This is a genomic window from Nocardia sp. NPDC056000 (assembly GCF_042269265.1).
Taxonomy (GTDB): Bacteria; Actinomycetota; Actinomycetes; order Mycobacteriales; family Mycobacteriaceae; genus Nocardia.
Genome location: NZ_JBHJXS010000004.1, coordinates 1 through 109665 on the forward strand (window position 1 = coordinate 1; position 109665 = coordinate 109665).

General features: G+C 65.7%; 122 protein-coding genes (1 of these 122 only partly in view). 64 read left to right on the plus strand and 58 right to left on the minus strand.

Features of this window, described 5'->3' with window-relative positions:
• Positions 1-46 precede the first annotated feature (46 nt).
• The 3 genes from ACFC4D_RS11930 to ACFC4D_RS11940 form a co-directional block, all read right to left on the minus strand.
• Complete coding sequence (locus tag ACFC4D_RS11930) at positions 47-202, minus strand: DUF6131 family protein (protein ID WP_364648067.1); 156 nt, start codon at positions 200-202, stop codon at positions 47-49.
• Between the two features lie 181 nt (positions 203-383).
• Positions 384-680, minus strand: a complete 297-nt coding sequence (locus ACFC4D_RS11935; RefSeq protein ID WP_376062728.1) for a DUF427 domain-containing protein — start codon at positions 678-680, stop codon at positions 384-386.
• A gap of 35 nt (positions 681-715) precedes the next feature.
• Positions 716-1375 (minus strand): TetR/AcrR family transcriptional regulator, encoded by a 660-nt coding sequence (locus tag ACFC4D_RS11940; RefSeq protein WP_375959615.1) that lies wholly within the window; start codon positions 1373-1375, stop codon positions 716-718.
• A 90-nt stretch (positions 1376-1465) separates the two neighbouring features.
• Here ACFC4D_RS11940 and ACFC4D_RS11945 point away from each other — a divergent pair, with 90 nt between their 5' ends.
• Positions 1466-2968: an MFS transporter gene (locus ACFC4D_RS11945; protein ID WP_376062729.1), complete on the plus strand. Its 1503-nt coding sequence runs from the start codon at positions 1466-1468 to the stop codon at positions 2966-2968.
• A gap of 95 nt (positions 2969-3063) precedes the next feature.
• Here ACFC4D_RS11945 and ACFC4D_RS11950 read toward each other — a convergent pair whose 3' ends face one another.
• Complete coding sequence (locus ACFC4D_RS11950) at positions 3064-3792, minus strand: GAF and ANTAR domain-containing protein (RefSeq protein ID WP_376062730.1); 729 nt, start codon at positions 3790-3792, stop codon at positions 3064-3066.
• A gap of 307 nt (positions 3793-4099) precedes the next feature.
• Here ACFC4D_RS11950 and ACFC4D_RS11955 point away from each other — a divergent pair, with 307 nt between their 5' ends.
• On the plus strand, positions 4100-4561 hold the full coding sequence (locus tag ACFC4D_RS11955) for an SRPBCC family protein (protein WP_364648034.1): 462 nt from the start codon (positions 4100-4102) through the stop codon (positions 4559-4561).
• A 26-nt stretch (positions 4562-4587) separates the two neighbouring features.
• Entirely contained in the window at positions 4588-5040 is a 453-nt protein-coding gene (locus ACFC4D_RS11960) for an SRPBCC family protein (RefSeq protein ID WP_376062731.1), read from the plus strand.
• 59 nt (positions 5041-5099) lie between these two features.
• Here ACFC4D_RS11960 and ACFC4D_RS11965 read toward each other — a convergent pair whose 3' ends face one another.
• Positions 5100-5255: a DUF6131 family protein gene (locus ACFC4D_RS11965; protein ID WP_364648028.1), complete on the minus strand. Its 156-nt coding sequence runs from the start codon at positions 5253-5255 to the stop codon at positions 5100-5102.
• A gap of 227 nt (positions 5256-5482) precedes the next feature.
• Between ACFC4D_RS11965 and ACFC4D_RS11970 the strand changes: the two genes are divergently transcribed.
• Both ACFC4D_RS11970 and ACFC4D_RS11975 read left to right on the plus strand, forming a co-directional pair.
• Positions 5483-5884: a hypothetical protein gene (locus ACFC4D_RS11970; protein WP_376062732.1), complete on the plus strand. Its 402-nt coding sequence runs from the start codon at positions 5483-5485 to the stop codon at positions 5882-5884.
• Positions 5885-5989: 105 nt separating this feature from the next.
• Positions 5990-6832 carry a SigB/SigF/SigG family RNA polymerase sigma factor gene (locus tag ACFC4D_RS11975; RefSeq protein WP_376062733.1) on the plus strand — a complete coding sequence of 281 codons (843 nt, stop codon included), beginning with the start codon at positions 5990-5992 and terminating at the stop codon, positions 6830-6832.
• Positions 6833-6874: 42 nt separating this feature from the next.
• Here the strand turns inward: ACFC4D_RS11975 and ACFC4D_RS11980 are convergent, their stop codons facing one another.
• The 9 genes from ACFC4D_RS11980 to ACFC4D_RS12020 form a co-directional block, all read right to left on the minus strand.
• On the minus strand, positions 6875-7219 hold the full coding sequence (locus ACFC4D_RS11980) for an STAS domain-containing protein (protein WP_375959605.1): 345 nt from the start codon (positions 7217-7219) through the stop codon (positions 6875-6877).
• 50 nt (positions 7220-7269) lie between these two features.
• Positions 7270-7764: an ATP-binding protein gene (locus tag ACFC4D_RS11985; RefSeq protein WP_376062734.1), complete on the minus strand. Its 495-nt coding sequence runs from the start codon at positions 7762-7764 to the stop codon at positions 7270-7272.
• Positions 7765-7881: 117 nt separating this feature from the next.
• Positions 7882-8829 carry an anti-sigma factor RsbA family regulatory protein gene (locus ACFC4D_RS11990; RefSeq protein WP_376062735.1) on the minus strand — a complete coding sequence of 316 codons (948 nt, stop codon included), beginning with the start codon at positions 8827-8829 and terminating at the stop codon, positions 7882-7884.
• Positions 8829-9140: an STAS domain-containing protein gene (locus ACFC4D_RS11995; RefSeq protein ID WP_375959599.1), complete on the minus strand. Its 312-nt coding sequence runs from the start codon at positions 9138-9140 to the stop codon at positions 8829-8831. Before ACFC4D_RS11995 ends, ACFC4D_RS11990 begins: the two co-directional genes overlap by 1 nt.
• Positions 9141-9458: 318 nt before the next feature.
• A complete protein-coding gene (locus ACFC4D_RS12000) occupies positions 9459-9719 on the minus strand; it encodes a DUF4235 domain-containing protein (protein ID WP_364648008.1) in 261 nt (86 codons plus the stop codon).
• Positions 9716-10108: a DUF3618 domain-containing protein gene (locus tag ACFC4D_RS12005; protein ID WP_376062736.1), complete on the minus strand. Its 393-nt coding sequence runs from the start codon at positions 10106-10108 to the stop codon at positions 9716-9718. Before ACFC4D_RS12005 ends, ACFC4D_RS12000 begins: the two co-directional genes overlap by 4 nt.
• 112 nt (positions 10109-10220) lie before the next feature.
• A complete protein-coding gene (locus tag ACFC4D_RS12010; RefSeq protein ID WP_376062737.1) occupies positions 10221-10628 on the minus strand; it encodes a hypothetical protein in 408 nt (135 codons plus the stop codon).
• Between the two features lie 26 nt (positions 10629-10654).
• Positions 10655-10810 carry a DUF6131 family protein gene (locus ACFC4D_RS12015; RefSeq protein ID WP_375959595.1) on the minus strand — a complete coding sequence of 52 codons (156 nt, stop codon included), beginning with the start codon at positions 10808-10810 and terminating at the stop codon, positions 10655-10657.
• A gap of 147 nt (positions 10811-10957) precedes the next feature.
• Positions 10958-11818 carry a helix-turn-helix transcriptional regulator gene (locus ACFC4D_RS12020; protein WP_376062738.1) on the minus strand — a complete coding sequence of 287 codons (861 nt, stop codon included), beginning with the start codon at positions 11816-11818 and terminating at the stop codon, positions 10958-10960.
• A gap of 102 nt (positions 11819-11920) precedes the next feature.
• Between ACFC4D_RS12020 and ACFC4D_RS12025 the strand changes: the two genes are divergently transcribed.
• Both ACFC4D_RS12025 and ACFC4D_RS12030 read left to right on the plus strand, forming a co-directional pair.
• Positions 11921-12640: an SDR family oxidoreductase gene (locus tag ACFC4D_RS12025; RefSeq protein ID WP_376062739.1), complete on the plus strand. Its 720-nt coding sequence runs from the start codon at positions 11921-11923 to the stop codon at positions 12638-12640.
• Positions 12641-12720: 80 nt separating this feature from the next.
• Positions 12721-13125 (plus strand): hypothetical protein, encoded by a 405-nt coding sequence (locus ACFC4D_RS12030; RefSeq protein WP_376062740.1) that lies wholly within the window; start codon positions 12721-12723, stop codon positions 13123-13125.
• A gap of 12 nt (positions 13126-13137) precedes the next feature.
• On the opposite strand, the gene ACFC4D_RS12035 is transcribed toward ACFC4D_RS12030, so the two are convergent.
• On the minus strand, positions 13138-13986 hold the full coding sequence (locus ACFC4D_RS12035; RefSeq protein WP_376063650.1) for a helix-turn-helix transcriptional regulator: 849 nt from the start codon (positions 13984-13986) through the stop codon (positions 13138-13140).
• A gap of 136 nt (positions 13987-14122) precedes the next feature.
• On the opposite strand from ACFC4D_RS12035, the gene ACFC4D_RS12040 reads away from it, so the two are divergent.
• The 19 genes from ACFC4D_RS12040 to ACFC4D_RS12130 all read left to right on the plus strand — a co-directional run bounded on the left by ACFC4D_RS12040 (position 14123) and on the right by ACFC4D_RS12130 (position 31479).
• Entirely contained in the window at positions 14123-14893 is a 771-nt protein-coding gene (locus tag ACFC4D_RS12040) for an alpha/beta fold hydrolase (RefSeq protein WP_376062741.1), read from the plus strand.
• 185 nt (positions 14894-15078) lie between these two features.
• A complete protein-coding gene (locus tag ACFC4D_RS12045) occupies positions 15079-16062 on the plus strand; it encodes an alpha/beta hydrolase (RefSeq protein WP_376062742.1) in 984 nt (327 codons plus the stop codon).
• A gap of 70 nt (positions 16063-16132) precedes the next feature.
• Positions 16133-16507 (plus strand): hydrogenase maturation nickel metallochaperone HypA, encoded by a 375-nt coding sequence (locus ACFC4D_RS12050; protein ID WP_376062743.1) that lies wholly within the window; start codon positions 16133-16135, stop codon positions 16505-16507.
• Positions 16465-17271, plus strand: coding sequence for a hydrogenase nickel incorporation protein HypB (gene hypB, locus ACFC4D_RS12055; RefSeq protein ID WP_376062744.1), 807 nt, complete (start codon positions 16465-16467; stop codon positions 17269-17271). The genes ACFC4D_RS12050 and hypB overlap by 43 nt, the downstream gene beginning before the upstream one ends.
• A gap of 132 nt (positions 17272-17403) precedes the next feature.
• Positions 17404-18459, plus strand: coding sequence for a hydrogenase expression protein HypE (locus ACFC4D_RS12060; RefSeq protein ID WP_375959579.1), 1056 nt, complete (start codon positions 17404-17406; stop codon positions 18457-18459).
• A 10-nt stretch (positions 18460-18469) separates the two neighbouring features.
• On the plus strand, positions 18470-20266 hold the full coding sequence (locus ACFC4D_RS12065; RefSeq protein ID WP_376062745.1) for a nickel-dependent hydrogenase large subunit: 1797 nt from the start codon (positions 18470-18472) through the stop codon (positions 20264-20266).
• 29 nt (positions 20267-20295) lie between these two features.
• Entirely contained in the window at positions 20296-21210 is a 915-nt protein-coding gene (locus tag ACFC4D_RS12070; RefSeq protein ID WP_376062746.1) for a NifU family protein, read from the plus strand.
• The gene (locus tag ACFC4D_RS12075) at positions 21207-21839 is read left to right on the plus strand and encodes a DUF5947 family protein (protein ID WP_376062747.1); all 633 of its coding nucleotides are present in this window, start codon (positions 21207-21209) and stop codon (positions 21837-21839) included. The genes ACFC4D_RS12070 and ACFC4D_RS12075 overlap by 4 nt, the downstream gene beginning before the upstream one ends.
• Positions 21839-22486, plus strand: a complete 648-nt coding sequence (locus ACFC4D_RS12080) for a DUF6084 family protein (RefSeq protein ID WP_376062748.1) — start codon at positions 21839-21841, stop codon at positions 22484-22486. The genes ACFC4D_RS12075 and ACFC4D_RS12080 overlap by 1 nt, the downstream gene beginning before the upstream one ends.
• Positions 22483-23808, plus strand: coding sequence for a hypothetical protein (locus ACFC4D_RS12085; protein ID WP_376062749.1), 1326 nt, complete (start codon positions 22483-22485; stop codon positions 23806-23808). The genes ACFC4D_RS12080 and ACFC4D_RS12085 overlap by 4 nt, the downstream gene beginning before the upstream one ends.
• Before the next feature lie 15 nt (positions 23809-23823).
• Positions 23824-23943, plus strand: coding sequence for a DUF6893 family small protein (locus ACFC4D_RS12090; protein WP_375959567.1), 120 nt, complete (start codon positions 23824-23826; stop codon positions 23941-23943).
• Position 23944: 1 nt separating this feature from the next.
• On the plus strand, positions 23945-24421 hold the full coding sequence (locus ACFC4D_RS12095) for a hydrogenase maturation protease (protein ID WP_376062750.1): 477 nt from the start codon (positions 23945-23947) through the stop codon (positions 24419-24421).
• A gap of 3 nt (positions 24422-24424) precedes the next feature.
• Positions 24425-24667, plus strand: coding sequence for a HypC/HybG/HupF family hydrogenase formation chaperone (locus ACFC4D_RS12100; protein ID WP_375959563.1), 243 nt, complete (start codon positions 24425-24427; stop codon positions 24665-24667).
• Positions 24664-27084: a carbamoyltransferase HypF gene (gene hypF, locus ACFC4D_RS12105; RefSeq protein WP_376062751.1), complete on the plus strand. Its 2421-nt coding sequence runs from the start codon at positions 24664-24666 to the stop codon at positions 27082-27084. Before ACFC4D_RS12100 ends, hypF begins: the two co-directional genes overlap by 4 nt.
• Before the next feature lie 18 nt (positions 27085-27102).
• The gene (locus tag ACFC4D_RS12110; RefSeq protein ID WP_376062752.1) at positions 27103-27438 is read left to right on the plus strand and encodes a HypC/HybG/HupF family hydrogenase formation chaperone; all 336 of its coding nucleotides are present in this window, start codon (positions 27103-27105) and stop codon (positions 27436-27438) included.
• The gene (hypD, locus tag ACFC4D_RS12115; RefSeq protein WP_376062753.1) at positions 27435-28547 is read left to right on the plus strand and encodes a hydrogenase formation protein HypD; all 1113 of its coding nucleotides are present in this window, start codon (positions 27435-27437) and stop codon (positions 28545-28547) included. The genes ACFC4D_RS12110 and hypD overlap by 4 nt, the downstream gene beginning before the upstream one ends.
• A gap of 10 nt (positions 28548-28557) precedes the next feature.
• A complete protein-coding gene (hypE, locus tag ACFC4D_RS12120; protein WP_376062754.1) occupies positions 28558-29625 on the plus strand; it encodes a hydrogenase expression/formation protein HypE in 1068 nt (355 codons plus the stop codon).
• A gap of 70 nt (positions 29626-29695) precedes the next feature.
• Positions 29696-30724, plus strand: a complete 1029-nt coding sequence (locus ACFC4D_RS12125; RefSeq protein ID WP_376063652.1) for a HoxN/HupN/NixA family nickel/cobalt transporter — start codon at positions 29696-29698, stop codon at positions 30722-30724.
• A gap of 5 nt (positions 30725-30729) precedes the next feature.
• Complete coding sequence (locus ACFC4D_RS12130) at positions 30730-31479, plus strand: DUF6390 family protein (protein ID WP_376062755.1); 750 nt, start codon at positions 30730-30732, stop codon at positions 31477-31479.
• 9 nt (positions 31480-31488) lie between these two features.
• On the opposite strand, the gene ACFC4D_RS12135 is transcribed toward ACFC4D_RS12130, so the two are convergent.
• From ACFC4D_RS12135 to ACFC4D_RS12145, 3 genes are read right to left on the minus strand one after another with little or no spacing between them, the layout of a single operon-like run.
• Positions 31489-32337: an alpha/beta hydrolase gene (locus ACFC4D_RS12135; protein WP_376062756.1), complete on the minus strand. Its 849-nt coding sequence runs from the start codon at positions 32335-32337 to the stop codon at positions 31489-31491.
• Positions 32338-32339: 2 nt separating this feature from the next.
• Positions 32340-33158 carry an alpha/beta fold hydrolase gene (locus ACFC4D_RS12140; RefSeq protein ID WP_376062757.1) on the minus strand — a complete coding sequence of 273 codons (819 nt, stop codon included), beginning with the start codon at positions 33156-33158 and terminating at the stop codon, positions 32340-32342.
• A 43-nt stretch (positions 33159-33201) separates the two neighbouring features.
• Entirely contained in the window at positions 33202-34368 is a 1167-nt protein-coding gene (locus tag ACFC4D_RS12145) for an FAD-dependent oxidoreductase (protein ID WP_376062758.1), read from the minus strand.
• 202 nt (positions 34369-34570) lie between these two features.
• On the opposite strand from ACFC4D_RS12145, the gene ACFC4D_RS12150 reads away from it, so the two are divergent.
• The 8 genes from ACFC4D_RS12150 to ACFC4D_RS12185 are packed head-to-tail and all read left to right on the plus strand — an operon-like array spanning position 34571 to position 41549.
• Positions 34571-36046: a 2-hydroxymuconic semialdehyde dehydrogenase gene (locus ACFC4D_RS12150; protein ID WP_376062759.1), complete on the plus strand. Its 1476-nt coding sequence runs from the start codon at positions 34571-34573 to the stop codon at positions 36044-36046.
• A complete protein-coding gene (locus ACFC4D_RS12155) occupies positions 36043-36855 on the plus strand; it encodes a 2-keto-4-pentenoate hydratase (protein ID WP_376062760.1) in 813 nt (270 codons plus the stop codon). Before ACFC4D_RS12150 ends, ACFC4D_RS12155 begins: the two co-directional genes overlap by 4 nt.
• Positions 36852-37796, plus strand: a complete 945-nt coding sequence (locus ACFC4D_RS12160) for an acetaldehyde dehydrogenase (acetylating) (protein ID WP_376062761.1) — start codon at positions 36852-36854, stop codon at positions 37794-37796. The genes ACFC4D_RS12155 and ACFC4D_RS12160 overlap by 4 nt, the downstream gene beginning before the upstream one ends.
• A complete protein-coding gene (dmpG, locus tag ACFC4D_RS12165; protein WP_376062762.1) occupies positions 37781-38812 on the plus strand; it encodes a 4-hydroxy-2-oxovalerate aldolase in 1032 nt (343 codons plus the stop codon). The genes ACFC4D_RS12160 and dmpG overlap by 16 nt, the downstream gene beginning before the upstream one ends.
• A complete protein-coding gene (locus ACFC4D_RS12170; protein ID WP_376062763.1) occupies positions 38809-39579 on the plus strand; it encodes a 2-keto-4-pentenoate hydratase in 771 nt (256 codons plus the stop codon). Before dmpG ends, ACFC4D_RS12170 begins: the two co-directional genes overlap by 4 nt.
• A complete protein-coding gene (locus ACFC4D_RS12175; RefSeq protein ID WP_376062764.1) occupies positions 39579-40046 on the plus strand; it encodes a RidA family protein in 468 nt (155 codons plus the stop codon). Before ACFC4D_RS12170 ends, ACFC4D_RS12175 begins: the two co-directional genes overlap by 1 nt.
• Positions 40030-40551 carry a 3-hydroxyanthranilate 3,4-dioxygenase gene (locus tag ACFC4D_RS12180; RefSeq protein WP_376062765.1) on the plus strand — a complete coding sequence of 174 codons (522 nt, stop codon included), beginning with the start codon at positions 40030-40032 and terminating at the stop codon, positions 40549-40551. The genes ACFC4D_RS12175 and ACFC4D_RS12180 overlap by 17 nt, the downstream gene beginning before the upstream one ends.
• Before the next feature lie 2 nt (positions 40552-40553).
• Positions 40554-41549, plus strand: coding sequence for an amidohydrolase family protein (locus tag ACFC4D_RS12185; protein ID WP_376062766.1), 996 nt, complete (start codon positions 40554-40556; stop codon positions 41547-41549).
• A 91-nt stretch (positions 41550-41640) separates the two neighbouring features.
• Here the strand turns inward: ACFC4D_RS12185 and ACFC4D_RS12190 are convergent, their stop codons facing one another.
• The 5 genes from ACFC4D_RS12190 to ACFC4D_RS12210 are packed head-to-tail and all read right to left on the minus strand — an operon-like array spanning position 41641 to position 47121.
• On the minus strand, positions 41641-43092 hold the full coding sequence (locus ACFC4D_RS12190; protein ID WP_376062767.1) for an amidohydrolase family protein: 1452 nt from the start codon (positions 43090-43092) through the stop codon (positions 41641-41643).
• 4 nt (positions 43093-43096) lie between these two features.
• Complete coding sequence (locus tag ACFC4D_RS12195; RefSeq protein ID WP_376062768.1) at positions 43097-44263, minus strand: NAD(P)/FAD-dependent oxidoreductase; 1167 nt, start codon at positions 44261-44263, stop codon at positions 43097-43099.
• Entirely contained in the window at positions 44260-44457 is a 198-nt protein-coding gene (locus ACFC4D_RS12200; protein WP_376062769.1) for a ferredoxin, read from the minus strand. Before ACFC4D_RS12200 ends, ACFC4D_RS12195 begins: the two co-directional genes overlap by 4 nt.
• Before the next feature lie 22 nt (positions 44458-44479).
• Complete coding sequence (locus tag ACFC4D_RS12205) at positions 44480-45670, minus strand: cytochrome P450 (protein WP_376062770.1); 1191 nt, start codon at positions 45668-45670, stop codon at positions 44480-44482.
• An 8-nt stretch (positions 45671-45678) separates the two neighbouring features.
• Entirely contained in the window at positions 45679-47121 is a 1443-nt protein-coding gene (locus tag ACFC4D_RS12210; protein ID WP_376062771.1) for an amidohydrolase family protein, read from the minus strand.
• Positions 47122-47355: 234 nt separating this feature from the next.
• Between ACFC4D_RS12210 and ACFC4D_RS12215 the strand changes: the two genes are divergently transcribed.
• Both ACFC4D_RS12215 and ACFC4D_RS12220 read left to right on the plus strand, forming a co-directional pair.
• Entirely contained in the window at positions 47356-48291 is a 936-nt protein-coding gene (locus tag ACFC4D_RS12215; RefSeq protein WP_376063653.1) for a LysR substrate-binding domain-containing protein, read from the plus strand.
• A 115-nt stretch (positions 48292-48406) separates the two neighbouring features.
• Positions 48407-49375, plus strand: a complete 969-nt coding sequence (locus ACFC4D_RS12220; protein WP_376062772.1) for a TIGR00341 family protein — start codon at positions 48407-48409, stop codon at positions 49373-49375.
• A gap of 7 nt (positions 49376-49382) precedes the next feature.
• Here ACFC4D_RS12220 and ACFC4D_RS12225 read toward each other — a convergent pair whose 3' ends face one another.
• Positions 49383-50624, minus strand: coding sequence for an alkyl sulfatase C-terminal domain-containing protein (locus tag ACFC4D_RS12225; RefSeq protein WP_376062773.1), 1242 nt, complete (start codon positions 50622-50624; stop codon positions 49383-49385).
• A 172-nt stretch (positions 50625-50796) separates the two neighbouring features.
• Here ACFC4D_RS12225 and ACFC4D_RS12230 point away from each other — a divergent pair, with 172 nt between their 5' ends.
• On the plus strand, positions 50797-51348 hold the full coding sequence (locus ACFC4D_RS12230; protein ID WP_376062774.1) for a MarR family winged helix-turn-helix transcriptional regulator: 552 nt from the start codon (positions 50797-50799) through the stop codon (positions 51346-51348).
• Positions 51349-51360: 12 nt separating this feature from the next.
• Here ACFC4D_RS12230 and ACFC4D_RS12235 read toward each other — a convergent pair whose 3' ends face one another.
• From ACFC4D_RS12235 to ACFC4D_RS12250, 4 genes are all read right to left on the minus strand, one after another.
• Positions 51361-52611 (minus strand): RNA polymerase sigma factor, encoded by a 1251-nt coding sequence (locus ACFC4D_RS12235; RefSeq protein ID WP_376062775.1) that lies wholly within the window; start codon positions 52609-52611, stop codon positions 51361-51363.
• A gap of 3 nt (positions 52612-52614) precedes the next feature.
• Positions 52615-52956, minus strand: coding sequence for a YciI family protein (locus ACFC4D_RS12240; protein ID WP_376062776.1), 342 nt, complete (start codon positions 52954-52956; stop codon positions 52615-52617).
• 142 nt (positions 52957-53098) lie between these two features.
• Entirely contained in the window at positions 53099-53707 is a 609-nt protein-coding gene (locus ACFC4D_RS12245; RefSeq protein WP_376062777.1) for a TetR/AcrR family transcriptional regulator, read from the minus strand.
• A gap of 37 nt (positions 53708-53744) precedes the next feature.
• Positions 53745-55529 carry an amidohydrolase family protein gene (locus ACFC4D_RS12250; protein WP_376062778.1) on the minus strand — a complete coding sequence of 595 codons (1785 nt, stop codon included), beginning with the start codon at positions 55527-55529 and terminating at the stop codon, positions 53745-53747.
• 226 nt (positions 55530-55755) lie between these two features.
• Between ACFC4D_RS12250 and ACFC4D_RS12255 the strand changes: the two genes are divergently transcribed.
• Positions 55756-57798 carry a CocE/NonD family hydrolase gene (locus tag ACFC4D_RS12255; protein ID WP_376062779.1) on the plus strand — a complete coding sequence of 681 codons (2043 nt, stop codon included), beginning with the start codon at positions 55756-55758 and terminating at the stop codon, positions 57796-57798.
• A gap of 82 nt (positions 57799-57880) precedes the next feature.
• Here ACFC4D_RS12255 and ACFC4D_RS12260 read toward each other — a convergent pair whose 3' ends face one another.
• From ACFC4D_RS12260 to ACFC4D_RS12270, 3 genes are all read right to left on the minus strand, one after another.
• Positions 57881-58894 (minus strand): alpha/beta fold hydrolase, encoded by a 1014-nt coding sequence (locus tag ACFC4D_RS12260; RefSeq protein ID WP_376062780.1) that lies wholly within the window; start codon positions 58892-58894, stop codon positions 57881-57883.
• A 265-nt stretch (positions 58895-59159) separates the two neighbouring features.
• Positions 59160-60467: a serine hydrolase domain-containing protein gene (locus tag ACFC4D_RS12265; RefSeq protein ID WP_376062781.1), complete on the minus strand. Its 1308-nt coding sequence runs from the start codon at positions 60465-60467 to the stop codon at positions 59160-59162.
• Positions 60468-60585: 118 nt separating this feature from the next.
• Positions 60586-61782, minus strand: coding sequence for an MFS transporter (locus tag ACFC4D_RS12270; protein ID WP_376062782.1), 1197 nt, complete (start codon positions 61780-61782; stop codon positions 60586-60588).
• A 105-nt stretch (positions 61783-61887) separates the two neighbouring features.
• Here ACFC4D_RS12270 and ACFC4D_RS12275 point away from each other — a divergent pair, with 105 nt between their 5' ends.
• Positions 61888-62226, plus strand: a complete 339-nt coding sequence (locus ACFC4D_RS12275; protein ID WP_376062783.1) for an ArsR/SmtB family transcription factor — start codon at positions 61888-61890, stop codon at positions 62224-62226.
• 25 nt (positions 62227-62251) lie between these two features.
• Here ACFC4D_RS12275 and ACFC4D_RS12280 read toward each other — a convergent pair whose 3' ends face one another.
• Together ACFC4D_RS12280 and ACFC4D_RS12285 are read right to left on the minus strand one after the other, a co-directional pair.
• The gene (locus ACFC4D_RS12280) at positions 62252-62881 is read right to left on the minus strand and encodes a TetR/AcrR family transcriptional regulator (RefSeq protein ID WP_376062784.1); all 630 of its coding nucleotides are present in this window, start codon (positions 62879-62881) and stop codon (positions 62252-62254) included.
• A complete protein-coding gene (locus tag ACFC4D_RS12285; RefSeq protein WP_376062785.1) occupies positions 62878-63513 on the minus strand; it encodes a TetR/AcrR family transcriptional regulator in 636 nt (211 codons plus the stop codon). Before ACFC4D_RS12285 ends, ACFC4D_RS12280 begins: the two co-directional genes overlap by 4 nt.
• A 198-nt stretch (positions 63514-63711) precedes the next feature.
• On the opposite strand from ACFC4D_RS12285, the gene ACFC4D_RS12290 reads away from it, so the two are divergent.
• Together ACFC4D_RS12290 and ACFC4D_RS12295 are read left to right on the plus strand one after the other, a co-directional pair.
• The gene (locus ACFC4D_RS12290) at positions 63712-64512 is read left to right on the plus strand and encodes an SDR family NAD(P)-dependent oxidoreductase (protein WP_376062786.1); all 801 of its coding nucleotides are present in this window, start codon (positions 63712-63714) and stop codon (positions 64510-64512) included.
• Between the two features lie 2 nt (positions 64513-64514).
• A complete protein-coding gene (locus tag ACFC4D_RS12295; protein WP_376062787.1) occupies positions 64515-66005 on the plus strand; it encodes a flavin-containing monooxygenase in 1491 nt (496 codons plus the stop codon).
• A gap of 68 nt (positions 66006-66073) precedes the next feature.
• Here the strand turns inward: ACFC4D_RS12295 and ACFC4D_RS12300 are convergent, their stop codons facing one another.
• On the minus strand, positions 66074-66484 hold the full coding sequence (locus tag ACFC4D_RS12300) for a hypothetical protein (protein WP_376062788.1): 411 nt from the start codon (positions 66482-66484) through the stop codon (positions 66074-66076).
• Positions 66485-66883: 399 nt separating this feature from the next.
• On the minus strand, positions 66884-67468 hold the full coding sequence (locus tag ACFC4D_RS12305) for an MspA family porin (protein ID WP_376062789.1): 585 nt from the start codon (positions 67466-67468) through the stop codon (positions 66884-66886).
• Between the two features lie 301 nt (positions 67469-67769).
• Between ACFC4D_RS12305 and ACFC4D_RS12310 the strand changes: the two genes are divergently transcribed.
• Positions 67770-68441 (plus strand): chitin binding peritrophin-A domain-containing protein, encoded by a 672-nt coding sequence (locus ACFC4D_RS12310; RefSeq protein WP_376062790.1) that lies wholly within the window; start codon positions 67770-67772, stop codon positions 68439-68441.
• A gap of 13 nt (positions 68442-68454) precedes the next feature.
• On the opposite strand, the gene ACFC4D_RS12315 is transcribed toward ACFC4D_RS12310, so the two are convergent.
• Positions 68455-69462, minus strand: coding sequence for a MauE/DoxX family redox-associated membrane protein (locus ACFC4D_RS12315; protein ID WP_376062791.1), 1008 nt, complete (start codon positions 69460-69462; stop codon positions 68455-68457).
• Positions 69463-69542: 80 nt separating this feature from the next.
• Here ACFC4D_RS12315 and ACFC4D_RS12320 point away from each other — a divergent pair, with 80 nt between their 5' ends.
• On the plus strand, positions 69543-69683 hold the full coding sequence (locus ACFC4D_RS12320) for a hypothetical protein (protein WP_375959525.1): 141 nt from the start codon (positions 69543-69545) through the stop codon (positions 69681-69683).
• Positions 69684-69688: 5 nt separating this feature from the next.
• On the opposite strand, the gene ACFC4D_RS12325 is transcribed toward ACFC4D_RS12320, so the two are convergent.
• Positions 69689-70087 carry a hypothetical protein gene (locus ACFC4D_RS12325; protein ID WP_376062792.1) on the minus strand — a complete coding sequence of 133 codons (399 nt, stop codon included), beginning with the start codon at positions 70085-70087 and terminating at the stop codon, positions 69689-69691.
• Between the two features lie 30 nt (positions 70088-70117).
• On the opposite strand from ACFC4D_RS12325, the gene ACFC4D_RS12330 reads away from it, so the two are divergent.
• Positions 70118-70297, plus strand: a complete 180-nt coding sequence (locus tag ACFC4D_RS12330; RefSeq protein ID WP_376062793.1) for an NUDIX domain-containing protein — start codon at positions 70118-70120, stop codon at positions 70295-70297.
• Between the two features lie 26 nt (positions 70298-70323).
• On the opposite strand, the gene ACFC4D_RS12335 is transcribed toward ACFC4D_RS12330, so the two are convergent.
• The 5 genes from ACFC4D_RS12335 to ACFC4D_RS12355 all read right to left on the minus strand — a co-directional run bounded on the left by ACFC4D_RS12335 (position 70324) and on the right by ACFC4D_RS12355 (position 75274).
• Positions 70324-70941 (minus strand): hypothetical protein, encoded by a 618-nt coding sequence (locus tag ACFC4D_RS12335; RefSeq protein ID WP_376062794.1) that lies wholly within the window; start codon positions 70939-70941, stop codon positions 70324-70326.
• 216 nt (positions 70942-71157) lie between these two features.
• Positions 71158-72777, minus strand: a complete 1620-nt coding sequence (locus ACFC4D_RS12340) for a tannase/feruloyl esterase family alpha/beta hydrolase (RefSeq protein ID WP_376062795.1) — start codon at positions 72775-72777, stop codon at positions 71158-71160.
• A 96-nt stretch (positions 72778-72873) separates the two neighbouring features.
• The gene (locus tag ACFC4D_RS12345; protein ID WP_376062796.1) at positions 72874-73029 is read right to left on the minus strand and encodes a hypothetical protein; all 156 of its coding nucleotides are present in this window, start codon (positions 73027-73029) and stop codon (positions 72874-72876) included.
• 117 nt (positions 73030-73146) lie between these two features.
• The gene (locus ACFC4D_RS12350; protein ID WP_376062797.1) at positions 73147-74658 is read right to left on the minus strand and encodes a GMC family oxidoreductase; all 1512 of its coding nucleotides are present in this window, start codon (positions 74656-74658) and stop codon (positions 73147-73149) included.
• A 46-nt stretch (positions 74659-74704) separates the two neighbouring features.
• A complete protein-coding gene (locus ACFC4D_RS12355; RefSeq protein ID WP_376062798.1) occupies positions 74705-75274 on the minus strand; it encodes a DUF308 domain-containing protein in 570 nt (189 codons plus the stop codon).
• Positions 75275-75462: 188 nt separating this feature from the next.
• Between ACFC4D_RS12355 and ACFC4D_RS12360 the strand changes: the two genes are divergently transcribed.
• From ACFC4D_RS12360 to ACFC4D_RS12380, 5 genes are all read left to right on the plus strand, one after another.
• Positions 75463-76314: an alpha/beta fold hydrolase gene (locus ACFC4D_RS12360; RefSeq protein WP_376062799.1), complete on the plus strand. Its 852-nt coding sequence runs from the start codon at positions 75463-75465 to the stop codon at positions 76312-76314.
• Positions 76315-76355: 41 nt separating this feature from the next.
• Positions 76356-76796 carry a VOC family protein gene (locus tag ACFC4D_RS12365; protein ID WP_376062800.1) on the plus strand — a complete coding sequence of 147 codons (441 nt, stop codon included), beginning with the start codon at positions 76356-76358 and terminating at the stop codon, positions 76794-76796.
• 23 nt (positions 76797-76819) lie between these two features.
• The gene (locus tag ACFC4D_RS12370) at positions 76820-78301 is read left to right on the plus strand and encodes a dihydrolipoyl dehydrogenase family protein (protein ID WP_376062801.1); all 1482 of its coding nucleotides are present in this window, start codon (positions 76820-76822) and stop codon (positions 78299-78301) included.
• A gap of 5 nt (positions 78302-78306) precedes the next feature.
• Positions 78307-79257, plus strand: coding sequence for an alpha/beta fold hydrolase (locus ACFC4D_RS12375; protein WP_376062802.1), 951 nt, complete (start codon positions 78307-78309; stop codon positions 79255-79257).
• Positions 79258-79549: 292 nt separating this feature from the next.
• The gene (locus tag ACFC4D_RS12380; RefSeq protein ID WP_376062803.1) at positions 79550-79768 is read left to right on the plus strand and encodes a DUF397 domain-containing protein; all 219 of its coding nucleotides are present in this window, start codon (positions 79550-79552) and stop codon (positions 79766-79768) included.
• 90 nt (positions 79769-79858) lie between these two features.
• Here ACFC4D_RS12380 and ACFC4D_RS12385 read toward each other — a convergent pair whose 3' ends face one another.
• Positions 79859-80770 carry a helix-turn-helix domain-containing protein gene (locus tag ACFC4D_RS12385; protein WP_376062804.1) on the minus strand — a complete coding sequence of 304 codons (912 nt, stop codon included), beginning with the start codon at positions 80768-80770 and terminating at the stop codon, positions 79859-79861.
• A 356-nt stretch (positions 80771-81126) separates the two neighbouring features.
• Between ACFC4D_RS12385 and ACFC4D_RS12390 the strand changes: the two genes are divergently transcribed.
• Positions 81127-81894 (plus strand): hypothetical protein, encoded by a 768-nt coding sequence (locus tag ACFC4D_RS12390; protein ID WP_376062805.1) that lies wholly within the window; start codon positions 81127-81129, stop codon positions 81892-81894.
• A 31-nt stretch (positions 81895-81925) separates the two neighbouring features.
• A complete protein-coding gene (locus ACFC4D_RS12395; RefSeq protein WP_376062806.1) occupies positions 81926-82513 on the plus strand; it encodes a hypothetical protein in 588 nt (195 codons plus the stop codon).
• A 37-nt stretch (positions 82514-82550) separates the two neighbouring features.
• Here the strand turns inward: ACFC4D_RS12395 and ACFC4D_RS12400 are convergent, their stop codons facing one another.
• Both ACFC4D_RS12400 and ACFC4D_RS12405 read right to left on the minus strand, forming a co-directional pair.
• Positions 82551-82946, minus strand: coding sequence for an NUDIX domain-containing protein (locus ACFC4D_RS12400; protein ID WP_376062807.1), 396 nt, complete (start codon positions 82944-82946; stop codon positions 82551-82553).
• A gap of 174 nt (positions 82947-83120) precedes the next feature.
• Positions 83121-84296 carry an FG-GAP repeat domain-containing protein gene (locus tag ACFC4D_RS12405; RefSeq protein WP_376062808.1) on the minus strand — a complete coding sequence of 392 codons (1176 nt, stop codon included), beginning with the start codon at positions 84294-84296 and terminating at the stop codon, positions 83121-83123.
• Positions 84297-84455: 159 nt separating this feature from the next.
• Between ACFC4D_RS12405 and ACFC4D_RS12410 the strand changes: the two genes are divergently transcribed.
• Positions 84456-84899: a MarR family winged helix-turn-helix transcriptional regulator gene (locus tag ACFC4D_RS12410; protein WP_376062809.1), complete on the plus strand. Its 444-nt coding sequence runs from the start codon at positions 84456-84458 to the stop codon at positions 84897-84899.
• Here the strand turns inward: ACFC4D_RS12410 and ACFC4D_RS12415 are convergent.
• Together ACFC4D_RS12415 and ACFC4D_RS12420 are read right to left on the minus strand one after the other, a co-directional pair.
• Positions 84829-86424 carry an MDR family MFS transporter gene (locus ACFC4D_RS12415; RefSeq protein WP_376062810.1) on the minus strand — a complete coding sequence of 532 codons (1596 nt, stop codon included), beginning with the start codon at positions 86422-86424 and terminating at the stop codon, positions 84829-84831. The genes ACFC4D_RS12410 and ACFC4D_RS12415 overlap by 71 nt on opposite strands.
• Positions 86421-87341, minus strand: coding sequence for an NAD(P)H-binding protein (locus tag ACFC4D_RS12420; protein ID WP_376062811.1), 921 nt, complete (start codon positions 87339-87341; stop codon positions 86421-86423). Before ACFC4D_RS12420 ends, ACFC4D_RS12415 begins: the two co-directional genes overlap by 4 nt.
• Before the next feature lie 279 nt (positions 87342-87620).
• Between ACFC4D_RS12420 and ACFC4D_RS12425 the strand changes: the two genes are divergently transcribed.
• Positions 87621-89099, plus strand: coding sequence for an ABC1 kinase family protein (locus ACFC4D_RS12425; protein WP_376062812.1), 1479 nt, complete (start codon positions 87621-87623; stop codon positions 89097-89099).
• On the opposite strand, the gene ACFC4D_RS12430 is transcribed toward ACFC4D_RS12425, so the two are convergent.
• Positions 89050-89823, minus strand: a complete 774-nt coding sequence (locus ACFC4D_RS12430; RefSeq protein WP_376062813.1) for a GntR family transcriptional regulator — start codon at positions 89821-89823, stop codon at positions 89050-89052. The genes ACFC4D_RS12425 and ACFC4D_RS12430 overlap by 50 nt on opposite strands.
• 89 nt (positions 89824-89912) lie before the next feature.
• Here ACFC4D_RS12430 and ACFC4D_RS12435 point away from each other — a divergent pair, with 89 nt between their 5' ends.
• A complete protein-coding gene (locus tag ACFC4D_RS12435) occupies positions 89913-91289 on the plus strand; it encodes an ABC1 kinase family protein (protein WP_376062814.1) in 1377 nt (458 codons plus the stop codon).
• Between the two features lie 5 nt (positions 91290-91294).
• Here the strand turns inward: ACFC4D_RS12435 and ACFC4D_RS12440 are convergent, their stop codons facing one another.
• The 3 genes from ACFC4D_RS12440 to ACFC4D_RS12450 form a co-directional block, all read right to left on the minus strand.
• Positions 91295-93256, minus strand: a complete 1962-nt coding sequence (locus tag ACFC4D_RS12440) for a CocE/NonD family hydrolase (RefSeq protein ID WP_376062815.1) — start codon at positions 93254-93256, stop codon at positions 91295-91297.
• A 73-nt stretch (positions 93257-93329) separates the two neighbouring features.
• Complete coding sequence (locus ACFC4D_RS12445) at positions 93330-94226, minus strand: SDR family NAD(P)-dependent oxidoreductase (RefSeq protein WP_376062816.1); 897 nt, start codon at positions 94224-94226, stop codon at positions 93330-93332.
• Positions 94223-95776, minus strand: coding sequence for a flavin-containing monooxygenase (locus ACFC4D_RS12450; RefSeq protein ID WP_376062817.1), 1554 nt, complete (start codon positions 95774-95776; stop codon positions 94223-94225). The genes ACFC4D_RS12445 and ACFC4D_RS12450 overlap by 4 nt, the downstream gene beginning before the upstream one ends.
• A 207-nt stretch (positions 95777-95983) precedes the next feature.
• Between ACFC4D_RS12450 and ACFC4D_RS12455 the strand changes: the two genes are divergently transcribed.
• From ACFC4D_RS12455 to ACFC4D_RS12475, 5 genes are all read left to right on the plus strand, one after another.
• The gene (locus ACFC4D_RS12455) at positions 95984-96907 is read left to right on the plus strand and encodes an SDR family NAD(P)-dependent oxidoreductase (protein ID WP_376062818.1); all 924 of its coding nucleotides are present in this window, start codon (positions 95984-95986) and stop codon (positions 96905-96907) included.
• A gap of 8 nt (positions 96908-96915) precedes the next feature.
• Positions 96916-97890 carry an SDR family NAD(P)-dependent oxidoreductase gene (locus ACFC4D_RS12460; RefSeq protein WP_376062819.1) on the plus strand — a complete coding sequence of 325 codons (975 nt, stop codon included), beginning with the start codon at positions 96916-96918 and terminating at the stop codon, positions 97888-97890.
• A 19-nt stretch (positions 97891-97909) separates the two neighbouring features.
• Positions 97910-98911 (plus strand): alpha/beta hydrolase fold domain-containing protein, encoded by a 1002-nt coding sequence (locus tag ACFC4D_RS12465; RefSeq protein WP_376062820.1) that lies wholly within the window; start codon positions 97910-97912, stop codon positions 98909-98911.
• An 11-nt stretch (positions 98912-98922) separates the two neighbouring features.
• On the plus strand, positions 98923-99204 hold the full coding sequence (locus ACFC4D_RS12470; RefSeq protein WP_375959458.1) for a hypothetical protein: 282 nt from the start codon (positions 98923-98925) through the stop codon (positions 99202-99204).
• A 150-nt stretch (positions 99205-99354) separates the two neighbouring features.
• Positions 99355-100296, plus strand: a complete 942-nt coding sequence (locus ACFC4D_RS12475) for an SMP-30/gluconolactonase/LRE family protein (RefSeq protein ID WP_376062821.1) — start codon at positions 99355-99357, stop codon at positions 100294-100296.
• Here the strand turns inward: ACFC4D_RS12475 and ACFC4D_RS12480 are convergent.
• Both ACFC4D_RS12480 and ACFC4D_RS12485 read right to left on the minus strand, forming a co-directional pair.
• A complete protein-coding gene (locus ACFC4D_RS12480) occupies positions 100291-100749 on the minus strand; it encodes a pyridoxamine 5'-phosphate oxidase family protein (protein WP_376062822.1) in 459 nt (152 codons plus the stop codon). The two genes, ACFC4D_RS12475 and ACFC4D_RS12480, sit on opposite strands and share 6 nt — an antisense overlap.
• Positions 100750-100827: 78 nt before the next feature.
• The gene (locus tag ACFC4D_RS12485) at positions 100828-101325 is read right to left on the minus strand and encodes a MarR family winged helix-turn-helix transcriptional regulator (RefSeq protein WP_376062823.1); all 498 of its coding nucleotides are present in this window, start codon (positions 101323-101325) and stop codon (positions 100828-100830) included.
• Between the two features lie 87 nt (positions 101326-101412).
• On the opposite strand from ACFC4D_RS12485, the gene ACFC4D_RS12490 reads away from it, so the two are divergent.
• A complete protein-coding gene (locus ACFC4D_RS12490; RefSeq protein ID WP_376062824.1) occupies positions 101413-101784 on the plus strand; it encodes a VOC family protein in 372 nt (123 codons plus the stop codon).
• Between the two features lie 193 nt (positions 101785-101977).
• On the opposite strand, the gene ACFC4D_RS12495 is transcribed toward ACFC4D_RS12490, so the two are convergent.
• The 4 genes from ACFC4D_RS12495 to ACFC4D_RS12510 form a co-directional block, all read right to left on the minus strand.
• Positions 101978-102727, minus strand: a complete 750-nt coding sequence (locus tag ACFC4D_RS12495; RefSeq protein ID WP_375957022.1) for a histidine phosphatase family protein — start codon at positions 102725-102727, stop codon at positions 101978-101980.
• A gap of 182 nt (positions 102728-102909) precedes the next feature.
• On the minus strand, positions 102910-104229 hold the full coding sequence (locus ACFC4D_RS12500; protein WP_376062825.1) for a hypothetical protein: 1320 nt from the start codon (positions 104227-104229) through the stop codon (positions 102910-102912).
• A 294-nt stretch (positions 104230-104523) separates the two neighbouring features.
• Entirely contained in the window at positions 104524-105165 is a 642-nt protein-coding gene (locus ACFC4D_RS12505) for a DUF3558 family protein (RefSeq protein ID WP_376062826.1), read from the minus strand.
• A gap of 45 nt (positions 105166-105210) precedes the next feature.
• Entirely contained in the window at positions 105211-105420 is a 210-nt protein-coding gene (locus tag ACFC4D_RS12510) for a hypothetical protein (RefSeq protein WP_376062827.1), read from the minus strand.
• A gap of 117 nt (positions 105421-105537) precedes the next feature.
• Here ACFC4D_RS12510 and ACFC4D_RS12515 point away from each other — a divergent pair, with 117 nt between their 5' ends.
• Positions 105538-106425, plus strand: a complete 888-nt coding sequence (locus ACFC4D_RS12515; protein WP_376062828.1) for a LysR family transcriptional regulator — start codon at positions 105538-105540, stop codon at positions 106423-106425.
• Positions 106426-106453: 28 nt separating this feature from the next.
• On the opposite strand, the gene ACFC4D_RS12520 is transcribed toward ACFC4D_RS12515, so the two are convergent.
• Positions 106454-106939 carry a GNAT family N-acetyltransferase gene (locus ACFC4D_RS12520; protein WP_376062829.1) on the minus strand — a complete coding sequence of 162 codons (486 nt, stop codon included), beginning with the start codon at positions 106937-106939 and terminating at the stop codon, positions 106454-106456.
• A 377-nt stretch (positions 106940-107316) separates the two neighbouring features.
• On the opposite strand from ACFC4D_RS12520, the gene ACFC4D_RS12525 reads away from it, so the two are divergent.
• The 3 genes from ACFC4D_RS12525 to ACFC4D_RS12535 all read left to right on the plus strand — a co-directional run.
• Positions 107317-107862 (plus strand): MSMEG_0572/Sll0783 family nitrogen starvation response protein, encoded by a 546-nt coding sequence (locus ACFC4D_RS12525; RefSeq protein ID WP_375957038.1) that lies wholly within the window; start codon positions 107317-107319, stop codon positions 107860-107862.
• A gap of 7 nt (positions 107863-107869) precedes the next feature.
• Positions 107870-108928 (plus strand): MSMEG_0568 family radical SAM protein, encoded by a 1059-nt coding sequence (locus tag ACFC4D_RS12530; RefSeq protein ID WP_376062830.1) that lies wholly within the window; start codon positions 107870-107872, stop codon positions 108926-108928.
• A gap of 277 nt (positions 108929-109205) precedes the next feature.
• Positions 109206-109665 carry the 5' portion of an MSMEG_0567/sll0787 family protein gene (locus tag ACFC4D_RS12535; RefSeq protein ID WP_376062831.1) on the plus strand. It continues 881 nt past the right edge of the window, so 460 of the gene's 1341 nt are visible here — the first part of the coding sequence; the start codon lies at positions 109206-109208; its stop codon lies off the right edge, out of view.

The window sequence follows — 109665 nt, forward strand, 5'->3', positions numbered from 1 at the left end:
GCGTGAGCAGCGGTGCTGCTCACGGCCCCGCCGTTCTCACGGTCTATCAGTAGTAGTGGCTACGCCCGCCGACCGCGCGGCCGGTCGCGCCGAGCAGTGCCAGTACTGCGCCGACGACGAGCAGGATTACCCCGAGCGTGGTCAGGATGTTGATGCCGAGCAGGAAGCCGGCGATCAGGAGGATGAGCCCGAGGGCGATCATGGTGTGTCCTTCGGTAGAGCGGACTTGTCTCCAGGGCTATGCCCGGTACATGGGCGCTCAAACGGAGGAGATGTGAAATGGTTTGCCCTGCAATGATTTCACGTCCGGCCGTTTGTGGGCCCGGTCACGCTTGTCACCGATTGCGTTGGCGGGGAGGCGATTCCGAAGGGCGGTATGTCCGTCAGCTGCTGATGTCGACCTTGTTCGCGTAGAAGGCGACGTAGCCCTTGATATTTGCTGCGGCGTCCATGGGTTCGGGGTAGTACCAGGCGGCATCGGTCAGGGGAGTGCCGTCGCCGATATCGACGGTGTAGTAGCTCGCGGTGCCCTTCCATCCGCACACCGTGTGCGTGTCGGTGGGCGTGAAGTACTCCTGTTTGATCGCTGCGGGCGGGAAGTAGATATTGCCTTCGACCGTCTCGTAGTCGTCGGTTTCGGCGATGATGACGCCGTTCACGGTTGCCGTCGCATGTGCCATGCCGCGATTGTGCCAGCGGCGCAGCCGATCCGGTGTCAGGACTCCAGTCGGCCATAGATAAGGCGCAGGATCGCCTCGGTGAGATCGTCGATGCCGTGCGTCACTTCGGCTCGGGGTGCGGCGGACAATTGCGAGAGTCGCCCGTCCCGCATGAGGGTGACGAGGGTGGCCAGGGTCGCCGAATCGATTCCGGTGGGAGCGAGCCCGGCCGCGCGGTCGCGGTCGATCTTGGCGGCGAGTGCGCTGGTGAACCGGGTTTGCATGCCGAGGAGGAACTCCTTCAACGGCGGATAGCTGTTGTCGTACCCCTCCAGTGAGCAGACCAGGATCTTGCTGTTGTCGTGCCAGATCTCCGCGGCCCCGGTGAGCTGGGCGTGCAGCAGTTCGCGCTGTGGGCCGGTGGACGGCAGCCAGACGTGGGTCTCGGCGTAGCGGTCACTCACGTCCTCCATCAGGCGCGCGAGCACGGCCTGCTTGGAAGGGAAATAGAAGTAGAAACTCGTGCGGGAGATGCCGGTGGCCCCGGTGATGTCGTCGATGGTCAGTTTGGCCATCGGCTTGTTCATCAGCAGTTCGCGGGTCGCGTCCAGGATCTGGGCCTCGCGCTGATCGCCCTTGGACAGGGTGCCGCGCCGTCGCACCGCCTCGGTCGTGTCTCGGACCTGGTTCACCTGGGGTCCGCCCTTCTGCGCCATGGCCACACCATAGAGCGATTTGCCTATCGATACTGGACGTGGCGTCTATCATAATCGACACTGTGTCGATTCCCGCGTAGGGTACCGGCAATGACCTCCCCGCTCGAGCTTCGGCGAACCGCGTCGCCGACCGCGATCGTGCTGACCATGGCCAGCACCGTGTTCCTTCTGGCATTGGTTCAGACCCTGCCCGTGCCCGCACTGCCGCAGATAGGTCACCAGCTCGGCGTCTCGGCCACGACCGTCGGCTGGGTGACGACCGCGACCATGCTGGCCGCCTCCGCGCTGACCCCACTGCTCGGTCGCCTCGGCGATGTCTACGGCCATAAGCCGGTGGTACTGGCGACGCTGGTCGTGACGCTGGCGGGCAGCGTGCTCGCCGCTTCCGCGAGCAGCATCGAGCTACTGATTGCCGGAAGGGCTTTGCAGGGCGCGAGTTTCGGCCTGTTCCCGCTGGCGATCAGCGTGCTGCGCCATGAACTTCCGACCGAACGCCTGACCGGGGCGCTGGCCGTCACCGCATCGACCCTCGGTGTGGGCAGCGGTGTCGCACTGGTGGCGACCGGTCTGCTGACCCAGGGCGGCGCGGACTACCGCCGCATCTTCTGGCTGACCGTCATCCTGACCGCCGTCGTGCTGGTACTGGCGTTCCGCGTCCTGCCGCGCCGCGCGGGCCAGGGCGGTCGCGTGGACTACATCGGTGCCGCGGTACTGGGCCTGGGCCTGGTCTGCCTGCTGCTGCCGATCTCCCAGGGACATGAATGGGGTTGGGACAGTGCACAAGTGATCGGCTTGTTCGTGGCCGCCGTCGTTGTGCTCGCCGGATTCCTGCTGCTGCAATCCAAACTGCGTGAACCGCTCGTCGCGACCTCACTGCTGGCACACCGCCCCGTCGCGGTGACCAACCTGGCCAGCTTCTGCGTCGGTTTCGCCATGTTCAGCGTCTTCCTCGGCGCGACCTACTTCGTGGCCACCCCACATGGCTTGGCGGGCTTCGGATTCGACGCTTCGGTCCTGCGCACGAGCGTGGCCTTCATGCTCCCCGGCGCGGTCGTCTCGGTGCTGATGGGCCCGATCGCCGGTCGCCTGGTCGGCCGCATCGGCCCCCGCTACGTGCTGCTGCTCGCCAGCGTCATCGGCCTGTGCGCCCTGACCGCCCTGGCCCTGCTGCATTCGACCAGCGCGGAAGTCGTTGTCGCCCTTGTCATCGCGAATGCCGCCATCGCCATCGCCTACTCCGCCATGCCCGCCCTGCTGGTCGCCAATGTCGCCCCGCACGAAACCGGGATCGCCAACTCCATCAACTCGATCATGCGCACCGTGGGTGGCGCCATCGGCAGCGCCTTGGTCGTCACCATCCTCACCAGCGACACCCTCCGCCACACCCTCCCCGGCGGCGGGTCAATCGTCCTGCCCGCCGAAAGCGCCTACCGCATCGCATTCCTCACCGGCGCAGCCTTCTTCGCGGTAGCGGCGCTACTGGCCGGATTCGGCCTGCGCCACACCGGCCGTCCCCTGACTCAGCACGAGGTCGAAGAGGACATCGCCTTGGCGAGCGCCGGCGAATTCGCCACGGTGTCCACCAGCCTCTGACCCACCGCGAGCTCGGGCCTACCGTCCATTCACCGCCCGCGACCTGATCGACGAAAAGACTTGTCTTACAAGTTCGTTCGATCAGGTCGCGGGCGTCAATGTGTATCCAGGACGCCCGGATCCATGCGATGGGCGACCAGATCGTCGGCGACATCGTCGACCAAGCGGCCGACGGCGAACGCATAACCGCGCAGGCGGGCGAGTGCGTGCTTTTCCGAGATGTGGGATGCGGCAATGATCATTCCGGTCGCCTGATGCACCCGTGCGCGATTGACGGGCAGCTCTGTCCACCACGAGGCAGTCGGATCGTTCGGATAACTCCGGAGCACCGCCAGCGTCACGATGTCCGCGACCTGCATGGCTATTGCCACCTGGGCGGTGGACAGCCGCCCCCGCGTCCTGCGGTAAAGATCCAGTGCGCCAACGCTGTCGAGGCCGCTCATCAAGGGAAACGCGAAGATCGCGCCGACCGGGTGGGCGCCGATCTCGGTCGCGAACACCGGCCAGGTTCGGATGACGGTCCCGCGCAGATCCGCGACCAGCACCGGGCGTTTGCTCTTCGCGGCTTCGAAACACGGCCCTTCGCCGAGGCTGAATTGCAGTGACTCGATATCGGCGACGACTTCGTCACTGGCGTAAAGGGTTTCGCGTCGATCGGTGTTGACGATCAATGAGATCGACACCCCGTCGATCGGCAGCAGTTCCATACATGTGCGGCTGATCCGATCGATCGCGTCGCTCCGGCCGCTGCTATCGCGCAGGGCGCACAGCAACGCCTCGCGGGCGGTTCGGACCGAGTCACCCGATCGGGCGGACGGGTTCACGGGCGAACACCGCGGGAGCGGATCCGATGGTGTGTTGCGGTCGAATGCATTGGGATACCGCGGTTCTCGCCTGGTGGGTGGGCGCGAGCGAGATGCGACCGTGCGAGCGGAACTGGCGGAGCTCCGCCTCGTATCCGTGGGCTACCCGATCAGGTCGATTCCAATCAGGCGACCGCGCCGGTTGTTTGAGCGTCATTCGCTCGGGTAGCCGCTGAACATGCCGGCACCAAGGCCGGCCTTTCGCCCAGCAGTCAGGGCAGCGCGGCCCTCATGATCCGGTCTCGGACCGGGGAAATGGTAGTGACCGATGAGCACAGTTACCGCTTCAACCGATGTCAAAGCACCCATTCGCATCGTCTACAACCAGTGGACACAGTTCGAATCGTTCCCGGAATTCATGTCCGGGGTCGAGCAGGTACAGCAGATCGATGACACGCATACGCACTGGAAGATCAAAGTCGGTCCGGTGCAACGAGAGTTCGACGCCACGATCACCGAACAGCATCCCGACGAGCGCGTCGCGTGGCGCTCGGACAGCGGCCCCGAACACGCCGGCGTGGTGACCTTCCACCGCATCGACGACCTCACCACCCGCGTCACCACCCAAATGGACGTCGACCCCGAGGGATTCCTCGAAAACGTCGGCGACAAACTGGGCGTGCTGGACCACCGCGTCAAGGGCGACCTCGCCCGCTTCAAGACCTTCATCGAAGAACGCACCCACGAAACCGGCGCCTGGCGTGGCGACATCCCGCGCCCCGGACAGTAACCGGACATCTCGTGGGTGCCGCCCCGATGACCGAGGTCAGCATGAGAATGCCCGCCACGGCGGCACAGGTTTTCGCCGTGCTCGCGGACGGCTGGTCGTACGGGCACTGGGTGGTGGGCTCGACCCACATCCGCGATGGTGGCCCGACCTGGCCGCAGGTCGGGGCCACCATCGCGCACAGTATCGGGGCATGGCCGCTGATGGTGCAGGACTCCACCGCGGTGATCGCCGCGGATCCGCCCCACATGCTGGAGCTGCGGGCGCGAGCGTGGCCCTTCGGTCAGGCTCGAATCCGGTTGGAGATAAACGAGATCGATGCGGCGACCGTTGAGGTCCGCATGCTCGAAACCGTCTCCCACGGTCCGGGACGCTTACTTCCCGGCGCGTTGCAGGCGGTGCTGTTGAAACCGCGCAACAGCGAATCGCTTGCGCGTTTGCGCGACCTCGTCACCTCGGGCTATCGCACTATCGGCGACTGACACCGCCGCAGGGTCGTGAGCTTGCCCGGTGCTGCTCACGACTCCACGGGCAGGCCATATCAGTAGTAGTGGCGGCGTCCGCCGACGGACCGGCCGGTTGCGCCGAGCAGCATCAGCACCGCGCCGATGACGAGCAGAATTATGCCGAGGATCGTCAGGATGTGGATTCCGAGCAGGAATCCGGCGATCAGGAGTATGAGCCCGAGGACGATCATGAGAGTTCCTTCAGAAAAGCGGACTTTATATCGCCGCGATGCCCGGATTCCGCACGTTCAAACACGATTTGCCGAGGAGAAACGAGCGCGCCCGCGTCCGGGAAAGATCGCTCGCGGGAATCGAATTCGCAGCGATGCGGTGGTTGCGAAGTCCGCTTGAGCGGCCGCTGACGGGGTAGAGCAAGCCTATAGCCGACCAACCGCAGCGATAGTGGAGGCGAAACCTCATGCGGCGCACTGTGTTTCTCATACTTCTCAGCCTCACCGCGGTGGCTGCCCCGGCCTGCGACGGAACGGCCGGTCCCGGTGTTCCGGCGACGTCGCCCACCACCCCGGGCCCCGAAACCCATTCCAGCGCTTCGGTAATCGTGCCGCCGGGCAATTCCCGGTCGGTGTCGGTGCCTTCGCCGATCTCTCCGGCGAAGCTGCGGCACAAGACATGTGAGGATCTGCTACCGACCTTACGGGACATCAGGGACAAGTCCGGGCAGGACGGAGTCGATCGGGCCGTGGCCGACACCATCGCCGGCTATCCCGGTACCGCGGATTGGTCGGTGTTCTCTCCCGAGCAGCAGGACGCGGCGATCAACGGCGCGCACGATGCGGCAACGGGGACCTGTACGCCGTAACCGGGACCCGCCGACGTTTAACCGGAGAGGATCGCGGCATACTGGACATGTCGAGTCGGGTTCAGCAGTGTGCCTGCGCGGCGAACTCGGACGCAGGAGACCATGATGGCCGCGTCAGTAGCACCCGCTCCAACTCCGCCCCTCGATGCCCGAACCAGGTCGCAGCGACGCGACGAAGGTTACGAAGACCTGGAACCGCTGTTCACGGTTCTGTCCGAACTGGCTCCCGACGATCCGCGCCGGTCCGCACTTCGTGAGGACATTCTGTGCCGCGCGCTCCCGCTGGCTGAGCACATAGCCCGCCGTTTCACCGGGCGCGGGCAGGAATACGACGATCTGCTGCAAACCGCTCGGGTCGGCCTGGTCAAAGCCGTCGACGGTTTCGATCCGCAGCACGGCGCGACCTTTCTCGGCTACGCGATACCGACGGTCATGGGTGAGGTGCGCAGGTACTTCCGCGACCGCACCTGGGCCGTGCGCGTCAGTCGCACCGTCAAAGAACTCCACGTCCGCATCGGACCCGCGACCGAAGTGCTCGCGCAGCGACTGGGGCGGATGCCCACCGCACGTGAACTCGCCACGGAGCTGGACGTCGAGCTCGGCGAAGTCACGCTCGCGCTGGTCGCGGCGAATTGCTACACCACCGAATCCCTGGACAACCCGCGCGGTGACAACCCGGAGCAGGATGCCTCCCCGGTGGCCGAACGCCTGGGCAAGCCCGAGCCGTGCTACGAGCTGCTCGAAGGCGCGATGGCGGTCCGTCCCTTACTCGCCGCACTGCCCGAGCGCGAACGGCAAATACTGGAGTGGCGCTACTACGGTCAATTGACTCAGCGGGAAATCGCCGCGCGCCTGGGCATTTCGCAAATGCAGGTCTCACGCCTGCTGACCCGCACGCTGGACACCCTTCGCCGAGAGGCGCTCAGCGAGTCCCCGTCGCAGTCGTAACTGCTCCGAACATCTTCGCGGAGAAGGCGATTCGGCCGATCGTCACTCGCCGCCCAATGCCTGCTCCAGCGTGTCGTACACCTCGAGCACCATGTCGAGGCCGGTGACCTCGATGGGGCGCCGGACCTGTGCCGACGCGATCACCTTCAATCCCAGATCCGGGGCCGTCTCACGCGCCCCGACCAGAACGCTGAGCCCCGCCGAACCGAAGAACTTCACCTGCGAGAGATCGACCACGAGCAGTGTCGATGCCGACGAAGCCGCGTCGGCCACCGCCGCCGCCAATTTCGGCGCCGACACCACATCGACCTCACCGGCCACGGACAAAACCACTGCTGACCCCACGGTACGGGTACCGATGATCAGCTCACCAACTTCATTGCTCACGGTGGAACTATCTCAGCCCACGCCGTGCTCCGCATCGATTAGGGTCGCACTTACCGGTTCCGGGTGAACTTCACTTCCGCCGGATAGCCGGATACGCGAGGATCGAAGGCTTTCCGCGTCGTTTCGAGCGTGTCCGTCACCGCCCGCAGCAGTCGCCAGCCCAGCTCCGCACCGCTGAAAGCTGTTGCGTCCCGGGAAATCGAGATGACTCGGACCACTATCGACTGTTTGTCGTAGGCGAACTCACATGTGATGTTGGTGCTGGGCGTGCGATGCGGCACCATCGCAGAGGCCGCCTCATCGACAGCGAGGCGAATGTCATTCGCCACACCGATGCCGAAACCGGCCGTAAGACACAGCGTTTCAGAAAGTGCCCGCAACATCGAGAGGCGTGCGGGCTCCGCCGGGACCGCGACGATGGTCGTGTCACCGGGCGCGGTCTGGATCCAAAGAGATTCAGCCGCATGGTTTTCGATGGAAGACCCTGAGTGATGCGGTTGCCCGTCATTGCCGACGCCGCGATGGGTTGGTGGTGGACCGGTCATTCGATCACCCCCGAAATCTGTAGCGATCTGCGCGATCTGTCGATGGAAGCGTCAAGTGCCTCTGAACTCGGTCTACCCGCCGAGGGGCGGGGGAAACGGAGTCCGGCCCATCGAGACTCAGATCAGTGCTTGCCGGAGGTGCAGCACCGTGCCCTGGGGACCGGTATGGATGCGCACCAGTTCCGCCAGCTGATTCACCAGCAGCAACCCGCGACCGCCCGGAACGCGCGGCGGTGCGGGCAGTCGGCCCGCAAGCGGGTTGGTGATATGCCCTGCATCGTGGACCTGCAAGCACAATTGACCATCGCGGGTCCACGTGGACAGCGTGCCCCGCCCGCCGCCGTGTACGACCGAATTGGTGATGGTCTCGGCGATGATCAGCTCCGCGTCCACCAGCCGGTACTCGGACATTCCGATATCGCGCGCGTACGCCATGGCCGCATGCCGAACCCGCGTCAGGGTGTTCGCATCGAACTCGAACACCATGGCATCGGCCGGGGGAGCGGGCAGCGGGCGATTGTACGACGCCACGATCGAGTCGGGATCGTATGCGCCGCTGTGGTTTCGGCCGCTATGGTCGATCAGGATCGGATGGGTGGCGTGCGCGTCGGCCACCATGTGCGCCGGCAACTCAGTCATGTTGTACGGACACAGAATGCTGACTTCGCGCCCGGCGAACACAGCGTTGATCAATGCCTCGTGCTGGGCGCAGGCCGGATACTCGGCTTCGGACCGATCGGCCCAGACCGGTTCGCCGACTATGCGGACCCGCTTGCCCGGATGGGTATCGGTGAACGCGCGTAGCACCCCGGGAATGATGCGCCCGGGATTGCGGCCTTCGACGGTCATATCCATCAGCCGCACCGCGTTCGCGCTCGCGCCGAGCGCCGTGCGGATGAGTTCCAGATTGGCCGTGGGCACCGCTACCGCGACCGGCTCGTCGCGGACCAGACCCTCGTAGATGAAAGCGAGTGTGCCGGAGAGATACTCGTCGGCGTCGCGGTAGAACAGCGCGGGGTGCTCGAATGGCTCGGTGCGGTCATCGGCCGTTACTGTGGCAAGCATCAGCGGGCAACCTCGATCGTCGGCACCGACGGCCAGAATTGTTGCAGCACACGCAACATCGCCGCGGGTGGGTGATGGAGAACGAACCGCCGGTCGGCCCCGGCGTCCTGTGCGGCGGCCACCAGCAACGACGTGCCGTGGGCGTCGATGAACCGCACCTGGGACAGATCCAGGTGCACATCGCTCGCGCGGGGCAGCTCTCCCAACACCGCGCTCCACTCGTCACGAGTGGTGAAGTCGACCTCCCCGACGCACCACCAACCGGTGGGGTCCACCGAATGCGCCGCCCACAACAACCTTCCGAGCGGCATCGCCGCCGATGCTCCGGTGTGTGGCCTGGGCCGCTGCGTCACTGCGAGGTCTCTTCCTGCCTGGAATGGGCTGGAGTTCCGGCGATCATCCCGGTGGTGCCGCGCTACGAGACGCCGTCAACTCCCATCGTGCCCTTGATTAACCAATTGATCGCAGGATATGCGCCTGACCATCGAGATTCTTGTCATAGCCGTCCTTGTCGTGCTCCTGATCTCGGTTCGTCGCCCACCGTTGTGGCGAAATGCGGACCGGGCGTACCTAGTCCGGTAGCCCCGTCCATCTGGACCGGGGCTACCGGTGAATCGTGGGGATACGGCCTATTTGTCCGGCCAGCTTCCGGTCAGGCGCTGATACCCCGAGGCGCCGGCGCGGTCGATTCCGGCTTTGACCACCCCGAAGATCGCGCCCTGGAGAGCCGCTGCGATCAGGATCTCTCGCCAGCTGTAATCCCGTGCGGTGGCGCTCGGGGCCTGGTCCTCCCCGCTCAGGCGACGCCAGAGCTGAGCGAACACCACGTTGGCCGCAATGCCGCCGAGCACGCCCACGAGCATGCCAACGGGTTTGTACAACGTGGTCATGCCTGCCTCCGCCGCGCTGTCCACCAGATCAGCGCCGCGCCGGAAACGACTGCGGCAACGAGGGGCACCGGATAGCGCCGCGCGATACCCGCGATCTGCCTGCCACGATCGGTGACAGGTGCAGGCGTCTTGGCAGCGACAGCCTCAGCCACATGTGTGGCTTGCGTCCGAGCCTGATCCGCGATTTCGTGGGCCTGCTCAGTCGCATTGGCGGCGGATAGTCGTGCGGCCTCAGCGGTTTCATGAGGGTTGTCCTCGGCGCGTGCCCGGACATCGGCTTTGTCGGCCAGTTCCGCGACGGTCTGGCCGAGCTCCTGGCGGGTTTGCTCCCGATCGCGCCGCAATTGTTCTGCCGCGTCGGACTCGAGCGGCCCTGTTGCGTCATTCATCCCTGACTCCGACTCCTGATGGTTTCGATGTCCTCTCGGACGTTCTCGATCGTTTCGTTGGGCACCGGCCTCGCTGACGGACCTCTTGCCCGCCATAGCCATCGCGAGCGCTTCAGTTGAGCGGTATCGAAATCTGAGGCGATGGTTGCGGACCGGGCTCTGCGGGAGGGCTGCCGGGCGGCGGCGTCGTGAAGGGCTCCGCGGGTTCGGGAACGGGCGGCAGCGGTGACGGCGCGGGTTCGAGTGGCGGTATCGGGGGCGCGGGTTCCGGCGGTTCCACCGGTGGATTCGGCAGCACGTCCGCGTGAAAGTTCAGGTCGATGTCCTGGGGGTTCAGATCGAAGTGCACCCGCAGGTCATTCATGACGCCGCTGAGGCGCATGAGGCGCGGATGCACCCCATTCCCCTTGCCGTCGAACAGTTCTCGCGAGTCGCACGCCGCCTCGTGTTCGACGGCCCTGCGCAGTAGTTCGACGGCGATCAGGGCCGAAGCCGCCAGCCGCGATTCGGCAGATTGCATCAAATGCTCCTCGAATAACCGGGGCGTCAGAAGTAATGTCGGCGGCCGCCGACCGCACGGCCGGTGGATCCGAGCAGCATCAGAGCCAGCCCGACAACGAGCACGATGATGCCAAGGGTGGTGAGGAGCGGAATGCCGATCAGGATTCCGGCGAGCAGGAGAATGATTCCCAGGACGATCATGTGAGTTCCTTTGGGCGAGTTGCGATGACAGGACCGCTGTTCCCTGAACGCAACGGCCCAAACGTTGCGCGGTGGACGAATTTTTCAGGAGATTCGAAGAGGTCGGAAAACTGGCTCACCCCAACCGAGTTCGCACGGTGCTCTCGGTCAGTCGCCTGCTGCTCCATCGGGACTGAATTGTTCGACACCGGTGACGCGGAGGAGTTCGAGTGCCGAGGCCGAGCGCGTACCGGGCGCGGCGGAGTACACGACGACGGTTTGATCGGCCTCCGGCACCAGCAGGGCGTCGCAGTCGAGATCGAGCACGCCCAGCTCGGGATGGGCGATGGTGGTCGTGCGGCTGCTCAGCTGTCCCGAGCGACCGGCCCGCCATAGTTCATCGAATTGTGCACTGCCCGTGCGAAGTTCGGTGATCAGCCGGGCCAGGTCGGGATCCCTCGGGTACTTCGCGTGCACCGTGCGGAGGCAGCCCACGCAGTCGAGGGCGTTGGCGGCTTCCGCCTCCGGTGTCATGACGACCCGGTCGAGTCCATCGCCGAGGAAGCGCTGCCACATGATGTTCCGCCGCGCGGGCGGGCGTCGGGAGAAATCGCCGAGCAGTGCCGCCGCAGGCGGATTCCACGCCAGCACATCGGATTTGGCGGAGATCACCAGTGCGGGCAGGTCGGCCATCCGGTCCAGCAGGCGCATGACGCTCGGTTTGATCGTCATTGCGATCCGCCCGGCCTGTGGGGGCTCGGCTCCCGCGAGCCGGAAAATCAGATCCCGATCGGAGTCGCTGACCCGCAGCGCCCGGGTCAGCGCACCCAGCACCTGATCGGACGGCCGGGGCCCACGACCCTGCTCAAGCCGGACCACATAATCGACGCTGAGCCCGGCCAATTGGGCCACTTCCTCGCGCCGCAAGCCGGGAACCTGCCTGCGGAACCCGCCCGGCAGTCCCACATCGGCGGGTGTGATTCGCGATCGCGCGGTGCGCAGCACCGTAGCCAGTTCAGCCCTGTCCACCCCTCCCATCGTGCCGTGGGATCGCCGACCGGGGGTGGTACCCGCGGTCCCAGGCCGCCCAGGTCCTGGAGTCGCCGGGCGCGCACTCCGAGGCTGGTTCCCATGAGGACAACGACAATCGCACTGGTCACCGGCGCGAACAAGGGACTCGGCCGCGAAACCGCGCGCCGACTGGCCGAATCGGGATGGGAGGTATTTCTCGCCGCACGCGACAGCGCCCGCGGAACGAAGGCGGTGACCGAGCTCGCCGCGCAGGGGCTGAGGGTTCACCCCCTCGCCCTGGATGTGACTTCGCAGGATTCGGTGGACGCGGCAGCGGCAACGGTGCGGGCCATCGCCGGCCGCCTCGATGTGCTGATCAACAACGCCGCGATCGCCGGACCCTCGATGGACCCCGCCCGGACGCGGGCCGAGGATCTACGCGAGATATTCGAGACCAATGTCTTCGGCCCGATCCGCGTGCTGAACGCCTTTCTGCCACTGTTGCGCGCCTCCGGCCAACCTCGCGTCGTCATGGTCTCCAGCGGTATGGGTTCGATCGCGACCCTGACCGATCCGAGGTGGAAGGATCTGGTGCGACCCACGCTGGGCTACCCGACGACAAAAGCTGCCCTCAACATGCTCACCACCGTGTATGCCGCAGCGCTGCCCGATATTCGTGTCAATGCGGTCGACCCCGGGTATACGGCCACAGATCTCAACGGCCACAGCGGTTTTCAGAGCGTCAGCGAGGGCACGGCCGCGATCGTCGAACTCGCGGGCATCGGCCCGGACGGCCCCACGGGCGGATTCTTCGACCGGAACGGGGCCGTCCCGTGGTGAGGGTTATGGTGATCGTCCTCGCCCTGTCCGTGCCCTGCCTGGCACTGTTGAACTTCGTCCTCCGATCGGAGAATCATCCAGTGGAACAACACGATTCGAGCAACTCGGCCGTCCTGTCGATCGGCCTGCACCCCAGCGCCATCGACTACAGCCGCTATCCGGGCCTGGACGAGGCGACACTCACCGCGCGCATCGAGGCAGGCGAAAGCGCGCTGCGCGCCGCCGGATTCGACCTCGTCTCCTGCCAGCTCCCCGCAGACCCCGATGCCGCTGAAACGAGACTCCGCGAATGCGCGTCGACCGGATCGTTCCGGGTCGCGATGATCGGCGCGGGTGTCCGCATGGCGGCCGAGCACACTCTCCTATTCGAGCGACTGGTGAACGTGATCACCGAGATCTCTCCCGGAATCCGCCTGTGCTTCAACACCTCACCGGAAACCACCATCGACGCGTTGCGCCGCTGGGTAGATCCCGCCCAGCGCTGAGCCCGGCAGGTCCTATCGATGATCGCGGTGGGCGGTCGCGGGCCCGACCTCACGCAGCAGCTCGAGAGCCTCGATGCCCGCCGACTCCGGTGGCGGGGTGAACAAGCGCAGGCGCTGGTCGGTGGCTCGGGTCTGCAATATCTCGAAGTCGAATTCGATGGGCCCGACGGTGGGATGGATGACGCGCACCCGATGGCCTTGGCGCAGGGCAACCTCGTGTCGTTGCCACCGTGCGGCGAATTCATCACTGGCGGCTTCGAGCCGTTCGATCAGTGCGTTCGCGGGACGGTCGTAGCCGCGGTGTGCGGCGGCCGCACGCAGGTCGGCTACCAGCTCGCCGCCGAGCTGATCGTGGTCTTCGGCGGGGTACATCGCGCGCATCCGCGGGTCGGTGAACCAGCGCCACACGATGTTTCGGTCTCCTTCCTCGATCTCGCACACGCAACCGAAGAGTGCGTCGGCGAGGGCGTTCTGGGCGAGCAGATCGCCGAGGTCGGTGATGAGCTGAGCGGGGGTGTCGCCGAGGCGGTCGAGTAGGTAGCGCAGTGCGGGGCGGACGTGCTCGCCGGCCCGCGCGCCCGGGGGCGGACGATGACCCGCGAGCAGATAGAGGTGATCACGTTCGTCCTCGGACAGCCGCAATGCGCGAGCGAGGGCGGCGAGCAGTTGGGTCGAGGGCTGGGGACCGCGCGCCTGTTCCAGGCGCATCACGTAGTCGGCTGATACCCCGGCCAATTGGGCCAGTTCCTCGCGGCGCAACCCGGGCGTGCGACGGCGCGGACCGACCACCAGGCCGACTTCCTCGGGTCGCAGCCGCTCGCGCGAACGGCGCAGGAACTCCGCCAGTTTGGCCCTGTCCACTGTCATGTCACCCCTCTTCGGCGCTTCGAACCGCGTTGGCTAGGACTGCCGATCCTAGGGCAACCGCTCCACTGCTCATTGCCACCGGATGCTGGCACCGTCTGTGGGGCAAGCAGTTCGACATGAGGAGACGAAAATGAGAGAGATCACAGTGGGCGCGGCGCGGATTCCGTACCGGGTATTGGGCACGGGCCGACCCGTGGTCCTGGTGCACGGCGGCAGCCCGGGCTCGCAGGTGTGGGATGGTGTGGCTGCGACCTTGGCCGCAACCAGAACGGTTGTGCTGCCGGATCTTTCGGGCAGCGACGCGGCGCACGACGACGGCGGCGCACTGACGGTCGAGCTGCTCGCAGAGCAGGTGGCAGCCGTCATCGACGATCTCGGGCAGGGCCCCGCGGACGTGGTCGGACATTCCATGGGCGGTGCGGTGGCCTCCAGGGTCGCGGCGGTCCATCCCGATCTGGTCACTCGCCTCGTACTGGTGTCGGGCTGGACCGGACAGGGCGGCGCGTTCCTGCGCGAGAAGATGTCGCTCTGGCGGGATCTCGCCGATGACGCGAACACTTTCGCCCGCTACACCATGCTGATCGCGTTCAGCCGCGCCTACCTGGAAGCCCTCGCCCCGCCGGTCCTGGCAGGGCACGCGGCCGCCTACCAGCCCGCACCCGGCAGGCTCCGCCAGATCGATCTGGCCAACAGTCTGGATGTCCGCGATCTGCTCCCGCAGATCCAGGCGTCCACACTGGTGATCGGATGCACCAATGACGCACTGATCTCCCCGCAGTACTCCCGCGAGATCACCGCGGATATCCCGGACGCCACCTACGCGGAAATCGATTCCGGCCACATCACCATGGCCGAACAGCCCGCCGAGCTGGCCAAACTCGTCGGTGACTTCCTCGACTGAGCCAACTCACCGGACACCGGACCAAACCGCCGGACGCCGCATGGCGAACCTCCTGTGGTGCTGCTTCAGGATGCCGTGTTCGCGAGGCATCGCGCGCCTTCGTTCCACACGTGCCTGATGAAAGCTCATGAGAGGGACCGAGATTGAGAACACGGCGATTGAGACCCACGACAATACTGCGCTGGATGTGCGTGAGTGCGCTGGTGGCGGGCGGTATGGCCGGTGCGGCCACGACCGCCGCCGCCGAGCCGGAAGGCGCGGGTGTGGTGTCGGTGGAACAGGTGAACGACCGGCAGCAGACGGTGATGGTGTTCTCACCCGCCATGAGCAGGGCGATCCCGGTGCAGGTCATCCGTGCGGCGGAACCCTCCCGCCCCACGATGTACCTGCTCAACGGTTCCGGTGGCGGCCCGAATCAGAGCGGCTGGGACGCCCAGACCGACGTCGTGAGCTTCCTGCGCGCCAAGGACATCAACGTGGTGACCCCGTACGGCGGCAGCAATTCCTATTACACCGACTGGATCCGCGATGACGCGGTGCTCGGCCACAACAAATGGCAGAGCTTCCTCAACGACGAACTACCCCCGGTCATCGAGAAGTTCTTGGGGGCCAACGGAACTCGCACACTGGTCGGCGTATCGATGAGCGGCACATCGGTGTTGAACCTCGCGATCGCCAAACCCGGATACTGGAACAGCGTCGCCTCCTACAGCGGCTGCGCGCAAACCTCGGACCCCATCGGCCACGAGTTCGTGCGGATCACGGTGGAGAACTGGGGCGGCGGCAAAAGCGTCGAGAACATGTGGGGCCCGGCCGACAACCCACTGTGGCGCGCCAACGACCCCTTCGTGAACGCGGATCGACTGCGCGGCACCGCCGTCTACCTGAGCTCGGGCACCGGAATCCCGGCGGCCCCGCACGACACCCCGACCGACCGCCGAGTCCTCGAAGGCCTGATCCCACTCCCCGTGCAGGTAGCCTTCGGAGGCCCCATCGAAGCCGCCATCCACTACTGCACCGAGAACCTCGCCAACCGCCTGCACGAGCTGAATATCCCTGTGACATTTGATGATCGGCCCGTCGGCACCCATTCCTGGGGCTACTGGGAGGACGATCTGAAGCAGTCCTGGCCATTCCTGGCCCAGTCCGTCGGCAGCCGCGTCAACTAGCGACGGCTACCCGATCGGGTACGCGCGGCGGTAGCCTCGGAGATGGTCCTTCGACCTGACGAGGCCTGCGATGCACGAGATGGCGATCACCGAGAGCGTTGTTGCCGCGGTGTGTGAGCACGCGGCGGGCCGGACGGTGTACAGCGTCACCGTCGCGGTCGGTGCCCTCTGCGCCGTTCTTCCCGATGCCATGCGGTTCTGTTTCGAACTCGCCACCGAGGACACCGTCGCCGCCGGAGCCACGCTCGAGATCGAGCTGGTTCCGGGCGCGGCGCACTGCCGTTCCTGCGGCGCGGACTTCACACTGGCGGATCTGATTCTGTTGTGCCCCTGTGGAAGTGCCGATCTCGAGGTGACCTCCGGGCGGGAACTCAGAATCCGGTCGATGGAAGTGAGCGAAGAATGTGTGCAACCTGCGGATGCGGCAACGACAACGCGGCCATGATCACGATCCCGCACGAGCACGGTGCGGGGCACGATCATGATCACGAACAGGGCGGGCACGATCATGAACACGGTGGGCACAGCCATGAACACGGGGCGGATCACGTGCACCTGCCGGTGACCGAGACGATCACCCTGGAACAGAAGATCCTGGCCAAGAACGACCTGCTCGCGGCAAGTAATCGGCAATGGCTCGAACAGCGAAATATCGTGGCGTTCAATATGACCAGCTCGCCCGGGGCAGGTAAGACGTCTCTGCTAGAGCGCACCATCCGCGAGTTCGGTCCCGCACCGATCGCGGTGATCGAGGGCGATCAGGAGACCCTGCTCGATGCGCAGCGGATCAAGGCGACCGGGTGCCCCGTCGTGCAGATCAACACCGGTGCGGGCTGCCACCTCGACGCGGAGATGATGCACCGTGCCCTGGACACCCTCGCGCCCGCCGACGGCACACTGCTGTTCGTGGAGAATGTCGGGAACCTGGTGTGCCCCGCGCTGTTCGACCTGGGTGAGCGGAGCAAGGTCGTAGTCATCTCGGTGACCGAGGGAACCGACAAACCGCTGAAATATCCACACATGTTCGCAGCCGCCGGACTCGTCATCGTAAACAAGACTGATTTACTTCCCTATGTGGACTTCGACCTGGAGAAATGCCGCGAATACGCGCTCTCGGTGAACCCCGGTGTAGAAATTCTGCCGATGTCGGTGACCACCGGAAAGGGTATTTCGGCCTGGTATGCGTGGCTGGCGAAGGAGCGCGGATAAGTTGCTCCGACCGGCCTTGATCACGCCGACACGCGGGCATAGACTCGTGTGATCGGGGTCACGTCCGGTGATGATCTTCCAAGCAGCGAGAGGTCACCGCCCGCGTGTTCATGCTCCAGAAGGGTGGCTTCCGTGCCTACTCAGGAAGCAGTCAAAGCCGAAGAAACGCTGATTCACGTTTTGTGGATCAATGCCGGCCTCAGTTGTGACGGTGACTCTGTGGCGTTGACTGCCGCCACGCAGCCGAGCATCGAAGAGATCGCACTCGGTGCGCTCCCGGGGTTACCGAAAATCGCCGTGCACTGGCCGCTCATCGATTTCGAATGCGGACCCACCGGCGGCGCCGATGACTTCCTCGAATGGTTCTTCAAAGCCGATCGCGGCGAATTGGAGCCGTTCGTCCTCGTTGTCGAGGGCTCTATACCGAATGAGAAATTGCACGAGGAGGGCTACTGGTGCGGATTCGGAAATGATCCGGCCACCGGACAGCCCATGACCACCAGCGAATGGCTGGACCGGCTCGCGCCCAAAGCGACCGCGGTGGTCGCGGTCGGCACCTGTGCGACCTACGGCGGCATCCACGCCATGGCGGGCAATCCCACCGGCGCCATGGGTGTTCCGGACTACCTGGGCTGGGAGTGGAAGAGCAAGGCGGGCATACCGATCGTCTGTGTGCCCGGCTGCCCGATCCAGCCCGACAATCTGTCCGAAACCCTGACCTACCTGCTGTATATGGCAACGGGCCAGGCCCCGATGATCCCCCTGGACGAAGCGTTGCGGCCCAAGTGGCTGTTCGGCGCTACCGTGCACGAGGGCTGTGATCGGGCGGGCTACTACGAGCAGGGCGAATTCGCCACCGAGTACGGATCGCCGAAATGCATTGTGAAACTGGGCTGTTGGGGTCCGGTGGTGAAATGCAATGTGCCCAAACGCGGTTGGATCAACGGCGTCGGCGGTTGCCCGAATGTGGGCGGTATCTGCATCGGCTGCACCATGCCCGGATTCCCGGACAAATTCATGCCTTTCATGGACGAACCGCCCGGCGGGAAATTGTCGTCCACGGCCTCGGGTCTCTACGGATCGGTGATCCGCAATCTGCGCCATATCACCGGTCGCACGGTCGACAAAGAGCCGCGCTGGCGGCATAAGGGCGAAAAGCTGGAAACCGGCGCGTCGCGCACCTGGTAGGAGAAGCTCCATGACACAGATCATTCCGGAGCCGTCGCACCGAAAGATCGACCCCGACAGTCTCGTCGAAATGGCGTGGGATCCGATCACCCGAATCGTCGGCAGCCTGGGCATTTACACGAAAATCGATTTCGAGAATCGTGAGGTGGTCGAGTGTCACAGCACCTCGTCGATCTTCCGCGGTTACTCGATCTTCATGCGCGGCAAGGATCCTCGCGACGCGCATTTCATCACCAGCCGCATTTGCGGGATCTGCGGTGACAATCACGCCACCTGCTCCTGCTATTGCCAGAACATGGCGTATGGGGTGAAGCCCCCGCATCTGGGCGAATGGATCGTCAATCTCGGCGAGGCCGCCGAGTACATGTTCGATCACAATATCTTCCAGGAAAACCTTGTCGGCGTTGACTTCTGCGAGCGGATGGTCGCCGAGACCAATCCCGGCGTGCTGGCCAAGGCCGAGAACACCGACGCCCCGCACGCGGGCGAACACGGCTATCGCAAGATCGCCGACATCATGCGCGCGCTGAACCCGTTCACCGGCGAGTTCTATCGAGAAGCGTTGCAGGTCAGTCGATATACGCGCGAGATGTTCTGCCTCATGGAGGGCAGGCACGTGCATCCTTCGACGCTGTATCCCGGCGGTGTGGGCACGGTCGCGACCATCCAGTTGATGACCGACTATATGTCCCGCCTGATGCGGTACGTGGAGTTCATGAAGAAGGTCGTGCCCATGCACGACGATCTGTTCGACTTCTTCTACGAGGCCCTGCCGGGCTATGACCAGGTGGGTCTGCGCCGCACCCTGCTCGGCTGCTGGGGTTCGTTCCAGGATCCCGCGGTCTGCAATTTCGCCTACAAGGATATGGAGAACTGGGGCAACCGGATGTTCGTGACCCCGGGTGTGGTGGTGGACGGCAAACTCGTCACCACCTCGCTGGTCGATATCAACCTGGGCATCCGAATCCTTTTGGGCAGTTCGTATTACGACGACTGGACCGATCAGGAGATGTTCGTCAAGACCGATCCGCTGGGCAATCCGGTGGACCGGCGGCACCCCTGGAACCAGCACACCAATCCCAAGCCGCAGAAGCGGGATATGGACGACAAGTACAGCTGGGTGATGTCACCGCGCTGGTACGACGGGCAGGATCACCTGGCGCTCGACACCGGCGGCGGGCCACTGGCCCGGCTGTGGTCGACGGCGCTGGCCGGTCTGGTCGATATCGGCTACGTGAAGTCCACCGGGCACAGTGTGCAGATCAACCTGCCCAAGACCGCGCTCAAGGGCCCGGTCAGTTTCGAATGGCAGATCCCGGTATTCGGCAGCAATACCCTCGAGCGCAATCGGGCGCGCACCTACTTCCAGGCGTATGCGGCCGCGTGCGCACTGCATTTCGCCGAACAGGCGCTGGTGGAGATCCGCGCGGGTCGCACCAAGACCTGGGAGAAGTTCGAGGTGCCGGACGAGGCCATCGGCTGCGGTTTCACCGAGGCCGTGCGTGGGGTGCTCTCGCATCACATGGTGATCCGGGATGGCAAGATCGCGAACTATCACCCGTATCCGCCGACGCCGTGGAATGCCAACCCGCGCGACAGTTTCGGCACGCCGGGACCGTACGAGGACGCGGTGCAGGGTCAGCCGATCTTCGAGGAGAACGATCGCGAGCATTTCAAGGGCATCGACATCATGCGCACGGTGCGCAGTTTCGATCCCTGTCTGCCCTGCGGTGTGCACATGTATCTCGGCGAGGGCAAAACGCTGGAGAAGCTGCACTCACCGACACAGACGCTCACCGCGGAGTGAGCGGCGCGCCGGGCGAGGGGAGAGCTGAAGTGGAGAATCGCCCGGGGGACCGAGACGGCGGCTTCGACGAGAACCATTGGCGCGCCGCGGGTGAGCGCATCGAGACGCTGCTGGACGCCAGCTCCGCGGGCGGCGCGGTCGCTCGCGAGCGGGCCGAACAGTTGGTGCGCGAAGTCGCCGACCTGTACGGCGCGGCGCTGGAACGGATGCTGGGCCTGATCGACGCGCACAGTGTCGACCGGATCGCCGAGGACGATCTGGTGGCGAGCCTGCTGCTGGTGCACGGTCTGCACCCGCACGATGTGCATCGCCGGGTGCAGACGGCCCTCGACAGCGTGCGGCCGTACCTCGGCTCGCACGGCGGCGATGTCACACTGCTCGGTGTCGCCGAAGGCGTGGTGCGGCTGGAACTTTCGGGTAGCTGCCGCACCTGCCCGTCTTCGTCGGTCACCCTGGAGCTGGCGGTCGAGGATGCCGTGCGCGCCGCGGCCCCGGAGATCGAATCCATCGAAGTCGCCGCGGCACAGGCGGAATCGACGAGCGGATTGATCGCCGCCGACTCGCTGTTCTCGCGCGTGCATGCGAACGGTCAGGCCGGGGGCAGCTGGATCGCCGTACCGGAACTGGCGCAGTTGAATCCGGGTGAGGTGGGCGGTTTCGCGATTGCCGGACTGCCCATCCTGGCCTGCCGGGTCGGGGAGGAGCTGTTCGCCTACCGTGACCGGTGTCCGGCCTGCGACACCTCGCTGGCCGGTGCGGTCCTGCACCGCCGCCCCGGCTACCCGGTCGGCGACGCGGTACTGCGATGTCCCACGTGCCGTGCGCATTTCGACGCCGTGCACGCCGGTACGCGCATCGACGGCGACGGTCACCTCGAACCGCTGCCCGTGCTGGTTCGTTCCGGTGAGCTATCGGTCGCGGTGCCCCTGGGGGTGAGCGGATGAGTTCACCCTTCCAGGTATTGCGGCGCATCACCGCCGATCGCAAGCCCGCCGTACCCGCGGGCGAGCGGTGTGAGATGTGCGCGGAGACGATCGCCGACGCGCACCAACATGTGGTGAATGTCGAAGGCAGACAGCTCATGTGCGTATGTCGCGCCTGCTATCTGCTGTTCATCGACGGCAACGCCGCGCTGCGCTATCGGGCCGTACCCGATCGCTACCTGTCGTTCCCGGACTTCACCATCAGCCAGGGGGAGTGGGACGCGCTCGATATTCCGGTCGGGCTGGCGTTCTTCTTCCACAATTCCGCGCTCGATCGCACCGTCGCGTTCTATCCCGGACCCGCGGGTGCGACGGAATCCGAACTGCCCCTGCAGGAATGGAGTGCGGTCCGTGAGCGCCATCCCGAGATCGATGTGCTCGCGGCCGATGTCGAGGCACTGCTCATCCGGGTGCCCGAACGCGGTACGGCCGCAGCCACATGCCTGCTGTTGCCGATCGACGCCTGCTATGAATTCGTTGGCCGAATGCGGACGCTGTGGCGCGGCTTCGACGGCGGGCAGGACGTGCACCGCTATATGGACGAATTCTTCGCCGCGGTATCCGCGCGCGCCCGCCCCGGCGGCGCGTGATGAGCCCGGTCTACTCCACCACCTTCGCGGTCCTGGACATCGCGCCCGAGCCGTACGCGGTCGCGCCGATTCTGTCCGCGCGCGTCGGAATCGCCGCTCTGGGTGAGGAACCGGTGCACGCCATCGCATTGCGGGCTCAGGTGCGCATCGAACCGTATCGCCGCTCCTACACCGATGCCGAGAGCGGCGGCCTGGTCGATCTGTTCGGACCGCGCGAACGCTGGCGCGACACCCAGCGGTCGTTTCTCTGGATGCATTGCGCCACTATGATTCCCGGCTTCAACGGCGGCACCGAGGTCGATCTGCCGATGCCGGTCACCTACGACTTCGAAGTGACCGGATCCAAATACCTGCACGCTCTGCGTGAGGGCACGGTGCCGCTGCTGTTTCTGTTCAGCGGGACCGTATTCTTCAAGGGCGCAACCGGTTTCGCGGTGCAGCAGATTCCGTGGGATCGCGACGACAAGTTCGATATGCCGGTCTCGGTGTGGCGAGACGTGGTGGCGGCGCATTTCCCGAACTCCGGATATGTGCGCCTGGGCGCGGAGACCCTGGCGGCGCTTGCCGCGTACAAATCCAGCCACGGGCTACTCGGCTTCGATGACACGGTGACCGCGTTGCTCGCCGGTGCTCAGGAGCCGTCGTGAGCGCCCCCGGCTCGGCCGCCGTGCGCGCCGTCGCGGACGCGGTGCTGTACGAGGGCTATCTGCTCTATCCCTATCGGGCCAGTTCGCGAAAGAACCAGTCCCGGTGGCAGTTCGGGGTGCTTGGTCCCGACGGCGCGGCACGAGATGGGCTCGGCGAGGACTCCGAGATCTCGGCGCAATGCGTGATCGAGGCGGGCATGCGCGCGTCCATTCGCCTGGCGGTCCGCTTCCTGCATCTGCAGCGGCGCGAAGCACAGGACTCGGCTGGGATACCGGTTGACGAACTCACCGTCGGCGCGCGGTCCTGGATCACCTGGGACGAAGCCGTCGAGGCCGAAATCGCGTTCGGGCCAATGCCCCTGAGCAATGCGACCCAGCCGCTCACCGTGTCCGGCAGCACCGAGACCGAGCAGATTCCGGACGCCGAAGGAGATCCGGCCGGACGGTTGGTGCGCACGCGCCTTCCCTTGACCGGGGAGCTCAGCACCAGTGTCGAGTCCGACGGTCCGTATCTGCGAGTGACAGTGCGGGTTCGCAACACCGGCCGGTCGGCGGCCGACACCCGAGATGCCATCGCCCGCTCCTTCATCGGCGCTCATGTGATCGCCGAACTCGAAGGAGCACAGTTCATTTCGCTGCTGGAACCCGAACCCGCCGCCGCTGCCGCCGTATCGCGCTGTGCGCACCATCGCTGCTTCCCTGTTCTTGCGGGCACACCCGGGGATCGCAGCACCCTGCTGATCTCCCCGATCATCCTCTACGACTATCCCGAGATCGCCGAACAGAGCGAGGGCGCGCTGTTCGATTCCACCGAGATCGACGAGATCCTGACCTTGCGCGTGATGACCATGACCGACGCGGAGAAGGCGCAGGCGCGCGCCACCGATCCCCGTGCGGCACAGATCATCGACCGCTGCGATGCCATGACCCCGGAATCGATGCAACAGCTGCACGGGGTGCTGCGCGATCCGCACCTCGGCGAACCACGCCTGATCCCGGAGATCCCGGACGGCATCGACTGGTGGGATCCGCTCGCGGACAATGCGGTCGCCCCGGAGTCGGATGCGGTGTCGGTCAACGGCGTTCGCGTCAGCAGGGGCACCCGGGTACGACTGCATCCGTCCCGGCGCGCCGACGCGCAGGACCTGTTCTTCGCCGGTCAGCTCGCCCGGGTCACCTCGGTGCACGAGGACGTTGACGGTCAGGCTCACATCGGTGTTGTCATCGAGAACGACCCGGCCGCGGATCTGCACGAATGGTATGGCCGCTACCTGTATTTCGCCCCGGACGAGGTCGAGCCCGTCAACAGCCCAGAGGAATGAAGGGAAGTTTTCATCATGGAAGCAGTGGGAGTGATCGCCACCGTCGTGGTCGGAGTGGTCGTGGTGGCCGGTCTGTACGTCGGCGTGCGCTCGATACCGGACCTGCGGCGCTACTTGAAGATTCGCCACATGTGAGATGACCGAACGGGTGCTGGTCGCCGGGATCGGCAATATCTTCCTCGGCGACGACGGATTCGGACCGGAAGTGGTGCGGCGATTGCCGCCGCACCCCGATAGCGCGGTGCGCGTGGTCGATTACGGGATCCGCGGGATGCACCTGGCCTACGACCTGCTGGACCCGTGTGCGGCCCTGGTGCTCATCGACGCGATACCGAATCGCGGTGCGCCCGGTGAGATCACGATCTTCGTCCCCGAACCGAGCGAGTCCGATGTGGCGCGGATGGACGCCCACGCCATGAATCCGGAGGCCGTATTCGCCGGTGTGCGGGCGCTCGGCGGCCAGCTGCCGCGCACCGTGGTCATCGGCTGCCAGGTCGAATCGGTCGATGAGCGCATGGGTTTGTCCGAACCGGTCGCGGCGGCGGTCATTCGCGCGGTCGCGGCGGTGGATCGGGTGCTGTGCGATCTGCTGGCCACCCGAGAGCAGGAGTGAATCATGTGCCTCGGCATTCCCGGACGCGTCGTCGAGATCCTGGACGGGTACCACAATCAGGTCGCCCTGGTCGATGTCTCGGGGGAGAAGCGGAAGGTCAATATCGGTCTGCTGGAGGATGATCCGGCCCGTCCCGGCGACTGGGTGATCATCCATATGGGCTTCGTGATCGAGAAGACCGACGAGGCGGGCGCGACCGCGGCCATGGCCGGACTGCGCCTGCTCGGCAGCGGTGACGAACCATGACACGCGCTCGGCGGCGACTGCTGGTCGCGGGCGTGGTGCAGGGCGTCGGGTTCCGGCCGTTCGTCTACACCACCGCGGCCGAATTGGCGTTGTCGGGCAGCGTCTCCAATGACAGTGCGGGCGTAATCATCGAAGTCGAGGGCGCGCCGGCGGATTTGGACGAGTTCGCGCGCCGCGTACGCGAGCAGCCGCCACCGCTGGCCGTCGTCGAATCCGTGCGCGAAAACGATATCGCGGTCCGCGGCGGCACCGGATTCCATATCGGCGACACCTCGCGCACCGGCGGTGGCCGCACCCTGGCCTCACCGGATGTCGCGATGTGCGCGGATTGCGCTCGCGAACTGCAGGATCCGGGCAATCGCCGCTACCGCCACCCGTTCATCAACTGCACCAACTGTGGTCCGCGCTTCACCATTATCGCGAGCCTGCCGTACGACCGTGACCGCACCTCGATGGCCGACTTCGTCATGTGCGAGCGGTGCGCGGCCGAATACGCCGATCCCACGGACCGGCGTTTTCACGCCCAGCCGATCGCGTGCCCCGACTGCGGGCCGACCCTTATGTTTGTCGCGCGGTCGTCGAGTGCCGCCGTGCCCGAAACGGTTTCGAGAACCGTGCCCGCACCGGATCCGGGGGGCGTGCCCGCACCGGGTTCGGGGGCCGCGCGCGCCCGACACCGTGGCCCGGTCGACCACACCCTGCCGGGCTCATCGCCCTCCGGCGCCGCGGCCCTGCGGCAGGCGCGAGAGCTATTGCGCGCCGGCGGGATTCTCGCTGTCAAGGGTATCGGCGGCTATCACCTGGCCTGCGACGCCGCCGACGAGACCGCGGTAGCCGAGCTGCGCCGCCGAAAGCGGCGCGGGGACAAGCCATTCGCCGTCATGGTGCCCGATCTGGCCACCGCCCGCAGCATCGTCGAGGTCGATGACTCGAGCGCCGCTCTACTGAGCGGGCCGCAGCGCCCGATCGTGCTACTTGCCCGCAAGGACCGGGCATTGGCCGCTTCGGTCGCGCCCCGCAATCCGGATCTCGGCGTCATGATCGCCTACACCCCGCTACACGTACTGCTCTTCGGCTGCGCCGGTGACGATCCCGGCCCGCGGGTGCTCGTCATGACCTCGGGCAATCTCGGCGGCGAACCGATCTGCTACGACGACGCGGACGCACGTACCCGACTGGCCGAACTCGCCGACGGCTGGCTCTCGCACGATCGCCGCATCCTCGTCCCGTGTGATGACTCGGTGGTCCGCATGGTGGACGGGACCGAACTGCCGATCCGCCGATCGCGCGGTTACGCGCCCCTGCCCGTGGCGCTTCCGTTCGCGGTGCCGCCCACCCTCGCGGTCGGCGGCGACCTGAAGAACACCTGCGCGGTCGCGGACGGCCGCTACGCCTGGCTGAGTCAGCACATCGGCGATATGGACGATCTGGATACCCTGCGCGCCTTCGATGACGCCGAGCGGCACCTGGAGGAGCTCACCGGCGTGCGCCCGGAACATCTCGCGGCCGACGCGCATCCGCTCTACCGCTCCACCGCCTGGGCGCGTCAGCGCGCTGGAAACCGGCCCGTGCGCACGGTGCAGCATCACCACGCCCATATTGCGGCTGTGATGGGGGAGCACGGACTCGGCGAATCGGCCACCGTGGTCGGATTCGCTTTCGACGGAACAGGATTCGGCCCCGACGGTGCGGTGTGGGGCGGTGAGGTGCTGTTGACGGGCTACAAGGGCTTCCGACGTCTCGCGCACCTGGCGTACGTACCGCTGGCCGGTGGCGATGTCAGTGTGCAGCGGCCTTATCGCATGGCGCTGGCCCATCTATGGGCCGCGGGCATCGAATGGTCGGCCGATATTCCCGCGGTGGCGGCTTGCCCACCGCGCGAAAGGCGAGTGCTGGCACATCAATTCGCGACCGGACTCGGTTGTGTTCCGACCTCGAGCATGGGCCGATTGTTCGACGCGGTGTCCGCACTGGCCGGTGTGCGCCATATCGCCGACTACGAGGCCCAGGCGGCGATCGAACTGGAGGGCCTGGCACGCGTTGTCGATTCGGCAGTCAGCCCGGATATCTCGGGCTATCGATTCGGAATCGACCGTGCCGCCGATCCGATCGCCATCGATCCCGCGCCGGTGCTCGCGGCCGTCGTGGCCGACGCCGTCGCGAGCGTGGACCCCGGGCTGATCGGTGCGCGTTTCCATCGAGCTGTCGCACATCTCGTGCTGGAGCTGGCGATCATCTGCGCCGGTGAATCGCGAACCGTCGCCCTGTCCGGCGGCGTCTTCCAGAACGCCCTACTGCTCTCGCAGTCACGAGCACTACTGGAGGAGAACGGATTTCATGTCCTGAGTCATCGGCGGCTGCCGCCGAACGATGGTGGACTCGCGTTCGGGCAGATCCTTGCCGCGAGTGCGGGCTGAGCGAGAGGAGAGCCGATTATGTGCCTGGCAGTTCCAGGGAAGGTGCTCAGCCTGCAGGAGCGCGACGGCACGCTGATGTCCGTCGTCGACTTCGGCGGAGTGCGCAAAGACGTATGCCTGCAATACATTCCGGACGCCGCCATCGGCGACTACGTGGTGGTGCACGTGGGGTTCGCCATCCAGCGGCTCGACGAGGAGTCCGCGCTGCGGACATTGGCCGAATTCGAGCACCTGGGTGTGCTGAAGGAGGAATTCGGCGATGGATTCGCCCTGGCCGCCAAACAGGCGGGCCTGGCCGATCCCAGCACCGCCGATCCCGCACGGCCACAAACCGATACAGAGGTGACGCCATGAAGTATCTCGACGAGTTCAGCAATCCGGATCTGGCGGGGAAACTGCTCGAACAGATCCGCGCCGTCACCACCAGGCGCTGGGCGATCATGGAAGTCTGTGGCGGCCAGACACATTCGATCATCCGGCACGGCATCGACCAGCTGCTGCCCGATCAGATCGAGATGATCCACGGACCGGGTTGCCCGGTCTGCGTCACCCCGCTCGAGGTGATCGACAAAGCCTTGGCGATCGCCGCGCGACCCGGGGTGATCTTCTGCTCCTTCGGTGACATGCTGCGGGTGCCCGGCAGCGAGAAGGATCTGTTCCACGTCAAGAGCGAGGGCGGCGATGTGCGGGTGGTCTACTCACCGCTCGACGCGCTCACCATCGCCCGGGAGAATCCGGACCGGCAGGTGGTGTTCTTCGGCATCGGCTTCGAGACCACCGCGCCGGCCAACGCGATGACCGTCTATCAGGCGAAAAGGCTGGGTATCGAGAACTTCTCGCTGCTGGTCTCGCATGTGCTGGTGCCGCCCGCCATCGCCGCCATCATGGAATCGCCGACCTGCCGGGTACAGGGTTTCCTCGCGGCCGGGCATGTGTGCAGCGTGATGGGCACCGACGAGTATCCGCCGCTGGCCGAGAAATACCGGGTGCCGATGGTGGTCACCGGCTTCGAACCGCTCGACATCCTGGAAGGCATCCGCCGCACCGTCATTCAACTCGAATCGGGCAGGCACGAGTTGGAGAACGCCTATCCGCGCGCGGTGATGACCGAGGGCAATCCGGCCGCGAAAGCCATGCTGCGCGATGTCTTCGAAGTGACCGACCGGGCCTGGCGCGGTATCGGCGTGATACCGCTGAGCGGATGGCGGCTCTCGGAGCGCTACCGGCAATTCGACGCGGAACGGCGGTTCGCGGTGGGCGATATGCACACCGAGGAATCCTCGATCTGCCGATCCGGCGAGGTACTCCAGGGCCTGATCAAACCGCACGAGTGCGCGGCCTTCGGCAAGGAGTGCACGCCGCGAAATCCGCTGGGCGCCACCATGGTGTCCTCCGAAGGCGCGTGTGCCGCGTACTACCTGTATCGGCGTCTGGATCAACCGGCGGAGGTGGCTCATGCCTGACGATATGGCAATGCCGATCGCTATCCCGGCGGTCGACATGGGCAACTGGGTCTGCCCGCTGCCACTGCGGGATTCACCCAATATCGTGATGGGACATGGCGGCGGCGGCGCGATGTCGGGTGAGCTGATCGAGCACCTGTTCCTGCCCGCCTTCGGATCGGCCGCCGAGGCCGGAATGGGCGACTCCGCCGTAATCACTTTGGGCGGTGCACGATTGGCGTTCTCGACCGATTCGTTCGTGGTGAAGCCGCTGGTGTTCCCCGGTGGTTCCATCGGCGATCTCGCGGTCAACGGCACGGTCAACGATCTGGCCATGTCCGGTGCGCGGCCGATGGTGCTCTCCACCGCCTTCATCCTGGAGGAGGGCACTGCCCTGGCCGATATCGCCCATATCGCAAAGGCATTGGGCACCGCCGCGCTCGCGGCCGGGGTCAAACTCGTCACCGGTGACACCAAGGTCGTCGATTCGGGTCACGGTGACGGCATCTTCATCAATACCGCAGGGATCGGAATCGTCGACGACGGTGTTGACATCCGCCCGCAGCGGGCCACCCCGGGCGATGTCGTGATCGTCAGCGGCGATATCGGCGTGCACGGTGTCGCAGTCATGAGCTGCCGCGAGGGCCTGGATTTCGGCACGACGGTGGTCAGCGATACCGCTCCGCTGAACGGTCTGGTCGCCGCGATGCTCGCCACCGGCGCGGATGTGCACGTACTGCGCGATCCGACCCGCGGCGGCGTGGCCGCCACCCTCAACGAGATCGCCGGAGTCGCGAAAGTCGGTGTCGCACTGGATGAGAGGAAGCTTCCGGTCCCCGCCGAGGTGCGCGACGCGTGCGGGCTGCTCGGGTTGGATCCGATGTACGTGGCCAATGAGGGCAAACTGATCGCCTTCGTCGCACCCGAGGAGGCCGACCGCGTGCTGGCCGCGATGCGCGCGCATCCCCTCGGTGCCCGCGCCGAGGCGATCGGCGTCTGCGTCGCGGAGCATCCGGGCATGGTGGTGGCCCGCACCGCCTTGGGCGGCACGCGGGTGGTCGCGCTGCCCGCCGGTGAGCAACTGCCCCGGATCTGTTGAGGCGGGCGGCGATTCGGTGCGCGACGCGTGGGCGGGGTTGGATCGGCGACAGCGCCTTGGCCTCGCCGGAATGGGCTGCGCCATCCTCGCGCTGCACATCGCCGGTTGGGCAACACTGCTGTTGCTGGTAGTGCCCGGCAACTATGCGGTACAGGGCACCGTGTTCGGCGTCGGTCTCGGCGTCACCGCCTACACCCTGGGCATGCGCCACGCATTCGATGCCGACCATATCGCAGCGATCGACAACACGACCCGAAAGCTGCTGTCGGACAAGCAGAAACCGCTGACCGTCGGATTCTGGTTCTCCCTGGGTCACTCCACCGTCGTCTTCGTTCTCGTCGCCCTGCTCGCAATGGGTGTCAAGGCCCTCGCATCGAATATCGAGAATCAGGACTCGGCCCTGCAACGCTGGACCGGCGTATTCGGCACCGGCGTCTCGGGTGCCTTCCTGATCCTGATCGGATTGCTGAATCTGGGATCCCTCATAGGGATCTGGCGCATATTCCGCCGAATGCGGCGCGGGGCCTACGACGAGGCTCAACTCGAACGCCAACTGGATTCCCGTGGCGCGTCGAACCGCATCTTCGGCCCGGTGGTGCGTTCGGTGCGCAAGCCCTGGCAGATGTACCCGGTCGGTGTGCTGTTCGGCCTCGGCTTCGACACCGTCACCGAGGTGAGCTTGCTCGTCATCGCGGGCGGCGCGGCCGCCACCAACCTGCCCTGGTATTCGATTCTCGTTCTCCCGGTGCTGTTCTCTGCGGGTATGTCCCTCTTCGACGCCCTCGACGGCGCTTTCATGAACTACGCCTACGGCTGGGCCTTCGCCCACCCGGTCCGCAAGATCTACTACAACATCGTGGTGACGGGCCTCTCGGTCGCGGTGGCCCTGCTTATCGGTGCGCAGGAAGTCATCTCGATCCTCACCACCAAACTCGACGTGGGCTCGGGCCCCCTCGCCTGGATCGGCAACCTGGACCTCGGCGCAATGGGTTTCATCGTCGTCGCCCTGTTCGCCCTGACCTGGATCATCGCGATCACCATCTGGCGCGTCGGCGACGTCGAGGGCCGCTGGCAACGCGACCTCACCCCGAAGCGGTGAGACTGATGGACACCCGAGGCACCGACATGTTCGCCCGCTACGCCCACGCCCCCAACCACCTCGGCTACTGCGGCCCACCCGAAGCAGATGCCCTGCGCACCGGCTCACCCGACCAGGTGCGCGCCCTGGCCCGGCGTTTCTCCGGCGCCTGGCCCTACCTGCGGGTGATGGCCGATATGACCGGCATCGCCGATCCCCTGGACTACCGCCTCGTCGAATCCTATTGGCTGGGAGGCGGTATCGGCGCACAGCTCGATCCGAACGACTTCACGGCCAAGCTGCTCGCCATGATCACCCCGCTGGCCGGACAGTACTGGACGCACCTGACAGCGGATCTGGCCTCCGAGACAGCGGCCAATCACTGTTTCCACGTCTTCGGCGTCTACCCGTGGTCCCGACTGCTCGGTCGGGGCATGGACGAGCATCCGGTCCACGTGCTGGACAACTGCCGTATCAATTGGGGTACCGTCACCCATCGCGACGGTGACGACCTCTCGATCCGCACCCGCACCCTGATCTGGGATCAGGGTGCCCTGTGGCTTTCGGACCCGTTGATCCGGCACGCCGGGATCGACGGCCTCGACACCGTACCCCCGGTGCGGCCGGGCGATCAGGTCGCCATCCACTGGGACCGGCTCTGTGGCCGCCTCGAGCCCACCCAGGTGCACGCTCTGCAAGTCAGTACCGAGCACCAACTGATGGTCACCAATCGCCGACTGGCCGAACGACTTTCATCCGGCCCCGCGCACGGCTAGCGGCTCCCGCTACCGTGCTCCCGCGATGAGGTCGAGCAGCGCCTTGGCCATCAGCGAGTTCGGGTCGGCGAGGTCCAGGAACAGGTCGTAGTGATTGCGCTCCGGGACGATCAGCAGGCGGCTGGGGGAGTGGGCGGACCAGCGGGCGTGGAAGGCGCGGCTCTGGTCCAGGAACCCCTGACCGTCGTGTTCGGCGACCGCGACCACGCACGGCGGGCCGGGGCGGTCGGCGTACAGCAGCGGGCTGGCGGCTGCGGCCCGAGCGGGATCGAGGGTCAGCCACTCGTTGGCGAAGGAATCGACCAGGGGACGGATGTCGAACAGGCCGCTGATGGGCAGTGCGGCGCGAACTACATTGCGGGGCAAGTCGAAATCGCGGTGCCAGCCCTCGATCATGGTGCTCGCGGCGAGATGTCCGCCCGCCGAACTGCCACCCACCACAATGCGATCGGGGTCGAGACCGTAGTCGCGGCCGCGGTGGTGGATCCAGGCGACCGCCGCGCGCACCTGACGGATGATCTCCTCCAGCGGTGTGTGCGGGGCGAGCCCGTAATCCACACTCACCGTGGCGATTCCGTGGTCGGAGAGGGTGCGCGCCATGAACGCCGTATCGTGCCGCGACAGCAGTCGCCAATAGCCGCCGTGGATGGCCAGGAGCACCGGGCGCAGACCCGCACCGATGCCCCACACGTCCAGTAGTTGGTCGCTGTGCGGGTCGTAGGCGATGCCGGGGTGTCCGGGCAGATCTCTTACCGCTGTGTCCGAGGCAGTGCGGTATTCGGCGATGACACGATCAAACACGCTGGGCGAGACCGTGTTTCGGACGTTGTAGGCGAGATCGATCGCGGGATCGGACATGCTCAGCCCAGCCTGGCGTGGGCCGAACGAATTTCCTCGGCCACCGGCTCTGGAGAGTCCAGGGTCGGGAAATGTGTTGGGCCGCCCAGGTTTCGGTACGAGAACCATGGATGGCTCGACTCGAAGTCCTCCTGCGCCCGCGCGTAGTCCGCGGTGGTCGGCTGTGAGAACAGGTGTTTGATGCTCGGCTGTTCAGACATGGCTGCCATTCGCTCCAGCGGGGAGCCCCAGTGCTGATAGGCGGTTTTGATGACGCGACACGACCGCGCCCACATCTCGTAGTCGAAAGCGGCCATCTCATTGCGCACGTGGTTGCGCACCGCGGCGTTATCGCTGCCGTCCAGCCAGATATCGAAGAGTCCGTCGCGGCCCTGCTGCCAGGTGTCGGGATCAGCCCCCGCGTCCAGACTGGCCAGGAATTCTGGCGAGGCCGCGGTCATGATCCAGTCGATCACCAGCACCGACGCCACCCGGGCCAGCCCAGCCCGCTCGGCGATCTCGATATTGGCCCAACCGCCGTGCGAGGTGGACAGCGGCAGGAACCGCTCGACGCCGAGAGCGTCCAGGACCGCGAGGGTGTCGGTGGCTTGTTCGGCCGGACCGAAATCCGGCACCGGCGTGCGGTCCAGGCCGTGGCCGCGCCAGTCGATTCGCACCACATCGAAGTCCGAAATCAGATGCGGGAGTAACGGATCGAAGAGCCGATGGTCCTGGCACCAGCCGCTGAGCAGTACGACCGTCGGGTTGGCGGTATCGCCGTGCCGGTCGTAGGTGATGGCGTTCGCGCCGACCTGTACGGTCCGCAGGGTATCGGCTGTCATGGTGGTTCCTTACGAATTGGATGGAAGTCGAGGTGGTTTCGCGTCAGCCGCGAGTCCCAGCGAACCGGTCGAATCCGGTTGGCGTGGACAGTGCCGCCGCCATGCGGGAGCGGCCGAGCCGTTCGATCCGGCCCGATACGGTCAGCACCGGCGAGCGCATTGCGTCGGGAATCCGATTCACCAGCCGCAGCCCGTAGGACCATCGCTGGGTGTGCTCGATGACCGGACGTTCCCGGGACTCCCACTCCCGCAGCCGTTCGGCGATATCGCCACCGGCCGAGAGCGTCGACACCGCGTCGGCCAGGCCCAAGGCGTTCATCATGGCGCAGCCGCCGCCTTGACCCAGGTAGGGCGGCTGAGCGTGGGCGGCATCGCCGATGACCGCCACCCGCCCGGCCGACCACGACCGGAGCTTGACGAATTCGAATGTGTCCCAGCGCCCGGGCAAGCCGTCGAGCCGCTCGATCAACGCGCCCAGATGCGGGAAACTGCGCCGCCAGCTGTCCACATCGATCGGCACCCGGGTCCCGGCCTCATCGCCGGTTTCGGTGACCAGTGCGACGTAGAGATCGTGCGCACTGCTCGGGGTGTAGAGCAGTCGACGACGACCCCGGAAGTATTCGATGTACTTGCCCGCGTCGGCAGGATCGACGAACTCGGCCGAACGCGGCACGGTCAGCCGGATCGCGCCCTGATCCATGCGCGCCCGCTCGGCGAGCAGCCCGAGATGGTCACGAATTCGGGAGTTGACCCCGTCCGCGGCGACCACCAGGTCCGCCCTCGCGGTCCTGCCATCGGCGGCCACGATGGTGCCATCCGGTTCGGCGCGCAGGATCTCCGAATCGGTGATGATCTCCACCCCGGCGGCTTTCGCGCCGCTGACCAGGGTGTCGATGAGCCGCTCACGCAGGATGGTGTAGACCCGCGCTCGCCCGGGCCGATTGATCTCGATGGCCTCGACGGTCCGATTGCGGTGATCCCGTGATTCGAGGGTCTGGCCCACGTGCGCGCCGACTACCGCTCGGTCGAAGAGCCCGAGCGCTTCGAGCGAGGCGAGTCCATTGCCCCACATGTAGATTCCCGCGCCGATGGCGCGGATCTCATGGTCGCGCTCATGAAGCCGGACCTGCCAGCCGCGCTGGGCGAGTGCGGTCGCGGCGGTCAATCCGCCGATACCGCCGCCGATGACCTCGGCGTGCTGCTGCACCACGTGGTGTACCTCCTGACTGTCTTGCGTCTGGATCATCATCAGCCGGGCATCGATGTCTGTCGAATACTGAATCAGGGTTTCCTCATGCTCATTCGGTCATATCCCATCGGGTGGGACCGTCGGGGAGCCATGCGCATTCGGGTATAGCAAACGAGAGATTGCGCATTTGTTCAGCATGTCTGACCGCAGCAGAGTGGACCTCATGAATTCCCCTCCGCCACTGTGGATTCGAAATTTCGTCGAGGGACGATTCGTCGAACCCGACCCGGACCGTTCCTTCCCCGCCGTCGATCCCGCGACCGGCAGCGTCATCGCTCGTGTGCACGAGGCCGATCGCGCGCTCGTGGATCGAGCGGTGACGGGCGCTCGGCGGGCCTTGGACACCGGCTGGGCGCAGACGCCGGTGCGCGAACGCGCGGCGCTGCTCCGGCGCGCGGCCGATCGCATCCAGGAGCGGTTCGAGGAGTTCGTGGCGGCCGAGGTCGCCGATACCGGCAAGCCCGTCACCCAGGCGCGTGAGCTGGATGTCGCGCGTGCCCTGACCAACTTCCGCACCTTCGCCGACGTGGTCGCCGCGGCGGGCCAGGAATCGTTCCTGACCGAATTGCCCGGTGGGCGAACGGCTTTGAACTACGCGGTGCGCAAACCGCTCGGGGTGGTGGCGGTGATCGTGCCGTGGAATCTCCCGCTGCTGCTGCTTACCTGGAAGGTGGCCCCCGCCCTGGCCTGCGGCAATGCGGTGGTGGTGAAGCCGAGCGAGGAAACCCCGGCGACCGCGACACTGCTCGCCGAGGTTCTGGCGGAGGTGGGTCTGCCCGCCGGGGTCTACAACGTGGTGCACGGCTTCGGCCCCGATTCCGCGGGCCAGTACCTGGTGGAGCATCCGAGTATCGACGGGGTGACCTTCACCGGATCCTCGGCAACTGGCGCGCACGTGATGAAAACCGTTGCGCCCCGGGTACGCCCGGTCTCATTCGAGCTCGGCGGCAAGAACGCCGCGCTGGTGTTCGATGACGTCGACCTCGATGAGGCGCTGGACGGGCTGAGCCGCTCGGTCTTCACAAATACCGGTCAGGTCTGCCTGTGCACCGAGCGGGTGTACATCCAGCGCAGCATCTTCGACGATATCGCTGCCGGACTGGCAGAGCGTGCGCGAGCGCTGCGCCTGGGCAGCCCTCTCGATACCGAAACCACTACGGGCCCACTGATTTCTCAGGCGCATCGCGAAAAAGTACTGAGCTACTTCGAACTCGCCGAGCAGTCCGGCGCGTCGATCATCGCCGGTGGCCGCGTCCCCGAACTCGGACCTGGACTGGACGACGGATCGTGGATCGCGCCAACCCTGTGGACCGGCCTCACCAATGCCGATCGCGTTGTGCGCGAGGAGATCTTCGGCCCGGTCGCCGCGCTCATCCCCTTCGACACCGAGGCCGAGGCCATCGCGCTGGCCAATGACACCGACTACGGTCTCGCCGCGGCGGTATGGACCAATGATCTGCGGCGCGGCCATCGGGTCGCGCAATCCATGCGGGTCGGGATGGCCTGGGTGAACACCTGGTTCCTGCGGGATCTGCGCTCGCCGTTCGGCGGCGTCGGCCTCTCGGGCATCGGCCGCGAGGGCGGGGAGTCCTCCCTGCACTTCTACACCGAACCAACGAATGTGTGTGTGCAGCTGTGACAATCGAACTCGAGGAGAGTACCGCGATCACCGCCGCGCAACGCCTGCTGACCGCACAGCGTACCGGCGTCACCTGCGGCCCCATCCGGGATCTGCTCTCGGATCCGGCCGATATCGACAGCGCGTATCGCGTTCAACGAGCTGTCATCGCCGATCGGATCGCCGCCGGCGCACGCGTGGTGGGCGCCAAGATCGGCCTCACCGCGCGCGTGGTGCAGGAGCAGTTCGGGGTGTTCCAGCCGGATTTCGGTGTGCTGCTGGACGATATGGTCTACGGCCACGGTGAGCCGATCCCGCGCGAACGACTGCTGCAACCGCGCGCCGAAGGCGAGATCGCCTTCGTACTGGGCCGGGATCTGGACCGCCCCAATGCCTCGGTCGCCGATGTACTGCGCGCGACCGATTTCGTACAGCCCGCCATCGAGGTCGTGGATTCGCGAATCACCGGCTGGGACTTGAGCATTACCGACACTGTCGCCGATAACGCCTCCAGCGGAGTCGTCGTGCTCGGCGCGGCCGCCTACTCGCTGCGCGATCGAGATCTGTCCCGGATCGGCATGGTGCTCGAACGCGACGGCGAGCCAGTCTCCTTCGGCGCGGGCCACGCCTGTCTGGGCTCACCGGTGACCGCGGTGGCATGGCTGGCGCGGGAACTGGTCCGGCGCGAACAGCCTTTGCGCGCAGGCGCTGTGGTGATGTCCGGGGCGCTGGGGCCGATGGTCCCGATCGCGGGGGCCGGGCGATTCCGCCTGCGCCTGGACGGGCTCGGCAGTGTCGAGGCCGTCATCGAACAGAAGGAGGACCTGTGAGTGGGGATGATCGAATCCCGGTCGCCATCATCGGATCCGGCAATATCGGCACCGATCTCATGTTCAAGGTGCTGCGGCTGTCCACGACGCTGCGCGTGGGCGCGATGGCCGGAATCGACTCGAGCTCTGACGGTTTGGCCCGCGCGGCTCGGCTAGGCATCCCCACCACGGCCGACGGGATCGACGGCCTGGCGCGCATGCCCGAGTTCGCCGACATACGAATAGTTTTCGACGCCACCTCCGCCAAAGCGCACGTGCGCAATGCCGAGATCGCCCGTGCTCACGGCAAGCTGATGATCGATCTGACCCCCGCCGCACCGGGCCCGTTCGTGGTGCCCGCGGTCAATCTCGACGAACATCTGGCCGCCGAGGACATCAATATGGTCACCTGTGGCGGGCAGGCCACCATTCCGATGGTCGCCGCGGTCTCGCGGGTCGCGCCGGTCGCCTACGGCGAGATAGTGGCCGCTATCGCCTCGCGCTCGGCAGGGCCGGGCACCCGCGCCAATATCGACGAGTTCACCGAGACCACAGCCGCCGCCATCAGCGCGGTCGGCCGGGCCGAGGTCGGCAAGGCGATCATCATCCTGAATCCGGCCGACCCGCCGGTCATCATGCGCGACACCGTTTTCTGCCTCGTCGAGGGCCCGAGTCCGGATCTGGACAAGATCGCCGCCTCGGTCCAGGAGATGGCCGAAACCGTGCGCGGCTATGTGCCCGGCTACCGGCTGGCCCAGCCGGTGCAGTTCGACCCCTTCGTCGATATGTATGTTCCCGCGCTGGGCCGCACCCTGACCGGCACCCGGGTATCGATCTTCCTGGAGGTGCGCGGCGCGGGCCACTACCTGCCCGAATATGCGGGCAACCTCGACATCATGACGTCCGCGGCGCTGGCCGCGGCCGAACGCAATGCCGCACTGAGAGGATGGGTGAGGGCGTGAGAATCTACGTCCAGGATGTGACCCTGCGCGACGGCATGCACGCCATGGGTCACCGCTACACGGTCGAACAGGTGCGTACCATCGTGCGCGCGCTCGACGCGGCCGGAGTCGCCGCCGTCGAAGTGGCGCACGGTGACGGACTCGGCGGTAGCAGCGCCAATTACGGGTTCGGTGCGCACACCGATCTCGAGTGGATCGCCGCCGCAGCCGAGGATCTCGAGCATGCGACGCTGACCACCCTGCTGCTGCCCGGTATCGGCACCATCGAGGATCTGCGCCGCGCCCGCGGGCTCGGGGTGCGCAGCGTCCGCATCGCCACGCACTGCACCGAGGCCGATGTCGCCGCCCAGCACATCGCCTGGGCGCGCGAGCACGACATGGACGTCTCGGGCTTTCTGATGATGAGCCATCTGAACACTCCGGCCGCGCTCGCCGTCCAGGCGAAATTGATGGAATCGTATGGGGCGCATTGTGTTTACGTCACCGATTCCGGTGGTCGGCTTACTATGCGCGATGTCGCGGACCGGGTGGACGCCTATCGGCAGACCTTGGACCACGGCACCGAGATCGGCATCCACGCGCACGAGAACCTCTCGCTGTCGGTGGCCAACAGCGTCACCGCCGTCGAGCACGGGGCATACCGGGTCGATGTGGCGCTCGCCGGTCAGGGTGCGGGAGCGGGCAATTGCCCCGCCGAGCCGTTCATCGCGGTCGCCGATCTGCTCGGCTGGGAGCACGGTTGCGATCTGTTCGCGCTCCAGGACGCGGCCGATGATCTCATCCGCCCCATGCGAACTCGACCGGTACAGGTCGATCGCGAGACCCTGACCCTGGGCTACGCGGGGGTCTATTCGAGCTTTCTCCTGCACGCCGAAAGAGCCGCGCGCAGATACGGTCTCGACACTCGCGAGATTCTCACCGAGGTCGGGCGGCGACAGCTGATCGGCGGCCAGGAGGACATGATCGTGGATATCGCGCTGGATCTCAGCACCCGACGGGCGGTGGCGGCGCGATGATCACACCGAATGAAATCGCTACGCTCGCAGAACATCTCGACGGCGCGCAACGTGATTGCGCCGATGTGCTCAGCCTGGCCGAAACCATCGATTTCGATATCGACGACGCCTACGCCATCCAATCCGCGCTGCTCGCGCGCCGGGTGCAGCGCGGTGAGCGGGCCATCGGGCTCAAGCTCGGTTTCACCAGCCGCGCGAAGATGGCGCAGATGGGGGTCACGGACGTGATCGTCGGGCGGCTCACCGATGCCATGCGGATCGCGGACGGTGGACCGGTGGAGCTCTCGCGATTCATCCATCCCAAGATCGAGCCCGAAGTCGCCTACCGGCTGTGCCGCGATATCGATATCGACGAACAGCTCGTCGATATCGAATCCTGCGTCGACGCGATGGCCCCGGCGCTGGAGATCATCGACTCCCGATTCCGGGACTTCCGATTCACCTACACCGATGTGGTCGCGGACAACACCTCCGCCGCCGCGTTCGTCATCGGCCCGTGGCAGCCCCTGCGCGCGGTCCCCAACAGCGCGGTTCGGCTCATCGCCGGTGATGCGGAGGTCATCGGCTCTACCGCCGCGATTCTCGGCGATCCGATCCGCGCATTGCACGCCCTGCTGGATATGTGCCGGCGTCGACGAATCCCACTTCGCGCCGGGCAGGTCATCCTCGCGGGCGCGGCCACCGCGGCGATCCCGCTCACCCCCGGCGTCGCCGAATGCGAGATCACCGGGCTGGGCACGGTCGCGGTGACGGCGAAAGGCGTGTGATGGCAGAGCTTTCCGAACGCGGCGGCGTCATCCCCGGGCTGGCCACACCGCGCGGCCGCTTCCCGCACGTGAAGGTGGTGGGTGACCTGATCTTCGTCTCGGGCACCAGCTCGCGCCGCCCCGACAACACCTTCGAGGGCGTCACGGTCGATCGATTCGGCACCACCGACCTCGACATACGCGCCCAGACCCGTGCGGTCATCGAGAACATCGGCGCGATTCTGCGCGAGGTCGGTGCCGAGCTCAGCGATATCGCCCAGCTCACCACCTATCTCGTATCGATGAACGACTTCGGCGGCTACAACCAGGTCTACGCCGAGTACTTCGACGAGACCGGCCCGACCCGTACGACCGTGGCCGTGCATCAGTTGCCGCATCCGCACCTGCTCATCGAGATTCAGGCTGTCGCGTACCGTCCGACAGGCGCAGCTATACCCGAAAGGCATCGCCATGACCGAGATTCCTGACGTCATCGACTTCCACGGCTGGATCGCCGAGCACGAGCATCTGCTCGCGCCGCCGGTGAACAACCGCACCATGTCGATGGGCAAGGACTTCATCGTCCAGGTCGTCGGCGGCCCCAATCAGCGCACCGACTACCACCTCGATCCGTACGAGGAGTGGTTCTATCAGATCCGCGGCGATATCCGGGTGGACCTCATGACCCCGGAAGGTCCGCGCGCGGTGCATATTCGCGAGGGTCAGGTGTGGTTGTTGCCGGGCAATATCCCGCACTCCCCGCAGCGGCCGGACCCCGATTCGATCGGACTGGTCATCGAGCGCGTCCGGCAGGAGGGCACGCTGGAGAAGTTCCAGTGGTACTGCCCGCAGTGTCATGCGCTCATCCACGAGGTGGAATTGCAGGTGCGCGATATCGTCGCCGACCTGCCGCCGGTCTTCGCCGCCTTCTACGCCGATGCGCAGGCCCGCGTCTGCGGCGAATGCGGGGCGCAGCACCCCGGGAAGGGTTGATGATGTCCGGCATCATCGATGTCCACACCCATTACGTTCCCAAAGGCTGGCCCGATCTCGCGGCCGAGGGCGGCCCGCACGCGCCCTGGTTGCGCATCGAATCCGAATCCGACGCTATGATCATGATGGGCACCAGCGAATTCCGGCGCATTCAGTCCGATTGCTGGGATGCGCACGTGCGACTGGCCGATATGGACGCCGACGGGGTGCGGACCCAAGTCGTCTCTCCCACACCGGGTTTCTTCAACTACGGGCGCACCGGGCCGCAGGCGGCCAAGATCGCACGGGTCTTCAATGATCTCGCCCTCGATATCGTGGCCGCGGCACCGGACCGGCTCATCCCGTTCTGCCAAGTGCCGCTGCAGGATACCGATCTGGCCTGTGCGGAGCTGGACCGCTGCCTGGCCAACGGTCATCGCGGTGTGGAGATCGGAAACCATGTCGGGGACCGCGATCTGGACAGCGAGGGCGTGGTCACGTTCCTACAGCACTGCGCCGATCGGGACGTCCCGGTCTTCGTGCATCCGTGGGATATGGACGACTCCCCGCGCCTGAGTCGCTGGATGGCGCAGTGGCTCACCGCCATGCCCGCCGAGACGCACCTGTCGATTCTGGCGCTCATTCTGGGCGGGGTCTTCGATCGCATCGACGAGCGATTGCGCATCGGATTCGCCCACGGCGGTGGATCTTTCGCGTTCTGGCTGGGTCGCACCGAGAATGCCTGGCATCGGCGCAACGACGTGGTGGGCACCTCGCAGTATCCGCCCTCACATTATCTGGGCCGGTTCTACGTCGACTCGGTGGTCTTCGATGAGCGGGCGCTGCGGCTGCTGGTCGATACCGTCGGCGCGGAGCGGGTGCTGGTCGGCAGCGACTATCCGTATCCGCTGGGGGAGCGACCGGTGGGAGAAGTGGTGCGCAAGAGCGCATTTCTCGACGACCGCACCCGCGAACTGGTGTATCGGGGCAATGCCGAACGCTTTCTCGGTATCGCCTGAACCACCTCGAGGGTCTGCCTGAACGACCTCGAAGTAGCCCGGAGAGTATCTCTCCGGGCTACTTCGAGCGCTGTTCAGTGCGAGCGGCCGCTCAGTTCGGCGCGGCCATATTCCGGTAGGCCTGTGCGTAATTGACGCTCGCACCGCGTTCGACCTGGCCGATGAACTCCGCGAGCTCGGCGGGGCCGAACACGTGCAGATCGGCGGCGGCCTTCTCGATATTGTTCAGCGCCGCATCGGCTTTAGCGGGCAGGGCGGCCAGATCGTGGCCGACCAGCACACCGTCGCGCTTGCGGATCTCGCCGTTCACCAGCACGGTGTCCACATCGGCGGCGCTCGACTGCAACACCACGCTGGCCGCGGGATAGCTGGGGCGCACCAGATTCCAGCGCGGCCGCACCACGATCACATCGGCCTTCTTCCCGACGGTGAGCGATCCGATCGAGGACGACAATCCCATGATCCGCGCACCATTGGTCGTGGCCCAGGTCAGTGCGTCGCGCACGCTCAGCTCGATGGACAGCGGTGAACGGCCCTCCGCGTGCACCGGCAGACTGTCCATCGCGCGCTGATGCTGGAGCGCCAGGCGCATCTGACCGAACAGATCGCCCGATCCGCAGATAATGCTGTCGGTGCCGATACCCGGCGCGATACCGTGCCGCAGCGCCGGGCGAATGGGCAGCAGGCCCATGCCCATCTGGAGTTCGGTCTCCGGCGAGGTCACCACGTGAGCTCCGCTGTCTCCCAACAGCTTCCACTCCTGTTCATCGAGCCCATTGCAGTGCACGTGCAGATGCCCGGGCAGCAGCAGACCGTGATCGTTGAGCTCACGCAGCCCGCGCAGGAGCACCGAACCCGCGGCCGCGCCGGTGTGCGATGCGCCGTGTACGCCCAACTCTCGGGCCTGGCGGATCTCGGCGGCCGTGGCGTCGAAGGCGATGGTGCCGAAATCGCTGTAGAGCATGCCCATTTGGTACATGTCATCCTCGGCGGAGAAGTACTCCGAGCGCACCCGGGCGGCATCGGCCAGCCGCTCGCGGTGGTGATGGAACGCCGGCGGCTGAAAGTCGTAGCGCTGCATGCCGTACGCGTACACCGAGCGCAGTCCGGCGGTGCGCAGCCCTTCGATATTGGCATCGGCGTGGGCCGGGCTGTTGACGCAGTCGCAGCAGTCGAAGATCGAGGTCACGCCGGCGTCGAGTGCCTCGAGCGCTCCGACCAGGGTCGCGACGCCCATATCCTCGGCTCCGAGAATCGAACCGATGCCGTAGAAGGTGTTGGCGATGAATTCCAGGAGCGCCTGATCCCCGGAGATGCCGCGCAGCAGTGCCAGCCAGGTGTGCCGATGGCTGTCGATCATGCCGGGGAGCACGATGCCGTCGGGCGCCTCGATCCGTTCCGCGTCGACTCCGGCGAACTGAGTGGCCGGGCCGATGCCCACGATGGCCTCGTTTTCGATCAGGACCGCGCCGTGCGGGATATCGCCCAGGGCGGGGTCCATGGTGATCACCAGATTTCCGGTGACCAGGGTGCGTTGGGTCATGGGGTTACCTCGATTCTGCTGGGAGGGAGAAGTATTCGGAGTTCGCGGGCGCGGCGAGCCGGCGCAGGCGCGCGATCGGCATGCGATGGTTGACGGTGGCGGCGGCCACCACCGCGCCCTCGGTATGCCACCGCAACACCAGATTTCGCGCGCGGCGGCTGCCCTCCAGGACGGTCGGGGGCTGATCGCCAGGGATGTCGCCGCAGACCTTGATCGACAGGCCGAATTGCTCGGTCCAGAAGTAGGGTCGCGGCTGATAGGGCGCGAGGGCCTTGCCGAGCAGGGCGGCGGCCGCGGCGGTGGCTTGGTCGACGGCATTGGCCCACAAAGGCGTTCGCACGCCGTCGGCCGTAGCGGCGCCCAAAATACGGCGAGCCGCCACATCACCGGCGGCGACGATGCCCGGCGCGGCCCGCAACCACGGATCGACCAGCACTCCGCCCGCGAGGGTCAACCCCGATTCGCGCAGCCATTCGGTATTGGGGACCTCGCCGATGGCGGTGATCACCGTATCGGCCTCGAACCGCAGCGAACCGGCTCGGACCAGGCCGGGACCGGCGATCTCAACCGGGTCGGGGGTGCTCACCACCCGCACCCCGGCATCGACCGCAGCCTCGGTGATGAGATCGGCGAGGTAGCCGCCGACCTGGCGGCGCATCGGCGGCAGCAGGTCCAGCACGGTCACCTCGCGACCCAGTTCCCGGCACACCGAGGCGATCTCCATGCCGAGCGGACCGCCGCCGATAATGACCACCCGGGAGCTGGAGATCAGCCGATCCCGCAGTGCCACTGCGTCATCCATCGACCGCAGTCGCCACTCCGCGGGATCCGCGGTCAGCGTGCGCGCTCTGGCTCCGGTGGCGATGACAAGGCCGTCGAATCCGATCCGCTCGCCCGTGGTCAATCGCAGCCGCCGCGCCGCCACATCCAGGCCGGTGGCGGTCACCCCGCACCGGACCTCGATATCCGCCGCCAGATGCAAACGCGCGGATTCGGGCGTATTGCGTCCGCACAGAATGTCTTTCGACAGCGGCGGACGGGTGTACGGTGCATGCGATTCCGCCGAATATAGGGTGATCGATCCTTGAAACCCACTGGCGCGCAAGGCATTGGCGGCGGTGACGGCGGCGATGGAACCGCCGACCACGGCGATGTCCCGCAGGGCGCTCATGTGTCGATCCGCAGCGCCGCCACCGGGCACACCCCGACCGCCGCCGTGGCATCGGCGACATCGTGCTCTGGCACCTCGCGATTCTCGTAGTCGAAGTGCAGATTCCCGTCGTCATCGAGGCGGAAGAGTCTGCCCGCCCGTTCCTCGCACATGCCGTGTCCTTCACAACGGTTGTAGTCCACGGTGATTCGCATAGTCGTCTCCTTCGGAGCGAGATCAGGACAGCCGCACCCGGGTCGGCAGGGTGTCGAAGCCGCGCATGACGTTGTTCACCGCCCGCCGCTCACCGCCGACCTCGAAGCGGGTGACGTGCCGCGCCAGAGCGGCGAGCACGCTGTGGGTTTCGATCCGGGCCAGCCCCTGTCCGGCGCATCCGTGCGCGCCGTAACCGAATCCGAGATGATCGACCGGATTGCGAGTGATGTCGAAGGTGTCGGGCCGGTCCCATTTGCGCTCATCGCGATTGGCCGAGGCGAACATGACCAGCACCTGCGCCCCCGCCGCGATCGGGACTCCCGCGATCTCGGTGTCGTGCGCGACGCGGCGGCCGAATTGGCGCACCGGCGTCTCGTATCGGATCGCCTCGTTGAACGCCATCGGGATGCGTGCGGGGTCGGCTCGCACCAGATCCCACTGCTCGGGATGCCGAGCGAAAAGCCAGATGGCGGTGGACAACCCGGTGACCGTGGTGTCCAGCGACGGAGCCAGATAGTCCAGCATCAGCGAAATGGCCTGGTCGCGATCGACTTTCCCGTCGTCGAGCGCGTCCAGCACACAGTGCGCGATACCACCGGGGCGCGGGGAGCGCTCGTCGACCAGACGCGTGGCGTAGGCGGCCATATTCCCCGCGGTCTCCAGCGCGGTGCGCGCCCGATCATTGAGCGGGCCATGGCAATTGAAGTTCGCCGCGGCCCAATCGATCAGATGCTCGCGCCCCTCGACAGGGATGCCCAGGAAGTCCGGGACCACCGCGAGCACCAGGCTGCGCGCGAGATCGCCTACCGTATCGAAGGATTCGGCCTTGAGCACCCGCTCCACCAGCGCCTCGGCGGCGGTCTCTATCGCGGCCCGCCTGGGCCGCAGCGCCTTCGGGGTCAACTCATGTGCGACCAGGCCGCGCAGGAACACATGCCGTTCCCCGTCGCTGGCGAAGGTGGACCCGCGCAGCAGCGTGTTGTAACGCTCGTTGAGCGAAACTCCGTCCCCGGTGCGAAAAGTCGCGTCATCGGCCAGCACCGCCCGGACCTCGCCGTAGCGCGGCAGCGCGTAGACCTCGAGGCCGGGCAACCAGACGACCGGCCCGAGGGCACGCAGGGCCCGGTAGTGCGGATACGGATCCAGGATCGCCGCATCGGAATACAGATCCTCGGAGTAGGTGGGTACCCCCACCGGTGTCCGCGTGCTCACGGCGCGCCCTACTGCTGGTAGGCGCGGGCGAAGTTCGCCGAGGCCGAACGTTCGGCCTGGGTGAACCAGCCGTAGACCTCCTGATCGGTGTACGCGGGCAGCGCCGCCGCGGCTTTCTCGATTCGATCCAGCGCGGCATTGGCATTGCGGCGCACCGCATCCAGGTCGTAGCCGACGAGCGCACCATGGCGCTTGCGCACCACACCGTTCACCAGCACGGTGTCGACATCGGCGGCGGTGGACTGCAGCACCACCGAACCCAGCGGATAGCTCGAGCGCACCAGATCCATCCGCGGACGCACCACGATGACATCGGCCTTCTTACCCGGCGTCAGCGAACCGACGACATCGCCCAAGCCGATGACGTCCGCGCTGTTGTGCGTGGCCCAGGTGAGCGCATCGCGGACCCCGAGCCCGACCGTGGCGGGCATGGTGCCCCGCGCGTGCGTGGCATCGTGGTCGAGGCAGCGCTGGAATTGCAAGCCGATTCGCAACTGCGAGAACAGATCTCCCGAACCGACGCAGACGATATCGGTGCTGATCCCGGGCGCGAGACCGTGATCGAGCGCGGCGCGGAACGGCGGATGACCCATGCCCATCTGCATCTCGGTCTCCGGCGCGATGGTGACCTTGCCGCCGGTATCGGCGATGAGCTGCCACTCCCAATCGTGCAGCGCCGGACAGTGGATATGCAGATGCCCGGGCAGCAGCAGTTCGCGATCATTGAGTTCCCGCAAGCCGCGCAACAGAATCGAACTGGTGGCGGCGCCGGTGTGCGAAGCACCCACGATTCCGAGGTCGCGCACGGCGCGAATCTCCGCGGCCGTCTCCTCGAACGGCAGAATGCCGAAGTCGCTGTACAGCATCGCCATTCGCGACAGATCGTTGTCCGAGCCGAAATGCTCCGCGCGCAGGCGGGCTGCGTCGGCCAGCCGTTCGCCGTGAGAGTGGAACGCGGGCGGTTGATAGTCGTACGCCTGCATACCGTAGGCGTACACCGACCGAATTCCACTCGCGCGCAACGCTTCCACATCGGCGCGGGCGTGGTCCGGGCTGTTGACGCAGTCGTGGCAGTCGAAAATCGTTGTGACACCGGCGTCCAGCGCCTCGAGCGCGCCGACCATCGACGCGGCGGCCGCGTCCTCGGGCCGCATGATCGAACCGATGCCGTAGAAGGTGGTCGCCAGGAACTGCATGAGCGACTGATCGGCGGAGATGGCGCGCAGCAGCGCCATCCAGGTATACCGGTGGCTGTCGATCAGGCCCGGCAGAATGTAGCCGCCGGCGGTGTCGATTCGCTGCGCGTCCACACCCGCGAAGTCGTCCGCGTTGGCGGTGACGGCGACGATCGAGTCGCCCTCGATCAATATCGCGCCCTGTGGCAGATCGCCATATGTGCCGTCCATGGTGATGATGGGTCCACCTGTGATGACGGTCTTGTCGGTGCTCATGTGCGAGCGCTCCCTCCGCGAACTGCTGGAAATGGTGGGATCGATCGTGAGTCAGCGGACCCATTGCGCGCCAATGCCTGTTCGGGCCCCACCAATGCTCGTCGCGGTATAGGGGTACCCGGTGCAACGTGCGCGTGAGGTATTGGAAATACGCCCGATATACATGGAGTACATCGTTCGGCGGGATTAGTATCCGCGTATGGGTATAGCTTCGCGAAGACCGGGTGCCTGATGGTGGATCAACCCCGTCTCCTGGACGGCAGATTGAAACTGCGGCATCTGGTTCTGGTCGACGCGCTCACCCAGCACGGCAGTGTGGTCGGCGCGGCCGCCGCATTGCACATCACCCAGCCGGTCGCGACCCGGAGCCTGCACGATATCGAGGCCATTCTCGGTGTCTCGCTTTACGATCGCGGCCCGCGCGGAGTCACCCCGACCATCTTCGGCGAGGCGTTCACCGCGCACGCACGCGCCGTGCTGGCCCAGCTCAGCCAGGCCGGACGCCATATCGTCGAACTCTCGGACGCCGATCGCGGCACCGTGGTGGTGGGCACGCATCTGGCGGGGTCGAATGTGTTGCTGCCGCGCGCGATCGCTCGGCTCAAACAGGAACGACCGATGCTCACGGTCATCGTGCGCGAAGGCTCGCCCGCGGCCCTGCTGGTCGAATTGGAGGCGGGCCGAGTCGATCTCATCGTCGGCAGGCTGACCGCGCCCACCACCGAAACCGCTGTGCGCGTACCGCTCTACCACGAGTACGTGGAGATCTTCACCCGTGCCGAACACCCCCTGGCCGGATATCCGCAGCTGGAACTGCATGACCTCGCCGCGTACCCGTGGATCCTGCCCGGCGCCGAGACCGCGCTGCGGCGCGAACTCGAGGAGTTCTTCGCCCGGAACGCGATGCCCCTGCCCGACAACCGAATCGAAGCCACCACGTTCCTGACCGTGCGGCAGTTGCTGTTGGAAACGGACCTGGTCGCGGTGCTGCCGAGCCTGATCGGCCGTGATGACGCCCGCCTGCGCCCGCTACCGCTGTCGCTGGAACCGGTGGGGCACAGCGTCGGCATCACCATCGCCGCGGGGCGCACCCTGAGCCCATCCGCCAACGCCCTGATCGCCGATCTGCAACGTATAGCCGCGGAGCGGCTGGGCGGCGACCGCCCCTGAGAGATCGTGCGGCCGCAGCTCCACCGAACGGGTCGCCGTGCGCGGTAGGGTCACGTGCTGACAGTTAGCTCGTATCGTCGCCCGATCTGTCTCGACCCGATCAGGAGAGCGCCGGATGCATCGAGTCGTACCCGCGAGCCAGCGTCGTACAGTGGACGAACTCGTCGATCGGCTCGACCTCGCGTCCGGTGATACCGGTGCGAAGCGCTCGGCCTTCTGGACCATGCTCGCCCTGTCCGGGGTGATCGCCATCAGCGGAGTAGTCGGTAATTCCGCGGCGACCGTTATCGGCGCGATGATCGTGGCTCCGCTCTCGACCCCGATTCTCGGGGTCGGGCTGGGTATCGCCATCGGCCGCGGCCGCCTCGTCGCGCAGAGCCTGCTTTTGGTGTTGTCCGGGGTGTTGCTGATTGTCGGGTTGGGATTCTTGTTCGCCCAGTTCCTGCCCAATGCCACCCATGTGCTTGCCAATTCGCAAGTGCTCGGGCGAACCTCGCCGACCCTGATGGATCTCACCGCGGCGCTGGCCACCGGACTGGTCGGAGCGATCGCGGTCACCCGGCGCGATGTCGGCGACGTGCTACCAGGCGTGGCGATCGCGATCTCCCTGGTGCCGCCGCTCGCGGTGGTCGGGGTGTGCTTGGGCTCGGATGCGCCCGCACTGGCACTCGGCGCGTTCGTGCTGTTCGCCTCGAACGTGATCGCCATGATGATCACCGCGACCGTGGTCCTGGTGGCCGCCGGATACGCGCGCGAAGCGGGGGAGAACACCGCCCACCGCGGCCGTGCCTATCTCGTACTGGGCATCGCGCTGATCGTGGTCGCGGTGCCCATGGTGGTGAATTCGCTGTCCTCGCTGTGGGCCGGGCAGATCGCCGAGGCGACCCGGCATTGGCTGCGCGACGTCCCCGACGCCCAGGTCACCGATGTGACCCTGGGCAGCAACACCGCCACCATCGACATCCTCGCACCCGATGACATACTGCCGCCGATAGCGGAATTGCAGCAGTCCGTCGACGATTTGCTGCCGTGGAGTCCCACCGTTGTCGTGGTGCAAACCGTGGGCCGTCACCTGTCCAGATGACCCGGTGTCAGCGCCCCACGGAGGCGAAAGTCGGTTCGGCAGGAGCGAGTACGCGCAGTAGGCGACCCAGGACCTGGAGGTCGCCGTCGATATCGACGCCGTTGATCCCTTCACCGCGCAACATTGTCAGCAGCAGATGTTTGGTCAAAGTCAGTGTCAGGTCGGCTTTTTCCGGTGGCGGGGCGTCGATTGCGCTGTGCCGGTGCGTGAGTGCGCCGTGGCACAGCGTGAGCCGGACTGTCTGGTTCTCGTCGGTGAGGCGCCAATCCATGGTGAATCCGGACTCGGCCGCACGGGGACCGTCGACCCGGATCGCGAGCGCGTGCACGATCGCGTCCGTGGATGTGGTTTCAGCCCAGTGTGATTCATCGCCATCGGCCAGTTCCCCCGGATCGTTCCGGCTCGATCGATAGCGCTGGACGATCGCCTCGACCGTGTCCGCGAGCGTCCCGTGATGTAGACGGCGCGACCAGGTTTCGGCCAGCGGCGCGGGCAACGCCAACTCCACCGCGATCTGCGCGGCGTTGAGCCCCTGACCCATCAGCCGCACCGTCTGATCGTGCAGGTACGCGTGCAGGTCGCGATACTGGGCCAGTAGATCGCTGATCCGATCGCCACCCCACACCGGCCGTATGCCGGCCGCGAAGGCCACGTCGGTGCGATCGGCGAACAGGGTCAGCGCCTCGTCGAGGTCGTGAACTCGCCCGCGTGTGTCGGCGGTCAGGATATGGCCGTGCGTACGGTGCGACGGCCCGGTGGTGGCGGTCTCGGCCAGGTGCAGAGCGCGAAAATCGGGCAGCAGGAAGTTCATTCCGCGTGGTGCGTCGGCAGCGGTGGGCAGTTGGCACAGTATGCGCACGCCGTCGATCTCCTCTTCCTGCGCCGCGCCGGTGACAGTGATGGTCGGCCCCGTCGTGAGCGGTGGTTCCTGCCACGTCAGCACCGGAATCTCGGGATCCTGGTACTCGTCGCCCGGAATCGGTCGCGTCTCGTCGATCGCGCCGGTATGAATGAGCCCGGTGATCGGGCGTTGTCCGCGATATCGCCGATACAGCGACACCACGTCCCGGGTGGAATCCGCGGAGGTCAGGGGGTCGACGACGATGATGCCCCGATCGCCCTCGATGAGTGACATCCCCGACCATTCGGAATTGCGCACCTGGAACACATGCTCGGTGACTTCGAAAAGCTCTTGCGCGCAGGGTGATTCATTTCGTTGATCCCGAGCGCCGATATTCGAGTTCTTCATCTACAGACCACCTCATAGTCGGACCGCCGAATATGTGCTGCCGGATCAGTGTCCGCAGTCCTCGGAAGTCGCCGATAGTTCAGAAATGAAGAATGGGATAGGACCTGGTCAGAGGCTTTTCTTCGGGTGGTGAGCCGCGTACGCCGGTGCGGTCACGTGTATTCTCACCACAATGGGCGAGCCATACGAAGGCCATACCTTGAGCTACGACCATTCGATGACGCCGGTGCCCACACCGGCCTGTCCCTACGTGGTCGCCTGGCATTTCCTGCGCCACGTCGGCGAACAACTCGACCAGGTCGCGGCCGCCGACCTCAAATCCTCACATCTGCTGCACGCCAGTGATTACCTGATCCTGCTCGCCCTGCGTACCGCGGGCACTATGCGCATGGGTGAATTGGCCGAGGCCACCCTGCTGCTGCCGAGCAGACTGACCGGGCGCGTCACCGAACTCGAAGCCCAAGGCCATGTCACCCGCGAAAGCGCCGGTGCCGACGCCCGGGGCGTCCAGGTCGCCATTTCGCCGCTCGGACTGAGTTTCCTCGCCACCGCCGAGGCGACCCACTCCAAGCACGTGATGGAATTACTCGCCGCTCGGCTGACCAAACCCGAAGTGACACAGCTGATCGAGCTCATCACCAAGATTCCGGCATCGCCCGGTCTGCCGATGTACTTGCGAATGCTCGGTCAGGACTACCACCAGCCCGCGGGGGAGATCCCGTAGCCGAAACGCGGGCTATTCAGGGTCCAGTGCGGCGAGACGGGCAGTCAGGAACGCTCGTTCGACGTCGTTGCCGGTGAGCAGGATTGCCTCGTTGTAGGCGATGCGGGCCTCCGCGGTGCGGCCCAGGCCCGCCAGGAAGTTGGCGCGGGCGGCGGCGAGGTAGCCGTATCCGGCGAGTTGCGGTTCGGCGGTGAGGGGTTCGAGCGCGGCCAGGCCCGCCGCGTCACCCTCGGCGAAGCCAACGGCGACGGCGTGATTCAACGTGACGACCGGCGAGGGCCAGAGTTGACCCAGAACGTCGTAGAGGCCGACGATTTCGGTCCAGTCGGTATCGGCCCAGGTGCGCGATTCGGCGTGCACGGCGGCAATGGCGGCCTCAAGGCCGTATCGACTCGGGTTGCGGCCCAACGATTCCCGAACCAACGCGATGCCCTCGGTGATGCGGTCGCGGTCCCACCGGTCGCGGTCCTGGTCCGAGAGCGCGACCATATTGCCCGCCGTGTCGGTGCGGGCGTCGCGTCGCGACTCCGACAGCAGCAGGAGCGCGAGAAGTCCTGCGACCGAAGCGTTCTCGGGGAGCAGCGCGCGCATCATGCGGGCCAGATCGACCGCGCGCTCGGTGAGGTCCTGCCGGATCAGATCGGTGTGGTACGGCGCGGTGTGGCCGCTCGTGTAGAGCAGATGCACGACGGTCAGCACTGATTCGACACGCTCGGGCAGGTCCGCCGGGCCGGGAACGCGGTACGGAATGCGGGCGGCGGCGATCTTCTTCTTGGCGCGGGTGATGCGCGCCGCCATGGTGGGTTCGGGCACCAGAAAGGCCCGCGCGACCTCGCCCGTGGTCAAACCGCAGACCAGGCGCAGGGTCAGCGCGACCTGGGCTTCGCGTGCGAGCGCGGGGTGGCAGCAGGTGGTGATCAGGCGCAGCCGATCATCGGGGATGGCCTCGTCGAGGTTCCGGGCGACGGTGTCGGCGATGTCATCGGTGGGTTCGTCGGAAATCAGCAGCGGCAGGGCGCGGGTCATCGTCGCCTGCCTGCGCAGCAGATCCAGGGCGCGATTGCGCGCGACGGTGGTCAACCAGGCACCCGGACGGTCGGGAACGCCTGCGGCCCAGCTGGTGAGGGCCTGGGCATAGGCATCCTGGACGCATTCCTCGGCAAGATCGAGGTCGCGGGTGACGCGCACCGTCGCGGCGAGCACGAAGGCCCACTCGCGGCGATGCGCGTGCGCGACCGCGGCCGAGACCGCGGCGGCGGTCATGATTCAGCCGAAGACGTGGATCGGCCGGACCTCGACCCCGCCCTCGGCCATCGGAACCTGCTTGGCGAGCGTCAGCGCCTCGTCCAGGTCGGCGGCCTCGAGCAGGTAGTACCCGCCGATCTGTTCCTTGGTTTCGGCGAAGGGCCCATCGGTCACCGTGAAGCCGCCCGCGCCGTCTGGACGAACGCTGGTGGCGGCGTGGCTGTGCTCGAGCGCGTTGCCGCCACGCAGGGCGGCCTGATTGTTCGTCTGGAAGCCCTGGTGGTCGCGCATCATCTCGGGGTCGTTGAGGTTGGTGCGCTCTTGCCGTTCGTCCTGGTAGATCAGGACCAAGTACTCAGCCATGGGTAATCCTTTCATCCGCCGGTCCGCCTTCGGGACCATTCAACTCTTCGACGCGCACCCACGGCCCGAATCGACAGGCCCGTCGAATCTGATGCGGGAAAGAGGTGGCCCAGCCAGTCCGGCGGCGAGCGGAGAGGGTGCGCTAGCGCGATCCCTCGGGCGGGATGAGGGACCCGATCATGGTGGCCAGCAACTGGATTCGGCGTTCGGTGAGTTCGGGGTACGGGCGCACGTGGCGGAAAAGATGTTCGGCGTCGAACATGTCGCTGATCATGAAGACGGCGGTCATGAAGTCGGCGGGATCGAGTTCCTCTGGGGGATCGATGATCTTCAGCGCGAGTTGCAGGATCGCCGAGCCGTAGGCGACCAGTGCGGGCTGCAGTCCCGCGCGGAGCTGCTCATCGGTGCGGGCCGCGAGCTGCAATTCGTAGATCACGGTGTTGGTGCTGTTGCCCGCTATCTCGTATTGCAGCCGCAGCACCGCCTCGATGGTGCGCTCGGATTCCGGGATCGTCTGGAATCGCGCGTCGAAGACTTCGAGCTGCCGCCGGAACGCGTCCTCGGCCACCGCGATCATGAATTCGGTCGTGGTCTCGAAGTGACGGAACAGCGCGCCGTAGGACATGCCCGCCTCGGTCGCGATCGTTTTGACCGAGGCCCGGACATAGCCCTTCTCGGCAATGGTCACCATCGCCGCGTCGATCAGCTTGGCGATGGTGGTCTCGCGCCGTTCGCGTTGTGTGCGGCTCACAGCCGCCGATCCTAGGGCTGCCGACATAGCGGCTCACTCACCGACCGACCGGTAGCCGTCGCTCGGCGGGCTTACGGGCGGACTGACCGGTGCGCAAGAACTGTCCCGTGCCCCACTCGGCTCCGAATCCGGTGGCGAATTCCCCACCGCGATAGACGGTTACGCCATTGATGAGGGTGGCGGCCACCGCAGCGTCATTGCGGTTGACCATGCGGGTCAGCCCGAACTCCGGCATCGCGTTCTCATGCAGCCCGTGCACGGACTGATCGAGCCCGGCCGGATCGATGATCACCAGATCGGCCCGATCGCCCTGACGCAGGTAGCCCGCGTCGAGCCCGTACCACTCCGCCAGCTCGCCGGTGAGACGGTGCACCGCGCGCTCCAAGCTCATGAACGGATTGCGCTTGCCCTGCGCGGCTTTCACCCGTTCGAGCAGTCGCAGGTGATAGTTGTAGAAGGCCATATTGCGCAGATGTGCGCCCGCATCCCCGAACCCCATCTGCACACCGGAATTGGTCGCCAGCTTGTCCAGATACTTGGGTCGATCATTGGCAATGGTGGTGCGCCAGCGCAGTTTCCGGCCGTACTCGATGACCATATCCAGGTAGGCGTCCACCGGATGCAATCCGCGCTCGCGGCCCACCTGGCCGATGGTCTTGCCGATCACGCTCTCATCCGGGCATCCCACGATGGTGGCGTCGAAGAAGTTCCGATGCCAGATTCGCGGACTGAACTTGTTGTCGTAGTCCTTGCGGAACTGTCGCCGATACTCCTTGTCGCGCAACAGTTCATTGCGCTCGACCTCATCCTTGAGATGCAGCGCCGCGGCCCCCGCCCCGAACTCCTCGAACACCACCAGATCGATGCCGTCGGCGTAGACGGTGAACGGCACCGGCAAATGCTGCCAGCGGAAGTCGGTGCGCGCGAACCGATTCAGCAGCGGCGCGGCGTACATCATGAAGTACACGACCGGGGGATAGGCCTTCGAATCCGCCGCCGACAGCAGTGAAGTTCGCAGCGCGGGCCGCCGGAACAGCCCCGAACTCGCGGCGAAGTACTTCCACACATTGGGCCGGAAATTGATGGTCGGCGCACTCTGCAGAATGCGCCGCCGCCGACGCAGCACCCCGTTGAGCGCCCGAAATTCCTTGCCCCGCGCGTATGTCGAAGGCAGCGACCGCGAGCGATAGATCTCCCCGTCGATCTTGTCGAGGGTATTGCTCATCGACGACATGCCGAGCATGCCCGCATCGATAGCATCCTCCAAAAGCGTTCGCATACGCTCGATTTCGACCGCCGACGGCTTGGTATCGCGAGTCACCGCCCGATCCAGCCCCAGCACAGCGGTCCGCAGGTCCGAATGCCCTAGGAACCCGGCCACATTCGGCCCGAGTGGAAGCCGCTCCACCGCCGCGACGTATTCGGCCGGACTGCGCCAGTCCCGATGCTCTTCGAGTACATCGTGCACCGCATCGCGCGGCACCGCCTCCACCCGGCTGAAGAAGTCCGCGCAATCGGCGTTCGACGCCAGAATCGTTGACAGCGAACAGTTTCCGATGAATACCGTTGTCACCCCGTGCCGCACCGACTCGGGCAATCCCGGCTGGGCGAGCACCTCGGCGTCGTAATGGGTGTGCACATCCACGAACCCCGGTAGCACCCACTTGCCCGCTGCGTCGATCACCTCGGTATCGCCGCCCGCGTCGAGCGATTCCGCGGATACGACTTCGACGATGCCGTTCCGGATCCCCAGGTCGCGGCGCTGCGGAGGCGCTCCCGTCCCGTCGAACCAGAGTCCGTCGCGCACGATCGTGTCGAACATGTGGCATGCCTTCCGGTAGGTCGTCCGGAGTCACCGTAGCAAAGATAGTAAGTGATCACCATCTTTATCCGGCCTGGTAGATCAAACCTTTGCCGCGCTGGAAGAGACATGTGTTGCGAGGCACTGTTTGTACTCAATAGTGACAAACACTACAGTACCGTACTCATGGGTACCGAGCCGTCCGGCTCGATGCCGGCACATCTGTCCAACGGAGGGCGGTTTATTCATGGGGTTGTCGTTGCGAAGGTCGTTCAGCGGCCTGGCCGTCGTGGCGGCGGTGGTGGCCGCGGCGGCGGCCACGCCGGTCGCGCAGGCCGCTCCGGACGGCAGCGTCGGCGGCGACCCCGGCTGGACCGTCACACAGGACGCGCCACCGAAATACCCTGGCGTGCACATTGATTGGGATGTGCCGATCACCATGAGCGACGGTGTGGTGCTCAAAGCCAATGTGTACCGGCCGATGGACGCGGACAACCACATCGTGGACACCCCGCTGCCGACGATCCTGAATATGACCCCGTACACCAAGCTGGTCTCGATGCTGGAAACCTCGGCGATCGCGATTCCGGGGCTGTACGACGCGATCGTGACGCTGATGAACCGGTTCGATCTGTTCAACCTCACCGGTACGGGGCTGGCGGGACTGGGGGATCAGATCAAGCTGCTCTCGGGCGGCGCGGGCCGAACCTTCGCGGCCGATCCCAACCTGATCCGCAGCGGCTACACCCAGATCGTCGCCGATGTGCGGGGAACGGGATTCTCCCAGGGGGATTGGGGGCTGTTCAGCCCGCGCGAACATCAGGACACGGTCGAGATGATCGACTGGGCGGCTCAGCAGCCGTGGTCCGACGGCAACGTGGGGATGAGCGGTATCTCCTATTCGGGCATCAACCAGCTCTATGCGGCCGAGGAGAATCCGCCCGCACTCAAGGCGATCTTCCCGATCGTGCCCGGCAGCGATATCGTCCGCGATGTCGCGGCCCCCGGGGGAGCGCTGGGAATCGGCTTCGCGCCGCTGCTCGCGACCGCGGTCGATGCCACCAAACTGCTCCCGGATCTGGTGTCGATCCTGAACGGTCGATTCGATTGGAAGTGGCTGGCCGATCGGGTCCAGAACCCGCTGACTCTGTTCGACCTCATCCTGGCCGCGCTCACCACGCCCTCGATCGACAATCTGCCGCCCTCGATCGCCCCGGTATTGGATCCGGGGACGCCGTTCCGTTCCGGCTTGCTCGGGCATCCCGACCGGATCAAGGTGCCGACGTTCGTGGTCGGCGGCTGGCATGACATCTTCAGCAACTCCGAGCCGCGCATCTTCGAGGCCATCTCATTGCCCACTACCGAGAAGAAACTCCTCATGGGCGACTGGTACCACAGCACCCCCGGCGCCGGTCTGGGCGTTGCGGGAGCACCACCGCGCATGGATGTGTTGCAGCGTGCCTGGTTCGACCACTGGCTCAAGGGAATTGACAACGGCATCGAGAACTACAGCCCCGCGACCCTGTTCCAGCAGGGCGGCGGCTGGACCACCGACACCGAATTCCCTCGTGCCGGTATGACTTACGCCCGGCAGTACCTGTCCGCGGATGCGAGCGGCTCAATCGCGACCCCCGTCGCACATGATGGTTCGCTGTCCTCGTCGCCTCCCACATCGACTACGGCACTGACGGTTTCGCCCGGCCTGTCGACGGTGTGCTCGCGCGACGCCGCCCAGGGCACCGCCGGTGCGCTGGGAATCCTCGACATCTGTGCGAAGGACAGCCGGATATCCGAAGTCGCGGCGCTGACGTTCACCGGAAACCCGGTCACCGAGCCGACGCTGATCTCGGGGTCGGTGAACGTACATCTCAACACCGTGCTGGACGCCACCGACGGATACTGGACCGCGACCCTCAATGATGTTGCGCCCGACGGACAGTCGACCGTACTCACTTCGGGGCAGTCGACCGCGTCACTGCGGGCCAATGACGAGACCAGGAGTAAGCGCTCGGCCAACGGTGACTACAGCGACCCGTACCCGATCCTGTCCCTGGCCACGCGCCAACCGATCGTGCCCGGAGAGCCGACCGTGCTCGATATCGGCCTCGAGCAGACCGACGCGATCCTGCAACCCGGGCATCGTTTGCGCGTGGACATCTACGCCTCGAACTTTCCGAGGGGCCTCCTGCTTGGTCCGATGCTGAACGAATCCGGTCTGAAGCCGCAGCGACTGGTGCTCGACCCCAGTTCACCCAGCTTCATCAACCTCCCGTCGAGCCGTCCGATCTGATCGAAAACCGCGGTCTTGCGCTCGATTTCGCCGGGTCCGAGACCGGATGATCCCCGCCGGGTGACCTGACGAGATCGTCAGGTCACTTGACGACTGTGCCCGCCGGTGCGGGTGTGCCGTGTTCGCGGAACTCGATCAGCTCGGAGGTGTACTGCGCCACGGCCCAGGGGTTGGTGAGCGGGGTCCAATGGCCGACGCCGACCGTGCGCCGCCACAGCGACGGCACCGCATTCTCCAGGCCATTGAAGTAGACCGGGGTGACGAAGGGGTCGATCGACGGGCGAATCTGCTGCACGACGGGGACCTCGACATGGTCGTAGGTAGGGTTGAGCAGGCGCTGGAACATATTGGCGCGGTACAGGTTTGTCTGCGCAGCGCCATCGCGCCCGCTGTACTCCTCGTGCTGTCCCCCTTCGAGTCCGACATAGGCTCGCATCAATTGCGCGCCGAGGCCCGAATTCCAGAACGCCTCCGGCAGTACGGGCAGATAGTTGAACGGCACGTAGCTCGAGGCCATAGCTTGGTAGTACAGCGCGGGCCAGGCGGTGATGTTCCCGAATTCCCGCTGCAGCGAACCCGACAGCAGATCCAGGCTGGGCCCGGAGATGAAGGTGAACGACGAGAACTTCTCCGGGATACGTGCCGCCGATTCCCAGGTCTGGATCGCGCCCCAATCATGCGCCAGCACATGCACTTTCACGCCGGGAGCGGTTCGGTCGACGACCGCCTCGAAATCCTGTGACAGCTTGGGCAGTTCGTAATCCGATACCGCGTCGGGATGGTCGCTGGCCCCCGATCCACGCGGATCGTAGTTGACCACGTGATAGCGATCCGCGAGCAGCGGGATGACCTTGCTCCAGACATCGGAATTGTCCGGCCAGCCGTGCACGAGCACGACGGTCGGGGCCTGGTCGTAAGCGGGACCGTACTCCTTGACCGAAATCGTCGTCCCGTCGGCGGAGATGACCGAGGACTCAACGGGCTGGCCGAGGGGTTCCGCGGTGGCCATCGGCACGGGTAACCCTGACGTGAGCATTATGAGCAGTCCGGTCGACACGGCGGCTCGCAGCGATCTGCGCTGTTGAATGCGGGGCATGAGCACTCCTCGGTGAACCTGGTCGTAACTTACTGAGGAGTAAGATACGGAGCCTCCGGAGGCGTAGCCAATCCGTCCGAATGGCGGACGCGTTCGAAAATCGCTGCGGCCCAGGTGCTCCCGTCGTGGTCGCGGGCTATTTCGGTGAACTTGTCCCCGTATGAGCGCCGTCCCGAAAAGTGACAAACATCAATGTTTTCTGATCGAGGTAATCAAGGATGCGGCGGGCCGCGCGAATCGTTCCGCGTCGCAAGAGGGCTTGATCTCATCTGGGGTGACGTGTGAACGGATATGTCGCCCAGTGCAACAGAACGCTCTCAGCGGTGCCCGAGACGATCAGCAGTTCACCTCGGAGCCGACCGTGCGAGGCGCGGAATCGGCCGGGGCCTTCTTCCTCGAAGTGGGTATCGGTTGCTGCGGGGTTTGCGGTTAGGTGGGCGTGCAGCCCGTCACGACGCCATTCGAACACCGTCTCCTCCGATTCGGACCACCAGCTGCCGAGAATCGGTCGTATGCGGTCTGGGCAGGGTGCCGCGGGTTCCCACGCCAAGGTCGGAATTGCGGCTGCGGAGGCGATCGCGTCAACGACGGTCTTTGTGGTGAGGTCGCTCAACACGGTGCCGTGTGTGAGGTTCGAAAGAGCCACTGCGACAGTGGAACTCTCACGATGCAAGGTCAGTGCCGCCTGGAATCCCGGCATGGCCCCGGTGTGCCCGGCGAGAATTCCAACGTCGTGGCGCTCGAGGAGCAGCCCTAACCCCCAGCCCTGTTTCCACGATCGGGTATCGACCACGACGTGCAGGGTGTGCATGGCATCGACGACTGCGGTCGGAATAACGTCGGGCCGGTTGCCGCACAGGGCATCGCCCCACCGCAGCAAATCCTCTGCGGTGGACCATAACTGACCGCCCACACCGATCGCGCCCTGCTCTATGCCGGGTTCTCGGTGAACGGCGTCAGCGAAGGGATCCAGGCGATATCCGATCGCCGCGCCGTTGGGCATCGACCAGGTGGTGGCGGTCAATTCCAAGGGCCCGAGCAGCATTTCATCGATCAAGAGTTCGCAGGACTCGGCGGTGACCCGCTCGATGATCTGGCCGAGGACGGCGTAACCCAGGTTCGAGTAGTGCCATCGCTCCCCGGGCTCGGCGACCAATTCGACCCGGCCGAACGCTTCCCGAAGCTCCTGGCCGGAGGGACCCTTCATGGATTCCCACATGTCGACGGGAGCCTCGCGCTGCATACCGCTGCTGTGCGAGAGCAGCATTCGCACCGGCAGCTGCCCGAACGGCGTGCCTGTGAGATACCGGCCCACCGGTGCATCGAGTTCCAGCTCACCGCGTCGGCACAGCAGCAAAGTCACTGCGGCGGTGAAGGTCTTGGTGATCGAGCCGATCCGATATCGGTGCCCGAGGGTGGCGGGAGCTCGGTTCTCGATATCGGCGAATCCCACCGCAGCCGCCGCGAGAGGTACGCCGCTGCGGCCGACCATCGCCGCCAGACTGGGTAATCTCTTGGTGGCCTGCTCATTTGCCACGCTGGCCGCGAATGCTGTTTGAAGGTCGGCGTCCATAGGTCCCCTCATATCTCTCACTGGCTCAGCCCTCGTTCTAGTGAGGCAGATTCGCCCGGCCGCGGTGGGCGAATTCGGCGCGAGAATCCTCATCCGCACCTGACTCGAGGAGTTGGGGCTACGCCCTCCGGGTGTGAAGGACGGCGAACGCGCCGCCCGTGCTCGCGGCGATAAGCACGACAATGCCGAATGCGGTGGCACCCGCGGTCAAACCGACCGCGTCACTGATGAATCCGGTGATTGTCGGTAACGCCGCGGCAGGCAGGTAGCCGCCGACGTTCTGGGCGGCATTGGTTTCCGCGAGTCGGTCGGCGGTGACGGAGGCGCTGATCGCGGTGAGACCGCCCAATTGTCCCAGGCCCTGGCCGATTCCGGCGAAGACCGCGGCCGCGCCGAACAGGGGCAATGACGACAGGTGTAGTGCGGCGATCAGCGCGGCCATGCTGGTTGCCGTCGCCACCGCCCCACCGACCAGCACCGCACGTAGCGACAGTCTCCGGACGGCGAACTGAATCGCGGTGGCGGCCAGGAACATTCCGAATGCCAGCCCACCGGCGATCACCCGGTTCGTGGCTCCGAGCAGGTGTGAGAGCACCGACGGGCCCAGTGACAGCACGAAGGACGTGGCCGTGATTCCCGGCGCGAATACCGCGATGCCGAGCGCCACCGCGATCCGTCCGCTCGCCGGTACCGCCGGGATCCGGATCCACGGCCCGCGTCCGCCGGTGCCTCCCGGCAGATCCCAGCGTGCCACCATGACGAAAGCCGAAGCGAGCAGCACGATTTCAACCACGAAGATGGTCACCGTCGGGCCGGGCAAGGTCTCGGACAAGATCCCGGCCAGCAGCGGCCCGGAACCCGCGCCGAGCACCATGGCAGCCGAAGCTGCTAGTGCAGCAAGCTTTTTGCGCGCCGGTCCACCTAGATCGGTCACCGCGGCCATCCCCGCCGATACCGTCGCGCCGACGGCGATCCCGGTCAGCAGCCGAGCCACCGCCAGCATTGCGATCGAGTTCGCGGTGGCGAACAACGCCGCAGCGAGCACGGCCAGGGCGATGGCGGGGAGCAGTACCGGCTTGCGGCCGACTCGATCCGAGACCACGCCCGCGACCAGCAGTGCACCGAGCAATCCGACGATGTAGCAGGCGAAGATCGCGGTCAGGGTGCCTGCGGAGAATCCCATCTCGCGCTGCCAGATCCCGTACAACGGTGTGGCCGCGTTCGACAGCGCGAAGACCGCGAATACCGGCCACGCCGCCAGCCACACGATGCCATTGCCGTCTCGCGTTTCCGATCGTGCCAGGAGCGTCGTCATCCCATCCTCCACTAGTTCGAGAATTGTCGTACTAGTACGACAGTGTTCGAACTTAGCACCTAGTACGATAAATTACGTACTAGTGCCGCACACCCGGGAGACCCCATGTCATCGGCGACCGAAGCCGCCACCCACCTGCCCGAGCCCGCACGCGCGGACCTGCGGCTCGAGCACATCATGGCCGCGCTGAGCGATCCGCTGCGCCTGACCATGGTCCGCAAACTGCTACTCGAATCCCCCGACACCGACCGCTCATGCGGCTGGTTCGGCAGCGACCGCCCGAAGTCGACCCTCACACACCACTTCCGCGTACTCCGCGAGGCAGGCGTGACCCGGCAGCAGCAGTACGGACTGGAACGCCGCAGCCGCGTACGCGTCGAAGACCTCGACGCCCGCTTCCCGGGCCTGCTCAACTTGATTCGCGCGTGGACACCGGCCGACTGAATCGGCCCGACACGCCCGGTCGGCCCTAGCTCGGTGGGCTCGCGTTGGTCATCAAAGTGTCGATCAAGCCTCGTATGCGCTCGATCGGGTAGTGCTCCGGCCGCGCGATCATCTCCTGCGCGAAGCTGTGCACGATGTCCTGGATCAGATAAGACGCAACTTCGGTGTCGAGCGGCGGGTCCGGCATATCGCGGACGGCGTCGCTCAGTGCGTATTGGAAGCTCTGCCTGAGGGATTCGCGGATCTCGTGCATTCGCGCTCGGACGGTCTCGGTCGTTCCTTCGGTCGGCACGCTGAGTAGCAGCCAGGTCCTCGGTTGGGCGCGCATCACGTCGAGCCGGTCGATGATGATTTGAACGAAACCCTTGTCCGCCAAGGCGGTTGAGCTGTTCAACGCTTCGGAAACCGCTGTGATCTCTCGAGCGACCGTCTCGGATTCCCGATCGAGTACGGCGATGATGATGGCCTCCGGGCCGTCGAAGCAGTCGTAGACCACCGGACGGGTGAAGCCGGTGCGCTTGGCGACCGACTGCATGGTGATGGCGGGGAATCCGTCGTCGATCGCGATGTCGACCGCGGCGTCCAGAATCCGTTGCTGCCGTTCGGGAGTCATGCGCCGTCCGGCGGAACGCTTCACCACCACCCCGTCGCTCATCGTGGCCGCCCGATGGCGAAGCGATCGATGAACCAGGTCACGACCGCGGTAATCCGTTCGGGGGGAAACTGTTTCGGATCCTTCAAGACGAGTCGAGCCGCGGATTCGCACCCGGAGAGGAACGCCAGCGCCATCAGTTCCGAGTCGGATTCGGTCGATCCGAACGGTTCGGCCAACGGTTCGAGGGAGGACCGCAGCGCGGCGAATATCGCTGCTCGCGTTGCCTCCATGCCCGCGCGAACTGTTTCGGGAGCGCCGGAGGGTGGTAGCAGAATCAGCTGCCAGGTCTGCGGGTCCGACATCACGATGTGCAGGAACCCGGTCAGCGCCGATCGCATGAGCTCGCCGATATCCGTGCCGCGGTGCACCTCGGGGGCGGCCGCCAGCATCGATCCGAGTGCCCTCTCGGTCTCTCGCTCGAGTAGATCCCCGAGCAATTCCGCGCGGTCGCTATAGAACTCGTAGACGACCGGGCGGGTCACGCCCGCCTCGCGCGCGATGGCCTGCATCGTGGCATTGGCGAAGCCCGAGCGAATGACCAGCGCCGACGCCGAATCCAGCAGCTGTTGCCTGCGCTGTTCGGGCTGCAGCCGCACCGCCGAGCGCGTCTGCCGGGTTGCCGCCTCCGTCACCGTGATCCTCCTTCGCTCGGACCAGTATCGCGTGCGCTGTGCCGGGTCGATGACATGCCATTCGTTCGCGGCCGAGTTCTCGGGGCATTACTTCTCGTTGAGCGTCAGGCCGGGGGTGTGATACATATCTGTAGGTACACACATGTAAAGTTAGTGTTCGGATCACCTGAGGCGATGCCTCGGACAGGGAGAAGTCGTATGACCTCACGGGTCATCATCACCGGTGCGGCCAGCGGGATCGGGCTGGCCACCGCGGCACGACTGCGGCGGCACGGCCATCGAGTCGTCGGGCTGGATCTGCATCCGGACGGTCCGCTCACCCTGGCGTGCGACGTCACCGATCAGCACTCGGTCGATACCGCCGTGGCCGCCGCGATCACCGAACTCGGGGGCCTGGATGTGCTGATCAATTGCGCCGGAGTGGGGTTCAGTCAAAGTGCGGGCGAAGTCCCCGGCCCCGACGCCGAATTGGTCATCGCGGTGAATCTGATGGGACCGTGGCGGGTGACTTCCGCTGCGCTGCACGCACTGCGGGAGTCGCGTGGTCGGGTGGTGAACGTGTCGTCCGGGATGGCGTTCATGGCCGCACCGTTCGCGCCCGCGTACACGATGAGCAAACGTGGACTGGTCGGATACTCCGACGCGCTGCGCCATGAGCACCGCGACGCGATCGAGGTCAGCACCTTCTATCCGGGCTACGTCAAAACTCCGATCCATCAGGATTCGGCCGACAAGGGCTTCGGTTTCGACGGCCTGGTACCGGCCGAACCGGTGGACGCCGTGGCGAAACGGCTCGCCGACACCGCGATCGGTCGCTACCGGCGCGATGTGGCGAGCTCGGTCCCGCAGACCGTGTCGGTCGCGGTCATGCGTCATATGCCGCGTGGCCTGCTCGATCTGGCCATCAACCTCGGTGCCCGCTCGGCGACGCGTACTCCACCCCCGGGCGGCTGGCCACCCGCGGTCCAACGCTTCGTCCGCGCGACCAAGGGTGTGTGACCATGACACCGCAGCACGAAGTAGTCATCATCGGCGCGGGTTTCGGTGGCATGGGTGCCGCGATCCAGCTCAAGGAACTCGGTATCGAGGATCTGCTGATCCTCGATCGTGAGAACGATCTCGGTGGCACCTGGCACGTGAACCGTTATCCCGGGCTGGCAGTGGACATCGCCTCGGTCACCTACTCCTACTCCTTCGAACCGAATCCGTACTGGTCGCGGGTCTTCGCCCCCGGCGCGGAGTTGAAGAAGTACGCCGAACACGTCGCCGACAAATACGATCTGCGCAGGCATATGCGCTTCGACACGGTGGTGCACGGCGCACGCTGGGATCAGGACGCACAGCACTGGATCATCGGCGTCGGCGGCGGCGAGGTGATCACCGCCCGGTACCTGTTGTCCGCCACCGGATTCCTGTCCCAACCCAACCTGCCCGACATCGCGGGCATCGGATCCTTCGCGGGCACCATCCTGCACTCGGCGGACTGGGAGGAGACCACCGATCTGACCGGCCGCAAGGTAGCGATCATCGGCACCGGCGCCACCGGGGTGCAGTTGATCCCGCAGCTGGCGCGAAAAGCCGAGACACTCACGGTCTTTCAGCGCACCCCGATCTGGGTGGTCCCGAAGGTCGACTTCGCCATCCCGGCCGCCGTGCAAACTTTGTTCGCGAGAGTCCCCGCGGCTCAGCGCGCGGCTCGGTCGGCCTATACGACCTTGCTGGAAGCGATCATGGTGACAGCGGTCCTGCACTATCGGCAGGCCGGATTCCTCAACAAGATCGCCACCGCGGCCGCGCGCACCCACCTGTTCGCCCAGGTTCGTGATCGGTCGTTGCGGGCGAAGCTGGTGCCGGAGTACAGCTTCGGATGCAAACGCCCCACCTTCTCCAACACCTACTACCCGACGTTCAACCAGGATCACGTCCACCTGGAAACGACCCCGATCGCCCGCATCGAACCCGGTGCGATCGTGACCTCCGACGGCGTCCGGACCGAGATCGACACCCTGGTCCTGGCCACCGGATTCAATATCTGGGACACCAACTTCCCCGCCCTGGAGATGATCGGGCGCGAGGGCCGCGATCTCGGAAAGTGGTGGCGCGAGAACCGTTTTCAGGCGTACCAGGGGCTATCGGTGCCGTACTTCCCCAACTACCTCACCCTGGCCAGCCCCTACGCCTACAGCGGTATGTCCTACTTCGACACCATCGAATCGCAGATGAAGCACCTGCGTCGGCTCTTCGGTGAGCTCCGGCGCAACGGTGCGAAGACATTCGAGGTGACTGAGCAGGCCAACACCGAATTCCTCGACCAGGTCACCGGGCGACTGGGTGACTCGGTCTTCTACCGTGGCAACTGTGCGAGCTCGCGCAGCTACTACTTCAACCAGCACGGTGAAGCCGCCCTGCTCCGCCCGACGCCCACCCGCACCGCCTACCGTGAACAGAACACCTTCCCTATCGACGCTTATACCTACGGGCGTCTGAACTGAATATGGTTGTGTTGTAAGGCATTCGGTTCGAATGAGGGTCATTCGACAGCCGACGAAAATGCCTCGATTCAAGAACTGGCGCGCCGCATGTTCGTAAAATGCGCCGCTGGTTCCCGCGTGATCAACCCGTACCCGCGGTCCGGAATCGTCGCGAACGGGGCAGGCAGGTACAGCACCGGCAGCACCTCACCGATCAACGGCCGCTGCTCACGTGTGATCCGATACCTGGTCTCGACCGCCTCGGGCACGTCACCATCCACAACCGCACCGCCGTCACGCCGGATGCACCGATATGGCTCGAGCCGCACCATCCGAATCGCCGTCCGCGTCCATCGGAACAGCACGCATTCGCTCGTCCCCGGGCGCGCATACTCCACCAATCCCACACCGTCACCCCAGAAGACGAACTGCTCATCCTCTGTCGCGCTGTGGTATCCAGCGTCCACACTCCACTGACCGATGATCTCGTCACCACGCATCGAGCGATTGAACCATCCCGTCACCACGGCCTGCGAGCACTTCTGCCGCTACCGCTTACCCGTGGCAGGTGTGGTCACCCTTGTCGGGAACGATGGGGTTTCCGCGCGCGGGACCGGGTGTCGGGGGTATCAGTGCTGCGGCCGGGGGATTGGTGTTGGGTTTGTTCGGCGGTGGAGTGGGTGGCATCAGCAGTGGCGCGGGGGCATTCGCGGGAGGAGTTACGGGTCTGGGTGGTGCGGGGACGTTTTCGCACGGTGCGCCCGAGTCGACGGGCTGACATGCCGGCGGCGACACGATCGGTTCCGCGTGTGCTGTGACGGGCAGCCCGAGTGCGGCGCACGATGCGATGATCGCGATGGCGCGAGCCAAAGATGCCAGGTGGGTTGGACGCATGGCATTCACAGCTGGATCGGGTCGCCGTAAACCGCGACCGAGCTGTCCGCGGTGCGCGTGGATATGTTCGCGATGACATACGACCGCAGGCTGACTGGTCCGAGGCATCCATCGATCTTGATCTGCACCGCGCTGGTCTCAATCGAACCATGAGCTCCGGCAAGGGCTTTGGTGCCGAAGGGGATCGAGGTGATCGTGCCCGGCTTCAATGTCGTGGAGATGCTCGGCAGCACCATCGCGCTGCCCCCGACATTCAGTCCCGGCACCGGTGCGACCGATACACCGACATTGGGCCCCATCATCATGGAGGACCCCAGCGAGAGCCCATTGCCGACGTCGATCTGGCAGCCGATCTGATAGCCGACAGTAAGACTTCCGGAGTCCACCGCCACCAGCCCCGCACCCGCGATATCGGCGACCCCCTTGACGGTCACGAACCCCTCGCGCGTGAACGGCGAACCGGCGAGATTCGGTACACGATCAAGGATTTCGGCCGCCTTGGTAACCCGCAGTTCCCACCCGTCCTCGGTGGTCACCACCCGCGATCGATCCGGCACCTCATCCGCCGTGGCGGGCGAGGCCGATCCCACCCAGAGGACTGCAACAGCAAGCGGCACAATCGAATACGGCGCAGCACGTTCGATTCGCGGGTGGCGCGAGGCCAGCGGGGTCATGTTCTTCCGATCGGCAACCTACAAGATCAAGTTTGCGGAGATTACCAATGGACGCGCATCTGTCGGCGAAGGCATATTCCCAATGTTGGGAAGAGATTGCGCGTGTGATGCGTTACGAAGGTCTGCCATGCCGCGGGAACACGGCGAGATCGCATCCTAAAACACTGCGGTGCAATAAAATTGGCTGGCACTTTGCCAACTCATCCGAGGAGCAGCCATGGCGATAGTCACGGGGATCGAAGGTATGACCGAGGTGCCGAGAGCGGACGGCGGTACGACGCTATTAGTCAAAGGGTCCGGATTCGGCGGGGCGACCGACGTCGTCTTCCGTGATCCGAACGGGAAAACCTATCGCGCACAAAGCTATACGATCGATAGCGACTCTCAGATCACGGTGGTGAGCCCGGCCGTGGACAATCACGGCACCTACGACATTGTCGTTATGACGGGTACGAAGGAATCGACAACCCCGTTGGTGCAGGCATATGCGGCCGCGGGTGACGGCGATGTACGTCCTGGCGCTGGGTCGAGCGGACTCACCCTGACCACGCAGTACTCCGCAGTGGATCAGATTCGTATCGAACGCAAGCTGTCCGAGTGGGATCGCAACAGGGAGGCTCGGGAGGCCGACCTCTATACCAACGCGGACGGCGATGATGTTCATCTCTCGTCATTGGATGACTGCAAGGGCAGGCAGCCGGGGAACTACCTGCACCCCGATGATTGTACGAAGTTCGTCGCATGCACTCCGCAGGCGGATGCGATTGTGTACGAATGCCCGTCGTGTGAGAACGAACCGGACCGTTGCACACCGGTGGGCCGGATGGTCTACAACGTTCGAGCCGATGCGTGCATGTGGGCGGATCTGACCGACTGCTTCAGCAACTGATCGGATCCAGGGCTCAACCGGTCGCCCGCTGCGCAAGCGGCGGGCGACCGGCACCGTCGAAGACCTCGCGGATGGCGTGGCTACCCACCGCGGGCGGCGCGGTCACCCGCCCCTCCGTATCGATCAGCACGGCCGCCGGCGTGCCGGGTATCCGGTAGTGGGCGTACACCTCGCCCTCCTGCTGCACCAACATGGTTCCGGCACCGTGCATTCGGGCCCACTCGGTGTTGGCCACCCTGTCATGAGTGCCGACCACCACGATGCTGTACTGATCGGCCAGCTCCGCTCGCCAGCGTGCCAGCTCGGCGGCAACCGTCGCGCACGGCCCGCATCCCGGGTGCAGGAACAGCAGCGCGACCGTCCGCCCGCCGGTCAGCACATCACGCAGCGCTACGCGCCCGCCCGCCGTATCCGGCAGATCGAATTCCGGGGCCTGGGTACCGGCCGACAAGCCCCTGCGTGGAGCCCTGGCCGCCTGAATCTCAGCAATCTCCGTGCGCATTCGCCGGATCGTGTTGCCCTGCCACAGTTGCACAGTGCCCAGCCCGACGATCGCCACCAACCCGGCCGCATACCCGAGCGGGAGCGTCTGCGGCACGGGATCGCCGGCCATCGAGCCGACCAGCACGGCAAGCACCAACGCGGCCAGTATCGCGTTGCGCACCAGGGTTTTCGGCCCGATCGCCTGGATGCTCAACAAACCGAAACACGAACACGACGGCCGCTCTCCCCGGCGCAGCAGCCGCGCCACCAACAGTGAGAACGACGCCAGTAGACCGAGCGCCACAATCGCCGCCGGTACCGCAGTCCACGATGGAAGTAATGCGAGCGCCACCATCAGCTCGGCTGCGGGCAACGCCCAGATCACGGTCGGGACCCACCGATCCGGCACCCCGAACTGACCAACCGCCTCACGAGTCCCGCTGGGCTCCAACAGCTTTGCGGTGCCAGCCCACCCGAACACCGTCGCGGCAACCAGTCGGGCTGCCCACACTGAACTAGCCAGAATCACCGAAGGCACCGGCCAACATTACTGTTCCAGCCGGGCATCGGCGCATCAGATCGACAGAAACGGATGGCCGAGCCGAAGGATGCCTTCTCTTGAACGACAACTTCGAGAACATCAGCAACGTTGCGTCAATGCGGTTGAGCCGGGCGGTCGCGGAGTTGGTGGTAGACATGCAACCGCACGCTGCGGTGCTCGAAGTGCGCGAATTCCTAGGGCGATGGATGGCGCGTTGACTGGTTCATTCGTTCCCATTGATATCGTCGACAACTCGCGCACTGAGCAGAAGATAGCGTTTCCTGGTGTCCTCGCTGGAGAGGCAATAGTCACGGGTTGTTCTGTGCCCGTTAGCCTTCGGTGCAGGGTCAGGGAATTCTGTTCCGAGAGGAAATTGCTGCTTGGTGAGATCGACTACCGCACCATCGATGATGTTGAAGTAGTGTGATACCTGCGCCCCCGTGGGCAGTCTGGCAATCGTGTTGACGATCTCGCCGCCGAAGTAGTCCTGAACCACGCATGCGGTCATTGCGCACTGCCCTTTGGCGCGATCCCGCTCACTCCATCCGGAGCTCTTGCTGGTGTCAGCGGACCACGATCGCCACAGTGCATCCTGTAGAACCTCGATGGAGACGACTCCCATGGGTACAGAATACGGATGAGGACCCGCACTATGCCTAGACGCGACTACCAGAACGATCCGAACGCACCCAAAGCGAACAGCCTGGTACCCGCGGCCTCCGTGGTCGTCGTCAACGGCCTTGGCCAGATATTGCTGCAGCGCAGGGTCGACAACGGTATGTGGGCGCTGCCGGGCGGGAAGATGGAGCTGGGCGAATCGCTCGCCGAGTAGACGATATCGCCGCCAGGTTGGATCGGTCAGCTCGTTGTGACTGAGGGGTTGACGATGATCACCTTCCGCTCATTTTGGGGCGCAGTGACATTCAGCGAGTTCTGCTGAAGAACCTCGATGATCTCGTCGAGGTGGTCGGGGCTGTACCAGCCGATCATGAGGGGGCGCAGGAGGGTGTGCCAGCGGGTGCGGCGTTCGTTTTGCATGAGGGTCCAGGCTGTGGAGTGGTTGTTGCCGATCTTCTCCCAGGCTTCGAAGATCGCGCGGTAGTCGTCGTGTGCGTCTTCGGCATCTAGGTTTCCGCGTTCGATCGCGGCGAGCGTTTCGGCGTGGGCGGCCGGGTCGATTCCTGCCGCCGCCATCAATTGTGGCTTCATTGCTTCGATTTCGCGTCTGACCGAATCGGGGACGGGCTGTTCGGCCACGCCCCAGCCCTCCTCGGCGAAGAAGGCGTCGGCGTAGGCCTGGGCGTAGCTGTAGAGGAATCCCTTTGGGCCGCGCGGGGTTTCGTGGGCTGCGTCGCCTTTGGTGAAGCATCGCCAGGCGACGTCGAAGTCTGCGCCGAAACCGCGCTCGCTCAGTTCGGCGAACGCGGTTTCGAGTCTTTCGAGGTCTGTTGGCTGTTCCACGCCACTCAGTTTCACGTACATGACTGTGTCACACACGATTGCATTAGCCATCCCCCTAGATGCCCCACGTTTGGTGGCAGCGTAAGCATCGAGATGCCACCGCGCGAGCCGATGTAGCGATGGTCACCTCGGGGGTTCGAGACCGGCCTCGGTGGTCAAGTCCCGCGCCGCAAGCACATTCGCCGAAGTTGGGCCAGCTCGTGTAGGGCGCGGGCCCGGCTCGGGCAAGGGCTAGGGCGCGACACAGCGGAAGCTGGTCGGGGAGGCCGGGTCTCCGTCGCCGGTATAGCGGGAGACGAATGGCAGGCGGCAGATATCGCGCGAGACCGTCTGGCCGGTTGCGGTGGTCAGTGTGGCCTGGAGGACATCCGGTGCCTTGCCATGCTCGACCCAATCCGTCAGCGCGGTCATATCGTTGCTGCCGGTGAGGGCGCAGTGTGCAACTCCCGGCGCCAGGAACACGCGGTAGAAGTCGTCGACCCGGGTGGTACCGCCCAGCAGCGCGTCCACGCGCTTGCGGTAGTCGACGGTGCCCGCGGTCGGGATGAGCTGGTCGGCGTCGCCCTGCCAGGTGATCAGCTTGCCGCCCGCGTCGCGGAAGGCCGACAGGTCCGGGTCCGAGGTGCCGATGATCGAGTCGTATTCGGAGCGGGCCTGCTGAAAGATCCGATCGAACTGCGCGTAGGTGAGATTCGCGGAATCGAACGACCGTTGCTTCTGGACGAACGTCGAAACCCATTGTGCGGGAACGGTGAACGGTGCCCCCGTGGTGATGCCGTTTGCGTCGGTGACGCCGGCGGTCAGCGCGCTGAAGTCGGCACCGGTAGGCAGGCCGAACCACAGCTGCTTGCCGTTCGCATCCCGCGGGCCGTCCCAGATCTTGCGGACCACATCAGCGACGGTCTCGCTGATCGTGTATTCCTTTCCGTCGCATTGCACCTTGGTGCCGATCAGACGGCGCGGGTCGAAATCGCATCGGCCCGGGTCGCTGATCAGGCCATCCGCGAGGCCGTCCTGCGGATCGCATTGCTTGACCGCGGCCTGGTTGAAGGCGTTGAACTCGCACGTGGTCGGGTAGGTGTGCGCCTCACTCATCACCACTTGCGGCCAGAGCGTGGCGACCTCGAATTGGTTCCAGTTGATGGCCGGTGCGTCGGCATTGATGCCGTTGAAGTCGGACGGATATTTCTGGGCCTCCATATAGCCCTGGCGACCGCCCGTCGAGCAGCCGTTCCAGTAGGCATAGGACGCGGCTTGATCGTAGACGTCGTTCACGACCTGCTTGCCCACGATCGCCAGCTCGTGCACCGAGCGGGAAGCGAAGTTCTCCAGTAGCGCCGTGTTGACCTGACCGGCCGAGTTCAACCCCCAACTGGTGTCCAGGCCGGTGGTGTCCACACCGGCGTCGGTGGTGGCGGCCGCATAGCCCTGCTTGACCGCCGTGGCCACGCCGCCGATGTTCCCGGCGGCGTAGGCGGCGCCACCGACCGCCTGGAAGCGCCCGTTCCAGCCGGATTCCGGGAGCCAAACCTGAACCGTGGCATGGTCGTTCGCGCCGGGGTGGGTGAGCGTGACGGTTACTTCGCAGTGTGCGGGGACGTCCGGTACGGGGTAGCCGCCCAGCGGCGGGCTGCCGGGGACCTGAAACGCTCCCGCGGGGACATCTTTGGCGGTCAGGGACTCCACGGTGGCGCCGTCCGGCGCCGGGATCTGAAATGTGGAGCAGTTGAAGGCGTTTGCGCTCGCGGGGGTGGCCGCGGAATCGTTCGACCTGTCCACCACTGCGTAGAGGGCGGCGGCGCCTGCGACTGTGATGCCCACGGTCGCGAGTGCCAGTATTTGTCGTTTCAAGATCTCTCCTCGGTTGGAACTGCTTACTTACTGTCGCCAGCGCACCGGCACCGCCACATCAGTCACCTGACGCCCCGGCCGACGTAATCCGATGCGTCACGCGGTCCGCTGGAGCTGCTCGGCGAAGAAGCCGCTGAGCTGATCCACCGCCGGACCGACGTACTGCTCCCTGTCGTAGATGGCGCGGGTGCCCATGATCATGAGCAGCGGGCGTTGGCCGATCAGCGGCACCGCCGCGAAGGCATCGAACATCGCGAGCTTGTCGATGCTGGTCCAATCGAATGCCTTCGCGGAGCGTGGATGCCGACCGCGCGGATCTTGGCCATGAGATGGTCCGTTTCACGGTGATTTCCGAAGGTGTGGTTCGAGCTAGGACGGTCGCAGCAGCTCCGCGGCGCGTTCGGCGATCGCGTATACCGTCGCGTTCGTATTGGCCGAGGGAATGACTGGTATGACCGATCCGTCCGCAATCCGCAGGCCCTCCACACCGTGCACTCGCAGTTCGGAATTCACGACGGAGAACTCGTCCTCACCCAGGGCGCAGGTGCCCACCGGGTGGCAGTAGGAGCCGAAGTTCCTTCGTGCGTAGTCGCCGAGCATCGCCCTGTCGGTCAAGTCGACGCCGGGCGCGACTTCGGCAACGGCCCAGCGGGCCAGCGCAGCCGAACCCGCGATCTCGCGGGCAGCCTCGATACCGGCCACTACGACCTCGACATCAGCGGCGGCGGTGAAGTATCCGGGGTCGAGTACCGGAGGCGCGGAGGGGTCGGCCGAGGTGATGCGCATGGAGCCCCGGCTCACCGGAAGCATGGGGGAGACGCCGATGGTGAAGCCGTTCGACACTGCGGCAACAGGATTGGGCAGTGGGATATCGATGAAGATGATCTGCACATCCGGTCCCGTCAGGTGCGGGTCGCTGCGCAGCAGGCCGATGATCTCGCCGTGATTGGCCTGCGGTGTGGGTACCGGGCGCTGGGAACTGTGCACCAGGTTGATCCGGGGATGGTCATGGAGATTGCGGCCCACCCCGGGCAGCGGATGCACCACCTCGACATGCGCCTCCCGCAGCACGGCCTCCGGTCCGATGCCCGAGCGCATCAGCAGTTGAGCGCTTCCGATGGTTCCGGCGGTCAGTACAACCTCGGAAGTGGCAGTGGCGCGGTGGATTTCGCCGTCCACGCGGTACTCGACTCCGGTGCAGCGCTGACTCTCGAACAGCAGCCTGTGCGCGAGCGCGCCGGTCACCACGGTGAGATTGGGCCGTGCGAGCGCGGGTGTGAGGTAGGCATCCGCGGCGCTCTGGCGTTGTCCGGCAACGATGTTGAGGTCGACCGGACCGAAACCGTCCTCGAGCCCGCCGCTGATGTCGATGGCCCGCGGGAATCCGACTTCGATCGCGCCGTCCAGGCAGGCGAGCAGGATCTCGTTGGGTCGCGTGGTTGGGCCGACGGTCAGCGGCCCGGCGGTGCCGCGACCGAGCGCGCCGCTCACGGCGGACTCGCTGCGCTGGAAGTAGGGCAGCAGATCATCGTAGGTCCAGCCCTTGGCGCCGCGATTGCTCCAGCCGTCATAGGAGGTGTGATGCCCACGCGCGAACACCATGGCATTGATGGCAGACGAGCCACCCAGCCCCCTGCCACGCGGAAGCGGCACCGGTGCGTTCGAAAACCGCTGTGGCACTGTGAGATCGCCCCATCCGGCAGGCGAGTTGGCGAGTGTCGGCCAGGCCGGAGGATATGCGACCGCGTCGGGCAGGTCCGCGGCACCGGCCTCCAGCAGCAGCACCCGGAGGTTCTCGTCCTCGGTGAGCCGGGCCGCGAGCACGCAGCCCGCGGTACCGCCGCCGACGATGACGAAATCGTAGGAATCATGTGCGGGCATCTCGATTGTCCTTTGTGTAGAGCGCGGCGAATTCTGGTTGCGTGGGTCAGTGGGTTCTTTGTTTCCAGGCCAGCAGCGCGGCCTGCGCGATGAAGAAGACACCGCCGCCGGTCGCGTAGATGGCCAGGACATCCAGGGCGGGGGAATCGCCGATGGCCTGGGCGATGTAGGTCGCGCCGACCAGGAATGACAGACCGCCGGAGATCAGGGTCGGCCACTGTTTGCCGAGGACGGGACCGCGCCGGTATACGCCGACGGCTAGTTGGGCCGCGCCGGAAAGGATTGCCCAGGCACCGAATACACCCAGTACCGCGGCCATGCTGCCGGTGGTCCCGGCGATACCGAGCGCAGCGGCGATGACCGCACTGAGTACGCCGTTGAATGCCGTCACGCGACGTTCGGCGCCTTCCGGGACCGCGAGAAAGTCGATCAGAGAGGAGACGGCATCGATTAGCGGATAGAGGACCAGCAGTGTCACCGCGATGGCATCCAGGGTGTTATGGACCGCGGCGAAGGCTATCGCCCAGGCGATGGCGAGTACGCCACGGCTCAGGTACAGGCGGATCAGGGACGAGCGCTCGGAGTTGGTCACGGGCAGTGCGGTTGTGGTGTTCATGGACACCACCCTCACGCTGGGCCGGATGCCGCCGCATCCGTCGACTGACGGTCCGCGCTACGTAGGTCATCGGGGTGCGAGGTGACGTACGTAGCGCTCACCGTCACCTGACGGATGTGCCGCCCGGGCCTCGGCGACGACAGTGGAATCGTACAACTCGCACCCACCTGCTAGAAGGACGAAATCCCATGGTCGACAACGGATATGGCCGCAACCGGCGACGCGCTACCCGGATCGCCGCGGCGCTCGCGGCCGGTATCACCGGCGTCGGTGTCGCGGTCGCCTGCTCCGCGAACACCGTCACCCACGCCGGTCCCGATGAGGACGCGCCGCGGCCGACCATCGTGCTCGAGCACGGCGCCTTCGCCGACGGATCCAGCTGGAACGATGTGATCGAGAAGCTGCGCCGGGACCGGTACCCCGTGGTGGCCGCGGCCAATCCGCTGCGCGGTCCCGCCGCCGATGCCGCGGCGCTGCGCAGCGTGATCAGCCACATCGACGGACCCGTCATCCTGGTCGGGCACTCGTATGGCGGCTCGGTCATCAGTGCGGCCGCGGCCGGAAATGACGAGGTCAAGGGGCTCGTCTACGTTGCGGCGTTTCTGCCCGCGCCGGGTGAGACCGCACTGGAGCTGACCAATAAATACCCCGGCTCCACCCTGCCGGGCACCTTGAATCCGGTGCCGTTCACCAATACCGACGGCAGCACCGGCACCGACCTCTACATCCAGCAGGACAAATTCCGCGACCAGTTCGCGGCCGATGTGCCTGAGGACCGCGCCGCGCTCGCGGCCGCGTCGCAGCGGCCGATCGCGCAATCCGCACTCGAGGAGAAGGCCACGGTCGCGGCCTGGAGCGAGAAGCCCAGCTGGGACATCGTCACCACCAAGGATCTGAATATTCCGGTTGCGGCACAGCGCTTCATGGCCGAGCGCGCCCACGCGCACGTCACCGAGGTCGATGCCTCGCATTCGGTCGCCGTCTCCCATCCCGATGTGGTCGCCGACGTGATCGAACAAGCCGCCAAAGCCACCCGCTGACACCGAAAACCCAAGCACTACAGGAGAACACGATCATGGATATGAAACTCGAAGTCATCGTGCTGCCCGTCGCGGATGTCGATCGCGCGAAGGCGTTCTACGCCGACCGGCTCGGATTCCGGCTCGATGCCGACTTCACCGTGGACCAGGGCTACCGCGTCGTCCAGGTGACCCCGCCCGGCTCGGCCTGCTCCATCATCTTCGGAACCGGCGTCACCGCCGCCGAACCCGGTTCGGTCGATGGCCTGCACCTGATCGTCACCGATATCGAGCACGCCGTCGCCGACCTCGCCGAACGCGGCGTCGCGGTGGACGGGCCGTTCCGGGACGCGACCGGCGTATTCCATCACGTCGGAACCACCGCTCGCCTCGCGGGTGTGCACCCGGAGCGCCGCAGCTACGGATCCTTCGCCGCCTTCGAGGATCCGGACGGCAATAGCTGGTTCCTGCAGGAAATCACGCAGCGCGCGCCCGGCCGCTGACCACGGATTGGAGAGCGTACACCATGTCTGACAACAACATCCAGTCCTACGACGTCATCGTCATCGGAGCCGGACCGGTCGGGGAGAACGTCGCCGACCGCACCGCCTCCGCCGGTCTGAGCACCGTGATCATCGAATCCGAACTCGTCGGCGGCGAATGTTCCTACTGGGCCTGCGAACCCAGCAAAGCGCTGCTGCGTCCCGCGTTGCTGTACGCCGAGGCCGCACGTTTTCCTGGCGTCGCGAACGCGGTGACCGGACCGCTTGACGTAGCCTCGGTGCTGAAACATCGGGACCGTATGGTCGCCGACTGGAACGATCGCGATCAAGTCGAATGGCTTGACTCGGCGGGGATTTCGCTCATTCGGGGTCACGGCAGTCTCGATGGGGTGCGGCAGGTGACCGTCCGGACTCCGGACGGTGGCACCGTGCGATTGCGTGCTCGGCACGCGGTGGTGGTCTGCACGGGCACCCGTGCGGCGCTGCCACCCATACCGGGACTGGATACGGTGCGCCCGTGGACAAGTCGCGAGGCCACCAGCGCCCGCGAGGTGCCGCGTCGGCTGGCGATACTGGGTGCCGGGGTCGTCGCGGTCGAAATGGCAACGGCCTGGCGGGCTTTGGGCTCCGAGGTCACCCTCATCGCCCGTGAGTCGCGATTGCTCGGCCGTGTCGAATCTTTCGCGGCGGACCTGGTGAGCGATCGGCTCCGGGCTGCGGGCGTCGATCTGCGCTTCGAATCGGGTATCGCGACCGCCGCGGGCGGCCCCGATGACGGTATTCACCTGACCCTGGTCGACGGGACCCGCATTGTCACCGATGAACTCCTGCTTGCCACCGGGCGCGCACCGCGCACCGATGACATCGGTTTGGAGACAGTCGGTTTGGTCCCGGGGGAGTGGCTCGCCACCGATGACAGTTTCGCGGTGACCGCGGTCGACGGCGACTGGCTCTATGCCGTAGGCGATGTCAATCACCGGGCTCTGCTCACCCATCAGGGCAAGTATCAGGCGCGCATCGCGGGCACGGTCATCGCCGATCGGGCAGCGGGACGACCACTGGACACCACCGTGTGGGGAAAGCACACCGGCACAGCGGATCTCGCGGCCGTCCCGCAGGTGGTCTTCACCGATCCGGAGATCGCCGCGGTCGGCCTCACCACCGAGGACGCCGCCCGGGCGGGCCGCGCGGTCGACATTGTCGACTACGACATCGGGCGGGTCGCCGGTGCACTCCAGCACGATCCGGACTATCGCGGCCGCGCGCGCATCCTCATTGACCCCGAGCGCCAGGTGATCGTTGGAGCCACCTTCGCCGGTCCAGGTGTTGCCGAACTGCTGCACTCGGCCACCCTCGCCATCACCGGTGAGATCCCTCTGGCCCGCCTCTGGCACGCCGTACCCGCCTTTCCGACCATCAGCGAGGTGTGGCTGCGCCTGCTCGAGACCTATCGCGATCAGTCCACGCCACACACCTCCTTCACCCCACCTCTGAAAGCAGCGTGATCGCGATGTCGAACCAGAACTCCGGCGCTCTCGATCGCGGCGTGCATGCCTTCGACTCGGACGGTGTCCTACAGCGGTACCACGTGTACGGCAGTGGCCCGGTGTGCCTGGCCCATCCGGGCGGACCGGGCATCCACTGGGAGTACATGCGCATGCCCGAACTGGAACAGCACCTGACGATGGTGTACGTCGAGGCACTCGGTACCGGTGCCTCCGGCCGACTGCCGACGCATCCGAACGGCTACACCCGTGAGCGCTATAGCGTTGCGCTGCAACGGATCATCGATCATCTCGGTGTGTCCGAGGTGTTCTTGCTCGGCCACTCGCACGGCGCGTTCGTCGCGGCGTATCACGCCATTCATCGCCCCCAACGGCTCGCCGGGATCATCCTGTACGAGGGCGCGCCGGTCACCGGTCCCGAACACGGCGCGGAGGCCGCACGGCGGCTACAGGAGTTCGCCGCCGCACACACCGATCGGCCCGGCCTGGCCGATGTCCTTGCGACATTCGCTGGTATGCAAGAAATTTCGAGCGATGAACAGACCCTGGCCGTCGCCCGCGGCGTCCTGCCCTCGTATATCGCCGACTACTGGGGCGATGAGCAGCGGTGGGCTCCGCTACGGGATGCGTTACGCGCCAGCTACATCTCGGGCCTGGACGCACTCGGCGCGCCCGATCTCATCGACGACCGCGCCGATCTGCCGAAGGTGACAATCCCCGCCTTGGTCATAGTCGGCCGCTTCGATGTCATCTGCGGACCCCGCTGGGGCCGGGAACTGGCCGAACTCATCCCCGATTCGAGCCTGGTGACCCTGGAGCGCAGTGGTCACCTCGGGCATCTGGAGGAACCCGAGCGATTCGCCGACGCGGTTCGGGATTTCGCCCTCTCCGCGGGTCGGTCCGAGCCCGCTGTGCCGGATGGTCCGGAACCCGCTGCGCGGACGCACATGGGCTAGTGCCTCGGGGCTTGCGACGAGGAATCGAGCGCCACCGGCGTTGCCCGGATCGCTAAATAGGTTGACAGCGAGCGGGATTACGACAGGGTGTCGCGCACCTGCGACTTTTGGGCCGCGCCGATTTGTCGGTGGGTGGTCGTAAGGTCGTTTACATGAGCATTTCGACGTGCCGGCGCGCAGGGCCGGATGAATTCGGTTGCGTTAACAGTGGTTCGGAATGCAGTGTGTTCGTCGTAAGTGTTGCAGGAGCAGGGTCATGGGGAGTGACCCTCCGGGGGAAGGAACAAAAGCTATGAATCACAACATGATTCGCGGGTCGCGGCGCGATCCGAGATTCGCCAAGAGCACGTTCAGCTACAACGGCGACTGTGTCGAGGTCGCATACCATGAGGGCCGAATCGCGGTGCGCGACTCCAAGGATCGGCACAGCCCGACGCTGTGGTTCACGAGCTCGGAATGGCGTGCGTTCACCTCGGGCGTGCGGGCCGGCGAATTCGATTTCGGTGAGTGACAGCCCCGGTGGTGTCGCAGCCATTTCGCTGCGACACCACCGCCCCACCCCGGAAATGCGACCGACCCCTCGACGGCCGCTGGAAAATGGTCATTGGATAGCGATGTGATGTATTTCGCCGCGCAAGTCGGCAAGAAATGCGCGGGCATCGCTGTCGGATAAAGCCATTCGAGTCAAAGCCGCCCAATGGCGGCGATGAACGTCGACGAGTTCGGGACCGCGGGTCACCATGCTGCCCGGAATGGGCTCGCTGGAGGCGATCGCGTGGTCCTCGTTCTCATAGATGACGAAACCGTGCGGAATCGTCGCGGTGGCTTCCACGTCCTGTGGAATCACCGCGATGCCGACCGTATCGAGGGTCTCCACGGAGATGATGCGGTCCAATTGGGCGAGTAGGACACGATGCGGCCCGGGCCGAAACCTCAGGGCCGCTTCGGTTACCAGGAATTCGAAACGCTTGGCGGGGTCGTACAGTACGCGCTGGCGCTCCAGGCGCGCGGAGAGCGCGGCCGTCAGAGCATCGGGCGGGTACGGCGGATCGAAGGTGCCGAACACCCGGCGGGCGTAATCGGCGGTCTGGAGTAAGCCGGGCACCAGCGCGGGCTGGAAATTGCGCACCAGATACGCGTCGTCCTCGAATGCCCGCACATCGTCCTGTAGATGCGGGCGCTCGGCGAGCGATGCCGCCCAATCTCCGACCTCGGGCGCGTGCGCGGCCTCGGTGAGCCCGCGCAACGACTGCTGACAATCCGCGTCCGCCCCAACCGCTTTGGCCCAATCGAGCACCTGCGGCAGCGGCGGCACCACCTGCCCCGATTCGATCCGGGACAACGTCGACTGACTGATTCCCACCTGCTTCGCCAACTCGCGTCCGGAGATTCCAGACAGATCCCGCAATCGCCGCAGCTCGGTCGCCAGTTGCTGGCGCGGCTGCGGCTGGCGCACAACGGAATTCGCGGCGATGCTCGCCGCGTCCGTCGCACCCTCTGCGGGTTGATTCACTGGAACCATGATGATTCAGATCGAATCATCTTGATTCAGCCGCGTCAAGCCGAGCCGGGTCACAAACTGAATCACGGCCGGAATCGCCTGTCCGCCAACGTTGAAGCTACGAGTTTGCTTGACGGGCTGGCTGGGCCGTGGGCTCGGCAAACCGGCGTAGCGGGCGGGCAGTGGCTCGTCCGGATTCCCAAATATGGTGGCAGCGAGTGAGATTGCGCGAATTACACTCGCCGGGTGCCGCCGAGACCGCCGAAGTACGGGCAACCGGTGGCGGCGTCGCCTTGTTGATCAAATCGGAGGCGATCGCACAAGCAGTTCTCCGATGCACCGAGCAGCTGAGCAACCGGCTTCTGAAGGTGACCGACGCTCAGGTCGAACACGGGCTCAGGCCGATCTCGGTGGAGGCCAAGGGCTCAGCCGGAAGAGTTATCAGCACCGACAGACCCATCAACCATGATCCCGGCGTCGGGGATCCGTCGATTCCGCATCCGCCACTGACCGGCGGGCCGGGACCGCCGGATCGCTTCTACAACGGCGCGCGGCTATGGCAGGTCGATCAAGTGTTCCCCAAGGCTTTTCGCACGGGCGAGGACGCCGCCGCAGAGGGCTATATCCGCTCCGCGTCACACAGCAGCGCGGGAGAGGTCGTCTATTTGACCGATGGTGACGATATCGCCGGCGTCTACGGGACGATCACCAAATGGACCGATGTCCGCGACGGTGCGATGCGGTTCCATCCCGGAGGCATGGTGCTGGGTATCGACGCCAACCGGATCGTGGTGAATCCGATGCTGGAAGAAGGACATTCGGCCGCCAACTTCGTCGCGGGCGTCAGCGACCGCGTCTTCACCACCCCCGGCCGAGTGGACACCTCGAAGATCGTCAGCGTGAAGTTCGAGTCCTACGACAACATCATGAGCAACCCCCGAGCCACCTTGGTAGCGGACGGTTTTCCCGGATTCGAGGGCATGAGCGCGCAAGCGCTGCGCGACCCCATATCGGTCAGGGCGCGCCTGACCGATATGGCCGACGCCGTGCGCAGAAACTACCCGAATATCGATGTCTCGGTTGGCTCCAGCTCGCTGAGCGCGGACGAAGCGATCCGAACCTTCCTGGCTACCTGAACACCCCACGCGGTGAGTTCGACTGATACGTGTGGTGTCGGCCCGCTCGAGTAGCCTGCGTTCGTTCAGCGGAACGAAGGGATTTGACATGGGCTTCAGCTCGAATTGGATGCTCGTACGGGGAATGACGCCGGAGCAGGTGTGGGAGGCGCTTGGGGTGCGGCCCAGCGGGACTCGAACCGACTTCCCCGAGCCGCCGCTGTCGGGCTCGGTGCGTCCGGATGGCTCATATCTGGTGGTCGAGGATCGCGCTGAAGAAGACGTGGAATACACGTGGGACCTCGCGAAGCTGTCGCTCGGCGGTGAGGTGATCGGAGTCGGGGAGGTCGACGGAGCCGGTGGCGCCGAGGTCGTGCTGTGGCGCGACGGACAGCGGGTGTGGGGTATCGCGGCACCGCTGGACGAGGGCGACCCCGAAGTCCGGGGCGACCTTCCCACACAGATCCGCGCCGCAGTCGAACGCGACGCCAGAGGAGAGCCCGGTAACGAGTACTACGACGACCCCGACTACTTCAATGCGATTCTCGCCCTTGGAACTTCGCTCACCGGATACCAATGCGGAAGCGGCATCGACCAACCCGGTACGAAACCGTTCGAGATCTTGACCGGGATTCAGTAGAACGACAGCGCGCAGTACACCGGTTCACCGGGCTCGATCAACCCAACCACGGAAGATTCGAGCCCTCCCGATGGTGCCGAAGCCTCAGCCGAACCGTCGGATGCACCGGCAGCCCGTCCAGTTCCTCCAGCGATAGGAACCGAACCGCGGTGGATTCGTGCGAGACCTGGATATCACCGCCGATCACACGACCGTAGTAGACAACCGCAAACTCCTGGCGCACTTCACCATCGGCGTACTCGATGACATGTGCCGGGTCGGTATAGATACCCAGCAGTCCGGTGATCTCGATGTCGAGCCCCGTCTCTTCGCGAGTCTCGCGGACGACACATTCCTCCAGCGTTTCCCCCACCTCCATGATTCCCCCGGGCAACGACCAGTTCCCCGAATCGCCACGCCGCTGCATCAGCACACGCCCGGAGTCGTCCACCACCAGCGCCGAACCTCCCGGCTTCAGCGAGTTGGGCTCGGGTGCATCGGGATCGTTGTAGTAGTCACGCCGTGAACCCATGGTCTACCTCCGTCCTGAACGGGGTCGTGGTGCCCCAAATCTGCTCGAACTGATCGGCAAATGATTCGAATATGCCGTGCGGAGATGCGTCGGTGTTCAATTGCGCAGGTAGACGGCGATGTACGGGCCGATCATCGGGGCGGTGACGAGGTCGAGTTGGCCGGTGCCGCGTAGGTCTATCAGTTCGGTGGATTCGAGGGTGAAGGGGGCGGGGTACCACTCGGTGCGTGTGAATCCGCCGTGGCCGTCGCCGCGCCAGAGGGTTACGTAGGCGGTGACGGAGTCGGCGGTGATCATGTCCAGGTTGCCGGTGCCGTAGAGGTCGGCGAGTGCGAGGCCTGCGGTTCCGGGGCTTGCGTAGGAATAGCGCGAGGCCAGTAGGGTGCCGTGGCCGTCGTTCAGCCAGACGTTGAGGCCGCCGAGACTGGTTACCCCGACCACATCCGGGTGTCCGTCATTGTTGACATCGGCGCTGCGGATGGCTTCTTGGACCAGGTCCGGGCCCAAAAGGGTTTGGTTTCGGCCGAATCCGCCGTGACCGTCGCCGTACAGGGCGTTCAGGACGACGGGGACTCCCGAGGCGACGATCAGGTCGAGGTTGCCGTCGCCATCGAGATCCGCGGTCTCCAGCCCGACCGACGCGAGTCCGGCCGCCACGGTGTGTCCGATGAACCCGCGCGCACCGTCGGCCAGGAACACCGTCGACGGCGTTGCCGCCACCGCGAAGTCCAGGTGCCCGTCATGGTCGAAATCCCCGGCTCGAATAGCACCGGGAGCCAATCCTTGTGCGAAGTACCTGCGTTGATCGGCAAAGCCCCCGAGGCCGTCCCCGTAGAGAATCACCATCTCGCCGATGGCATTCGACACGATCAGATCGAGATGCCCATCGCCATCGAGATCGACCGCGGTCACCGCGTCGGGCGCGACACCGGTGGGGATGTAGCGCGGCGCGGCGAAGGTCCCGTCTCCATTGCCGCGCAACATCTGTATGCCGAACCCGCATTCGTCGGTGACTACGAGATCGACCCGCCCGTCGCCGTCGAAATCCCCGTGCGCGATGGCCTCGGCCGTCGGCGACACTCCGCACAGCGTCACCGGCACCAGCCGCCCGGGAGCGAACGTGGTTCCCGAACTCGCCGCCGATCCGGTGTCCGAATCCGCCTGGGCGCTCCCGGGAACCAGCGAAAGTGTCAATGCCGTCGCAACCGCGATCCCCCAGACGTCTCGCCGCGGCACCCGTCGCCGATACCCGCTCAGCGCATTGAACGTCATGATCAGGACTGTATTTGCGGTCGGCACCCGGCCGTTTGCCCAGAGCTGCCAGTTCATTGGCGATTGGCGACACCACATCCGCGACCGGCTGGGAATTGGGAGGGATTAACCTGATCAGCTTGCCGATCTCGGTGAACCGGTGGCATTAGGTTGTATGACATGGGTAAATGTGGTTCTGGCAACCCGGATGAGGTCGGGGTGGAGTTGCGCCTGCTCGTCGGGCAGCTCTTTCGGGAGTTGCGCAATGACATGACCGTCAGCGGGCTGAGTGTGCCGGAGCTGTCGGTGCTGGGGCGGTTGGATCGCGATGGGTCGGTAACCGCGGTGGAATTGGCTGCGGCCGAACAGGTTACGCCGCAGGCCATGGCGCTGACGGTGGCGAGCCTGCATGATCGCGGGCTGATCAGCAAGACCAAAGATGAGCGCGATAAGCGCAGACTGCTGCTGGAGACGACCGCTGCTGGGCGGACCGCGATGAACGCCCTGCGCACCGGGGGAGCGGATCGGGTGGTGAAGGCGCTCGAGATGGAGTTCACCGCAGCTGAGGTGGAGCGGATCGCCGATGTGCTGCCGCTGCTGGCTCGACTGCGAGATCGGTTGTAGGACGGTCTATTTCGTCGGTGTTATCGGCCAGCGGGGTCTCGCGCAGGAACCAGGACAGTATGAAGGCGAGGACCGCGGTCGGAGCCGCGAGCAGAAATACGTAGGTCAGGGCGTCAGCGTACCCACCGGCGACAATCGCTCGAATAGGCGCCGAGACCGTCTTCAAGACGCCGGGATCGGATTGCACCTGATGCGCGATCCCGGTGTCGGCGAGGGCGATTCGGCCGGAGTTGATCATCGAGGTGATCTCGGTGGCGAGTTCGGCGCTGAACAGGGTGCCGAAGACAGCGGTGCCGAACGAGCCGCCGATGGTGCGGAACAGGGTCACGCCCGAGGTGGCGACACCGAGTTCGGCACGGGGTGCGTCGTTCTGCACGACTGTGGTCAATACCTGTGTGACGCAGCCCAATCCGAGGCCCAGTATCAGGAGATACGCCGAGGAGAGCCAGGCTGAGGTGTGCCCGGTCATGGTCGACAGCAGCAGTAGCCCGACCGCGACCAGTGCGCTGCCTACGATCGGAAACACTTTGTATCGCCCCCAGCGACTCAACAGTTGTCCGCTGACGATCGACATCAGGATCATCCCGCCCATCAACGGCAGCAACCGCAGGCCGGAGACGGTGGCGGTGACGCCGTAGACCACCTGCTCGAACAGGGGCATATAACTGGTCGCCCCGAATTGCGCCAGGCTGATGAGGAATCCGATCGCGGCGGCCAATACGAATATCGGCCGTCGGAAAAGGTGCAGCGGGAGTACCGGTTCCGCGGCGCGACGCTCGGCCCACACGAAACCGAGTGCAGCCGTGACGGTTCCAGCGCACAGCCCGAGAACCGGTGCCGAATCCCACCCGTAGGTGGTCCCGCCCAGGGTGACCACGAGCAGCAGGCAGGTGATGGCGGCCCCGAGCAGCACAATCCCGAGATAGTCGATACTCGCTTCGGCCGCAACGGGTTTCGGCAGTCGCAGGTATACCGCGATGACCGCGAGCGCGAGCGCGCCGATCGGCAGGTTGATGTAGAAGACCCACCGCCACGACAGCTCATCGGTGAAGAATCCGCCGATCAGTGGACCCGCCACACTCGCCAGTCCGAAGACGGCCCCGAAGATCCCCATGTAGCGGCCGCGTTGGCGCGCGGACACCACATCGGCGATGATCGCCTGCGACACCACGATCAGCCCACCCCCGCCCAGGCCCTGTATCCCGCGAAAGGCGATGAGCTCTCCCATATTTCGCGACAGCCCGGCCAATACGGAACCGGCGAGGAACACCGCGATCACGATGAGGAAGATCGGCTTGCGGCCGAACAGATCGCCGAGCTTGCCCCACAGCGGTGTGCTGACCGCCATCGCCAGCAGATACGCCGTCAGCACCCATGACAGCAGGCTCAGCCCGCCCAGATCCCCCACGATGGTCGGCAGTGCGGTGGACACGACGGTCTGGTCGAGGGCGGCGATGAACATCGCGAGCATGAGTCCGGTGAACACCGGCCACAGCGCGGTCTTCGCGGTGCTCGGGGCGCTCATAAGTGTCCGCCTCGGTCAGGGTTCCCCGTCTCGGACTGCCCCGCGGTCTGAGATCCGCTCTCCCGCAGCGCGGTTCGCACCACCGACGACAGCGGTGTCGTATCGCGGCCGATGAGCCGGTGCAGATCCCCACTGCGCATATCGAACCACCCCGCGGCGATGCCGATTTCATTGTCGGCCGCCTCCGCGGCGACGCTGCGCGGCAGGCCCGTCTCGACCAGCGCCTCCGCGTACGCATCGGGTTCGAGCATGCGATAGGCGACCGGCCGATGTGCCACCGCCGCAATGCATCCGGCGATCTGAACACCGGACAGTGCGTAATCGCCGCCGAGTTCATAGACCACTCCGGCATGCCCGTCCGTGGTGAGGACCGTCGCCGCCGCGGCCGCGTAATCGGCGATCGCCGCCCCGGACACCCGCCCCGCGCCCGCCGCGCCGAGCAACTCTCCGCGAGCGATCACCGCATCGAGTCCGGCCGTGTAATTCTCCCAGTACCAATCGTGCCGCAGCATCGTCCACGGTATCGGTGAGGTGCGCAGCATGGCCTCGGTGCCGCGATGCGCCTCGGCGAGCATTGTCGGATTGCCTTGCGCGCGAACCATACTGGTGTAGGCAATCGACTCGACCCCGGTGCGCACCGCGGCATCGATCACATTGCGGTGCTGGCGAACCCGCCGCTGCCGACTGCTGCTCGAGATGAGCAGCAGCCGATTCACCCCCGCCAGCGCCCCCGTCAGGGTGTCACGCCAGTCGTAGTCGCCGTATTCGACCCGAACTCCACGGTCCGACAGATCCGTCGTCTCCTGCGGATTGCGCACGATCGCGACAATGCGCTCCGCCGGAACTCCTCGAATAAGCAACTCATCGACAACGGCCCTGCCCAGACGCCCGCCGGCACCCGTGACCCCAATGACCATGCTGTGCCTCCCGCATCCCGGCCGGTTGACGAAATCCGAAAATGATCAAGCAGACTTAATCAAGCTAACTTGATGAATATGGTGCGTCAAGGGGTACCGCGCGGAGGTGCTGCACAGTAGCTCCGCGATCCGTACGGGTGCTGAACTCCAGTGATAGCCTGTCGGCGGTCGCCGAATTCGGAGGCTGTGGAGTGTCCGACTGATAGCTGTGAATGTTCTCGTTCGCCGGTTACGGCCGAACATGCCGGCCGCGGACGACGTGACGCTAGGCGGTTGGGCATGGCTGGTACGCGATCGGGTGAGCGGCTGGGCCGGGTGATCCCGTTTCCGGGAACGGCACAGGCTGCTGAGCGGTCGATGTCGACGAATCGTCTGGTTCGCGAGGCGAAGCTGGCCAAACTTCCGATCGCCTATGTGGGGCGGCGCATGGCGGGGCGCGGACGGCGGATGCTGGGCGGCTCGGCCGGTGATATCGAGCGGGATATCCAATTGCGTACCGCCGAGCACATTTTCGAGGTTCTCGGGGAACTGAAGGGCTGTGCGGCCAAGGTCGGTCAGATGGCGGCGGTCTACCGTTCGATCCTGCCGTTCGATGCGGCCGGGCCCGAATGGGCGAATCTGGCCGAAGCCGTGGGGGAGGCGATGGGCCGCCTGCAGGATTCGGTGCCGCCCATGATGCCCGCACTGGTGCACCAGGTGATGACCGCGAACTTCGGGCCCGAGTGGCGCGCACGATTCCGGACATTCGACGACCGCCCGGCCGCGGCGGCCTCGCTCGGGCAGGTACACCGCGCGGTCTGGCACGACGGCCGCGAGGTGGCCGTGAAGGTCATGTACCCGGGCGCGCGGGATGCGGTCGAATCCGATCTCAACATGCTGCGCAGTGTGTCGGGCATTATCGGCGCGGTCATGCCCGGTGCGGATGTGCGAGCCATCGTGAACACGGTGTGCGCCATCGTGGGCGATGAGCTGGATTATCGGCGCGAAGCCGCCCATCAGCAGGTCTTCGCGGACTGCTACGCGGGGAATGCGAAGTTCTCGGTACCGAACGTCGTCGAATGCGCCGATGAGGTGCTGATCAGCGATTGGATCGACGGGGTTCCGCTCGGCGACCTGGTCGACTCCGGATCTCCGGATGACCGCAGCCGCGCGGGTCTCGCGATTATCGAATTCGTCGAATCCGGCAAGGAACGCTGTGGACTCCTCTACAGCGATATCCACCCCGGCAATTTCCTGCTGCTACCGGACGGTCGAATGGGCGTCGTCGATTTCGGCGCGTGCGCCGATATGCCGCCGAACTTCCGCCGCATCGTCTTCGAGATCGGTGACGCCCTCTACAACGGCACCCACGAGGACCTCGAAAACGCCTTGCGCACACACGGTTTCGTGCGTCCCGGCCAGGAGTTCGATGTCCGGGAATTCGCCGATATCGTCGCCCCGTTCCTGGATGTGCTGTTGCGGAACGACTTCGACCTCTCACCGGAGTGGATGCGCGAACAGGTCGCCGAGATCGCGAAAATCCGTCTCTCCAACGTCTTTCGGCAGATGACCCTGCCGCCCGAGTTCACCGTGGTAGCTCGCGCCGCCGCGACCTGTATGGGCGTGCTGTGTCAATTGCGCACCGAGGGGCCGATCCGCGAGGAATTCCTGACCTGGTGGCCCGAGCTCGCCGAGGTGATCCGCCGATACGAGGCGCGCAACGCCGATCTCAGGCAGATTCGGCCGATGCGTGCAGGTGGTGCCCGGCCGGGGCGGTGAGTCCGGCGAACTTCTCTATGACCCGCTGGTGATAGAGCGCGAGCATATCGCCCACCAGGGCGTATTCGGCCTCGTGCGGAGGTTCGGAGCGGTTGAGCGCATTCACCAGCGCCCGCCAAATCAGCACGTGCGCGGAAGGATCGGCCGTGTAGTACGCCTCCACCGCCTCGGGTACATCGAGAATCACCCCGGCCAGCGAATTGAGCAGCGCGACCGAGGCCGATTGGCCGATCGCGATCGCTATCTCGCGCAATAGATCGAACTCCCGCGCGAGGAATTCGGTGAGATCGGTATCGCGTTGCCGCGCAGCGGCTTCCATCGCGTCCACGATCGCGACGAGCTGCGCGGGCTCGGGCCGCGGCGACAGCAGAAAGTAACTACCGAGCAGATCGATGACCAGGTCCCGGCCGATGTTCACGATATCGGCGAAAATGGCGACGGCCTGCGGGGGATCGCCCATCGACAGGCGAAACACCGTGCCGTACACATCGAATCCGCCGCGCCGCCGCACATCCTGAACGACGAATCCGCGCCCGCGCTCGGCGATGACGAAGCGTGACGCCTCGAGTCGGCTCAGCGCCACCTGGGCGGTGGATTTGCTGATTCCGAATTCATCGGCGAGTTTGCGCACGGACGGCATCAGCGTGCCCGGTCGATAGTGTCCCGTCACGACGCGGGTGCCCAATTCGTCGGTCACCTCGGACGCTCCGGTTTGGCTACCCACCCGATGTCCCCTCTTGGCAATGCTGTCCGCAACTGTCTAGGACAGCGTACTGTACCGATTGTGCAGCGTGGCGTGATGAGAGCTCGATCGTGAATTCGCACAACGAGACTCGATGGTCGCGCAAACTCGGACTACCGCGCGCGGGACTGCCCGGCGCTCGCAATCTGCAACTGGCCGCACTGCCCGCCGCGTACGCCGGACGCCACACGGTGGGGATGGGCAAACGCCTGCTCGGCACCCCCGGGGACACGGTGCGAGACGAGATCCGGGAGCGCACCGCCCAGCACGTATTCGAGGTTCTGGGCAGCCTGCGCGGCTGCGCTGCCAAACTCGGGCAGATCCTGGCGCTGTATCCCGGTGGCGTCCCCGAGGATGTCGCAGGTCCCTATCGTGAGGCGCTGGCACGCCTGCAATATGCCGCGCCGCCAATGCTTCCCGCCGCGGTGCACGCCGCGCTGACCGAGTACCTGGGCCCGGACTGGCGCGCGGACTTCCTGGAATTCGACGACCGGCACTCGACGGCCGCCTCGATAGGGCAGGTGCACCGGGCGATCTGGCGAGATGGCACACCGGTGGCGGTGAAGATCCGGTATCCCGGAGTGACCGAATCCATCGAATCCGATATGCGCCAACTGCGGCGGGTGGCCTACCTCGTCTCGGTGCTGTTGCCAGGCATGGATATCGAAGCCCTGGCCGATGAGGTGTGTGCGGGTATCCGGCGCGAGCTCGACTATCGGGGTGAAGCGAACAATCAGCGGGCGTTCGCCGAAAAGTACCGGGACGACCCGGAATTCGTGGTGCCGCGGGTCATCGATCAGCGCGGTGGTGTGCTCATCAGCGAATGGCTTGAGGGTGATCCACTCACCACGCTACTCGGGCGCGGTGAGCGAGCGGAGTCGCGAGATCGACTGGGCGCATTGATCATTCGCTTCTGCCTGCGGAGCCTTCCACGCGTCGGCCTGATCTACTGCGACCCCCACCCCGGTAATTTCCTGGTACTGCCGGACGGACGCCTGGGCGTGGTCGACTTCGGTGCGTGCCCGCGTCCGCCCGCCGGGATCGAGGTCTTGGTCGCGGCCATGCTCGAAGCCGGGCTCAACGGAGATCCCGACGGACTCTCGGCGATGCTGCGCAAATACGAATTCCTGCGCGACGAACAGGAATTCGACGCCGCCGAATTCCTCCGGATACTGGAGCCCTTCCGCCGCGTCGCCGTGGACCCCACGACGACCTTCACCTCGACCTGGCTGCGCGCCAGGATGGCCGAGGGTCTGAACCTGCGTTTGAGCAATGTGCACAGGCGGCTGGCCATGCCGCCGGAGCTGTCGTCGTACTGCCGGATGCTGTTGACCTTGGTCGCGGTGCTGGCACAGTTGGAAGCGACCGTCGCGGTCGGCGAGATCGTCGCCGACCACCTTCCGGAGTTCGCCGCGATCTGCGCCCGGGCCGAGCACCAGGACAGCTGACACGGCTACGCGGAGTCGCCGGTCCCGAGGGATACGCGGACGGCCTCCGATGCGAGGTCGCTCACCGTGCAGCTCAGAAAACTCGGCCGCTCGGGATCCAGCACGACCTGCTGCCCCTTGATCGCTCGCGTGGTCGCCGGGGTGAGCACATAGCGCGGCCAGCTGGTTCGCGCCACCGTCACCCGCAGGCGGTGTCCCGCGCGCAGCACGGCCTCGGTGGCGTTGATATCGATATCGAGCTCGTGTTCGACCCCGGGCACGACCGGCAGCAGCGCCTCGGCCGTGAGCGGATGCACCGCGACCAGCAGTTCGCCGTCGACACGGGTCGAGGCGAGCTCATCGACGGCCCGACGCGAGGATTTCAACGCACCGCGGGTCAGCACGGTCGAGGTGCCGTCAGGAGCGACATCGCACACGGTGACTGCCCAGAACGCCTCGGTGCCGGTGGCCAGCACGGTCAGGTGCAGGTTCGCCGGGCCGTGCAGCAGGATGTCCGCCTCGAACGGCGCGCTGGTGAACGCCAGAGCCGAGGATTCGGCGGTTCGGTTGTCGTGCACCCATTTTCGCCCCAGTAGTGCGGGCAGACCCGCACCCACCCAGGTGGTGTTGTGCGAGATCGGACCGGTGCGGGTGCGCGGCAGGGTCAGCCGGGATTGGTCCCCGGGCTCGGCGGTGAGACTGCCGTCGACACCCGCGTGCGCGGCGGTGTGACTCGGTGCGGCGGACAGATACCAACGGCGCACGGACGCAGCGGGATCGGCGAATTCGTCGCGGGTGACCCACTCGCCGCCGAGTCGGCGCAGCGTGACCGGGCCGTACCGATCGATGCCGTTGTCGATCCCTTTGGTCCAGCGGTCGAACCACGCGCACTGCAATTCATCCAGGCGCTGCGGATGCCCCGGCGTACCGAATCCGGTACCGGGCGTCGCGTGGTAGGCATCGTCCATCACCAGCTGCTTGGCGCCCGGCTCGAGCCGAAGCTGTTGATAGATCAGCGGATTCGATCGGTCGAACAGATCGTGCCAGCCACCGTGCACCCAGGTCGGCACATCGATTCCGGTGATATCGGGGCGGCGGTCCAGCTCGGCCTGCTTGTAGAAGTTCTCCGGATGTCCGGCCCACAGTCCCGCACCCGCGATAGCGCCGATCTTGGTGGCGGGGCTGGCCGCGCGATCACGCAGATAGCGCAGCAGCACACCGGATTTCATCAGACCGGGCACCGTCGGAGCCCATTTGGCGGCATTGACCACGCCCAGCCAGCCCATGATGAAAATGCTGTGCGCACCGCCGGTGTACATCAGATCCCTGGCGAAATCCGCGGACCCCTCGACCGCGAATACCGCTTTCAGGCCCGGTGGCCGTCGCCCCGCGGCCAGCAGGGCGGCCATCGCGGAGTAGGAGATGCCCGACAGACCCAAAGTGCCATCGCACCAGGGCTGTTCGCGCACCCAGGCCAGGACCTCCTGGAAATCCTGCTGCTCGCGCTCGTCCTGCATCCCCATCACGCCGGTGGAACTGCCGGTACCTCGGACGTCCACGTGCACGTACACATATCCCCGCGAGATCAACGTGCGGCTGGGCCGGATGACGTCCACGGCACCACCGCCCAAGGCGCGCACTACTTCCCGGGCTCCGGCACGACCTCCGGGCGACGGCCGCAATCGGCGGTTGAGCCGGGTGCCCAGCGCGTGTCCCAGACCCAGCAGCGGTGCGGCACGATCGATCGCGGTCTTGTTGTACGGCGTGAAGGTCACCACTGCGGGCAACGGGTCCCGCACGACGTCCCCGCCCCGCCGAGCGGGGCGGAAGATATCGGCGGAAAGTGTTGCCCCATCGGACATTCGGATCCCGGCTCCGCGCTCGACTCGAACGCCGGGGTACTGCGCCGGACCGATCTCGAAGCGGGCGTCATGACCCGTCCGCGAATGCCGTTCCGGGCGCGACGCATAGCTTCGTTGCTCAGTCACACTCTCGACAGTACGGTCGCGCCGCGATCCGGTCAATGATTGTCTGGGACAGCTGTCGTGCGCACGGCAACCGCTATGCGTTGCGGACCGATTCGGGCAACTGCTCCCAGCGCTCGGCAATCGAGGCCCGAATGGAGTCCGCCAGGCGCGCCGCCCCGTGCCCGACCACCGGTGCCAGGGTGGGTGCGATCCGGCCCAGCCACCACAGCACCCGCCCGTAGCCGGGCTGAATGACGATGGCGCGATTGCGCTGTACCGCGCGCAGCACCTTGCGGCCGTGCACCACGGGATCCTGGAGGATGAAGTCGGGCAGGTAGTGCCCGAGATAGCCGAATCGGCGGTAAAGCGCAGCGAGATAACCGAATTCGGGCGCATTGCCGTCGAGTCCCGCATTGGCACCCGCCACGATATCGGTATGCACCGCGATCGGGCATACGGCGGTGACGTGAATGCCGTGCGCGGACGCCTCCCCGCGCAGCGAGAGCGTCATTCCGACCACCGCGAACTTCGCCGTGTTGTACGGGCCCAGATAGGAGAACGGCGTGAACCCGGCCATGGACGCGGTATTGACGATGCCACCGAACCCCTGCTCCACCATGATCTTGTACGCGGCGTCCACCCCGTAGGCGACGCCGGCGATCATGACGTCGATCGCCTTGCGCCAGTGCGCGACCGTGAGCTCCTCCACTGGCCCGCCGATGAACAACCCGGCATTGTTGAACATCAGATCCAAGCGGCCGAACCGGTCCTTGACCCCGTGCACGGCCGCGGCCACCGCGTTCGGATCGGTGACGTCCAGCAGCGCCGCCTCGGCTTTGCCCGGACCACGGACGGTCAACCGCTCGGCGACCTGCTTCGCGCCGATCTCGTTGATATCGGTGACGAGCACGAAGTAGCCCTGCTCGACAAGCGCTGTGGCATAACCCATTCCGATGCCGGACGCGGCACCGGTCACAATCGCCGTTTTCATTTCGATCCCGCTCCCGCCAGATCGGCCGCAGCGCCCGCAGACGCCGCGAGCACGGTGGATGGCAGCGCGTGGAAGGTGAAGTCCCGCGTGCGCAGGAACCGCGCCGCCCGCCACTGGCTCAGCACCGTGGTGGGCCGAATCGCCAGCTCGTTCTGATAGTTCACGTAGTAGGTATTCGATCCCGCGCACGGCGCGGCCATCCACATCGAACCCTCGGCGCGCTCCACGCACATGCGCGCGAAATCGTCGAACGGCTGCTGTTTGACCTCGACACGGGTGGCGCCCCGGCGGCGCGGCGCCGCTATCGCGCGACTGGTGAGGATGGCGTTGTTCTCCGCCGTGGTCAGAATCGACGATGGCACAATGGTATTGGGGCCACAGCAGACCAGGAACAGATTGGGCCAGCCGGGCACCGTCACCCCTTCGTACGCGTGGTAGTGGTTCTCGTGCCAGTAGTCCCCGAGCTCGCGGTCGTGCATGCCGTGGATCGGCATACCGGGCGCGAACCCTCGCTCGCAGACGCGGAATCCGGTGGCGCACACCAGCACATCGAGCTCGTGGGCGGTGCCGTCCGCGGTGATGACCGCGCGGTCGGTGATCTCGGACATCTTCTCGGTGATCAGTGCGACCCGGTCCTTCTGCTTGAAGGTCCGGAAGTACTCGTTGGACATCGAGGGGCGTTTGCAGCCCGGCGCGTAGCTGGGAACCAGCTTGTCCGCCAATTCCTTGTCTCGCAGCCATATTCGGGTCGCCGATTGCGCTGCTCGGGTGACATAGGGGATGGCGGCCGGGGTCGCGCCCAATGCCCGCACCCCGACGACCAGCGCCGCGTCCAGGGCGGTCGCGATCGTGTAGCGGACGGCCCTGCGCAGCACCGGACCCTTCAGCGCGCGGTCCAGACCCCAGTCGATGCGAATATCGGGTTTGGGGGCCAGCCAGATCGGGGTGCGCTGGAACACCGTGAGATGGCTTGCGATCTTCGCCATTTCGGGAATGATCTGCAAACCGCTGGCTCCCGTGCCGATCACCCCGATTCGCTTACCCGTGTAGTCGTACTCGTGATCCCACTGCGAAGAGTGCACGACCTTGCCCGCGAACTTCTCTATGCCGGGTATCTCCGGCAGCTTCGCCTGTTCGAGAATCCCCAGTGCGGGAACGAGATACCGGCAGGTGAGCTGCGATCCGTCGGCGAAATCCAGCTGCCACAGATGGGTGCTGTCATCCCATTTCGCGCCGGTGAAGGTGACCCCGAGCCGAATGCGGTCACGCAAGCCGTACTTGTCGACGATGTGTTCGGCGTAGGCCTGCACCTCGTGGCCGGGTGGAAACAGCCGGCTCGAGCGGAACGGCTCATAGGAGAAGCTGTAGTAGATGGCGGGAATGTCCACGGCTATGCCCGGATAGGTGTTGGCCCACCAGGTTCCGCCGATACCGTCGTGCTTCTCCAGCAGGATGAAGTCCTCGATGCCCTGCCTGCGCAGTTCGACCCCGGTGGCGATACCGCCGAAGCCCGCTCCGATGACGACTACCTCATGGTCTGGGGTTGACATCGCCACCCCTTTCTTGTTGGTGCCATTGCGTTTTCGGTCCCGAGACCGTTCGCCACGCCTGCTCTGACTGTCTAGGACAGTTGGCCGCACTGTCAAGCATCGGGGGTATTTCGGCAGGTAACTTTCCAATATTGTCTGAGACAATCTATGCTTCGACTGTCGCGCCGACGCCGATCGGCCGACTGTCTCCAACGAGGAAGGCATCTGATGTTTCGGGGTATTCGAGATCCGCGCCTGGTGTTCATCACCGGTGCGGGCAGTGGAATCGGACGCGCGACCGCGCTGCGCTTCGCCGGTATGGGAGCGGCGGTGATCGCCACCGATATCGACCAGGCCACCGCGGCCGCCACCGCCGAACGGATCGTGAACTCCGGCGGCCGGGCCACCGCGCACCAGCTCGACGTCGCGGACGAAGCGGCCTGGTTCCGGGTGGCCGATATGGTCTTCGAACGGCACGGGGTCCCGGATGTGCTGGTCAACAATGCCGGATACGGCTTGATCGCACCGTTCCTGGAACAGACCCGGTCGATGTGGGATCGGCAGCTCGCGGTCAATCTCGGTGGGGTGGTTCATGGTTGCCGTGCCATCGCACCGCTCATGGTCGGCGAACGCCGGGGTCATATCGTCAACGTCGCCTCGGTGGCGTCCTGGATGCCCGCGCCGTTCTGGCCGTCCTACGCCACTTCGAAGGTGGCGGTGCGGATGTTCTCCGAGAGTCTGCGCGGTGAGCTCGCGGCGCATCGGGTCGGGGTCAGCTGTGTCTGCCCGGGTGCGGTGGCCACCAATATCGTGGCCAATGCCGAAGTGGTGACCAGCGCGTTCGATGACGACGCCGAACGCCAGGACGCGGCGACCGCCACGATTCAGTCGCTGGTACACAACCTGGGCCCGAAACTGGGCTTCGGGCCGGACGTCATCGCGCGCGGGATCGTGCGGGCCGCGCGCTACGACATCGGCGTGCTGCCGGTGCGGCCCGAGGCGTGGCTGATCGAGTCCTGTTACCGGCTCTCGCCCGCATTGACCGGTCGTGTGCTCGCGCAGGCCACTCCCGATCGCTTGAACCGGCTGGGCGCGGCCATCGCGCCGCTGCTGTCGCGCGGGCGCCGCGCCGACGTGGCGAGTTCGCTATGAAATCGACTGTGCGTCAACCGAATCTGGTGCTGATCACCGGCGCGGGGAGCGGTATCGGCAGGGCAACGGCGCGGTTGTTCGCCGAGGGCGGTGCGCATGTACTGGTCACCGATATCGATCCGGACGGTGCGCGGGCGACCGCGGAGCTGATCAGCGCAGCGGGCGGCCGCGCCACCGACTACCGGCTCGATGTCACCTCCGACGCCGAGTGGGTTCGGTTGATCGCCGATATCCGTGCGGCCCATGGCATTCCGGACGTGCTGGTCAACAACGCGGGCATCGGCCTGGCGGGTGGCTTTCTCGAGCAACCCGAATCGGCGTGGGACAAACAGCTGGCGGTCAATATCGACGGCGTGGTCACCGGGTGTCGCCATATCGCCCCGCTCATGGTGGCCGCGCGGCGCGGACACATCGTCAATATCTCGTCCGGGATGGCTTTCGCGCCCGTACCGCTGACCGCGGGCTACAACACCTCCAAAGCGGCGGTGCTGATGTTCTCCCAATGCCTGCGCGGCGAGCTGGCCCCGCACGGGGTGGGCGTGTCCGCGGTGTGCCCGGGAGTGGCGGCCACGCACCTCATCGACGGTGAGCTGACCACCGATATCGGTGTGGACGCCGACACATTCGTCAGGATCCAGCGGTTGATCACCGCGTTCGTCATCGAGTACGGTCCGCGGCTCGGATTCGGCCCGGAGGTCATCGCCGGCGGCATCGTGCGGGCGGTGCGCCACAATCGGGCGGTGCTGCCCGTGCGGCCGGAATCCTGGCTCGCATACGGGTTTTCGCGGCTCGCGCCCGGCACCGTGCGCTGGATCGCCGGGCAGATACGCCCCGACCGGCTCATCGCGGCGTCGCGAATCACCGCGCGGCTCATCCCCGAGCGCACCGCGCACGCGTTGGAACATGCGCTGACGTCCGAACCGCCCACAATCGCTGCCGCGGCAGCCGAATTCGGCCGCGCACTGCGCGCCCGGACCGTATGACGGCGTCAGGAGAACACGCATGTCGATTGCCGTATCGCCCGTCTCCAGCGTGACGGTCGAACTCGCCAACGAAGCCGACTGGCGCACCAGGCTGGTCTACAACGCCGGTCGCCGCAGCGTCCATCCACTACTCGGCGCACTGGGCAGGCTGGGCATCAATGTCGTTCGCGCCAAACAGGTTTTCGCGGTGACCAGCTACACCGATGCGCCCGCCGCCCTGTTGGTGCCGCCGCGCGGCACTCGCCGCCGGTCGGTCGCATTCGAGAAGTTCGGTGCGGAATGGTTGTGGGACAAGAGCATTCCCGATCCTGCCGCGCATCAGCACGGTGCCATCCTGTATTTCCACGGCGGTGGATTCATCGTGTGCCGGTTGCGCACCCATCGGAGGCTGGTGGCCCGCATCGCCAAGGCGAGCGCACTGCCCGCATTGAGCGTGGATTTCCGGCAGCTGCCGAAGGCGAGCTATAACGACATCATCGATGATGCGGTGGAGTCGTACCGGTATCTGCTCGGGCTGGGATTCCCGGCGGAAAAGATCATCCTGGCAGGCGATTCCGCCGGTGGGGGAGTGGCATTCCGGCTCGCCATCGCCACCCGGGAACGCGGACTGCCGGCACCGGGAGCCATTGCCGCGATCGCCCCGTGGGCGGACCTGGACTGGACCTATCGCAACGCCCACCCCAATGGCCCGTTCGATCCGCTCATCCCCCCGATCGGATATGAGGCGGTCGCGCGAATGGGATTCGCGCACAATGGAATCGTGGACCCGGCGCTCTCGGCGGTGAACCACGATTTCACCGGAATGCCACCGGCGCTGATCCAGACCGGCTCCAAGGAATGCGTACTGGCCGACGCCGAGCAGCTGGCGCGACGCTACGCCGACGCCAAGATCCCACTGACCCTGCAACTTTGGGACCGGGCCATCCACATTCACCAGGCAGGCGCCGACCTGCTGCCCGACGCCCGCCGCGCCATCGCCGATATCGCGGCATTCAATCGCCGCGTCATCGACGCTCGATGAGGAGAGATCACATGGCCAAACCGCAGTTCCGGCACAGCATCACCGCATGGATGGGCCGCAGACCCTTCCCCGTTCCCCAGGTATGGCGGGTCGTCGACGGTCTGCATCACACCGCCGACGGGGCGCTGACGATGGTCGAGAAGTTGCACTTCGGCGTTCGCGACCGCGTCGTGCTGACCACCGCATCGGGTCTCGGTGTTCCCGAATCGAGCATCACGGCCTTCCGCGATCGCCACACCCGGATATTCGGCGCGCTGTATCGCGGTCTGCGCGCTGCGCACTGGTACGTCTGATCCACTTGTTCTCCGCGAAGCGGACCTGGCGGGAATTGTCGGCGTGCTGTCCGCTGCGGTCGTGGAACCGGCCACCGCCGTCCCGCAGACTTCACTGCGAGGCGCGGCGGTGCCGCGAGACCTTTGTTCACTGGAGAGCGGAGAACTCGAATGGCACGCACCTGCGCAACTCGATCGATCACCGCGCGATTGCGTTGTGGTGTCGGTGTTTTCGGGGTCGGAATACTGGCGGCGGCGTTGCCGCTTTCGATTCCGGCCGCCGAAGCCACAGCAGAGACGCCCGGATGCGCTATCGCCTCCACCACCACGCTGATGTCGTGGTCGGCTCCGGGGCGGGACTGGGTGGAGAACATCGGTTATGACCGACAGGGAAACCTTTGGGTCACACACCTTTTCACCGGCAATGTCGAGCGCTACTCCCCATCGGGCGAATTGACCGCCACCGTGTGGATTCCGTTCCCCGCCGGAATCCGCCAGGGGCCGGACGGCCTGCTGTACATCAACTACGGTGACGCCCCCACCAGCCCGATTCCCGGATGGGGGTTCAGCGGCGTCGTCCGCCTGGACCCCGCCGCCGAGTCGCCCTCCCCGGAGCTGTTCGCGGTCGGCGCGAGCATGTCCAACGGCTCCGCATTCGACAGCGCGGGCAACCTGTACATCACCGACACCCTCGCGGGCATCACCCGCATCCGGCCCGACGGCGTCATCGACCGCGCCTGGTCGGATCGGGCTCGCCTCTTCGGGGCGAACGGCCTGTCCATCATCGGCGACACCCTATACGTGAGCGCCACAATGAGTTTGGGTGGAAAGCTCTGGCGGATGAGCGTCGCCGACCCTGGCCTGCGGAGCATCGTCACCCAGCTGAATCCCGACCAGATGCCCGCCCTGCCGGACGGTCTCGAAGCCGCCCCGGACGGAATGCTCTATGCCGCAACAGCACTCGGCCGCCTCGTGCAGGTGAACCCGACGACCGGCGCCACCTGCGACGCATACCATGGCGAGCCGCTGACCTCGGTGACGGTCGGCCCGGACGGCAGGCTGGTTCTGGGCACCGAACTGGGCAACGTACTGCGCCTGAATCCAGAGCTATAGGCCCTTGATGATGCGCCGGGGGCTCGGCCGGAAGTTCTCCTCATCGAACAGGACCCACTCGATCACCGCGATCTCGTACAACCGGGACGCGGCGTTCGGCATCGCCCGAAGAACCCCCGTCGCTTTCGGCCATCGCGCGGCGAAATCCTTCGCCAGGTCTTCTATTCCGACGCCGGGGAGCTCGCGAGCCACTCCGGTGAAGGACACTCCCCGCGCGACCTGGCCGAGTTCGACGATCGGGATATCGATGATCGCACCGGCGACCGCGGGGTTGCGGCTGATGTTCCGGGAGTGCTCTCGGTCCGTGCGTGAGATGAAATGCAATGTGTCGGGGCCGAATCGGGGCAGGTACCAGACACTGCACACCCGCGGTGAGCCGTCCTCGGCAATCGTCGACAGCTGCATCAACTTGCCGCCGGAGACGTAGTCCTCCAAGAGCCCGCGTTCATCCATGGTTTTCCCTTCGCGACGACCGAGTGACATTGTTCTAGGCAGTGTCTCCAATTTCGCGGTGCTCGCGCGGCCGATCGTTCACCGGATGGTTTCGTCGGCGAGGCGTTGCAGGTAGCTGGCGAATTGGCGCCGGTCCTGTTCGTTCCATGCCGCGGTGAGCTGGTCGAAGCAACTGCGTTGCCAGTCGTGCGATGCGGTCAGTAGATCGCGTCCGCGGTCGGTGAGTTGAACGACGACGCGGCGACGGTCGCGAGCGGAGTCGCCACGGGCCAGGTATCCGGCCGCGACGGCGTCACGCACCATGCGGCTGGCGCCGGAGTGGTCGAGACCGAGCTGCTCGGCAACATCGGTGACTGCCGCCTGTTCGCCTGTCCGTAGCGCGGCGGCGACGGCCTCCACGACCTGAATGTGCTGCACCCGTCGCTGCTCGGTGTCCGGTTCCTGGGTGACTCGGGTGAGTGCCTGGTTGCTCCAGCGGCGCGACCAGAAACGGACCAGCCGAAACAGGGCTGGTCCACCATCGACAGCGTTCCCGTCGGCCGTGGCCGAAGTGTTTCGAGCCTCATGTGTACCCACCCTCGACATTGTATGCGATACGCACCTATATTTGTATGCGGATCGCATACAAATACGCGTTCGGGGTCCACGAAACAGGAGGAAGCAATGTCTATCGTTCTCAATCACACGATCGTTCCGTCGACCGACAAGCGCTCCGCGGCAACGTTTTTCGCCGAACTGATGGGGCTGGCAGTGTTCGCTACCGCCGGACCGTTCGTGCCCGTGCAGGTCAACGGCGATCTGACGCTCGACTTCGACGACCGCGGACGGGTCGAGCCCGGTCATTACGCCTTCCTCGTCGATGACGACACCTTCGATGCCGTGCTGGGGAGGCTGGCGGCATGGCCTGCCGTGGAGTACGGCTCCGGCCCCGAACACGGATGGGACCGGCAGATCAACCACCTGGCCGGCGGGCGCGGGGTCTACGTGCACGCCCCCGACGGCCACAGCTACGAGCTGTTCACCGCCGTTCCGTGAGCCACTGGTCTCGACGGCTGGATTTCCGTGGGCTGGCATCGGGGAGATGAAGGAAATCAAGCAGTGGCGCGCCATTGCCACCAGAGAGGCAGTGACGCGCCATCGCCACCAGATACGAACTCGCTCTGGCCTATCGCGCCGGGCTGTTCCTGGCGCTGATCATCGAATGGCTTCGACTATTGGGAGGCACTGCCTAGCCCAGGTCAGGGTTGCCGACCCATTCGACGATGGTCCAGCCCTTCTGCGGGCTGCCCTTGAGGACCACGCGGCCGCCGTTGCGCATCGGATCGGTGCCGAGCTTGCTCTTATCGGCGTTGCTGGCGTTCATCATCGACCAGAACATGATGGTGCCGCCGTGCGAGAAGATCACCGGGTTGGCGCAGTTGCGGCGCTGTACATCGAGCAGGGCCTGGTCGAAGCGGTCGTCGAACTCCTTGCCGTCGATGGAGCCCGGGATCCGTGCGCTGGTGTCGCCGGAGATCCACTTGATCGGGGCCTGGAGGTATCCGGCCATGGCCTGGGCCTCCGGGGTGCCCTCGTACTGGCCCGCCTCGATCTCGCGGAAGCCGGGCTGCACGTTGACGCTCAGGTGCTTCTTGGCGACGGTCGGTGCCGCGGTCTGCTCGGTGCGCACCATGTTGGACGCGAAGGCGCAGTCGAACTTCTTGTCGTTCAGCAGGGTGGCCAGGTTGTCCGCCTGGGTCCGGCCGCGCGGGGACAGGTCGGGTCCGGGCACCTTGGTGTCGATCAGGCCCGAGGTGTTGCCGAGGGATTCGGCGTGGCGCACCAGGGTGATGGTCATTTCGTTGGCGCCGCCGCTGCCGGAGCTACTGCCGGAGCTGCCGAAATCGGGGCCGGCGGTTGCGATGCCGGTGGTGGCGGTGGCGGCCGCGACCGCGGTCGCCATCACCGCGAGGGACAATCGAAGAGATCGGATGCGCATGGGTGGGAAGGCCTTTCATCGTGGCGAAAGCCACTTCAGTTCTGCCGAAAACCGGACATTTGGGGTGTCGCGTCTCACAGAAGCAGCTCTTGCCCGAATCAAATACCGGAGATCCCATTCATCGGGATCCTTCGCAATCCGGCCCACGCGCGGCCGCTACCATCGGTAGCAGAGGCATCTGCTCACCAGCGGGCGTAATCGGTGTCCACCCGGGATACCTTGATGGTTCCGTAGGTCGTCGTCCCATCGGCGTGCCGTTGTTTCACCGACACCTCGCCGCCGTCGGTCAGATCGATCCAGCGGTTTTCGCTTCCCGCCGTGAAGGATTGGTTCTGATAGATGCCCGACTCGGCGAAGACGTAGCCGTACCGGGGAGTGTTGTCGAACGCGCCATTGCAAACCTGAATGCCGCTCTGGGGGAAAGTGATCGATCCGTCGTGACTGCCCGGCCCTTGCACCCGCGCGGCGTTCACCAGTTCGGTCGCGACCCTGTTCGCCTCGACCTTGTCGGCGGTGACGGTTGATTCGCTGCCGGAGTTGTTCGAGACCAGTATTCCGTTCGCCCCGAAGGTGAGTGCGCCGGTGGATGCCCATGGCCCGGTGACCTTTTGGGTGGTCACCAGGGTGGCTCCGACCTTGGCGGCCGCGACCTCGCCATCGGACCCGACCGGATCGGTAACCCGTACCCCGGCCGGAGTGAACTCGAGTCTCCCCGTTCCCGAGAGCCCATGGACTCGGGCAGCTCGGATCCCCTTGTCGAAGGTGGGTTCGACCACTTGGACGGTGGTGGACAGGAAGTATTGCCGCGTGGTGGCGGGATCGGTGGCGATCAGGGTGTAGGTGGCGTCGCGCTTGGGGCCGGTCTTGGGGTCGGGCCGCCACTCACCCGTGGCGGTGACCGAGGCCAGGGTGCCGTCCGGCAATCCGATCGTGTAGGCCAGATCATCGGGTCCATCCCAGCGCAACACGATCGCGTCGCCATCGTCCACCAGGGCCTGATCGGGACGGAAGTTGCTGGGCGCCACGAACTTCGGTGCGGTCTTCACCAGCGGAACGGCGGTGACGCTGTTGCTCGGTTTCGCGGTCTGCGTTTTAGCGGCGGACTCGTGCACGCTCAGCACGGCGAGCCCGGCGGTTTCGGCGATCGGGACATCCTCCAATTTCACCACCAGGTAGTCACCGGGAGCGAAACGGACCTTGCCACCGGAAGATTTGGTGACCTGGAAAGACCCTGCGGCGGACTGGATTTGGACATCGAGGGACTGCACGCCCGTCTGCTGGCCGTGGAATTCGGCGCTGGCCGTGACGAGGCTGATATCCGGCGTCAGATGTTCGGCGCCATTGCCGATGGGCACCTTCACCTCGTTCTTGGTCCAATGTGTCGCGGTGCCGCTGGAATTGGTGACCATCAGATACACCGTCCCGAAGGACGTGGGCTGCCCCGCCTTCGACGCCTCCAAGGCTGCGGGGTCGGTGAGCACGGTGTAGGTCAACAGAGTCATGAGATCGCATCCTTGCGCCGGAGGGTCGGCGCGGGGGAGAACCCGCGCGCGATCGAGAGCCCACGCGCGACGACGCGGCGGGGCCGGACGGGGACAAGCGGCGACACCGTTGTCATACGAAATCGCTTGGGCCCCAACAGAGCACCCTTCGATTCTGACCCATCCGACCCTGCGCGCACTGCGATTCGGCAAGACGATCACCAGCGACATCGCGATGAAATGTGCTGGGGTACGCGAGCTTTCCCGCAACTCACCTGACCGAGCGACTCCGGCTGCGGAGTCGACGCCGTCCGATCAGGGGAGATTCTTGGTCAGCGCGGCGCTGACCTTCTGGACCGCGTGGCAGGGGTCGCGCGGATCGCTGGGAGCGCCGAGATACCGCAGGGTGAGCACGGCGGTCCCGAACGCCGCCACGGAGGCGGTAATGCAGCCGATCTTGTTGCTGTCCTGTACCGAGCGGAACAGCGCGAAGTCGTGACCGTAGTACGACGAGCGCCGCAGATCGGTGTAGGTCCCCGGAGCCAGCACGGTGTCCAGCGAATCCGCCGAGGCCACCGCGACGAGATCGAAGCTACCGTCGGCGGCGATCCACTTGCACGCCGGGTATTTCGAGGTGGTGACCCGCTGCTTACCGGTGGAGCTCAAACCGGCTGCGCTGAGCTCGGATTCGGAGAACACACACGGATCCCAGTCCGAACCCGCGGGCGTGGCCGATGCCGTGGCGACCGGACTGGTGGTGATCGTGGGATCGTCCCGGGTGGGCGGCGTCGCAGTCGGCTCGCCGCCGGTCCCGGCCGTCGTCGGGGCGAGCGTCGTGACTGTCGCCGCCGTAGTGCCGGAGGTCGGCTGGGTGTTCACGGTCGTGGTCCCACACCCCGCGAGCAGTGCCGCGGCGGCCAACGCCACAGTCGCCGACCCGGCGCTCCTGCTGATCATTCTCGAAATCCCTTATTGTCGACCGTATTCCGTTGACTTCCGCGCTCAGAACGAGCAGTCGGTGGCACGACCCGCCCAGCCACCCTTCAGGAATCGGATGATGGCGCAGAACGCGTCCTCGGACGAACCGGCCACCTGCGTGCCGACCGGCGCCGACACCACGCTTGCGGTTGGTGAAACAGGTTGTGCCGCTGCGGAACCCGCCGAGCCGATGAGACCGGCGGTGAGGGCGGAGATGACGATGAGCTGCTTCATCGGTAATCCTCTTCTGACGACAATGTGACATCTCATCGTGATTTCGCTGGTCAGAACGATCAAGCGGTCTTTTCGAATGGAACGATAAGGTCGGCTTAACAGTAGAAGGGATGGGGTGTGGAGCTCCGGGACATCGAGATCTTCCTGACCCTTGCCGAGGAGCTGCATTTCGGGCGCACCGCCGAACGATTGCACCTGACCTCACCGCGAGTCAGTCAGTCGATCAAAGCCCAGGAACGCGCGATCGGCACCGCGCTGTTCACGCGAACGAGCCGGGTGGTGCGCTTGACCCGCGCGGGCGAGCAGCTGCGCGACGGCCTGCGGCCGGTCTACCGGAACCTCAACGAGGTGCTGGCGGAGGCGAAGCGGGCCGCCCGCGAGGAACACGCGGTGCTGCGCGTGGGCGTGATCGCCTCGAACGCCCACGACCTGCGGCCGTACTTCGATACGTTCACCACCCGGCATCAGTCCTGGCGGCTCGACGTGCGGCACAACCCGTTCGTCGACGCCTTCGGTCCACTGCGCCGGGGCGAGATCGACGTGCTGATCTCCTGGCTCCCGGTCCAGGAGCCCGATCTCACCGTCGGACCGGTTGTCTTCACTGAGGACCGCGTACTCGCCGTCGCGGCCGATCACGCACTGGCCCTGCGGGATTCGGTCTCATTGGAGGTGCTGGGTGATTTCAGCGTGGCCACCGGCCCCGATCAACCCGGCTACTGGCAGGACGCCTTTCATCCCTTCGCCACACCGCGCGGCCGCCGGGTCGAACGCGAGGGCCAGGTCACCAATATGGATGAGCTGTCGACCCTGATCGGCCTCGGCCGCTCGGTGAACCTGCTCGGCGAGCACGCGTCCCGCTTCCACGCCCGCCCCGACTTGGCGTACGTCCCGGTCTCGGATGCCCCGCGCTTGCAGTGGGCGATGATCTGGGCCGCGGGCGGCGACACCGAACCGGTTCGTGCCCTGGCGCGGGTCGTCACCGACCTGGGCACCCGCGCGATCTGAGCCCGATAGGGACAGCAATGGCGAGCGATCAGATCTGCTGCGCCATCAACAGGTCGTCCACGAACTTCTCCTCGAGGTAATACTCGTTCCGGAGTGTGCCTTCGAGTGTGAAACCTGTTCTGGCGTAGAGGCGTTGGGCGGCGAGGTTGGTGGACAGCACACGCAGGGTCAGGCGGGAAGCGTGCTGACGGCGGGACTCGGTGATCGCCGCGGCGATCAGCGCGGTGGCAATCCCTCGGTGCCGGGCGGTGTCGTCGACCGCGAGGCCCTGGATTTGGCGGACGTGGGCGCAGCTGTCGACCGGGATCGGTTGTACCAGGCGCAGGTAGGCGACAACACGGTCATCGAGTTCGGCGATGAGGTAGTCCTCGGGGCGGCTGGCCTCGTGGAAGAACGGTTCGCCAGCGGGTGGCCGCGGGGTGATCTCGGTGGCCGGGGACCAGGTTCGCCGCACGAGCTCCGAGAGTGCGGGCTCGTCGTCGGTGATGGCCGTGCGGATCCTCACGTCGCTCATGGCCTCCAGTCTTCCCTGATCTGTGCGCGATTGCGGGTCCGACGATTTCCGGTGTGTTACGGCAGCCGCTTTTGGTCGATGGCGGCGGTTAACACAGTCGGGGAAAACGCGAGGACAGCGATTACCCCGCACCAGGTCGATGCGACGTGCCTGCGCATTCACAGATCGCGATCTGACACTAAAGAGATTGCTACACAACGTGTTTGGTGATTCGCGGCAATAGCCCCTCGGTGAGTTTCTGGACATCGGCAAATGTTCCGGATGTAACCATTGTGAAATCGACCGGACGTCAACTGGTTTCACCGATGAAAGTGCCCACACCGAACCGCGCCGGTTCGCCTCGCTCATCGGTCCACGCGAATTCCAGGGAGAACCTCATGTCCGAACTGACCCAGTCCACGGTCGATATCGACAAGGCGATCGAGGAGAACATCGCCGCGTCGCTGGCGGAGATTCCGCATCCGGCATTGCCGAAGGGCACCAATATCTACGGTGCCACCAAGATCTTTCCCGACTATCGGGCCGAGGTCGGGGAAACCTACTTCACGCTGGTGCACGGCATCGCCCACGAGTCCTCGGTCAGCTTCGTGGCGATCCTGCAAGCCACCCGCGCGCTGCGCAAGGGCTTCGAGTCCGCCATCTACTTCTATGGCCCAGGCGCTATCAATGCCATTGCCACACGCGGGTTTCCGACCACCGGCGACAGCGGATTCCCCGGCGAGCAGAACATCAACGACGCGCTCTCGACCTTCATCAAGGAGGGCGGCAAGGTGTTCGCGTGCCGGTTCGGACTCGCGCTGCACGGTGCGCGCGAAGAGGACCTGATCGAGGGCGTCATTCCCGCGCATCCGCTCGATGTGCAGGACGCGCTGATCCACTACGCCCGCAAGGGCGCCATCATCAACTCGACCTACCAGCTGTAGGCCTGCCATGACCGAGGTATCCACTCGAGTAGACCTGGCGCTGCTCGGAATTCGCGTCGATGTGCCGGTGCAGCGCCGATCCGGTGCCGGTCCCAGCGATGACGGTCATGTCCTGATCGGGGGTGCCGGCGCTGCCATCCCCATCCGGCGCGCGAGTCCGTACAGCGTGCGCGGGAATCGGCTCCTGTTCGAAGGCACCGATCTGGGAGTGACGGTCGAGCCGGTCCAGCGGCCGCGCTTCTACGATCTGGTGACCGCAGACGGGATTTCGTACGAGAAGATCGCCAAACTGCACGGGGCCGATGTGCTGGCCACGACGGTGGTGCAGACGTGCATTCGCTACGACGAGGACCAGCGTTGCCGCTTCTGTGCCATCGAAGCCTCGCTCGAGGCGGGGTCCACGATCGCGGTGAAACGGCCCGAACAGCTCGCCGAGGTCGCCGCGGCGGCGGTGCGGTTGGACGGGGTGCGTCAGATGGTGATGACCACCGGCACCTCCGCCGGAAAAGACCGGGGTGCAAGGCATTTGGCGCGCTGCGTCCGGGCGGTCAAACAGGCTGTGCCCGACCTGCCGATCCAGGTGCAGTGCGAGCCCCCGGGCGAGCAGTCGACGCTGAGCGAGCTGCGCACGGCCGGAGCCGATTCGATCGGCATTCATGTGGAGTCACTCGATGATCGAGTGCGCGCACGGTGGATGCCGGGCAAATCGAATGTGCCGCTGAGCGAATACCGCGCGGCATGGGCCGAGGCGGTGCGCGTGTTCGGTCGCAACCAAGTCTCGACGTATCTGCTCGCGGGACTGGGCGAGGACCCGGACGAATTGGTTTCCGGGGCACGCGAACTCATCGCGATGGGCGTGTATCCGTTCATCGTCCCGTTCCGGCCACTGGCGGGCACGCTCGCGGTCGATGTCGATCACGCGAGCGCACCGGAACCCGAATACCTGGAATCGGTCACGCGTCGCGTCGCGCACGACTTGCAGCAGGCCGGAATGCTCGGTGCCGCACAGAAAGCCGGATGCGCGGCATGCGGAGCGTGCTCGGTCCTGCAGAGCGCCGGGGGATGAGATGGCTACTCAACAAAGGGTGGTGACGTCTCGCGCGCGGCTGGATGCGCCATCAGAGCCGGTGCGCCAGGACCTGCGACCCCAGGCGTCCTCAGGGGAGCCGCCAAACCCCGGAATCGGATCGTGGCTATCCGGTGAAGCATCGAATCCCGGCATCGGGTTATCGAGCGGGGCATCGAATCCCAGCGCCGGATCACGGCTGTCTCGCAGGCCGCACAACCAGGACATCGGGTCGTGCGTGCTCTCCGGAACCCCCACTGGTCGCGACGACGACTTCATGATTCGCGAGGCCGAGCCGATCGAACTTCGGGCCTACCGGCGACTGCGCCGCGAGACCTTCGTCCTCGATCAGGGCTTGTTCGTAGGCAGCGATATCGATGACCTCGACGATGACCCGCGTACCCGGGTGCTCGTCGCGACCGCCTCCGACGGCATGGTGCTCGGGGGTGTGCGCCTGGCCCCGGCCACGCCGACCGATATCGGCTGGTGGACCGGCAGTCGCCTGGTGGTCGACCACGCGCTGCGCACACACCGGATCGGGAAAGCCCTGGTTCGTGCGGCGTGCGCGTATGCCGAGAACAACAATGTGCTGCGCTTCGACGCCACCGTGCAGGCCCGCCATGCCGCGCTATTCACCGATCTGGGCTGGGCGGCGATGGGACCGAGCAGCCTGGCTGGTGTGCCTCATGTGGTCATGCGGTGGCCGATCGAACGCATCCAGCGATTGGCCGACGCCA

Bases quoted from the DNA above. Each gene is read 5' to 3' on its own strand.
- ACFC4D_RS11930 (WP_364648067.1), bottom strand. From the start codon at position 202: ATGATCGCCCTCGGGCTCATCCTCCTGATCGCCGGCTTCCTGCTCGGC.
- ACFC4D_RS11935 (WP_376062728.1), bottom strand. From the start codon at position 680: ATGGCACATGCGACGGCAACCGTGAACGGCGTCATCATCGCCGAAACC.
- ACFC4D_RS11940 (WP_375959615.1), bottom strand. From the start codon at position 1,375: ATGGCGCAGAAGGGCGGACCCCAGGTGAACCAGGTCCGAGACACGACC.
- ACFC4D_RS11945 (WP_376062729.1), top strand. From the start codon at position 1,466: ATGACCTCCCCGCTCGAGCTTCGGCGAACCGCGTCGCCGACCGCGATC.
- ACFC4D_RS11955 (WP_364648034.1), top strand. From the start codon at position 4,100: ATGAGCACAGTTACCGCTTCAACCGATGTCAAAGCACCCATTCGCATC.
- ACFC4D_RS11960 (WP_376062731.1), top strand. From the start codon at position 4,588: ATGACCGAGGTCAGCATGAGAATGCCCGCCACGGCGGCACAGGTTTTC.
- ACFC4D_RS11965 (WP_364648028.1), bottom strand. From the start codon at position 5,255: ATGATCGTCCTCGGGCTCATACTCCTGATCGCCGGATTCCTGCTCGGA.
- ACFC4D_RS11970 (WP_376062732.1), top strand. From the start codon at position 5,483: ATGCGGCGCACTGTGTTTCTCATACTTCTCAGCCTCACCGCGGTGGCT.
- ACFC4D_RS11975 (WP_376062733.1), top strand. From the start codon at position 5,990: ATGGCCGCGTCAGTAGCACCCGCTCCAACTCCGCCCCTCGATGCCCGA.
- ACFC4D_RS11985 (WP_376062734.1), bottom strand. From the start codon at position 7,764: ATGACCGGTCCACCACCAACCCATCGCGGCGTCGGCAATGACGGGCAA.
- ACFC4D_RS11990 (WP_376062735.1), bottom strand. From the start codon at position 8,829: ATGCTTGCCACAGTAACGGCCGATGACCGCACCGAGCCATTCGAGCAC.
- ACFC4D_RS11995 (WP_375959599.1), bottom strand. From the start codon at position 9,140: ATGCCGCTCGGAAGGTTGTTGTGGGCGGCGCATTCGGTGGACCCCACC.
- ACFC4D_RS12000 (WP_364648008.1), bottom strand. From the start codon at position 9,719: ATGACCACGTTGTACAAACCCGTTGGCATGCTCGTGGGCGTGCTCGGC.
- ACFC4D_RS12005 (WP_376062736.1), bottom strand. From the start codon at position 10,108: ATGAATGACGCAACAGGGCCGCTCGAGTCCGACGCGGCAGAACAATTG.
- ACFC4D_RS12010 (WP_376062737.1), bottom strand. From the start codon at position 10,628: ATGCAATCTGCCGAATCGCGGCTGGCGGCTTCGGCCCTGATCGCCGTC.
- ACFC4D_RS12015 (WP_375959595.1), bottom strand. From the start codon at position 10,810: ATGATCGTCCTGGGAATCATTCTCCTGCTCGCCGGAATCCTGATCGGC.
- ACFC4D_RS12025 (WP_376062739.1), top strand. From the start codon at position 11,921: ATGAGGACAACGACAATCGCACTGGTCACCGGCGCGAACAAGGGACTC.
- ACFC4D_RS12040 (WP_376062741.1), top strand. From the start codon at position 14,123: ATGAGAGAGATCACAGTGGGCGCGGCGCGGATTCCGTACCGGGTATTG.
- ACFC4D_RS12045 (WP_376062742.1), top strand. From the start codon at position 15,079: ATGTGCGTGAGTGCGCTGGTGGCGGGCGGTATGGCCGGTGCGGCCACG.
- ACFC4D_RS12050 (WP_376062743.1), top strand. From the start codon at position 16,133: ATGCACGAGATGGCGATCACCGAGAGCGTTGTTGCCGCGGTGTGTGAG.
- hypB (WP_376062744.1), top strand. From the start codon at position 16,465: ATGTGTGCAACCTGCGGATGCGGCAACGACAACGCGGCCATGATCACG.
- ACFC4D_RS12065 (WP_376062745.1), top strand. From the start codon at position 18,470: ATGACACAGATCATTCCGGAGCCGTCGCACCGAAAGATCGACCCCGAC.
- ACFC4D_RS12075 (WP_376062747.1), top strand. From the start codon at position 21,207: ATGAGTTCACCCTTCCAGGTATTGCGGCGCATCACCGCCGATCGCAAG.
- ACFC4D_RS12080 (WP_376062748.1), top strand. From the start codon at position 21,839: ATGAGCCCGGTCTACTCCACCACCTTCGCGGTCCTGGACATCGCGCCC.
- ACFC4D_RS12090 (WP_375959567.1), top strand. From the start codon at position 23,824: ATGGAAGCAGTGGGAGTGATCGCCACCGTCGTGGTCGGAGTGGTCGTG.
- ACFC4D_RS12095 (WP_376062750.1), top strand. From the start codon at position 23,945: ATGACCGAACGGGTGCTGGTCGCCGGGATCGGCAATATCTTCCTCGGC.
- ACFC4D_RS12100 (WP_375959563.1), top strand. From the start codon at position 24,425: ATGTGCCTCGGCATTCCCGGACGCGTCGTCGAGATCCTGGACGGGTAC.
- hypF (WP_376062751.1), top strand. From the start codon at position 24,664: ATGACACGCGCTCGGCGGCGACTGCTGGTCGCGGGCGTGGTGCAGGGC.
- ACFC4D_RS12110 (WP_376062752.1), top strand. From the start codon at position 27,103: ATGTGCCTGGCAGTTCCAGGGAAGGTGCTCAGCCTGCAGGAGCGCGAC.
- hypD (WP_376062753.1), top strand. From the start codon at position 27,435: ATGAAGTATCTCGACGAGTTCAGCAATCCGGATCTGGCGGGGAAACTG.
- hypE (WP_376062754.1), top strand. From the start codon at position 28,558: ATGCCGATCGCTATCCCGGCGGTCGACATGGGCAACTGGGTCTGCCCG.
- ACFC4D_RS12125 (WP_376063652.1), top strand. From the start codon at position 29,696: ATGGGCTGCGCCATCCTCGCGCTGCACATCGCCGGTTGGGCAACACTG.
- ACFC4D_RS12130 (WP_376062755.1), top strand. From the start codon at position 30,730: ATGGACACCCGAGGCACCGACATGTTCGCCCGCTACGCCCACGCCCCC.
- ACFC4D_RS12135 (WP_376062756.1), bottom strand. From the start codon at position 32,337: ATGTCCGATCCCGCGATCGATCTCGCCTACAACGTCCGAAACACGGTC.
- ACFC4D_RS12140 (WP_376062757.1), bottom strand. From the start codon at position 33,158: ATGACAGCCGATACCCTGCGGACCGTACAGGTCGGCGCGAACGCCATC.
- ACFC4D_RS12150 (WP_376062759.1), top strand. From the start codon at position 34,571: ATGAATTCCCCTCCGCCACTGTGGATTCGAAATTTCGTCGAGGGACGA.
- dmpG (WP_376062762.1), top strand. From the start codon at position 37,781: ATGGGTGAGGGCGTGAGAATCTACGTCCAGGATGTGACCCTGCGCGAC.
- ACFC4D_RS12170 (WP_376062763.1), top strand. From the start codon at position 38,809: ATGATCACACCGAATGAAATCGCTACGCTCGCAGAACATCTCGACGGC.
- ACFC4D_RS12175 (WP_376062764.1), top strand. From the start codon at position 39,579: ATGGCAGAGCTTTCCGAACGCGGCGGCGTCATCCCCGGGCTGGCCACA.
- ACFC4D_RS12180 (WP_376062765.1), top strand. From the start codon at position 40,030: ATGACCGAGATTCCTGACGTCATCGACTTCCACGGCTGGATCGCCGAG.
- ACFC4D_RS12185 (WP_376062766.1), top strand. From the start codon at position 40,554: ATGTCCGGCATCATCGATGTCCACACCCATTACGTTCCCAAAGGCTGG.
- ACFC4D_RS12190 (WP_376062767.1), bottom strand. From the start codon at position 43,092: ATGACCCAACGCACCCTGGTCACCGGAAATCTGGTGATCACCATGGAC.
- ACFC4D_RS12195 (WP_376062768.1), bottom strand. From the start codon at position 44,263: ATGAGCGCCCTGCGGGACATCGCCGTGGTCGGCGGTTCCATCGCCGCC.
- ACFC4D_RS12200 (WP_376062769.1), bottom strand. From the start codon at position 44,457: ATGCGAATCACCGTGGACTACAACCGTTGTGAAGGACACGGCATGTGC.
- ACFC4D_RS12210 (WP_376062771.1), bottom strand. From the start codon at position 47,121: ATGAGCACCGACAAGACCGTCATCACAGGTGGACCCATCATCACCATG.
- ACFC4D_RS12220 (WP_376062772.1), top strand. From the start codon at position 48,407: ATGCATCGAGTCGTACCCGCGAGCCAGCGTCGTACAGTGGACGAACTC.
- ACFC4D_RS12225 (WP_376062773.1), bottom strand. From the start codon at position 50,624: ATGAAGAACTCGAATATCGGCGCTCGGGATCAACGAAATGAATCACCC.
- ACFC4D_RS12230 (WP_376062774.1), top strand. From the start codon at position 50,797: ATGGGCGAGCCATACGAAGGCCATACCTTGAGCTACGACCATTCGATG.
- ACFC4D_RS12235 (WP_376062775.1), bottom strand. From the start codon at position 52,611: ATGACCGCCGCCGCGGTCTCGGCCGCGGTCGCGCACGCGCATCGCCGC.
- ACFC4D_RS12240 (WP_376062776.1), bottom strand. From the start codon at position 52,956: ATGGCTGAGTACTTGGTCCTGATCTACCAGGACGAACGGCAAGAGCGC.
- ACFC4D_RS12250 (WP_376062778.1), bottom strand. From the start codon at position 55,529: ATGTTCGACACGATCGTGCGCGACGGACTCTGGTTCGACGGGACGGGA.
- ACFC4D_RS12255 (WP_376062779.1), top strand. From the start codon at position 55,756: ATGGGGTTGTCGTTGCGAAGGTCGTTCAGCGGCCTGGCCGTCGTGGCG.
- ACFC4D_RS12260 (WP_376062780.1), bottom strand. From the start codon at position 58,894: ATGCCCCGCATTCAACAGCGCAGATCGCTGCGAGCCGCCGTGTCGACC.
- ACFC4D_RS12265 (WP_376062781.1), bottom strand. From the start codon at position 60,467: ATGGACGCCGACCTTCAAACAGCATTCGCGGCCAGCGTGGCAAATGAG.
- ACFC4D_RS12270 (WP_376062782.1), bottom strand. From the start codon at position 61,782: ATGACGACGCTCCTGGCACGATCGGAAACGCGAGACGGCAATGGCATC.
- ACFC4D_RS12275 (WP_376062783.1), top strand. From the start codon at position 61,888: ATGTCATCGGCGACCGAAGCCGCCACCCACCTGCCCGAGCCCGCACGC.
- ACFC4D_RS12280 (WP_376062784.1), bottom strand. From the start codon at position 62,881: ATGAGCGACGGGGTGGTGGTGAAGCGTTCCGCCGGACGGCGCATGACT.
- ACFC4D_RS12290 (WP_376062786.1), top strand. From the start codon at position 63,712: ATGACCTCACGGGTCATCATCACCGGTGCGGCCAGCGGGATCGGGCTG.
- ACFC4D_RS12295 (WP_376062787.1), top strand. From the start codon at position 64,515: ATGACACCGCAGCACGAAGTAGTCATCATCGGCGCGGGTTTCGGTGGC.
- ACFC4D_RS12300 (WP_376062788.1), bottom strand. From the start codon at position 66,484: ATGCGTGGTGACGAGATCATCGGTCAGTGGAGTGTGGACGCTGGATAC.
- ACFC4D_RS12310 (WP_376062790.1), top strand. From the start codon at position 67,770: ATGGCGATAGTCACGGGGATCGAAGGTATGACCGAGGTGCCGAGAGCG.
- ACFC4D_RS12325 (WP_376062792.1), bottom strand. From the start codon at position 70,087: ATGGGAGTCGTCTCCATCGAGGTTCTACAGGATGCACTGTGGCGATCG.
- ACFC4D_RS12330 (WP_376062793.1), top strand. From the start codon at position 70,118: ATGCCTAGACGCGACTACCAGAACGATCCGAACGCACCCAAAGCGAAC.
- ACFC4D_RS12345 (WP_376062796.1), bottom strand. From the start codon at position 73,029: ATGTTCGATGCCTTCGCGGCGGTGCCGCTGATCGGCCAACGCCCGCTG.
- ACFC4D_RS12350 (WP_376062797.1), bottom strand. From the start codon at position 74,658: ATGCCCGCACATGATTCCTACGATTTCGTCATCGTCGGCGGCGGTACC.
- ACFC4D_RS12355 (WP_376062798.1), bottom strand. From the start codon at position 75,274: ATGAACACCACAACCGCACTGCCCGTGACCAACTCCGAGCGCTCGTCC.
- ACFC4D_RS12360 (WP_376062799.1), top strand. From the start codon at position 75,463: ATGGTCGACAACGGATATGGCCGCAACCGGCGACGCGCTACCCGGATC.
- ACFC4D_RS12365 (WP_376062800.1), top strand. From the start codon at position 76,356: ATGAAACTCGAAGTCATCGTGCTGCCCGTCGCGGATGTCGATCGCGCG.
- ACFC4D_RS12370 (WP_376062801.1), top strand. From the start codon at position 76,820: ATGTCTGACAACAACATCCAGTCCTACGACGTCATCGTCATCGGAGCC.
- ACFC4D_RS12375 (WP_376062802.1), top strand. From the start codon at position 78,307: ATGTCGAACCAGAACTCCGGCGCTCTCGATCGCGGCGTGCATGCCTTC.
- ACFC4D_RS12380 (WP_376062803.1), top strand. From the start codon at position 79,550: ATGAATCACAACATGATTCGCGGGTCGCGGCGCGATCCGAGATTCGCC.
- ACFC4D_RS12405 (WP_376062808.1), bottom strand. From the start codon at position 84,296: ATGACGTTCAATGCGCTGAGCGGGTATCGGCGACGGGTGCCGCGGCGA.
- ACFC4D_RS12410 (WP_376062809.1), top strand. From the start codon at position 84,456: ATGGGTAAATGTGGTTCTGGCAACCCGGATGAGGTCGGGGTGGAGTTG.
- ACFC4D_RS12415 (WP_376062810.1), bottom strand. From the start codon at position 86,424: ATGAGCGCCCCGAGCACCGCGAAGACCGCGCTGTGGCCGGTGTTCACC.
- ACFC4D_RS12420 (WP_376062811.1), bottom strand. From the start codon at position 87,341: ATGGTCATTGGGGTCACGGGTGCCGGCGGGCGTCTGGGCAGGGCCGTT.
- ACFC4D_RS12425 (WP_376062812.1), top strand. From the start codon at position 87,621: ATGGCTGGTACGCGATCGGGTGAGCGGCTGGGCCGGGTGATCCCGTTT.
- ACFC4D_RS12445 (WP_376062816.1), bottom strand. From the start codon at position 94,226: ATGAAAACGGCGATTGTGACCGGTGCCGCGTCCGGCATCGGAATGGGT.
- ACFC4D_RS12450 (WP_376062817.1), bottom strand. From the start codon at position 95,776: ATGTCAACCCCAGACCATGAGGTAGTCGTCATCGGAGCGGGCTTCGGC.
- ACFC4D_RS12455 (WP_376062818.1), top strand. From the start codon at position 95,984: ATGTTTCGGGGTATTCGAGATCCGCGCCTGGTGTTCATCACCGGTGCG.
- ACFC4D_RS12465 (WP_376062820.1), top strand. From the start codon at position 97,910: ATGTCGATTGCCGTATCGCCCGTCTCCAGCGTGACGGTCGAACTCGCC.
- ACFC4D_RS12470 (WP_375959458.1), top strand. From the start codon at position 98,923: ATGGCCAAACCGCAGTTCCGGCACAGCATCACCGCATGGATGGGCCGC.
- ACFC4D_RS12475 (WP_376062821.1), top strand. From the start codon at position 99,355: ATGGCACGCACCTGCGCAACTCGATCGATCACCGCGCGATTGCGTTGT.
- ACFC4D_RS12480 (WP_376062822.1), bottom strand. From the start codon at position 100,749: ATGGATGAACGCGGGCTCTTGGAGGACTACGTCTCCGGCGGCAAGTTG.
- ACFC4D_RS12490 (WP_376062824.1), top strand. From the start codon at position 101,413: ATGTCTATCGTTCTCAATCACACGATCGTTCCGTCGACCGACAAGCGC.
- ACFC4D_RS12495 (WP_375957022.1), bottom strand. From the start codon at position 102,727: ATGCGCATCCGATCTCTTCGATTGTCCCTCGCGGTGATGGCGACCGCG.
- ACFC4D_RS12500 (WP_376062825.1), bottom strand. From the start codon at position 104,229: ATGACTCTGTTGACCTACACCGTGCTCACCGACCCCGCAGCCTTGGAG.
- ACFC4D_RS12505 (WP_376062826.1), bottom strand. From the start codon at position 105,165: ATGATCAGCAGGAGCGCCGGGTCGGCGACTGTGGCGTTGGCCGCCGCG.
- ACFC4D_RS12510 (WP_376062827.1), bottom strand. From the start codon at position 105,420: ATGAAGCAGCTCATCGTCATCTCCGCCCTCACCGCCGGTCTCATCGGC.
- ACFC4D_RS12520 (WP_376062829.1), bottom strand. From the start codon at position 106,939: ATGAGCGACGTGAGGATCCGCACGGCCATCACCGACGACGAGCCCGCA.
- ACFC4D_RS12525 (WP_375957038.1), top strand. From the start codon at position 107,317: ATGTCCGAACTGACCCAGTCCACGGTCGATATCGACAAGGCGATCGAG.
- ACFC4D_RS12530 (WP_376062830.1), top strand. From the start codon at position 107,870: ATGACCGAGGTATCCACTCGAGTAGACCTGGCGCTGCTCGGAATTCGC.